We start from the raw sequence: 112,122 nt of genomic DNA on the forward strand, positions 1-112,122 counted from the left end.
CCGGTCGAGAAGGAAGTCCGGCCATTGCTCCCGCGGTGGCAGCAGGTCCTCGCAGAAGCTGTCGCGCATGTCATGCATCCTCGTCCTAGCCGAGTGATGTGCGAAGCTGGCGCTCCGCGCGGGCAATCACCACGCGCTGAATCTCGGAGGCGCCCTCATAGACACGAAGCGCCCGGACCTCCCGGTAAAGTTCTTCGGCCTTGTGGCCCTTCGTGACGCCGAGCCCGCCATGGATCTGCACGTTGCGGTCGGCGCAGCGTTGCGCGGCTTCAGTGGCGTGCAGCTTGGCCATGGAGGCTTCGCGCGTGACGCGCGGCGTGCCGGAATCCTTTAGCCAGGCGGCGCGATAGACGAGCAGGGCGGAGGCCTCAACATCCGTTGCGCTGTCCGCAATCGCGGCCTGTGACATCTGCTGGTCGAAGAGCGTGCCGCCAAAAATTTTTCGGGTCGCGGCGTGCTCCACTGTCATGTCCAGCGCGCGGCGGGCGAAGCCGAGCGCCGCGGCGCCGACGCTGGCGCGGAAGACGTCGAGGGTGGACATGGCGACCCGAAAACCGTCGCCGGGCTTGCCGAGCATATCTTCCGCCGCCACGCGCACATCCGCGAAGTTCAGGCGGGCGAGGGGGTGGGGCGCGGTGACCTCGATGCGCTCCGCGACGGTCAAGCCGGGTGTATCGGCGGCGACCAGGAATGCGGAAAGACCCTTGGCGCCGGGCGCCTCGCCCGTGCGAGCGAAGACGATGTAGGTCGCGGCGATCCCGCCATTGCTGATCCAGGTTTTTTCGCCACGCAGGCGGTAGTGGCCATTGCCATCCGGCGTCGCGGTCAGGGCGAGGGCCGAGACGTCGCTGCCGGCTTCAGGCTCACTCAGCGCGAAGGCGGCGAGCGCGGTGCCGGCGCGGGCGTTTGGCAGCACACGCTCCCGCTGCGCCGCGCTGCCGAACAAGGTCACCGGCCCGGTGCCGAGGCCCTGCATGGCGAAGGCGAAATCCGCAAGTCCGCTGTGCCGCGCAAGGATATCGCGCGCGATGCACAGCGCCCGCACATCGAGCACGCCATCCGCCGGGCAGGGCACGCGCAGCAGGCCCGCATCGCCCATGGCGCGTGCGAGGCGGATGACGCTGGCATCGGCGTCGTGCTCATCCGACAGCGCCTCCGCGTGTTGCGCGGCCCAGGCCTCCACCTCCGCCGCCCAGTCGCGGTGGCGCGGTTCGAAGAAGGGCCAGTCGAGGAAGGAGGTATCGGCCATTAGTTGCCCTTGAAGACGGGGCGCTGCTTCGCCACGAAGGCGTCGAAGGCGCGCCGGAAATCCTGTGTGGTCATGCACAGCGCCTGGGCCACCGCCTCGGCCTCGATCGCCTGTTCGATGGACATGGCCCATTCCATGGCGAGCATGCGCTTGGTCATGGCATGGGCGAAGGCCGGGCCTTCGGCGATGCTGCGCGCCATCTCAGCGGCGGCGTCCTGCACCGCTTCTGGCGCATGCAGCTCATTGAAGAAACCCCAGGTTAGGCCTTCATCCCCGCCGAGGGGCCGGCCGAGATAGAGCAATTCACTCGCGCGCCCCTGGCCGATGAGGCGCGGCAGGATGGCGCAGGCGCCCATGTCGCAGCCAGCCAGCCCAACGCGGTTGAAAAGGAACGCCACCTTGGTCCGCGCCGTGCCCAGCCGCAAATCCGACGCCATGGCGATGATGGCGCCCGCTCCGGCGCAGATGCCGTCCACGGCCGCGATGATCGGCTGCGGGCAGGCGCGCATCGCCTTCACCAGGTCGCCGGTCATCGCGGTGAAGGCCATCAGCCCGCGCGTATCGCGATCCAGCAGCGGGCCAATGATCTCATGCACATCGCCGCCCGAGCAGAAATTGCCGCCGGCGCCGGTGACGACGAAGGCGCGCACCTGCTCGTCACGCAAAGCGGCGCGAAATATGGCGGTGAGCTCGGCGTAGCTGTCGAAGGTCAGCGGGTTCTTGCGCTCCGGCCGGTTCAGCGTGAGCGTGGCGACATGGCCCGCCACCTCCAGCTTCACATGCTGCGCGGCGTAGTCGGCGAGCGGGCCGGTGATCATGCGCTGTGCTCCGGTGGCATTGCGTTGCGGACCGAGATCTTGGCGTGGCCGAGCAGGCGGAACAGCGCACCGCGCTCCACCGCCGTCACGCCGGCCAGAAGCTCCGCAACCCAGCCTTCATGCGCCGCGGATTGCCGCGCAAATTCGCGGCGGCCCTTCGGCGTCAGGCGCAGCAGCTGGGCGCGGCGATCGCCCGGGCGGGCACGACGCTCGATCAGCCCCTCCGCCTCGAGCCGCGCGGCGAGGCCGGTGACATTGCCGTTGCTGACCATCATGTGGCGCGAGACCTCGCCAAGCGAAAGCCCCGCCGGCGCACGGTCCAGCGCGGCCAGGAGGTCGAAGCGGGGCAAAGTGGTGTCGAAGTCGCGGCGCAGGCGGGCGCGGATCTCGCCCTCGATCAAGGTGGTGCAGGTCAGCAGGCGCAGCCATAGGCGCAACTCATCCTTGTGACCGGGGGGCGAATGGGCGAGGGCGGTTTCGGCGTCCACGCTCATGTCTCGCCGCCATCCACCGCGATGGCCTGGCCGTTGATGGCGCCGCTGGCGGGCCAGCACAGGGCGAGTGCTGCCGCCGCGACCTCCGCCGGCTGCACCAGGCGGCGCTGCGGGTTGTGTTTCGCGAGTTCGGCGCGTGCGGTGGCCTCGTCGCGGCCGGTCCTGGCCATGATGCGGGCGATGGAATCGGCCACGATGTCGGTCTCGGTGAAGCCAGGGCAGATGGCGTTCACAGTAACGCCCTTGGTGGCCACTTCCTGCGCCAGCGACCGCACCAGCCCGAGCAGCCCGTGCTTGGCCGCCGCATAGGCCGTGACGTAGGGGTAGCCCTTGAGCGCGGCGGTGGAGGCCACCATCACCACACGCCCGAACCCAGTGGCGAGCATGCCCGGCAGTACCGCCTGCGCCACGGCGACGGCGCCGAGAACGTTCACGCGCCACATGCGATCGAACAGCGCGGCATCGGATTTCAGGAAGGGCGCGCTTTCGGCGGCGCCGGCGGCGTGCAGCAGGATGTCGAAATGCGGCAGTTCCGGCAGCGCGTTGATATCGGCTGCGAGGAATTCCGCAGCCTCCCCGGCCTCCACCCGCGCCCGCAACGGTGCCTCGCGCCGGCCCAGCACCGTCACCCGCGCGCCGGCCGCCGTCAGCGCCGCGGCGCAGGCGGCGCCGATGCCGCTGCCGCCGCCGGTGACCAATGCCGTCCTGCCCTGGAGCGTGCCCACATGCATGATGCTTGAAGCCTAAAACATCGCGCCGCCGCTATGCAACATCCGGTTGAACCCTCATTCCTTGAAGCCTAAACTATTGCGGATAGTGGCCAGGAGGCGCGTATGCGGATCGCGGTGATCGGTGGCGGCCCGGCGGGCCTATACTTCGCCATCCTGATGAAGCGGGACTTCCCGCAATCGCGCATCACCGTAGTGGAGCGCAACCAGGCGGAGGACACCTTCGGCTTCGGCGTGGTGTTCAGCGACGCGACGCTGGATGCCTTCAAGCAGGCGGATGAGCCGAGCTACCGCGCCATCACCGAAAGTTTTGCGTACTGGGACGACATCGCCATTGTCGCCAAGGGCCAGGAACACCGCGTCGGCGGCAACGGTTTTTGCGGCTGTTCGCGTCGCACCCTGCTGATGCTGCTCGCCGAACGCGCGCGCGAAGTGGGCGTCGAGCTCGAATTCCGACGCGAAGCCTCGCCGGAGGATTTCCCGGATGCCGATCTGATCGTCGCCGCGGATGGCATCAATTCCCCGATCCGAGAACGCTTCGCGGACCACTTCCAGCCCGAGGTCGACCTGCGCCCCAACCGCTTCGCCTGGATGGGCAGCACGCGTCCCTTCGACGCCTTCACCTTCTTCTTCAAGGACACGCCGCACGGCATCTTCATCGCCCATTGCTACCAGTACGAGGCCGGGGCCAGCACCTGGGTGCTGGAGACGGACCCGGAGACGTTTGCGCGCGCCGGGCTGGAGGGCATGGAGGAAACCGCCAGCGCCGCTTTCCTCGAAACCGTCTTCGCCGACGAATTGCAGGGCCACCGCCTGATCACCAACCGCAGCCAGTGGCGCCGCTTCCCCACCATCAAATGCGCCCGCTGGGTGCGCGGCAATGTGGTGCTGCTGGGCGATGCCAAGGCCAGCGCGCATTTCTCCATCGGCTCCGGCACCAAGCTCGCGATGGAAGACGCCATCGCGCTACACCAGGCCTTCCTGGCGGAAAGCAACGTGGCCAGCGCGCTGCACGCCTTCGAGACGGGGCGGCGGGAGGATGTGGAGAAGACGCAGCACGCGGCCAATGTCTCCCTCGTCTGGTTCGAGCATGTGAAGCGTTTCTGGGACTTCTCCCCCACCCGCTTCGCCTTCGGCGTGATGACGCGGAGCAAGGCCATCACCTGGGACAATCTGGCGCTGCGCGCGCCGGAATTCGTCGCGGAGACGCAGCGCGCGGTGGCGGAGGAGGTGGGCGGCAGCCCGCGCAACCCGCCGATGTTCCAGCCACTGGCGCTGCGCGACATGAAGCTGGCGAACCGCGTGGTGGTCTCGCCCATGTGCATGTATTCCGCCGAGAACGGCGTGCCCGGCGATTTCCACCTGGTGCATTACGGCGCGCGCGCCGTGGGCGGCGCCGGGCTGGTCTTTACCGAGATGACCTGCATCTCGCCTGAATCCCGCATCACCCCGGGCTGCACCGGGCTGTGGAACGACGCGCAGCAGGCGGCCTGGACCCGCATCGTCGGCCTGGTTCATGCGACTTCGGCGGCGAAGATCTGCCTCCAACTCGGCCATGCCGGCCGCAAGGGTGCGACCAGGCTGATGTGGGAAGGCATGGACCAGCCGCTGGAAGCCGGCGCTTGGCCGATCGTTTCCGCCAGCGCCATCCCCTATTACCCGCATAGCCAGACACCGCGCGAAATGACGCGCGAGGACATGGATGCCGTCACAGCCGAATTCACAGCCGCCGCGCAGCGCGGGCTGGCCTGTGGCTTCGACATGCTGGAACTGCATTGCGCGCACGGCTACCTGCTGGCCAGTTTCCTCTCCCCGCTGACCAACACACGCACCGACGAGTATGGTGGCCCCGTCGAGAACCGCCTGCGCTACCCGCTCGAAATCTTCGCCGCGTTGCGTGCTGTGTGGCCGGCTGGGAAGCCGATGTCGGTGCGCATTTCCGCCACCGACTGGGCCGAGGGCGGGCTTTTGGATGCGGATTGCCTGGCAATCGCACGCGCCTTCGTTGCTGCCGGCGTCGATCTGGTGGATGTCTCGACCGGCCAGACGGTGGCCGATGCCAGCCCGGTCTATGGCCGCATGTTCCAACTGCCCTGGGCGGACATGATCCGCAACGAGGCCGGCGTGGCCGTCATGTGCGTGGGCAACATCACCAGCGCGGACCAGGTGAACACGATCATCGCCGCAGGCCGCGCCGATCTGGTGGCGCTGGGCCGGCCGCATCTGACCGACCCGTTCTTCACCCTGCACGCCGCCGCGCAATATGGCGTGCGGGACGTCGCCTGCCCGCCGCAATACCGCTGGGGCCAGGATGCCGCCCTGCGCAATGGAGCGAAGGACCAGGCGGAGCTGCGCGAGCTGAAGCTGAAGGCGCGTCCTGCGAGCCATGCGCCGCGGGCGGCGGAATAGCGCCACCCGCGAGGGACACCCGCCTCTCGCGGCGCCTGACCAGGACCGGCACGGTCCCGGCCGGGCGTGCTGCACGAACTGGGCATCCAGAGGGGTCACGAGGGTCTCGTCGCCTGCCTCCTGTTGCATGGCGACGGCGCCGGATTCGATCTCGGCATTCTCGCCCCAGCCCACGGCGCGGGGGGCACATGTCCTGCGCGAAGGCACCCTGAGGCGGAGCTCATGTCTGCGATCTGCGCGCTCCGGCGGGTTGCGGCGGCTGATGGTGGCGGAGTTCGGCGGGCGGGGATGAGGGTGGCACAGGCCCTGCCGATCGGCGCCATCGGGAGCGCCTGCTGGACCGGACCTGAATCGTCACCGATGATCTTTCGCAGAGAGAGAGGATATTATATGCAACCGCAGCGGTTCTTAGCCCTGGCTATCACCCTGGCGGCCCTGGCCACCGCCGTGCCTGCGCAGGCGCAGGAGCCGCGATCCATTTGCGGCGGCATGCTTCACCTGGGCAATGGCCATAGTGAGCGGCGGGCCACGCCCGCGGGGACCGAGGTGACCTATCATGCGGATCTGCTGAACCGCCGCTATCAGCCGACGGCGGTCCGGATCATGATGTTCAGCGTGCCTGGCAACCTCCCCGTGGTCAGCACGGGCGGCGGCGCGGTGCATTCCAACCTTCGATGGACCTCGATCCGCGTCGTGACGATCCGGCTGCAGGGCGATGCCGCGGCGCCGAGCGTTGACAGCATCCTCAGCAATGTCCGGTGGCTTTGCGCCTGATCTTCCGGCCGCATCGGCAAGGCAGCTACAGATGCAGGTAGCTGTCCCGCACCTCCGGCGCCGCCTCCAGCTCCGCGCTGGTGCCGGTCCAGACCGTGCGACCCTTTTCGATCACCACATGCCGGTCGGCGAGGCGGGAGACGGCGGCGAGGTTCTTGTCGATCAGCAGGATCGATTGCCCCTCCGCCTTCAGCCGCGCCAGCACGGCCCAGATTTCGGTGCGGATCAGCGGTGCCAGGCCTTCCGTGGCTTCGTCCAGGATCAGCAGGCGCGGGTTCGTCATCAGCGCGCGGCCGATCGCGACCATCTGCTGCTCGCCGCCCGATAGCTTGGCGCCCGTATTGCGGCGGCGTTCGCGCAGGCGGGGGAACATCTCGTACACCGCCTGAAGCGTCCAGCGCGGCGGGCCCGCGGTGCGGTGCGCTGCGGTGGCAAGCAGATTCTCCTCCACCGTCAGCGTCGGGAAGACCTGCCGGCCTTCCGGAACCAGGCCCAGCCCCTGGCGCGCCACGCGATGCGGCGGCAGGCCGGCGACGGCGCGGTTGTCCACCACCACCTCCCCACCCCAGATGCGGCCGCCGACGCTGGGCAGCATGCCCATGATGGCGCGGATGGTGGTGGTCTTGCCCATGCCGTTGCGGCCGAGCAGCGTCACCACCTGGCCCGGCGCGAGGTCCAGATCCACGCCGAACAGCACCTGGCTGCCGCCATAGCCGGCGGTGAGATTCTCCAGCCTCAGCATGGGGCGCCCGCCAAGGGCAATTCGTCCTCGCCCAGATAGGCGGCGCGGACCTCGGCGTTGTGGCGGATGGCGTCAGGGCCGCCGGTGGCGATCAGGCGGCCATAGACCAGGACGGAGATGCGGTCGGCCAAAGCGAAGACCGCCTGCATGTCGTGTTCCACCAGCATGATGGTGTAGCGGCCGCGGAAGGAGCGCAGCAATCCGACCAGGCGCTCCGTCTCCTCCGGCCCCGCACCGGCCAGCGGTTCGTCCAGCAGCAGAAGGCGGGGTTTGGTGGCGAGTGCGATGGCGAGTTCGAGCTGGCGCTTCTCCCCGTGGCTCATCGCGCCCGCGGGCATCGCGGCGCGATGGGCGAGGCCCACGGAGTCCAGCGCCGCCAGCGCCGCCTCATTCAGCCGCCGCTCGCTACCGGCGGGGCGGAAGAAACGGAAGGAGGTGCCGTCGCCCGCCTGCACCGCCAGTGCCGTATTCTCCAGCGCCGTGAAGTCGGGGATGATGGAGGTGATCTGGAAGGATCGTGCCAAGCCGAGCCGCGCGCGGCGGTGCAGGGACAGGCGGGTAATGTCCTGACCGTCGAACAGGATGCGGCCCTCATCCACCGGCAGCACGCCGCTGATCTCGTTGATCAGCGTGGTCTTGCCGGCGCCGTTCGGACCGATGATGGCGTGGATCTCGCCGGGCAGGACATCCAGCGAGACGTCATTCGTCACCGCCAGCCCGCCGAAGCGTTTCTTCAGCCTGTGAAGGGACAGCAGCGCCTCAGCCACGGCGCAGCATCCGTCCGACCTGCGCCGGAATGCCGGACAGGCCGCCGGGCAGGAATAGCACGGCCAAGATCAGCAGCACGCCGAACAGGATGCGCCAATGCTCCCATTGGTGGGACAGCCACTCCTCCAGCAGCACGAAGCCGATCGCGCCCAGCAGCGCACCATGCAGCCCGGACAGGCCGCCGAGGATCACCATGAACAGCAGCTCGCCGGAGCGTTGCCAGGAGATATAGGCGGGGGCGACGAATTCCGTCGCATTGGCGAACAGGAACCCCGCCGCACCGCCCAGGGCGCCGGCAATGACATAGGCGGTCAGCCGGTAGGGGTAGGGCGAGAAGCCCAACGCCTGCGCCCGCATCGGATTGCCGCGCACGGCCCGCAACACGCGGCCGAAGCGGGACGCCAGCAGCATGCGGCAGAGCAGCCAGGTGAAGGTCAGCGCGCCGAGGCAGACGAAGTGGAACACCAGCCGGTCATCCAGCAGCCGCGCGCCATTCACCTCGGTCCGTGCGTACAGCGTGTAGCCATCATCGCCGCCATAGCCGGACAGCGAGCTGGCGGTGAAGAACGCCATCTGGCCGAAGGCCAGCGTGATCATGATAAAATTCACGCCGCTGGTGCGGATGGCGACCGCGCCCGTCACCAGCGCGAAGCCGGCGGCGGCGAGGATGGCAGCCGGCAGCACGAACAGCGCATCGACCACCTGCAAGTCGTCCAGGATCACCACCGCATAGGCGCCGAAGCCCAGCGTCGCCGCATGGCCGAGGGAAACCAGCCCGGCCCCCGCCACGATGAAGGAGAGTGAGACGGCGGCCGTCGCCAGGATCATCATGCGCGCCAGCAGCGTCAGCATGTAGCCCTCGCCGAAGCCGAGGAAGGGCGCCGCGGCCAGGCCGCCCAGCAGCAGCAATGCCGGCAGTTCGCGCGCCAAGCCGCGCATCAGGCGGCGCGCACGGGAAACAGGCCGGCGGGCCGAAATGCCAGGATCGCCGCCATGGCGATGTAGATCAGCATCGAGGCCAGCGCCGCCCCAACCTGCCGCGCAGAGGATGGGTCGAGAAACAGGCGCATCAGATCCGGCATCATCGTCCGCCCCAGCGTCTCCACCGTGCCGACCAGCAGCGCCGCGACGAAGGCGCCGCGGACGGAGCCGATGCCGCCGATGACGATGACGACGAAGGCGAGGATCAGCAGGTTGTCGCCCATTCCCGGTTCCACCGACAGGATCGGCGCCGCCATCACCCCGGCGAAGCCCGCCAGCATGGCGCCGAAGCCGAACACCACCATGAACAGCCGGCGGATATCGATGCCGAGTGCGGCGACCATCGGCGCATTGGTGGCGCCGGCACGGATCAGCATGCCGACCTTGGTGCGCTCCACCAGCCACCACAGCAGCGCCGCCGTGGCCAGACCGCCGGCGATGATCGCCAAGCGGTAGTGGGGATACAGCAGCCCATCCATGATCGGGAAGCCGCCGGTCAGCGCGTCGGGCATCGGCACCTGCAAGGGCGCCGAGCCGAACAGCAGCTTCACCCCGTCGTTCAGGATCAGGATGACGCCGAAGGTGGCCAGCACCTGCGCCATGTGGTCGCGGTCATACAGATGCCGGAACACCAGGAATTCCAGCACGATACCCACCACCAGCGCCGCTGGCAGCGCCAAGGCGAGCGCTGCCCAGAAGCTGCCGGTCTGCGCCGCAAAATAGGCGGCGAGATAGGCGCCCACCATGTACTGCACGCCATGCGCCAGGTTGATGAAATCCATCACCCCGAACACCAGCGTCAGCCCCGCGGCAATCAGGAACAGCAGGATGCCGAGCTGCAGCCCGTTCAGGCCCTGGACGAGCAGCAGAGTCAGCGACATCCCGCCGGTATCCTCAGGCGGCCGGCATGCGGCACTGCGCCGCGAAGGGGTCCGTGACGTTGTCATAGACCTTGCGGACATGCTCGGTCTGGAACTTGCCATCGGCGCGGCGCGCGACCTTGGCCAGCCAGAAATCCTGCACCGGGAAGTGGTTGGCGCCGAAGGCGAAATTGCCGCGCACGCTGCGGAAATCCGCCGCCTTGATGGCCGCCCGCAGCGCGGCCTTGTCGGCCAGGTTGCCGCCGGTCTTGCCCACTGCGCTGCCCAGTAGCATCGCCGCGTCATAGGCGTGCGCGGCGTAGCTGGCGGGGACGTAGTTGTACGCGCCCTCGAAGTCGCGGACGAAGCGGGCGTTCTGCTCGTTCGGCAAGGTCGGCGTCCAGCTCGTGCCGGTCTGGAAATCCAGCGCCGCCTCGCCCTGCGCGGGCAGCGACGCCTCGTCCACCGTGAAGGCGGACAGGAACGGGATGTTGGCGAGCCCCGCCTGGCGGTACTGCCGCACGATGGCGACGCCCAGTCCGCCCGGCATGAAGGTGAAGATCGCATCCGGCCGGGCGGCGGCGATGCGCGCCAGCTCGGCGGAGAAATCCATCTGGGTCAGCGGCGTGAACATCTCGTCCACCACCGTGCCCTTGTATTCGGATTTGAAGCCCGCCACTGCGTCGCGCCCCGCCTGGTAGTTCGGCGCCAGCAGCATGACGCGGCCATAGCCCGCATCCTGCGCCGCCTTGCCCATCACCGCGTGGTTCTGGTCATTCACATAGGAGGTGGCGAAGAAGAACGGGTTGCAGCCGCGGCCGGCGAAGGGGGAGGGGCCGGCATTGGTGGAGATCAGGAAGGTCTGGTTGTCCGTCACCGGGCGCATGATCGCGGCCAGGATGTTGGAGAACACCACGCCGACCACGAAATCCACCCGGTCGCGTTCCAGCGCGGCGCGCACCTTGGTGACGGCGGCATCCGGGCGCAGCTCGTCATCGATCAGCAGAACCTCCGTCGCGCGACCGCCGAGCTTGCCGTCCAGATGGCGCATGCCGAGCTGGAAACCATCCCGCAGATGCGTGCCCAGCGTCGCCGCGGGGCCGGTGGCGAGTGCGACCAGCCCGATCTTGATCGGCGCCGCCTGCGCGCGCGCCACCAGCGGCGAGGCCAAACCGATGCCAGCAGCGAGGCCCAGCGCATGGCGCCGGCCGAATTGGATGTTCATCATTTTCCCTCCGTCTCCCGAGATATTTTAGGCTTCAAGCATCACGCCGTGGCAAGCGTTTTTGCGCGCGCCACCATGGCGCTGTCCGGCTCGGCCAGTGGGGCGAGGATGGTGAAGTGGTCCGCGCCCGCCTCCTCCGCCCAGCTTCCACCCCAGGCCTGCGCCATGTCACGGCTCTGGCGGATGAATTCAGGACTTTCGGCGCCGCCGACGATGCAGTGCAGCGTGCCCGCCGGGCTCGGTAGGAAGCGCGGCGACAGGCGACGGGCCTCGGCGCGGTCCAGCTTCAGCCCGACGCCGATGCTGGTATGGCGCAGCGGGTCCAGCTCGAACACGCCGGAGATCGGCATGGCGGCATGGACCAGCCCGGGCGGCAGCGCCGGGTCCAGCGCCGGCCAGTCAGTCGCCAGCAGCATCGCCGCCAGATGCCCGCCGGCCGAATGCCCGCTGGCCATCAGGCGGCGACCGTGGCTGCGGTACAGCATGGCCGCCGCCGCGCGCATCTGGTCCACGATGCTGGCCAGCGTCACCCCGGGGCACAGATCATAGGAAGGGATCGCCACCGCCACGCCGCGCAAATTCAGCCCGCGCGCGCAGTGGGAGACACTCTCCCGCGCCTGCGCCTGCCAATAGCCGCCATGGATGAACAGCGCGATCGGTGCCTCCTGCGCCCCGTCCTCCGGCCAGAACAGATCCAGCCGCTCCCGCTCCCGCACCCCATAGGGCAGGTCGAGCTCGGCGCGCGGGCAGGCTTCGCGCCAGGCGGCGGCGTCGCGCACCCAGCCGGCGAGAATCCGCGGGTGGTCCGGCACCCGGGCGCGGCAATTGTATTCGGCTTCGAGGTCCATCACGCGCCATTGCACGCGGCCTTGGCCCAGCCGGCAAGCCCCGCTCCGCAAACCGGTCCGGATCGGGCATAGAGGGACGATGAAAGTCTACCTCGCCGGCCCCGAAGTCTTCCTGCCCGATGCCGCGGCCATCGCCGCGCAGAAGAAGCAGCTATGCGCGCAGCATGGGATGGAGGGCGTGTTCCCCACTGACCCTCGGCCCGATACGGATGCCACGCTGGAACGCTGGTACGCCATCTACCTTGGCAATGAGGCCGATCTGCGCGGTTGCGATGCGCTGGTCGCCAACCTCACCCCCTTCCGCGGCCCCTCCGCCGACCCTGGTACGGTGTACGAGCTGGGCTTCGTGCGCGCCCTCGGCCGCTCGGTGCTTGGCTACACCAACGATTCGACGGACTTCACCGACCGCACCCTGCACAGCCTCGGCGGCCAGCCCACCCGCAACGCCGCCGGCCGCCTGGTGGATGGCGCCGGCATGGCGATCGAGGAACACGGGCTGGCCGACAATCTGATGATCGAGGGCGGCATCCGCGCCGCCAACGGCCTGCTGGTGCGCCATGCGGTGCCGGAGGCGGCGCGCTGGTCGGACCTGCGCGGCTTCGAGGCCTGCCTGAAGGCGCTGGCCGCAATGCGGGCCAATGGTTGACAGCCCGCCCCGGCGCCATGGACCCTGCGGACAGACAGCGCACCAAACAGAATGAGGCCCATACGATGACCCAAGCCGGCCGCCCGACCATCAGCGGCACGCGCCACGCCATCAGCGCCGGGCATTATCTTGCCGCCTCAGCGGGCTTCTCCATCCTGGAAGCGGGCGGTAATGCGGTGGATGCGGGCTGCGCCGCGGGCCTGGCACTCGGCGTGCTGCAGCCGGACCTGGTCAGCGTCGCCGGGGTCGCGCCCATCCTGATCCGCAAGGCCGATGGCACGGTGGAGAGCATCGCGGGCCTCGGCCATTGGCCGCGATCGACGCCGCCGGATGTGTTCATGCGCGAGCATGGCGGGGAAATGCCGCCCGGTGTGCGCCGCATCGTGGTGCCCGCGGCGCCGGATGCCTGGATCCAGGCGCTGTCCCGCCACGGCACGATGAGCTTCGGCGAAATCGCCGCCGCCGCCATCCGCTTCGCCGGCGAGGGCTTTGCCATGTACCCGCTGCTGCGGGAGAGCATCACCAATCACGCGGACGAGTACCGCACCTGGGACCAGAACGCCGCGATCTTCCTGCCCGGCGGCCAGGTGCCGCAGCTCGGCGCCAAATTCCTGCAATCCGACCTCGCCCGCAGCCTGACCTACATGGTGGACCAGGAACGCGCCGCAGCAGGGCAGGGGCGGGAGGCTGGCCTCCAGGCGGCGCATGATGCCTTCTACAAGGGCGACCTCGCCCAGCAGATCGTGCGCTATATCCAGGCGGAGGGCGGCTTCCTCTCTGCGCAGGACATGGCCGAATACCGCAGCCGGATCGAGCCGGTGGTGGCACGCGACTGGCGCGGCCACACCCTGCTGACCTGCGGCCCCTGGTGCCAGGGCCCGGCACTGACGGAGGCGCTGCTGATCGCGGAGCGCCTCGGCCTCGATGGCCTCGCGCATAATTCCGCCGAATACATCCATGTGCTGGTGGAGGCGCTGAAGGGCGCGCTGGCGGACCGCGAATACCATTTCGGCGACCCCGCCATGGTGGATGTGCCGCTGGAGGCGCTGCTCTCCCCCGGCCACATCGCCGCCCGCGCGGCCGCCATCGACCTGAAGCGAGCGCATCCCGGCCTGCCGGAGCCGATCCTGGGCCGCGGCAATGCGCTGCCAGAGGCGACCCGCGCCGAGCTGCCGAAGGTGGAGGCGGATACCTCCTACGTCGCGGTGGTGGATCGCTGGGGCAATGCCTTCAGCGCCACCCCCTCCGACGGGTCGTGGAACGTGCCGGTGATTCCGGGCACCGGGCTGGTCGTCTCCGGCCGTGGCTCGCAGAACCGGCCGGACCCGGCGCATCCCTCGGGCGTCGCGCCGGGCAAGCGGCCGCGGCTGACGCCGAATCCGGCGATGGTGGTGACGAAGGATGGCGGCGCCATGCCCTTCGGCACGCCGGGTGGCGATGTGCAGATCCAGGCCATGCTGCAGGTCATGCTGAACATCCTGCATTTCGGCATGGAGGTGCAGGAGGCCATCGAGGCGCCCCGCGTCGCCAGCTATTCCTTCCCGTCTTCCTTCGCACCCTATGAATACTTCCCCGGCCGCCTGGCCGTGGAATCGCGCATCGCCGTGGAAGTGCGGGCGAAGCTGTCGGAGATGGGGCATGAGGTGAAGGCCTGGCCGGACATCACCTGGCTGGCCGGCAGCGTGGAGGTGGTGCTGGATGATGTGGCGGCAGGGCTGAAGCGAGCCGGCGCCGACCCGCGTCGCCCGGCCTACGCCATCGCCGTATGAGCCTGCCACGCCGCGCCCTGTTGGCCTCGCCCGCGCTGGCAGCGTGGCCGGCCGGCGCGCAGGGTGCGGCGGTGGATCTGCTTCTGGTGCTGGCGGTGGATGCCTCCGGCTCCATCGACTCCACCGAATTCGGCTTGCAGCGGGACGGGATTGCGGAGGCGCTGACCAATCCCGCCGTGCTGGCCGCCATCCAGTCTCGCCCGCTCGGCGCGATCGGCGTCGCGATGGTGGAATGGGGCACCCCGGGTGGTGCGGCGACGGTGGTGGACTGGATGCGCGTGGCCGATGCCGCCAGCGCCGAGGCCGCCGCGATCGCGATGCGCGATGCCCCGCGGTCCCGCCAATCCTACAACGCCATCGGCGATGCCATCCTGCACGCCACCGCGCTGATCGCCGCCGCGCCGTGGCCGGCAGAGCACCGTACCATTGATATCTCCGGCGACGGGCCGGATATCCGCAGCGTGATGCCGGCGGCGGCGGCGCGAGATCTCGCCGTAGCGCAGGGCATCGTGGTGAACGGCCTGGCGATCGAGGCCGCCTCCGCCTGGCGCGGCGGTCGCCTGGCGGCGCTGTATGAGCGGGATGTGATGGGCGGTCCCGGCGCCTTCGTGCTGCGGGCGGAGGACCGGCTCGATTTCGCCCGCGCCCTGCGTGCCAAGCTGATCCGGGAGGTGGCGCTGCATGCACCGGGTGCAAACGCCGCCCATGCCGCAGGCAAGGCCGGCCCCGCTGCCGGATAGCCCCGACGCGCGCCCCTTCCCAGGCGGCGCCATTTCGCCCAAGGTTTGCAACGAGACAGGGAATGCTGGACTTGCAAGGTGACTGAATCCGGGCGCGCTTTCGACGAAATGCATGAAGATGGCGCGGTGCGCCCAGCCTATGCCGGCATTGCCGCCTGGCTCCAGGCGCATGGGCTGGAGGCCCTGGCCGCGAAGCGCGCGGAGGCGGAGGCGCTGTTCCGCCGCGTCGGCATCACCTTCGCGGTCTATGGCGAGGGCGGCGACCCGGAACGGCTGATCCCCTTCGACGTCATCCCCCGCATCCTCGCCCGCAGCGAATGGAACCGCCTGTCGCTCGGCCTGACCCAGCGCGTGCGCGCGCTGAACATGTTCATGGCGGATGTGTACGGGAAGCAGGAGATCCTGGCCGCCGGCCTGGTGCCGCGCGCGCTGGTGCTGGAGAACGAGGCCTATTGCCCGCAGATGCAGGGTTTCCGCCCGCCCGGCGGCATCTACAGCCATATTTCGGGCATCGACCTGGTGCGGACCGGCGCGGATGATTTCTACGTGCTGGAGGATAATTGCCGCACCCCCTCCGGCGTCTCCTACATGCTGGAGAACCGGGAGGCGATGCTGCGGCTGTTCCCGGCGCTCTGTTCCAACCACCGCCTGGCGCCGGTCAGCCACTACCCCGAGGATCTGCTGGAGACGCTGAAGGACGCGGCACCGCCGAACTGCAAGGGTGAGCCGCGGGTTGCCATCCTCACACCCGGCCATTTCAACAGCGCCTATTACGAGCACTGCTTCCTGGCCGATGAGATGGGCGTGGAGGTGGTGGAGGGCGCCGACCTGTTCGTGCAGGACGACATCGTCTTCATGCGGACCACCGCCGGGCCGAAGCGGGTGGATGTGCTGTATCGCCGCGTCGATGACGACTACCTGGACCCGAAGGTGTTCCGGCCGGACAGCATGCTCGGCGTGCCCGGCATCTTCGCCGCCTACCGCGCCGGCAACGTCACGCTCGCCAATGCGCCTGGCGCGGGCATCGCCGACGACAAGGCGATCTACCCCTTCGTGCCGGAGATGATCCGCTTCTATCTGGGCGAGACCCCGCTGCTGCAGAACGTGCCGACCTTCCTGTGCGAGCGGGAGGAGGACCGCGCCTATGTGCTGGCCAATATCGCCGACCTCGTGGTGAAGCTGGCGCGCGGTTCTGGCGGCTACGGCATGCTGATCGGCCCGCACAGCACCGCGGAACAGCGCGCCGAATTCACCCGCCGCATCCTGGAACGGCCGGCCGACTACATCGCGCAGCCGACGCTCGCGCTGTCCACCGTGCCCTGCCTGGCGGGGGAGGAGATCGCGCCGCGCCATGTCGACCTGCGGCCCTATGTGCTGATGGGGAAGGAAGTGCGGATCGTGCCGGGCGGGCTGACGCGGGTGGCGCTGCGGGCGGGGTCGCTGGTGGTCAATTCCTCCCAGGGTGGCGGCACCAAGGATACCTGGGTGGTGGAGGACGCGCCGCGCCGGTCGCAATCGCAGAGCCAATCCCAGTCCGGCGGCGGGCGCCAGAGCCAGAGCCAATCCCAGAATGGGGAGCAGGGGTAGTGGCCATGCTCTCCCGCACCGCCGAAAGCCTGTACTGGATGGGCCGCTATACCGAGCGCGCCGGCAACCTCGCGCGCGGCATGCAGGTGGCGCTGCGCATGGCAGGCCTCGGCGAAAGCCTGGGCGTGCTGGATGAGGGTACGGGCGACAGCGCCGATGAATGGACCAGCCTTCTGGTCGCCACCGGCGCCGAACCAGGGTTCCGCGCCGAACATGCCGAGGTGACGCCGGAGGCGGTGATCGCCTGGCTGGCGGTGGCGCCGAAGAACCCCTCCTCCATCGCCAACTGCCTGGAAGCCGCCCGCAGCAATGGCCGCGCGGTGCGGACGGCGCTGACCGTGGATATGTGGGAGGCGCTGAACGACACCTGGCGCGAGATGCGCCTGCTGGCACCGACCGCGACGGATACGGATCGGCTGCCCGGCTTCCTCGACTGGGTGCGCGCCCGCACGCTGCTGTTCAACGGCGCGGCGGCCGATACCATGCTGCGCGATGATGGCTGGCGCTTCGTGCATCTGGGCGTGATGCTGGAACGCGCTGACAACACCGCGCGGCTGCTGGATGCCAAGCACACCTCGCTCGATGGACCTGGCGCGGAAGGTGCGGTGGCCTATGCCCAGTGGCAGGCGCTGCTGCGCTCGGTCTCCGCGCTGCGCTCCTACCAGTGGGTCTATCACACGCGGTTGCAGCCGAAGCTGGTCGCGGATCTGCTGATCCTGCGGCCGGAACTGCCGCGATCCCTGCTCGCCTGCCATCGCCGGGTGGACCAGGTGCTGGACCGCATCGCGGAATCAAGCGGCGGCCGCCGCGGTGAATGCCATCGTCTGGCAAACGACGCCTATGTGCGGCTGCGCGATGCGCGGATCGAGGATATCCTGGCCGGCGGGCTGCACGAATTCCTGACACAGATGATCAACCGCAACCTCGATCTCGGCCGCGAGATCGCCGATTTCTACCTGCACGCATGATGCCCAGCCGCGCGGATAGGAGCCGATCCGCGCCTCGGGTGCCGGCGCTTCGCTTGGCTCGCCGCATCAGCGGCCTTCGGCTGGCGTCGTGCGTGCAGAACGCCAGCGGGATGACACCAGCCACACCTTCCAGCCATCGGGGTCTGTCATGACCTACTGCGTCGGTCTGCTGCTGGATGCCGGGCTGGTTATGCTGTCCGACACCCGCACCAATGCGGGCGTCGACAACATCTCCACCTTCGGCAAGACCTTCGTGGAGGAGAAGGCCGGGGAGCGTGTGCTGGTGCTGCTGACCGCCGGCAACCTCGCCGTGACGCAGGCGGTCTGGAATCGCCTGCAGGAGGGCGTGAAGCTGGAGGGCGAGGTGCTGACGCTCGCCACCGCGCCGAACATGTTCCGCGCGGCGCAATTGGTGGGTGCCGCGGTGCGGGACGTGTTCGAGGCGGATGGACCCGGCCTGCGCGCCCAGGGCATCAGCTTCGATGTCTCCATCCTGCTCGGCGGGCAGATCGGCGGCGCGCCGCCGCGGCTGTTCCTGGTCTATGCTGCCGGCAATTTCATCGAGGCGACGGCAGACACACCGTTCCTGCAAGTGGGCGAGCACAAATACGGCAAGCCGATCCTGGACCGCGTGCTGACCCCGGCGACGCCGCTGGCCGATGGCGTGACGCTGGCGCTGATCAGCATGGACAGCACGCTACGATCGAACCTGACCGTTGGCCTGCCGATCGACCTGACGGTGATCCGCCGCGACGCCTGCGCGGTTTCGCTGAAGCGGCGCATCACGGAGGATGATCGCTACTTCGCTTTCCTGCGCCAGCGCTGGTCGGAAAGCCTTCGCGAGGCTTACCAGGCGCTGCCCCGCCCGGACTGGCTCGACCGATAAAGATCCTCTCCCAAGATGGGAGAGGGCCGGTGAGCGTCTGACGCCTTGCTCAGTAGCTCGGGCGCACCGTGACGGTCGTCGGCGGTGCGGCGGGTGCCATCACCGTGGGCGAGGCCTGCGGCACCACTATCGTCGACGGCTGCTGCGGCGCCTGGGGCGCATAGGTGCAGGCACTTGCGAGCAGTGCTGCGCCAGCGGTCAGCATGATGCCGGTCAGGCGGGTGGGAAGGGCGATCTTCATCAGGGTGTTCTCCGTAGTGGAAGCGGCAGAAGAACCCTTCGAAGTGCCACCGGTTTCCGCATCGACGGTGACGTTTTCGCGATGAAACTTACGTGAACGTAACGTCAAGCGATGCGGTTTTGTTCCAAAAAACAAAGCCTTGCGATCCGCATAACCGGAGACGACGCGGCGCGTTCAACCCTCCACCGCCCGAGGAGGCTTGCGATGCGCAGCGCTGCTTTTGCCCTTTTGTTGCTGATCCCCGCAGTACCAGCGCTCGCGCAGGAACGCGCGACGGGAAGCGTCACCATCGACCAACCGGCGCCGCAGCCGCGCGGTTTCACGGTGGAACGGGATGGCCGAACCGTCGTCGCCCCTGTTTCACCAGGCGGCGCCGTGGATATCAGCGGCGCCAACGTCATCATCGAGGAAGGGCCGCAATCGACGAAACTGACGGTGCAGAACGACGTGCTCTTTGACTTCGACAAGGCCGAGTTGCGGGCGGAGGCGTCGGAGGCGCTACAGCGTGTCGCCGAGATCGTCCGCGAGCGCCGCCCCCGGCAGGTTCGGATCCTGGGCCATACCGACTCGCTTGGGAGCGATGAGTACAACCTCTCCCTGTCGCAGCGCCGTGCCCGGAGCGTCGAACAATGGCTGGCGGCGAATGGTGGCAGTCTGCCGCCGTTGCAGATCGAGGGTCGTGGCGAGGCCGATCCGGTTGCCCCGAATACCAGCAATGGCGGCGACAATCCTGAGGGCCGGCAGCGCAATCGGCGCGTGGAGGTTTTGCTGGAACGCTGACCTACTCCAGCACCTCCTCGACTTCCGGCGCATCCGCCTTGCCATAGAGGTAGAAACCCTGTGGCCGGTTCGAGCTCCACTCCGGGTCATCCCAGGCGATCATCTTGCCTGGGTTCAGCAGGCCATGCGGGTCTGCGACCCGCTTGAATTCGAGCTGATCCGAGTCGATCCGCTTCATCCCGCCTTCCTCCAGCGTGAAGGCGTGCGGGTTGAAGATCGGGGCGCCGGCATCCTCATGGATGCGGATGATTTCCTTCAATCGCTCCTCGGTCGTGAAGCGCACGAGTTGCAGGCCGAAGCAGGAAACCACGCCGCCGAGGCGGACGAATTCCAGATGCTGCAGCACCTCGTCGCCGAACAGCGCATCCATCTTCGCGATCAGATCGAAGTGGTGCGGCGCGGGGAACAGGGTTTGCAGATAGGTCAGGCTGCGATCGATCTTGAGCGCCTGCAGCGTGGTGTGGTTCCAGGTGAATTCATACAGCGGGGTCTCCGCGGTCTCGGTCGGCGTGGCGTAGACCTGCCGGCCGCCGAAGCGCGCCAGCAGCGGCGGCAGCAGGTCGAGGAACGGCTCCGCCACCATCACCAGCGCGGCCGCCTTGCCGGGCGCCAGCATCTGCATGAAGGGCTTGAAGTAGCTCTGGGCCACGCCGGGCGCGACCACGCACGCCATCTTCTTCACGATGCCGTCGCTGGCGACCAGCGCCTCACTGAACCGCGCGGCGGCGAGGGTGTCCGGGAACTCGGCCAGCACATCCACCCAGTCCCAGGCTGGCGCCAGGGGCATCTCCAATTCGGTGATCACGCCATTGGTGCCGTAGGCGTGGTTCGCCTTGTCGATCTCGGCGCCGCGCAATTCCAGCACGCGCGGCGTGGCCTCCATCGTCACCACCCGCAGGCCCAGGATGTTGCCCGGCTCGCGCAGCTTGCCATAGGTGCAGGACCCGATGCCGGAAGACCCGCCGGCGATGAAGCCGCCGAGGCTGGCCGTGCGCTTGGTGGAGGGGTGGAAGCGCAATTCCCCGCGCACCTCCCGCCGCGTCACCGCATCCAGGTCGATCAGCTTGATGCCCGCCTGTGCGCGCACAACGCCGGGCTTCGTCCAGATCACGCGGTTCAGGCCCATCAGGTCCAGCACGATGCCGCCCTTCAGCGGCATGGCCTGGCCGTAATTGCCGGTGCCGGCGCCGCGCGGAGTCAGCGGCACCTGGTGCTTCACGCAGGCGGCCATGATGGCGATGACCTCCACCTCATCGCGTGGGCAGGCCACCGCCTCCGCCGTCACGCCGTTGAGCTGGCGCTTCAGCACGGGCGAGTACCAGAAGAAATCGCGCGAGCGCTGGCGCACCAGGGCCGGGTCGGTGATCCACTCGATGGCCGGCAGTTCGGCCATCACTGCATGGACGGTCATGGGGCCTCCCCAGGGACGTCTGCTGGGACAAAATCGCGCATCTTGCCGGGGTTGAGCAGGCCCAGCGGGTCCGTGCGCTGCTTGAAGCCGAGCTGGTCGCCGGGCACGCGGCGGTAGTTGCTGCCTTCCTCGATGGTCAGGACATGCGGGTTGGCGATGCCGATACCCTGCGCCTCGAAGGCGGCCATGATTTCCGCGAGCCGTTCGGCGTTTGTCCAGCGGATCACGGGCAGGGCGGACATGGTGAGGCGGCCGCCGAAACGGACGCATTCGGTGTGCATCCAGACCTCGTCGCGGAACGGGATGCGGACGGCCTCGATCGCTTCCAGCGTGTTCTCGAAGGGGAAGCGGCATTGCAGGTAGGTGACGCCGCGATCCTTCTTCAGAACCTGGAGCGTGGTGTGGTTCCAGCAATATTCGTAGAAGGGCGTGGCATCGCCATCGCGCTCGGCTTCTACGGTGGATTGCTCGGCAACGATGGTGCCGCCGTGCTCCGCCGCCAATTCGCGCAGCGCGAGCAGCGCGCCGGGCGCCACCATCACGAGGGCCAGCGCATGGCCTGCCGGCACGGTATCGGCAAGGCCGCGGAAGAAGGGCGGAAGCTGGCTGTCGAAGACGCCGCACATCTTCTTCGGGATGCCATCGGCAAAGCTCAGCTCCAGCGCGAAGCGGCTGGCCGGCACGAAGTCCGGGAAGGCGATTGCAACGTCGCGCCAGTCCTGCGCCGGGGTCAGCGGCACGCGTATGCGCGTCAGCACACCGGTGGTGCCATAGGTGCGATTCACCGGATTGGCCGCCTGGCCTTCCAGTTCCAGGATGCGCGGCGGGTCCGTCATGGTGGCGATGCGGGCGCCGGCGAAATTGCCGCGCTCGCGCATCGTGCCGTGGCTGATCCCGCCCACCCCCGCACCGCCGCCCGCGACGAAGCCGCCGATGGTCGCGGTGCGCTTGGTGGAGGGCCAGAGCTTCAGTTCCCACCCCCGATCCCGCGCCCAGAGGTCGAGGTCGATCATCTTCGCCCCGGCCTCCACCTCCACCACGCCATCGGTGATGCCGATGGGCGCGGCCATGGCGGTCATGTCGAGCACCACGCCGCCCTCCATCGGCACGCACTGCCCGTAATTGCCGGTGCCGCCGCCGCGCACCGTAACGGGCACGCGGGCGCTGCGGGCGGCGGTGAGGATGCGCAGCACCTCCGCCTCATCGCGCGGGCGGGCGAAAAGCTCGGCGGATTTGCCGTCGAGCTGCGCCTTCAGGATCGGGCTGTACCAATAGAAGTCGCGGCTTTTCTGCCGCAGCAAGGCACGATCCGTGGATAGCTCGATGCCGTCCAGCGCCGCGGCCAGCGAAGCCATGTCAGCCATGCGGGGCGGGCTCATTCGCCAGGAAACTCTCGGCATCGAAGGCCGCGACCTGCGCCCAGAGCGCCGCCATCTTCTCCGCGGCGAAATCCAGAAGCTGCTCGCCGATCTCGGTGGTGGCGAGCGAGGCATCGCCCACGGCACCGGCCGGATTCAGATCCTGCGCCTGCCAGGCCAAGGGCGCGCCCGCATCGGGCGCCATGCCCGGCGCCGCATTGGCCACGCCCTGCCAGCGGCTGACGAAATTCGTCGCGTTCTCCATTTTCACCAGATGGGGGGTCAGCGCGAGCATGACAGAGGTCTCGTCGCGCCCGGCATGGATGCCGTATTTGCCCTCGACCGGGTCGCGCAGCGCCTCCGGCTTGCCCATGCGCGCCCACATGGCGTTGATCGCCAGGATGCCGTGCTGGATGCGGATGCGGCGGCAGGCGATGTCGAGCACGGAGACATTGCCGCCATGGCTATTGACGATCACCAGCCGCTTCACGCCGGCCCGCGCCACGCTCGCGCCGATATCGGTCACCAGCGCCAGCAGCGTCTCGGGCGAGGTGGTGACGGTGCCGGGGAAGCGCAGATGCTCCACCGAACAACCCACGCATTGCGTCGGCAGCACCAGCACCGGCAGGTCCGGCGCCACCACCTTCAGCGTGCGGGCGATGACGCCCTGGTTGATGGTGGTGTCCACCGAGACCGGCAGATGCGGCCCGTGCTGCTCGATGGACGCCACCGGCAGCACGGCCACGGTGTTGGCCGGCAGTTCCTTGAAGGCCGGCCAGGGCAGGTCCTGCCAATAGCGGGTGGGAAGCGGGGCCATGGCAGGAAACCTTTCGCGCGACGCCTCAGGCCAGCTTCAGCTCGGCGGCCGGGGGCAGGTAGGACGGGTCGTAGATATCCGAGGCCGGCAGTGGGCGCGAGATGCCGAAAGCCTCCCGCACCGCGTCGATGCTGCGCTGCAGCCGCGCCATATCCACCTGGCCGAAGCCGTTCTCGCGCACGCGCGGCGTGAAGGTCAGGCGATCCAGCGCCATGCGCAGGCGCTCCGTCTCCAGCGGCACATCCGTCAGCGGTTCCCTGCGGCGGAGGTTGGCGATGGTGGCGTCGGGGTCGCGCAGGCTGTCGTATTGCGCGCGGACCAGGCCGCGGATCAGGCCGGTGACGGCGGCTGGGTTGGCGGCGGCCCAGCGGCGCGTGGTGATCATCGAGGTCGAGAAGAAATCGGCGCCGACATCACTGAACAGCATCGTCACGATGTCCTGCTCCGCAATGCCCAGCCCGCGCAGCGAGAAAATGCCGGAGGTGATGAAGCCGGTGATGGCGTTCACCCTTCCCTGCGCCAGCATCGGCTCCCGCAGCTGCGGCGTCACGCTCTGCCAGGTGACGGAGGCGGGGCTTATCCCGGCCGCCTTGGCGAAGGCGGGAAACAACTGGCGGCCGGCATCGGAGTCCGGCGCGGCCAGGGTCTTGCCCGCCAGGTCCGCCGGGGTGCGGATATTCTCCCGCCGCAGGGTCATCACCGCCAGCGCGGTCGCGTCATGGATGATGAAGGGCGTGAACAGGTCGCTCTCCGGCCGCTCCAGCTTCATGCGGATGGTCGGGTTGAGGTCGGCGACGCCGACATCATAGGCGCCGGCCGAGATCTTCACCGGCACATCGCCGGAGCCGAAGCCACGATCCATGGTGACATTCAGCCCGGCCTCGCGGAAATAGCCGCGGTCGAGCGCCAGCACGAAGGCGCCCTGCGGGCCTTGCAGCGCCCAATCCAGGGTGAAGCGGACATTGGTCAGCGACTGGGCATGCACCGCGGGGGCGGCGAGGACGACGGACCCGAACAGGGCAAGGGCGTGGCGACGGCGCATCGTGACGGTCCCGGCGGTTGTGGCTGCGGCGCTGTTAGCAAAGGCGGGACGTAGGGCGAAAGCCGATTCTGCCCGATCATGGGGCGAATCAGCCGCAAAGCGCCCACGAATTAGGCGAATTGATCGCAGAATGGGCTGTTTTCGACCGGCGCGGGCCATGTGCCGCTTGATTCGGCCGGGCCGGATTTGCACCCTGCTGGCTGATCTCCCGCATGAGGGTCCCACCGGATGCTCGCCACCGCTACGCCGCTGCTGCGCCGCTTCTGGTATCCCGTGATGCCGGTCGCCCATCTGGCCGAGGTGCCGAAGCCCTTCCGGCTGCTCGACCAGGACCTGGTCCTGTGGCTGGATGGGGACGGCAACCCGGCCGCGATGGATGACCGCTGCTGCCATCGCACCGCGAAACTTTCCAAGGGCTTCTACACGGCGGGGCGCCTCGCCTGCGGCTACCATGGCTGGGAATTTTCCGCGCCCTCGGCCCGCATGGCACGCTGGTGAACATCGCCCGCGGCGAGGTGGTGGACGAAGCCGCGCTACTGGCGCGCTGGCGGATGGCGGGCTGGGCTCGGCCAGCCTCGATGTCTTCCTGAACGAGCCGAAGGTGGAGCCGCGCTTCGCCGCCCTGCCGAACGTCGTCCTGGCCCCGCACATCGCCAGCGCCACGGTGGAGACGCGCGCCGCGATGGGCGTGCATGTGGTGCATTCCCTGCGGGACGCCTTGCTGCCGGCTTGACCGGGGCGCGGGCAGGGCGTCAGCCTCCCGGCAACGGAGAGGAAACCAGCGCCATGTCGCCACTGCCGCGCCTGTCTGGCGTGCATCCGATTCTCTACGCCTACTACCTGCCGGATGGCCGGCTGGACCGCGCGGCGCTTGAACGGCAGGTGGATCTCTGCCTGGCCGCCGGTTGCCAGGGCATCGCCGTGCTTGGCCTGGTGACGGAAGTGTTCCGGCTGTCCACCGCCGAGCGCCTGGACATCGTCGCCTGGGCCGCCGCCCGTATCGCCGGCCGCGTGCCGCTGATGGCGACGGTGGCGGAGGTCTCGGTGCATGGGCAGCTTGACTTCATCGCGGAGGCGAAGGCGCGCGGCGCGGATTGGGTGGTGCTGCAACCACCGCCAGTGAAGGGGGTGGCGGAGGCCGGGATCCTGCGCTTCCTCGGCACGGTGGCGGACCGCGCGGTGCTGCCGGTGGGCATCCAGAACAACCCGATGATGATGGATGTCTCGGTCTCCGACGCCGCGCTGCTGACGCTGCATCGGAACCACCCGAACATCCGCTTCATGAAGGCGGAAGGCGCCGCGGTGGCCGTCGCCGATTTCGCGCTGGAAGCCAGCCGGACCTGCGACGTCTTCGCCGGCCATGGCGGGCTGGAATGGCCAACGGCGCTGCGCAGCGGCTGCCAGGGCCTGATACCCGCGCCGGAGCTGATCGACGCGCAGGTGGCAATCTGGCGGCTGTGGTCGGCGGGCGAGACGGAGCGGGCGGAAGCGCTGCACCGCGCCATCCTCCCCATCATCGTCTTCATGTCCCGCTCCCTGCCGCTGCTGCTGGTCTATGGCAAGCGGCTGATGGCGCTGCGGATGGGGCTGGGGGAGGTGCATGAGCGGCTGCCGGAGCCGGGCGTGACCGAATTCGGAATGGCGGAAATCGGCCGCTTCGCCGCGTTGCTCGGGCCGCTGGATGACCGGCCCGCGCCGCTCGCCCCGGCGCTGCGGCGCCTCGCCGGCATGGAATAAGGCGAACCCGAACGGTTTCGGGGCGTTCCCGGTCCTGAAACGGGGAGCGTCGTCACATCATGAATCAGATCTCCGCGCGGCCGGGCAAGGCCGCGCCGCACCTTCTCGACCGCTACCAGGCCGTGCGCGCCCGGACCGAGGCATTGGTCGCGCCGCTGTCCCCGGAAGATCAGGTGGTGCAGTCCATGCCGGATTGCAGCCCAGCCAAATGGCACCGCGCCCACACCACCTGGTTCTTCGAGACCTTCCTGCTGCTGCCCTTCCTGCCCGGCGCGAAGCGGGTGCGGGAGGAGTATGCGCTGCTGTTCAATAGCTACTACGTCGCCGCCGGCCCGCGCCACGCGCGCCCGCAACGCGGCATGATCACCCGCCCGGGTTCCGCCGCCGTCACCGCCTACCGCACCGAAGTGGACCAGGCGATGGCCCGCCTGCTGGGCGATGCGCCGGCGGAGGCGCTGCATCTGGTGGAACTCGGCCTGCAGCATGAGGAACAGCATCAGGAACTGCTGCTGACCGATGCGCTGCACGCCTTGTCGCTGAACCCGCTGCGCCCGGCCTACGACCCAGACTGGCGGGACCCCGCGCCGGATGCCGCGGCAGCGGCAATGCTGGCCGGGCCGGAAGGCGTGGTGGAGATCGGCCATGACGGCATCGGCTACGCCTTCGACAATGAAACGCCGCGCCACCGGCACTTCCTCGCCCCCTACCGCATCGCCAACCGCCTGGTGACCAACGCCGATTGGGCCGCCTTCATCACCGATGGCGGCTATCGCAGCCCGCTGCTGTGGATGAGCGATGGCTGGGCCGCCTGCCAGGCGCAGGGGTGGGAGGCGCCGCTCTATTGGGAACAGCGCGACGGCACCTGGCAGCAATTCGGCCCGGGCGGGTTGCGCCCGATGGATCCGACGCACCCCGTCCGCCACATTTCCTGGTACGAGGCCGACGCCTTCGCCCGCTGGTGCGGCAAGCGCCTGCCGACCGAGCAGGAGTGGGAAGCCGCCGCCAAGCTGCCTGGCTTTGCGGAGGCCGAGGGCGTTGCCTGGCAATGGACCGGCAGCGCCTATCGCCCCTATCCCGGCTTCCGGCCCTGGGAAGGCGCGGTCGGCGAGTACAACGGCAAGTTCATGGTGAACCAGATGGTGCTGCGCGGCGGGTCGCTGGCCACTGCGCCGGGCCATTCCCGCGCCAGCTACCGCAACTTCTTTCCGCCCGATGCCCGCTGGCAGTTTACCGGGCTGCGTCTTGCGGAGGATGTGGCATGAGCGCGGTCTCCGTCCTGCATCCCGAACTCGCGGCCGACGCCATCGCCGGCCTGTCCGCCGCACGCAAGACGCTGCCCTGCAAATGGCTCTACGACGCCGAGGGCACGCGGCTGTTCGAGGCGATCACCCGCCTGCCGGAATACTACCCGACACGGACCGAGGTGCTGATCCTCGACCAGTGCGGCGCCGAGATTGCCGATGCCATCGGCCGCGGCGCCGCCGTGGTGGAATTCGGCCCCGGCGACGGCGCCAAGGCCGTGCAGTTGCTGCGCGCGCTGGAGGCGCCGGGCGCCTATCTGCCGGTGGATATCGCGCCGGAGTGGCTGGATGCGGTTGCCGCGCGGGTCTCCGCCGCCTTCCCCGGGCTGCCGGTGCGCCCGGTGGTTGCGGATTTCACCCGGGCCTTCGACCTGCCTGTCCATGGCGGCGGCAGCGCGGCGCGGCTGGGCTTCTTCTCCGGCTCCACCATCGGCAATTTCGAGCCACTGGAAGCGGTGGCCTTCCTTGCCCGCGCCCGCGCCACGCTGGGCCGTGGCGCCCGCATGCTGCTCGGCGCCGATCTGGTGAAGGAGGTGGCGATCCTGGAGGCGGCCTATGACGATGCTGCCGGCGTCACCGCCGCCTTTAACCTGAACCTGCTGACCCGCCTGAACCGGGAGGCCGGGGCGGATTTAAACCCCGATGCCTTCGACCATGCGGCGCGCTGGAACCCGGGGCTTGAGCGGATCGAGATGCACCTGGTCGCCCGCCACAGGCAAACGGTACGGGTGGCCGGGCAGGCGTTCCACTTCGCCGAAGGCGAGAGCATCCACACCGAGAGCAGCCACAAATACCGCCCCGAGCGCCTGCGCCAGATTGCCGGCGCCGCCGGCTGGCGCGGCGCCACCATGTGGTCCGACCCGGCGGAGATGTTCTCCGTCTGGCTGCTGGAGGCCTGACCGGCCTCCGGCAGTCGGGCCTCGGCCTCACTCCCCCGAGGGGAGGGGCGGCGGTTCGGCGCCGGCCAGCAGGGCGGTGCGCGCGGCGGTCAGGATGGCGAGGCCGCCAGCGTCGGGGTGCAGCACCAGCAGCAGCAGCGACCGGCCCGTTACCAGATAGGGGTGGCCGAATTCGAAAGGCTCCGGCTCATCCAGTGCTGGCTTGTTGGTATCCACCAGCAGCAGCCAATGCTGCCCGGCCAATGGTTCGGGCAGCGAGAATTCCACCGCGTCATGATGCGCGTTCAGCACCAGCAGCAGCGTGGCGTCACCGGCCGGGCGGCGGATGCGGGTCGCCTGGGCGCGGCCGTCCATCAGCATGCCGAAGCAGCGGGCATTGGCATCATCCCAGTGCCCATCCTCCATCTCGGTGCCGGAGGGGGTGAGCCAGGTGACATCCTTGATGCCGAGGTCTTCGTCCAGCTTCCCGTTCAGGAACCGCGCGCGGCGCAGAACCGGGAAGTTCTGCCGCAGGGCAATCAGCTTGCGGGTGAAGGCCGCCAGTTCGCGGCCATCCGGCCCGATGCCGGCCCAGTCCAGCCAGCTGGTGGCATTGTCCTGGCAATAGACGTTGTTGTTGCCCTGCTGGCTGTGGCCGAATTCGTCACCCGCCAGCAGCATCGGCGTGCCTTGCGACAGCAGCAGGGTCGCCAGCATGTTGCGCTTCTGCCGCTCGCGCAGCGCGATGATCTCGGGGTCGTCGGTCGGGCCCTCGGCGCCATGGTTCCAGGACAGGTTGTGGTCGTGGCCGTCGTGCCCGCCCTCTCCATTCGCCTCGTTGTGCTTGTCGTTGTAGCTGACCAGATCGTGCAGCGTGAAACCGTCATGCGCGGTGATGAAGTTCACGCTGGACCACGGCTTGCGGCCTCGCCGGTCGAACAGGTCGCTGGAGGCGGCAAGCCGGCCCGCCAGCTCGTTGGTCATGCCCTCGTCACCCTTCCAGAAGGCGCGGACCGTGTCGCGGAACCGGTCGTTCCATTCGGCCCAGCCGGGCGGAAAGCCGCCCACCTGATAGCCGCCCGGCCCGCAATCCCAAGGCTCCGCGATCAGCTTCATGCGGGACAGCACCGGGTCCTGGCGGCAGGAATCGAGGAAGCCGCCACCCTCGTCGAAGCCATGCTCCTCCCGCCCCAGAATGGTCGCGAGGTCGAAGCGGAAGCCATCGACGCGCATTTCCGTTGCCCAGTAGCGCAGGCTGTCATTCACCATCTGCAGCACGCGTGGATGCGACAGGTTGAGCGTGTTCCCGGTGCCGGTATCATTGATGTAGTAACGCGGCCGGCCGTGCAGAAGGCGGTAGTAGCTGGCATTGTCGATGCCCTTGAAGGACAGCATCGGGCCCTTCTCATTGCCCTCCGCCGTGTGGTTGTAGACCACGTCCAGAATCACCTCGAGCCCGGCGTCATGCAGCCTCGCCACCATCTCCTTGAACTCGGAAAAGGCGAAGGCCGGGTTGCGCGCATAGCGGCGCGCCGGTGCGAAGAAGGAGATGGTGTTGTAGCCCCAGTAATTGGTCAGCCCCTTGTCCAGCAGGAACTGGTCATTGAGGAAGGTGTGGATCGGCAACAACTCCACAGCGGTCACGCCCAGGCCGCGCAGATAGCTCACCACCTCCGGCGCCGCGAGGCCGGCATAGGTGCCGCGCATATCCTCCGGCAGGGCCGGATGGCTTTTCGTGAAGCCCTTCACATGGGTCTCGTAGACCAGGGTGCGGTCCCAGGGCACGGACGGGGCGCGTTCGCGACCCCAGGTGAAGGCTGGGTCGATGACCCGGCATTTCGGCACCAGCGGGCCGCTGTCGCGCGTGTCGAAGCTCAGATCATCGCCGGATTCGAGGTGATAGCCGAAGCATTCCGGCCCCCAGGTCAGGTCGCCGACGATGGCGCGCGCATAGGGGTCCAGCAGCAGCTTGTTAGGGTTGAACCGGTGCCCGGCATCGGGCGCATGCGGTCCATGCACGCGGTAGCCGTAGATGGTGCCGGGGCGGGCATCCGGCAGATAGCCGTGCCAGACCTCATCCGTGTATTCCGGCAGCTCGATCCGCTCCAGCTCCGTATTGCCGGAGTCGTCGTACAGACAGAGCTCGACCTTGGTGGCATTGGCCGAGAACAGCGCGAAATTCACCCCCAGCCCGTCCCAGTTGGCACCGAGCGGGAAGGGCAGACCCTCACGGATGCGCGACCGCCGCATCATCTGCGGCGAGGCCACCAAGCTACGTATCCGCATCCACAATCCCCATCTGCCTCGACGTTCCGAACTGGAACACTTTCCGGAAGTCGCACAACACGGCACCGCGCAGACCGTTCCCTTTGGCCCGGTAAGAGAATTTTTCGGTGCCCGATGGAACGAAGGCGGCCGCAGCCGGTTTGCGGGGCATGACCTTCGCGCATCGTGCCCACGCCATGCCCTTCGGCGCCGCCCTGTTGCCCGGTGGCGGTGCCCGCTTCCGTCTCTGGGCGCCGGCACATGCTCAGGTGGACCTGGAGTGCGATGGCGCCCCGCAGCGGCCCATGTGGCGGGAGCCGGGCGGCTGGCATGTGCTGGAAGTGCCCGCTGCCGGCGCAGGCACGCGCTATCGCTTCGCGCTGCCGGACGGGCTGCGCGTGCCAGACCCTGCCTCCCGCCACCAGCCCGAGGACGTGCATGGCCCGAGCGAGGTGGTGGACCCCGCCGCGCATCGCTGGACCGATGCCGGCTGGCGCGGCCGGCCCTGGGCGGAGGCGGTGGTCTATGAACTGCATATCGGCGCCTTCACGTCGGAGGGCAGCTTCCTTGCCGCCATCGAACGCCTGCCGCACTTGGCCGCCCTCGGCGTCACCGCGCTCCAGATCATGCCGGTGGCGGATTTTCCGGGTAACCGGAACTGGGGTTATGACGGCGTGCTGCCCTTCGCACCCGACGCCAGCTATGGCCGGCCGGAGGATCTGAAGGCGCTGGTGCAGGCGGCCCATGGCCTCGGCCTGATGGTGCTGCTCGATGTGGTGTACAATCATTTCGGCCCGGAGGGCGCCTACCTCCACGCCATCGCGCCGCAGGCCTTCACAGACCGGCACAGCACGCCCTGGGGTGCGGCGCTGAATTTCGATGGGCCGGACTCCGGGCCGGTGCGCGACTATTTCATCCACAACGCGCTGTACTGGATCGAGGAATTCCACCTCGACGGGCTGCGGCTGGATGCCGTGCACGCCATCCTCGATGACAGCCCGCGCCATGTGCTGGACGAACTCGCCGAGCGGGTGCGTGCCGCGGTGCCCGACCGGCCGGTGCATCTGGTGCTGGAGAATGAGGAGAACCAGGCCGCGCGCCTGGTGCCGGCGCTCTATACGGCACAGTGGAACGACGACGCGCATCACGTGCTGCATGTCGCCGCCACCGGGGAACGCAGCGGCTATTACGCGGACTACCAGGGCAACACGGAACTGCTTGGCCGGGCGCTGTCGGAGGGCTTCGCCTTCCAGGGCGAGATGATGCCCTATCGCGGCCACCCCCGCGGCGAGCCAAGCGCCGTCCTGCCGCCCACCGCCTTCATCGCCTTCATCCAGAACCACGACCAGATCGGCAACCGCGCATTCGGCGACCGGCTGTCCCACATCGCCCCGCAGGCGGCGTTGCGGGCCGTGGCCTCCGTCGCGCTGCTGCTGCCGCAGATCCCGATGCTGTTCATGGGCGAGGAATGGGCCGCCGCGCAGCCCTTTCCCTTCTTCTGCGATTTCGGACCCGAGCTGGCGGATGCCGTGCGCGAAGGCCGCCGCGCCGAATTCGCCCGGTTTCCCGAATTCGCCGACCCCGCGACGCGTGAGCGCATCCCGGACCCGCTGGCCGAGGCCACATTCGCCAGTGCGAAACTGGGTTGGGAGGATCTGACGAAGCCGGCGCACGCCGAAACGCTGGCCTGGTACCGTTCCATCCTGGCGGTGCGCCACGCCGAGATCATCCCGCGCCTGCCTGGCATTCGCCACGGCGGCACCTGGCAGGTACTGGCGCCGGGCGCGGTGGAAATTGCCTGGTCGCTGGAAGGCGGCGGGACGCTTCGGCTGCGCGCCAACCTGTCCGACACGCCCCTTGCCAGCACCCCGGAGACCGGCCGCGTGATATGGCAGGAAGGCGAGGGCTTCGGCCCCTGGAGCACGTGCTGGTCGATCGAGGAATCCGCATGACCGACGCCGTGATGCCGCGCGCCACCTATCGCCTTCAATTCCACGCCGGCTTCCGCTTCGCCGATGCGGCCCGCCTTGCGCCCTATCTGGCGCGGCTCGGCATCAGCCATGTCTATGCCTCGCCCTGGCTGAAGGCGCGGCCGGGCAGCACGCATGGCTACGACATCGTGGACCACACCGCGCTGAATCCCGAACTCGGCACCGAGGCCGATTTCCGTGACATGGCAGCGGCGTTCAAGGCGAATGGCCTGGGCCAGATCCTGGACTTCGTGCCCAACCACATGGGCGTCGGCGGCGCCGACAACCCCTGGTGGCTGGATGTGCTGGAATGGGGGGAGGCCTCGGATTTCGCCGGCTGGCTGGATATCGACTGGCAGCGCGGCCGCCTGCTGGTGCCCTTCCTGGGCGACCAGTACGGCGCGGTGCTGGAGGCCGGGCAGCTGGAACTGCGCTTCGATGCGGAGGCCGGCCGCTTTGCCATCTGGGCCTATGACACGCACAAGCTGCCGATCTGCCCGCTGCATTACGGCCGGGTGCTGGGCGAGGCGGATACGGCGCTGGAACGACTGGGCGATGCCTTCGCCGGCCTGCCGGATTGGCGCCCCCGCGTGGTGGCGCGTGCCCGCGACCTGCAGGCGGACCTTGCCGCGCTGGTGGCGCGCGATGCGGCGCTGCGTGCGGCCGTGGACCGGGCCGTGGCGGCGCTGAACGCGGACAAGGTGGCGCTGGATGCGCTGATCCGAGACCAGCATTGGCGGGCGGCGCATTTCCGCGTCGCGGCGGACGACATCAACTATCGCCGCTTCTTCAACATCAACGAACTTGCCGGCCTGCGGATGGAGCTGCCGGAGCTGTTCGACCACGCCCACAGCCTGGTCTTCGCGCTGCTGGCCGATGGCACGCTGGACGGGCTGCGGATCGACCATGTGGATGGGCTGCTCGACCCGAAAGGCTATCTGGTGAAGCTGCGGGAGGCAGCGCCGCGTCCCTTCTACCTGGTGGTGGAGAAGATCCTGGCGCGGCACGAGCCGTTGCGCGGTGACTGGCCGGTGCAAGGCACCACCGGCTATGAATTTGCCAACCTCGTGATGGGCCTGCTGGTCGACCCGGAAGGCGAGGCGGCGCTGACCCGCCTCTGTGCCGACTTTACCGACGCAGAGCAGGATTTCGATGCGATCGTGCTCGACTGCAAGCTGCGGATCATGCGGAACGAGATGGCGGGCGAACTCGCCATGCTGGCCAGGGAGGCCGCGGGCATCGCGCAGCAGACGCCGCGCACGGCGGATTTCACCCGCAACATTCTCTCCCGCGGCCTCTGCGCCATCGTCGCGGGCTTTGCCGTCTATCGCACCTATGTCGATGCCGCGGCGCGGCCCACGGATGCGGACCGCCGCGAGATCGACGCCGCCATTGCCGCCGCGCGGCGGCAGGAGCCGGATCTTGACCCCAGCGTCTTCGACTTCCTGCATGGCCTGCTGACCACGGATCTGGTGGCGCGGCCGCGCAGCGGCTTTGCCCGGCATACGGTGCAGCGCGTGGCGATGAAGGTGCAGCAGTACAGCGGCCCGATCATGGCCAAGGGCCTCGAGGACACCGCCTTCTATCGCTACAACCGCCTGGTGGCGCTGAACGAGGTGGGCGGGCACCCCGACCATTTCGGCGTGACGCTGGCGGAATTCCACGCCGCCAATGCCGAGCGTGCGGCGCACTGGCCGCAGGCCATGCTGTCCACCTCCACCCACGACACCAAGCGCGGCGAGGACACCCGCGCGCGGCTGGTGGCGCTGGCCGGCATGCCCGGGGAATGGGCAACGCGGGTGCAGGAATGGTCCCGAATCCTGCGCTCCGCGCACGGCATGGGTGCGCCGGACCACAACGACGAATACCTGTTCTACCAGCTTCTCCTCGGCGCCTGGCCTGCCGGGGGCGGGACGGAGGCGATGGCGGAGCGTCTGGAGGGCGCCATGGTGAAATCCATGCGCGAGGCCAAGCGCCATTCCAACTGGGCCTCCCCCGATGCGGTCTATGAGCAGGCGATGCTCGATTTCGTCCGGCATGCGCTGGGCAGCGAGCATTTCCTCGCAGCCTTCCTGCCCTTCCAGGAACGTGTGGCGCGACTTGGCCTGCGGGGCAGCCTGGTGCAGACGGCGCTGAAGCTGACCCTGCCGGGGGTTCCGGACATCTACCAGGGTGCCGAGATGTGGGATCTCAGCCTGGTGGACCCGGACAACCGACGCCCTGTGGACTACGCGGTACGGGAGGCGGCGCTGGCCGAGGTCGAGGCCGCGCTGCGGCAGGACCGGTCGGCGGCGATCCAGGCGATGGCGGCGAATTGGCGCGACGGGCGGCTGAAGCTGGCCCTGACCGCGACCCTGTTGGCGCATCGGGCCGCGCAGCCGGCGTTGTTCGCCAGCGGCACCTACCAGGGCCTGGAAGCCAACGGCCCCGCCGGCCCGCGCATCTGCGGCTTCGCGCGCCGGTACGGGGACGCCGAGTTGCGCGTCGTGGCCGCGCGATTCGCCGGCGACCAGGCGTGGGAGGGCACGATGCTCGACTGGCCAGGCCCAGTTACGGATTGGCAAGACCTGCTGACAGGACAGGTGGTACAGCCATCTGGCGCCCTCGACATCGCGCAAGCGCTGCGCGACCTGCCAGTGGCGGTCTTCATCCGGCGCCACTGACCGAAAGGGTTTTGCGAAACCGCGTGCTTTCCGCGAATCGCACGCTGACATTTGCCCTGGTTCCAGCTATGCGACCAAACTCGCAAGGAGCCAGCGCATGTCAAAGAAGTTTCTGACGGACGTCATCGTCAAGTCCACCGAGATGCCGGCCAACGCCGCCGGCCGGCTGGCCGCGGACATCATCGCCGCCATCAAGGGCGAAATCGTCCAGAACGGGCGCTTCACCATCCCCGATTTCGGCGCCTTCAGCGTGCGCGAAACGGCGAAGCGCAGCGCGCTGAACCCCCGCACCGGTGAAAAGGTGGCCGTGAAGGCCGGTGCCACTGTGCGCTTCAAGGCGAGCAAGGCGCTGAAGGAATCGGCGCTGGCCGGCGTGAAGAAAGCCAAGCGCAAGGCCGCCAAGGCCTGATTCGCAGGGCCGCGGGGGGCGCGCCCCCCGCGGCTTTCGGTGCTACAGCCCGGCCTGGCTGACGAACTTCGTGTTCAGATAGGCCTCGATCGCCTCCGACCCACCCTCGGAGCCGTAGCCGCTGTCCTTCATGCCGCCGAAGGGCACTTCCGGCAGCGCAAGGCCGAGGTGGTTGATCGTCATCATCCCCGACTCGACGCGGGACGCGACCGCATTCGCCGTCTTGGCGCTGCGCGTGAAGGCATAGGCGGCCAGGCCGAAGGGCAGGCGGTTCGCCTCATCAACCACCTCCTCCAGGTCGGTGAAGGGGGCGATCATGGCGACGGGGCCGAAGGGCTCCTCGTTCATCATGCGGGCATCGCGACCCACGCCGGTCAGCACCGTGGGCTGATAGAAATAGCCCTTGTTGCCGATCCGCTCGCCACCGGTGTGGACCTCGGCGCCGCGCTGGCGGGCATCGGCAACCAGATCCTCCACCCAGGGCACCCGCCGCTCATGCGCCAGCGGGCCCATCTGGGTGTCCGCATCCATGCCGGCGCCGACCTTCAGGGCCTTGGCATGGGCGGTGAAGCGCTCGACAAATTCCGGATAGGACTTCTGCTGCACCAGGAAGCGGGTGGGGGAGACGCAGACCTGCCCGGCATTGCGGAACTTCGCACCGGCCAGGGTCTTCGCCGCCAGCTCCAGATCCGCATCATCGAACACGATCGCCGGCGCATGGCCGCCGAGTTCCATCGTCACCCGCTTCATATGCTGGCCGGCCAGCGCCGACAGCATCTTCCCGACCGGGGTGGAGCCCGTGAAGGTCACCTTGCGGATCACCGGATGCGGAATCAGGTACTCGCTGATCTCGGACGGCACCCCATAGACCAGGTTGGCCACGCCCTTCGGCAGGCCGGCATCTGCGAAGGCGCGGATCAGCTCGGCGGGCGAGGCCGGGGTCTCCTCCGGCGCCTTGACGATGATCGAGCATCCGGTGGCCAGCGCCGCGGACAGCTTGCGCACCACCTGGTTGATCGGGAAGTTCCACGGCGTGAAGGCGGCGACGGGGCCGACCGGCTCCTTCACCACCAACTGGTACACACCCTCGGCTCGCGCCGGGATGACGCGGCCATAGGCGCGGCGGGCTTCTTCCGCGAACCAGTCGATGACGTCGGCACCCGCCATCACCTCCATGCGGGCTTCGGCCAGCGGCTTGCCCTGCTCCAGCGTCATCATCTGCGCGATGGCGTCCGCACGGCTGCGGAAGATGTCCGCGGCCTTGCGCATTAGCTTCGAGCGATCGAAGGCGGAGACCTTCTTCCAGGTGACGAACCCACGGGCGGCGGCTTCCAGCGCCTCATCAAGGTCGTCGGTGCTGGCGTGGGCGACCTGGCCGATGACCTCCTCGGTCGCCGGGTTCAGCACGGGAAGGCTGCGGCCGCCGCGCGCGGCGCGCCAGGTGCCGTCGATGAACAATTGGGTATCGGGATACATGCGCGTCTCCTGATGCGTCTTGGCCCAAGCAGCGGGGCTTGGGCGGAAGGTGGCACAGGGCGGGGCAGGGGGGAACCGGGGCGCCCCACAAGCCCTGGAGAGCCGAGTGATCGTTTGAGAATGCCGGCGGCGCCGCGGGACCGACCTGCCGGCGTTCTCAAATGGTTACCTAGCTATTCGGCCCACGCTCCATCGCATAAGGCTGCCACCGCCGCAGCCCCGAATTCGGCAGCACCGTCGGGTTCACGCAGGACATCGGCCAGCGCCCCGAAAGCACCAGCGCCAACTCCTGTCCCGCACGGCGCTTCCGCGCCTCGTCGAAACGGGCGGATGCGCTGGCATTGTGCGGGGACAGGATCACATGCGGCATGGACAGCAGCGGGTTGTCGGTCTTCACCGGCTCGATCTCGAACACATCGAGGCCCGCGCCGGCGATGCGCTTGGATCGCAGCGCCTCGGTCAGCGCCGCCTCATCCACCGTCGGGCCGCGGCCGGTATTGATGAAGATGGCGTTGGCTTTCATCTTCGCGAAGTGGCGTGTGGTCAGCATATGGCCGGTATCCGGCGTCGCCGGCGCGTGCATCGACACGAAGTCGGATTGCGCCAGCACCTCATCAAGGCTGCAGGGTACCACGCCGAGGGCGGACATGGTCAGCTCGTCCACGAAGGGGTCGTAGGCCACCATGCGCAGTCCGAAGGCCTTCGCACGCATCGCCACGAGCCGCGCCACGCGGCCGAAGGCGACGAAGCCCAGCGTCTGGCCCATCAGCCGCGGCACGGTCGACAGCTGCGGCCGGCCCTCCGTCCAGCGTCCCTCACGCACCATCCGATCCTGCTCGATGCAGCGCCGATGCGTGGCCAGCAGCAGCATCATGGCGTGGTCGGCAACCTCCTCGATGAAGGTGTCGGGGCAGTTGGTCACCGCGATGCCCTGCGCGGTGGCGGCCACCACATCCACATAATCCACGCCGACGGTGGCGCAGGTGATGACCTTGGCCTTGGTGAGCGCCTTGATCATCCGGTCCGAAATCCGCATGCCCTTGGCATAAACCGCATCGGCTTCTGGCGCCGCGGCGCTGAAGCCTTCCTCCGTCGCCGGGCATTCCACGATCTCCGCGCCGAGCCGTTCCAGCGCCTCCATCTCCAGCGCATAGCCGCCACCGGCCGTGGTGAAGGATGCGCCTGCGGGCGTCAGGATTCGCGGCTTGGACATGGCTGTGTTTCCCCTTTGGTTGGATGCAGGCTCGCATGCGTTGCGGGGGGCCGACAAGCGCACGGGGCGCTGCTAGCCTGCGATGACAGCAAGGGAGAAGCGAAGATGGCGCGTTTGCAAGGCAAGGTGGCTTGGGTGACGGGCGCGGGCAGCGGCATCGGCGAAGCCGCCGCGCTGGCCTTGGCGGAGGAAGGCACGGAACTGGTGCTGACCGGCCGCCGCAGCGCGCCGCTTCAGGATGTGGCGGCGCGCATCACCGCGAAAGGCGGGAAAGCCCATGTGCAGCCGGCGGACATGATGGATGCAACGGCCGTGCAGGCCGTGGGTGCCTTCCTGGCCGACAAGTTCGGGCGTCTCGATATCCTGGTGAACAATGCCGGGCTGAACATCCAGCCGCGGCGCTGGGCCGTGCTGGATACGGATGGGGTGGATGAGCTGGTACGCGGCAACCTCGCCTCCGCCTTCTATGCGGTGACGGTGGCGCTGCCGCTGATGCGGCCGCAGAAGGACGGTGTGCTGATCCACACCGCCTCCATGGCTGGGCGCAACATCTCAATGCTCTCCGGCGCCGGCTACACCGCGGCGAAGCACGGCGTGGTGGCGATGAGCCACACAATCAACATGGAAGAATGCGTCAACGGCATCCGCAGCTGCGCGCTGCTACCGGGGGAGGTGGCGACCCCCATCCTCGACAAGCGCCCGAACCCGGTCAGCCCGGAGGAACGCGCGAAGATGGTGCAGTCCGAGGATGTCGGCGACCTGGTCCGCTACATCGCCTGCCTGCCAAAGCATGTGACGATCAACGAGGTCTGGATCACACCGACACACAACCGCAGCTACGTGGCGGCACTGGGCCAAAAGCTGTAGCGGTTCAGTCCTCGGGCTGCCCGGGATAGGGCGCGGCCTGCAGCAGCCCGGCCAGATGCGCCGCGGTGGCGGCCATCATGGCGGCCGTCTGCTGGGTTTTTTCCGGCACGGGGTCGAGGTCCTTGAAGACAACCGACCCCATCGCCTCGCCCACCCAGTAGCAGCTGGCCGAAGGCGGGATGGTCCAGCCGACATCGGCCAGCGCCTGGTAGATCTGCGCGGCGCAGGCGTGGGCGCCGTCCTCGTTGCCGACGATCGCGGTGACGGCGACCTTGCCGTAGCTCGGCATCCGGCCCTTGTCGTCGGTCTCCGAGATGAAGGCATCCATCCGTTCCAGCACGCGCCGTGCGACGCTGCTCGGCCCGCCGAGCCAGATCGGGCCGCCGAAAATCAGGATGTCGCAAGCCAGGATCTTCGCCCGCAGCGTCGGCCAGTCATCGCCCGGCCCCTCATCCGATGTGACGCCGGGCTTGATGTTCAGCGCAGCGACACGAACCGTCTCGGTGACTTCCACCTTCTGCTTCACGAAGGCGGCCTTGACCACGGCGAGCATGGCATCGGTGGAGGACGCGTCGCTGGCGTCGGATTTCAGTGTGCAGTTGAGGGCAATGGCCTTGAGGGGCATGGCGGATCTCCGGATCGGCGCAAGGCAAGCGCCGCTCCGGCGATCCGGTTCCCTGGTTGTACCCATGCCCATTGATCGAGACCTGCGTCCGCCGCAGGCGGGCGAGCGCCCGAATGGGCACCGCGGCTTATGCCGCGAAGCCACGCCCGCGGATGCGGGCACCGGCGCATGAGGCGCGGATCGGTCAAGATCCGCAGAATTTGGCTCTATTCCTTCACGGCGCCGGTCAGGGACGAAACGTAATAGTCCACGAAGAAGGAATAGAAGATCGCGACGGGCAGGGACCCCAGCAGCGACCCCGCCATCAGCGCGCCCCACTGGTACACGTCGCCCGTCACCAGCTCCGTCAGGATCGCCACCGGCACTGTCTTGTTCTCGCTGCTCTGGATGAAGGCCAGCGCGTAGATGAACTCGTTCCAGGACAGGGTGAAGCTGAAAATGCCCGCTGAGATCAGGCCGGGAACGGCCAGCGGCAGCGTGATCTGCCACAGGATCTGCACCCGCGTCGCGCCATCGATCAGCGCGCATTCCTCCAGCTCGAACGGGATGGATTTGAAATAGCCGATCAGCAGCCAGGTGCAGAACGGAATCAGGAAGGTCGGGTAGGTCAGGATCAGCGCGAAGGGCGTGTCGAACAGGCCGAGCTGGAACACCATGGTGGCAAGCGGAATGAACAGGATGGACGGCGGCACCAGATAGGCCAGGTAAATCGCCAGCCCCACATACTGGCTGCCCTTGAAGCGCAGCCGCTGGATCGCATAGGCGGCCAGCACGCTGGCGAACAGCGAAAGGATGGTGGCGCAGACGGATACCAGCATCGTCGTCCACAGCCACTTCGGATAGGCCGTCTCAAACAGCAGCATCCGGATGTGGTCCAGCGTGGGCGAGGTGATCCAGAACGGGTTGTGCTGCGCGAAGTCGTACAGCTCGGCGTTCGGTTTGAACGCCGTCACCGTCATCCAGTAGAAGGGAAACAGCAGGATGACGAGGAAGCAGCACAGCGGCAGATAGAGCAGCACGAAACGGCGGGACTTGCTGTCCCACGCCATCGTCTCCAGCTGCGCGGAGGACGTGTTGGTGGACTTCGCTTCCTTCGGTACCACGGCGGCGTCAGTCATTGCCCTCTCCCTGCTGCCACTTGCGCCGTGCCAGGCCATAATAGCTGAACAGCGTGGCGAAGACGAGGAACGGGATCATGGAGACGGCGATCGCCGCGCCTTCACCCAACTGCCCGCCCTGGATGCCTCGCTGGAAAGCCAGTGTGGCCAACAGATGTGTCGAATTCACCGGACCGCCGCGGGTAATCGCATAGACCAGCTGGAAGTCGGTGAAGGTGAAGATGATGGAGAAGGTCATCACGATGGCCAGGATCGGCAGCAGCATCGGGAAGGTGATGTAGCGGAACCTCTGCCAGCCGCTCGCCCCATCCAGCAGCGCCGCCTCATACAAGGAGGGCGGGATGGTCTGCAGCCCGGCGAGCAGGGTGATCGCCACGAAGGGAATCCCGCGCCAGATATTCGCCGCGATCAGCGACCAGCGCGCCGGCCAGGCGGTGTTGATGAAATCGATATTCTGGTCCCGCCAGCCCAGGACATCCACGAAGACGTAGGAGATGATGGAGAATTGCGGATCGTAGATCCACCAGAACGCGATGGCGGACAGCACGGTCGGCACGATCCACGGCAGCAGGATGATGGCGCGCAGCATGGATTTGAATGGCACATGCTGGTTCAGCAGCAGCGCCAGCCACAGCCCGAGCGCGAATTTCCCGATCGTCGCGACGCCCGTGTAGAAGACGCTGAAGAACACCGCGCTCCAGAAGATCGGGTCATCCATCAGCCAGATGAAGTTCTCGAGCCCGACCCAGATACCCTCCCGCCCGATCGTCGCATCGGTGAAGGCCAGCCAGATGCCGAGGCCTAGCGGGTAGGTCAGGAAGGTCATCAGCAGCCCGACGGCGGGCAGCAGGCAGATGAAGGCAAGAAACGGCTTCCAGTCGAACAGCCGCGAGAGCGCGCCCTGTTTCGGGCGCATCTTGGTCCAGACCGGCGCGGCGGTTGTCGCGGACATGGTGGTTTCCTGGATAGGGAAGCGGCGCCCGCGTGATGCGGGCGCCGCGGGTTTGGGCTAGCGGCGGGCGCGGAAGAAGCGGCGGGCGCGGCGTTCTGCCTCGGCGGCCGCCTGCTGCGGCGTGGCCTGGCCGGATGCGACGGAGGCGCACATCTGCACCATGACGTAATCCGCATTCGCCGCCGCCGAGGCCTGGCTGATCGGCCCCTTGTAGCCGGCGTAGAAGGTCGTATCCATCACGCCCTTGAACACCGAGACCTTCGGGTCCGAATCCCATACGGCGCTGTTGGAATAGGCGTTCAGCGGCTGCGACCAATAGCCGAGATTGGCCTGCAGCCACGGGTCGTACTGCGGCGTCTCCAGAAGGAAGGCGAGCAGCGCCTTGGACGCATTCGGGAAGCGGCTGTGCTTGAACACCATGGCGTTCAAGGTCAGCCCCGCCATCGGTGACGTCGCGGCGAGACCCTTCGGCAGCAGCGAGTGTTCCGTGTCATCGGCGATCGCCCGCATCGCCGGGTCGTTCTTAAGCGAGAAGTACAGCGACACGCCGTTCGCAGTCAGGTGGCATTCGCCAGCCGAATAGGCGCGGTTGTTGCTGATGTCGCCCCAGGCGACCGTGCCCGGGATGAAGGTGGCATACAGCTCCTTCAGGTATTCGAGGGAGGCGATGGTCTCGCGGCTGTTGATGGCGACCTCGTTGTTCTCATCAACCAGGAAGCCGCCGAAGGACCAGACCAGCCACTGCGCGAAGCCGTTGCCGTCACCCACTGCATTGCCCAGCGCGAAACCGGCCGGCTTGCCGGCAGCCTTCAGCGCCTGGCACAGCCGCAGGAAGCCGGCATGATCCTCGGGCGGCCGTTCGAAGCCGGCCGCATTCACCGTAGATTTGCGCCATACCAGCGGGCCGCCGGACGCGCCGAAGGGCAGGCCGAGCCAGGCTTCGCTGCCCGCGCGCTTGCCGTAGCGCTGCGCCATCGCCTTCCAGCCACCGTACTTCTGACCGATGTAGGCGGCCACATCCGTCAGCTCGACCAGCTTGTCGGAATAGATGTGCGGCGCCTCGTTGAAGCCGATGATCAGGTCCGGCCCGGCGCCCGTATTGGCGGTGACGGCGGTCTGCTGGGTGATGTCCTCCCACCCCACGAAATCCACGCGGACCTCGACGCCGGTCTGCTGGGTGAAGCGCGCGCAATTGGCGCGGAACACCTCCTCATCCGGCTGCACGAAGCGCACCGGGCGCAGCATGCGCAGCGTGGCGCCACGCTCGATGGGCAGGTTGGGCGCGGTGGCGGCCTGGGTCGGGATGGAGCTGGCGCGCGGGCTGCTGCCCTGCGCGGCCGCCTGGCCTGCGACAACCGCGGCACCGCTGAGCGCAAGTGCCGCACGACGGGTGATGAGATGTGCCATTTTTCTTGGTTTCCTCCTGCTTGGTTTTTATTGGCGTCAGCTCGGCAGGCGCGCTCCATCCGGTCCGAAAAGATGCACCAGGCCGAGATCGGGAAGCACCCGCAGCTTGTCGCCCGGGCGGCCCTGCACACGCTCCCGGAAGGCGCCGGTGAGCACCGTCTCACCGAGCCGCAGGGTGACCTGGGTCTCCGACCCGGTCGGCTCCACCAGCACGATGGTGCCTTCCACGCCGTCCTCCGAGAGGCTCATATGCTCCGGGCGGATGCCGTAGGTGGCGGCATTGGTGGGTGCATGGGGTGGCAGGGGCAGCAGGGCGCCGTTCGGGATGCGGAAGCCGCGATCCGTCACGGTGCCGGGCAGCAGGTTCATCGCGGGGCTGCCGATGAAGCCGGCGACGAACAGGTTGGCCGGCTTATCATACAGCGCCAACGGTGCGCCCGCCTGCTCGATCCGCCCACCATTCATCACCACGATCTGATCGGCCATGGTCATGGCCTCGATCTGGTCATGCGTGACGTAGATGGTCGTGGTGCCAAGCCGTTGCTGCAATTCGCGGATCTCGGAGCGCATCTGCACGCGCAGCTTGGCATCGAGATTCGACAGTGGCTCGTCGAACAGGAACACCTGCGGGTGGCGGACGATGGCGCGCCCCATCGCCACGCGCTGCCGCTGCCCGCCCGAAAGCTGGCGCGGGTAGCGGTCCAGCAGCGCATCCAGGCCGAGGATCTTGGCGGCGCGCTGCACCTCATCCTCCATGATGTCGGCCGGTGCCTTGGCCAGCTTCATGGAGAACGCCATGTTCTGGCGCACCGTCATGTGCGGGTAGAGCGCGTAGTTCTGGAACACCATCGCGATGTCCCGGTCCTTCGGCGGCACGTTGTTCACCACGCGCCCGTCGATCGCGATCTCGCCGCCGCTGATGTTCTCAAGCCCCGCGATCATGCGGAGCAGCGTTGATTTGCCGCAGCCGGATGGGCCAACCAGGACGACGAATTCGCCATCCGAGATTTCCACATCGACGCCATGCAGGATGCGGGTGGTGCCGAAGGATTTGAGCGCCTGCCGCACCGAGACCGTTGCCATATTCTCGTTCCGTCCCCCCGCGTGCCGCCTTTACCGGGGCTACGCATGGCAAGGCTACACATGCCTCCGCGCCGGGCGCAACCTCGGCACTGCACGGGCGGGGTGCCACTTTGCTGGGCGAAGTCGTTGCAGCCGAGGCCGGGCCGCATGGCGGCCACGCTGCGCGCTGCATTGGACGCTGTTCCAGTGCGGGGTTAGACGAAATGCTGCATGGCAGCAAAATGGATCACAGGATGCCGGAGCATTACAGGCGCCTTGCCGCTTTGCTTGGCGCGCTGACGGCACTGGGACCGCTCGGCATCGACATGTACCTGCCGGCCTTCCCGGCCATGGGCGCGGATCTCGCCGCCAGGCCCCGCCGCCATCCAGCGCACGCTGGCGGTGTTCCTGCTGGGCATGGCGGCTGGGCAGTTTTTCTATGGCCCGCTGTCCGATCGTGTAGGTCGCAGGCTACTGCTGTTCCTCGGCATGGCTGTCTTCACGCTCGCCTCCATCGGCTGCGCGCTGGCGGCCTCCGCGGAGGCGCTGGTGTGGCTGCGGCTGGCGCAGGCTCTGGTTGGCTGCATCGGCGCCCTGGTGGCGCGCTTCTCGGCGCCATCGGCGGCACCTCCGCGCTCGCCATGGGTGTGCTGATCGCGCTTGCCGGCTGTTCGGGGCTGGTGGCGCATCTGGGGCTGAAGCGCTTCCGGCCCCAGCCGATCTAGGCGCGCATCAGCGCCTCCGCCGCCGCCACCACCTTCGCGGTATCCACCTTCAGCGCATCCTCCAGCGGCGGCGCGAAGGGCACCGGCACGCGCGGCTGGCCGAGGCGGGCCACCGCCTTCACCTGCGCCGGGCCCAGCCGCTCGATGATGCGTGCGACGATCTCCGCGCCGAAGCCGCCGGTGGTCACCGCCTCATGCACCACCAGCAGCCGCCCGGTGCGCGCGACGGAGGCGACGACGGCCGCCTCGTCCCAGGGCCACAGCGTCCGCAGGTCCAGCACATCCGCCTTGATGCCGCGCGCCGCCAGCATCCCTGCGGCTTCCTCAACCTGCGGCACGATGGCGGACCAGGTGACGATGGTGAGGTCGTCGCCGCGATGCGCGTGGCGCGCCTGGCCGAACGGGATCGGCGCGATGATGTCCGGCACCTCGCCGGTCAGCGGGAACAGGTTCTTCGGGTCGAAGAACAGCACCGGGTCATCGCTGCGCAGCGCCGTCACCAGCAGCCCCGCGGTATCCGCGGGCGTCGATGGCACCACCACCACCAGGCCCGGGATATGGGTGAACCAGCTTTCCAGCGTCTGCGAATGCTGCGCGGCGGAATTGCGCCAGATGCCGTGCGGCATTCGGATCACCACCGCGGGCCGCGCCTGACCGCCGAACATGTAGCGCACCTTGGCGATCTGGTTCACCAGCTCATCCATCGCGCACATGACGAAGTCGAAGATCCGCATCTCGATGATCGGCCTGGTGCCGACCAGCGCGGCGCCGAGCCCCGCGCCCATGATGACGCTCTCGCTGATCGGCGTGGAGACGATGCGGCTTTCGCCGAATTCATCGAGGAAGCCGCGATACTGTCCGAACAGCCCACCGCGCGCGACATCCTCCCCCAGCACCCAGATGCTCGGGTCGCGGCGCATTTCCTGCAGCGCGGCGCGGCGGGAAGCCTCCACAAGCGTGATCTCGGCCATCTCAGTCAGCCCCCTGCATCGCACCGCAATCCTGCACGTCTTCCCAGGCGACGGCCGCATCCGGCCAGGGCGCGCTGAGCGCATCGGCACGGGCGGTGGACATTTCAGCGAAGGCCTCGCCCCTGATACCCTCGAGCTCGGCGGTGGCGACGCCCTCCGCCAGCAGGCGGTCGCGCAGGCGACCGAGCGGCTCCGCCGCCTGTGCGGCTTCCACCTCCGCGGTGCGGCGCCAGGCGGCGGGGTCTGTGCTGGTATGGCCGGTGAGACGATAGGTGGTGGCATGCAACAGCTGCGGGCCGGAGCCGGCGCGGATCTCCGCCACCATCTGCGCCGCCGCCGCATCCACCGCCGCCGCATCATTGCCATCCACCGCCACCGTGGGCACGCCGAGGGAGGCCGCGCGCGCGGCAACCCCGGGTCCGGCGGTGACGCTGGCGGTCGCCGTGAAGGCGGCTACCCCGTTGTCCTCGCAGACGAACAGCACCGGCAGCCGGTACAGCGCCGCCCAGTTCAGCCCTTCCAGGAAGGGGCCGCGATTGATGGCGCCGTCGCCGAAGAAGCAGGCGACGATGGAATCCTGCCCCAGCAGCTTCAGCCCCTGTGCGGCGCCGACCGCAATCGGGATGCCGCCCGCCACCACGCCATTGGCGCCCAGCATGCCGACGCTGAAATCGGCGATATGCATGGACCCGCCCTTGCCGCGGCAATGCCCGCCGGCGCGGCCGAACAGCTCCTCCATCATGCCGGCGACCCCCGCGCCCTTGGCCAGCGCATGGCCATGGCCGCGGTGGTTGGAGGTGATGCGGTCATCCGGCCGGAGATTCATGCAGAGGCCGGCGGCCACACCCTCCTGGCCGATCGAGACATGCAGCGGCCCCGGGATCTCGCCGGCCTTGTGGGCGGCCAGGGCGGTTTCCTCGAAGGCGCGTATGCGGCACATGGTGGTATACAGCGCGATCAGCCGCGCGCGATTATCGCCCGTTTTGGTCATCCGCTTCCCCCCATGGCCGCCCCCTTCGTGCCGCACTTCTCACGGTGGCCGGCCAGGGGGCTTGCGGAGCATGCGACAGCGCGCGAAGGAATCAAGCCGGGGGGTACTGAACATGGCCGACGTGGTTCCGTTGGTTGTCGATAGTGTGACGCAGCTGGATGCGGCCTCGCGTGGGCGGGTGGCCTGCTGCGGCAGTCATGGCGCGGTCTATGCCGCCTGGTATGCGGCGCGGCACGGCGTGGCAGGGCTGCTGCTGCATGATGCTGGAATCGGCCGGGACCGGGCGGGTGTTGGCGGCATCTTCTGGCTGGAATCCCGCTTCGTGCCCGCCGCCGCCGTGGCGCATGAAAGCGCCCGCATTGGCGATGGCGCGGATATGCTGGCGCGCGGCGTGCTCTCCAACGTCAATGGCCCCGGCTCCGCACTGGGGTTGAAGATCGGCATGAAGGCTTCCGTCGCGCTGGACCGGCTGCTGGCCGCCAGGCTGCCGGCGGCGGAGGCACCGGGCGGGATGGATGAGGCGCGGCAGGTGGTTTCGGACAGCGGCCCGGTGCAGGTGGTGGCGCTGGATTCGAACGGGCTGGTCGGGCCGGAGGATACGGGGCGCATCATCGTCACCGGATCCCATGGCGGGCTGCTCGGCGGCCGCAAGGCCAGTGCGGTTAAGGCGGATGTGCTGGCCGCCGTCTACAACGACGCCGGCATCGGCGCCGACCGCGCCGGCCTGTCCCGCCTGCCGGCGCTTGCCGAGCGCGGTATCGCGGCTGCCACCGTCTCCGCCTTTTCGGCCCGGATCGGCGATGCGATGAGCAGTTGGGAGGATGGCTACATCTCCGCCCTCAATGAAGCCGCCGAGGCGCGCGGCGCCTGCATCGGCCTGTCCACGCGCGAATTCGTCGCCAAGATGCTGGAGAGTCTTTGACCATGTCTGCCAATGCCACACGCCGGATGACCGGCGGCGCCGCACTTGCCGAGATGCTGAAACTGCATGAGGCCGGGCCGATGTTCGGCATGGGCGGCTTCCAGCTTCTACCTTTCTATGAGGCCTGCCGCGTGCTCGGCGTGCAGCACTACCTGATCAATGACGAACGCTGCGGCGCCTTCGCGGCGGATGCCTATGCGCGCGTCACCAACCGGCCCGGCCTGGCCGATGGCACGCTCGGCCCGGGGGCGACCAACCTGGCGACGGGGCTGGCGGAGGCGTTCAACGCCGGCATGCCGATGGTCGCCATCATCGGCGACGCCAACCGCCAGCACGCCTGGAAGAACATGACGCAGGAGGCACGGCAGTTCGACGTGCTGCGCCCGCTGGTGAAGGAGGCGATCCGCGTCGAAGTGATTTCGCGGATTCCCGAGCACATCCGCCGCGCCTATGCCGTGGCGACCTCCGGCCGTCCCGGCCCGGTCCTGATCGCGGTGCCGGAGGACATTGCCCATGGCGAGCATGATTTCGACGCGGCCGATTTCTGGTTCGACCCGGGCACGCTGCGCGCCCAGGCCCGCCGGTCCCGCCCGGCGCGCGACGACCTGGCCCGCGCCGCCGCGCTGCTGGCCAAGGCGGAACGCCCGCTGATCCTGGCCGGCGGCGGCGTGCATATCAGCGAGGCCCATGAGGCGCTCGCCGCGCTCGCCGAGGCGCAGGGCATTCCGATGGCGCACACCATGTCCGGCAAGGGCGCGGTGGGCTGCAACCATGCGCTGTCGGCCGGCGTCTTCGGCCGCTATTCGCGCATCGCCAACGACCTGATCGGCATGAGCGACTGCCTGCTGGTGGTGGGCTGCAAGTTGGGCGAGATCGCCACCAAGCGCTTCTCCCTGATGCCCGCCGGCGTGCCGCTGATCCATCTGGACATCGTGGCCGAGGAAATCGGCCGCACCACGCGCCAGGATGTGGCGCTGGTGGGCGATGCGCGTTGCGGGTTGGAGGATCTGCTGGCGGAACTCGGCCCGCGTGCCGACCGCCGCGCAAAATGGTGCGCGGAGGTGCCGAGGCGCATGGCGGCCTGGCTGGACTCCGCGAAGGACCGGCTGGAATCGGTGGAATCGCCCATCAACGTCGGCCGCCTGATGGGCGAGCTGAACAAGATGCTGCCCGCGGATGCCGTGCTGGTGGCCGATGGCGGCTTCGCCGGGCATTGGGGCGGGCTGCTGTTCGATACCAAGCGGGCAGGGCGCGGCTTCGTCGCGGATCGCGGTTTTGCGTCAATTGGCTACGGCGTTCCTGGTGGCATCGGGGCGCAGATCGGGGTGGGGAAGGGGCGGCGCGTGGTGGCGTTGACCGGCGATGGCGGCTTCAACATGTCGATGGGTGATCTGGAAACCGCCCGGCGCGTCGGCGCGCCGATCGTTGCCTGCATCTTCAACAATGCGGCATCGGGTTATGTGAAGGCGCTGCAGCACGCCGTCTTCGGCCCCGGCAGCTACCAGTCCAGCGACCTGGTGGAGATGAATTACGCCAACATCGCCAATGCCATGGGCTGCCAGGGCATCCGCGTGGAAGATCCGGAAAAGCTGGCCGGCGCATTGCGGGCGGGGCTGGAGAACACGGACACGCCCACGGTGCTCGACATCGTCGTCACCCGCGACCCGGCCAAGATGCTGCCGGCCGCCGACAACCGGACCCTGAAGGTGAACAAGGGCGACCGCCCCGTCTGATGCGCCCCGTGTAAGGCCGGCCCGCGAGTGGTTCTGGAGCCGGAAGCGGTTTGCCCCCTATCCTGCCGGGAAGGCGGCATGGGGCGGAAAATGGGCGTTGCGACGGCGATGAATCTCGGGCGGCTGCTGACGCAGACCGCGCGCCGCATTCCGGATGCGCCGGCCCTGGTCTGGGGCGACCGCGGCTGGAGTTTCGCCGAGCTGGATGCGCGGGTGGATCTGCTGGCTCAGGCGCTGCGCGGCCTCGGCGTGGCCAAGGGCGACCGTGTGCTGGTGCATTCGCGCAATTCCAACGCGATGTTCGAAAGCCTTTTTGCCTGCTTCAAGATCGGCGCCGTCTGGGTCCCCACCAACTACCGCCTGACGCCGGCGGAGGTCGCGTATCTGGGTGCCTCCTCCCGCGCCGTGGTGATGCTGCGGGATGCGGGCTTCGCGGGCCACGCCACGGCGGTGCGGGAGGCCAGCCCGCATCTGCGCCAGGTGATCGCGGTGGGCGACGCCCAGGGCGATGAGCAGGATTACGAGGCGCTGCTCGCCGCCACCACGCCGCCCGCGCCGGACCATGAGGCGGAGGTGGCGGCGGATGATCCCTGCTGGTTCTTCTACACCTCCGGCACCACCGGCCGGCCCAAGGCGGCGGTGCTGACGCATGGCCAGATGGCCTTCGTCGTCACCAACCATCTGGCGGATCTGGTGCCCGGCACGACGGAACGCGATGCCTCCCTGGTTGTCGCGCCCTTGTCGCATGGCGCCGGCATCCACCAGCTTGGCCAGGTGGCGCGCGGCGCGGTGACGGTGCTGCTGGCGGGTGAAAAGCTGGACCCGGAGGAAACCTGGGCGCTGGTCGCCCGGCATCGCGTGACCAACATGTTCACCGTGCCCACCATCCTGACCGCCCTGGTGCGCCACCCGGCCGCGGACCGGCACGACCATTCCAGTCTGCGCCACGTGATCTACGCCGGCGCGCCGATGTACCAGGCGGATCAGGCGGAGGCGCTGCAAAAACTCGGCCCCTGCCTGGTGCAGTATTTCGGCCTCGGCGAGGTCACCGGCAACATCACCGTGCTGCGGCCGGACCAGCATGTGCCCGCAAATTCCGGAAGCTGCGGCGTGGCGCGGACGGGGATGGACATCGCCATCCTCGACGAGCGCGGCACCCGCCTGCCGCCCGGCGAGATCGGCGAGATCTGCGTCCGCGGCCCGGCCGTCTTCGCCGGTTATTTCGAGAATGAGGACGCCAACCGCCGCGCCTTCGCCGGCGGCTGGTTCCATACCGGCGACCTCGGCCTGCTGGATGCGCGGGGCTTCCTGTTCATCACCGGGCGCGCCTCCGACATGTACATCTCCGGCGGCTCCAACGTGTATCCGCGGGAGGTGGAGGAGGCGATCCTGACCCATCCGGCGGTGGCGGAGGCCGCCGTGGTCGGCCTGCCGCACCCGAAATGGGGCGAGGCAGGCGTCGCCTGCGTGGTCTGCCGCGACGGCGCCATGGTGGAGGAAGCGGCGCTGCTCGCCCACCTCGCGCCGATGCTCGCCCGCTTCAAGCAGCCGCTGCGGGTGGTGGTGTGGGATGCGTTGCCGAAATCCGGCTATGGCAAGGTGCCGAAGGCGCTGATCCGGGCAAAGCTGGAGGAATTGGCGGTCGGCTTCTAGCGCCTGCGCCCGGCGATGTAGCTGACGCCGGTGGCGCCGGCCGTTTCCACATGCGGCGTGTCGCGCGGCACCTCGCACACCTCGCCCGCGCCGTAGCGGCGCCGAATACCGCCCTGGTCCAGGATCAGCGCGCCGGACAGGATCAGCAGGCGCGCATCGAAGGGGTGGCTGTGTTCCGGCGTCGCATCCCCGGCCGGCAGGTCGCGGGCGATGGTTTCCGTAAAGCCGGCCTGCGGCAGCGCCGCCTCGAAGGACTCGCGATCCATCCCCGTCTCCCCCCCTGGTTTTTTATGGTCTAGCCTTGCCGCATCATCGCCTGGAGACCGCCATGTCCGCCACACTCTTCGCTAACGCCCGCATCCTCGACGGCCGAGTCGATGGCGGGATCGAGGGGCATGTCCTGGTCGAAGGCGGAAAGGTGAAGGAGGTTTCGGACAAGCCCATCTCCGCCACCGGCGCCCGGCAGGTGGATCTCGCCGGCCGCACCCTGATGCCGGGGCTGATCGACGCGCATGTGCATGTCATCTCCACCACGGTGAATTTTGGGCTGAATGCGCTGCTGCCGGACGCCGTCATCGCCTTCCGCGCCGCGCGCATCATGAACGGCATGCTGATGCGCGGCTTCACCACCATCCGCGACCTCGGCGGCGCGACGCAGGGGCTGCGCGTGGCGTGGGAGGAAGGCGGCTTCGACGGGCCGCGCATGGTGCTGTGCGGCAAGGCGATTTCCTCGACCGGCGGGCACAGCGATGGCCGCGGGCGCTACGATTCGCGGGACATGCGCTATCTCGAATCCCGCCTCGGCTGCCTCGGCCGGATCGCGGATGGCGTCGATGCGGTGCGCCGTGCGTGCCGGGAGGAGATCAAGGCCGGCGCCGACTACATCAAGATCATGGCCAATGGCGGCGTCGCCAGCCCCACCGACCCCATCGCCTTCCTCGGCTATTCCATGGACGAGATGCGCGCGGCGGTGGAGGAGGCGCAGCTCGCGCAGACCTATGTCGCGGCCCACCTCTACACCGATGAGGCGATCAGCCGCGCCGTCGATGCCGGCGTGCGCAGCCTGGAACACTGCAACCTCATCGAGGAAGCCACCGCCCGCAAGGCCGCCAAGGCCGGCGCCATCGCCTGCCCGACGCTGGTGACCTATGAGGCGCTGAAGAACGAAGGTGCCAGCTTCGGCCTCGGCGCCGAAAGCGTGGCGAAGATCGACACGGTGCGGCTGGCGGGCCTGGCGAGCCTGGAGAAGATGCAGCGCGCCGGCCTGACCATGGCCTATGGCAGCGACCTGCTGGCGGAGATGCATCGCCACCAGTCGGACGAATTCGTCATCCGCGGCCGCGTGCTGCCGGCGATGGAGGTGATCCGCTCCACCACCATCCACGCGGCGAAGCTGCTGCGCATGGAAGGGCAGATCGGCACCATCGAACCCGGCGCCTATGGCGACCTGGTGGTGGTGGAGGGTGATCCGCTGAAGGATCTGTCACTGCTGACCGGGCAGGGCAAGCACCTGTCCGCCATCATGCAGGGCGGCCGCTTCATCAAGGACCAGCTCGCGGCGTGATCCCGCCGAAGGCGCGCGGGATGATATTGCCCGAGGACCGCTACCCGCACGCGCCGCTGCCCTTCCGGCCCAGGCTCACCTGGCCCGGCGGGGCGCGGCTGGCGGTCTGGGTGTGTCCGAATATCGAGCATTACGAATTCCTGCCCGCCCAGCAGGGAAGCCCCCGTGATCCCTGGCCCCGCACGCCGCACCCCGATGTGCTGTCCTATTCGCTGAAGGATTACGGCAACCGCGCCGGCGTCTGGCGGATGATGGTGTGCCTCGACGCGCACGGCATCCGCGGCAGCGTCTCCTTCTCCATGTCTGTCGGGGACATGTTCCCCGAGATCCTCGACGGCATGCTGAAACGCGACTGGGACGTGTTCAGCCACGGCCTGTCCAACACGCGCTACCACTGGAACCTGCCCGAAGACGCCGAGCGCGCAGAGATCGAGGCCAGCGTTGCCGCCTGGAAGCGCATGACCGGAAAGCAGTTGCGCGGCTGGTTCTCACCGGCCGCGTCGAACACGCTGGTCACGCCGGACCTCGTGGCGGAGGCGGGCATTTCCTACCTTTGCGACTTCTACCACGACGATCAGCCGACCCCGATCCGCGTCCGAAGCGGCCGCCTGGTTTCCATCCCCTACAGCATGGACCTCAACGACGCGGTGATGATCGGCGCCGGCGCGGCGGAGGGCGCGGATTTCCTGCGCGCCGGGATCGACATGTTCGAGACGCTGTATGCGGAAGGCGCCACCCAGCCGCGGGTGATGTGCATCGCGCTGCACCCCTACATCATGGGCCGCCCGCACCGCATCCGCTTCCTCGATGCGCTGCTCGGACATATCCGGCGGCATGAGGGGGTATGGTTCGCGACCGGCGCCGAGATGGCCGACTGGTACCTTGCGAACCACTACGACGCCGCGATGCGCGCATGATCCCGCCACGCGGCATGGACCATGCGATCCACCCCTACAGCGCGCAGCCCATCCGGCCGGATTTCCGCTGGCCTGGCGGGGGTCGCGTTGCGGTGTATCTGCTGCTGCATCTGGAGCACACGGAACTTCAGCCGCCCGACGGCACGCATCGCGACCCGCGCTTTCGCGGCGCCTTCTTCAGCGGCAACCCGGACTGGACCACCTACACCCAGCGCGACTACGGCAACCGCATCGGCGCCTGGCGCATCCTGGATCTGCTGGACCGCCTGCAACTGCCGGCCAGCGTCGCCGTCAACCTGATGGCCGCCCAGCGTCACCCGGAACTCGTCGCCGCCTATCGGGATCGCGGGTTCGAGCCGGTGGCGCATGGCCTCTCCGCCAGCCGCATGACCACGAGCCGGATGACCGAGGCGGAGGAGGCCGCGCAGATCATGCAGGTCCGTGATGGCCTGACGAAACTGTGGCCCGGCGCCACCGGCTGGCTGGGCCAGGACCATGGCGCAACGCCGCATACCACGCGCCTTCTGGTAGAAGCGGGCTTCGGCTACGGCCTGGACTGGGCCAATGACGAGGCGCCCTACCTGCACAATTGCGGCCTGCTCGCCCTGCCGCCGCCCGGAGAATGGGACGATGTGCAGACCCTCTGGCTGCGCCGCGTTCCCGCGCCAAGTTGGCCGGCTCTGGTGGCGGAGGCGCTGGACCGGCTGCTGGCGGAACCCCGCGGCGGGCGGGTGCTGGGCCTCGGCATTCACCCCTGGATGCTCGGAGCGCCGCACCGCATCCGCTACCTGGCCGAGGCCCTCGACGATATCGCCCGCCGCACCGACCTGCACATCGCGACCGCCGGCGCCCTGGCCTCGGAGGCCCGCGCCGCGCTCAGATGAACTGCCCGCGCAGGAAGCCCAGCGCGGGCAGGGGGCTCCAGGCCTTGGGCAGGTCGGCGCGGCGAATCGGCGCCACGGAATAGTGCGGCACCGGCTGTTTCGATCGCCGCAGGAAATCCTCGTAGGCCGAGACCTGCTGCGCCCGCCAGGCCCGATCCTCCAGTGCCGCCATGCGGTTGCGATAGACATTGGCCACGCGTGACTTCCGCCCGGCGGTGGCAATCACCGCCCAGAGCGTGTCGTCGTCCCGGGCACCGGCGGAGCCGGCACCGAGAGGGGTGAGGTGCTGCACGGCCTTCAGAATCGCAAACCCGACGCGGGCGGGTCAAGCGCCACCTGTGTCACCGTCCCGGGTCTTTGCGTCCATGCGGCTTCGTGGGATCAAACCTTCCAGCAAGGAGACGCATCGCCATGATCGACCTCTACACCTGGAATACGCCGAACGGCCGCAAGATCTCGGTCGCGCTGGAGGAAACTGGGCTGCCCTATGCCGTCCATACGGTGAACATCTCGAAGGACGAGCAGTTCAAGCCGGATTTCCTCAAGATTTCCCCGAACAACCGGATTCCCGCGATCATCGACCCGGATGGGCCGGATGGGCAGCCGATCAGCGTCTTCGAATCGGGTGCGATTCTGCTGTACCTGGCTGAGAAGACCGGAAAATTCATGCCGCAGGATGCGCGCGGCAAGGTGGCGGTGCTGGAATGGCTGATGTGGCAGATGGGCGGCTTCGGCCCCATGCCCGGCCAGGTGCACCACTTCCTGATGCAGCCGGAAGGCCCGGCGCGGGACTACGGTTTTGCGCGCTACCACAAGGAGACCAAGCGCCTGTATGGCGTGCTGGACCGCCGCCTGGCCGGCCGGGACTTCGTGGCCACAGACGGCGAGCCGAGCATCGCCGATTTCGCCATCCTCGGCTGGGCCTGGCGGCATGAGCGCCATGAGGTGCCCTTCGACGACCTAGCCAACGTGGCCGCCTGGTACGCTCGCATGATGGCCCGCCCCGCCACCCAGCGCGGCTTCGAGGTGGCGCTTTCCTGAGCTTGCAAGAACGGCGCGGGCAGGCGCTTGCCCGCCCGGGTCCGGCCCGCTATGAGACGCGCTGCATACGTCGTGCAACTTCACACCCTGAGGAGGGGTGGCCGAGTGGCTGAAGGCGACGGTTTGCTAAACCGTTATAGGGGTAAAACCCTATCGAGGGTTCGAATCCCTTCCCCTCCTCCAGTTCCCGCGCGGCCCATTCGGGCGACATGACCAGGACATGACACACGACTTCGACCTGCTGGTGATCGGTGGGGGCATCAATGGCGCCGGCATCGCGCGGGATGCGGCAGGGCGGGGGCTTTCCACCTGCCTGGTGGAACGCGGCGACCTCGCCAGCGGAACCTCCTCCAACTCCTCCAAGCTGGTGCATGGTGGCCTGCGCTACCTGGAGCATTACGAATTCCGCCTGGTGCGGGAAGCGCTGGCGGAGCGCGAGGTGCTGCTGCGAATCGCCCCCCACATCGTCTGGCCGATGCGCTTCGTGCTGCCGCACCGGGCCGAGATGCGGCCGCGCTGGCTGATCCGCGCCGGGCTGTTCCTGTATGACCATCTGGCGCGGCGGGTCAGCCTGCCGGGGGCCGAAAGCCTGGATTTCCGGAAGCACCCCTTTGGCGCGCCGCTGTCGCCCGGCATCGCCAAGGGCTTCGCCTATTCGGACTGCTGGGTGGAGGACAGCCGCCTGGTGGTGCTGAACGCCAAGGACGCCGCCCGCCGCGGCGCCACCATCCGCACCCGCACCGCCTTCGCGGATGCGACGCGGGATGCCGCGGGCTGGACCGTTCGACTGCGCCGCGCGGACTGGGCGGAGGAAACCCTGCGCTGCAAGGCGCTGGTCAATGCCGCCGGCCCTTGGGTGCTCTCGGCGCAGGACCAGACCCATGCGGCCCGCGCCGGCAGCGTCCGCCTGATCCGCGGCAGCCATATCGTGCTGCCCGCGCTGTATGAGGGCGACCAGGCCTATATTCTGCAGAACGACGATCGCCGCGTGGTCTTCGTCATCCCCTACCAGGGCAGGTTTTCTCTCGTTGGCACCACCGACGTGCCGCATGAGGGGGATGCCGCCACCGCCCACTGCACGCCGGAGGAAGCCGAATATCTCTGCGCCGCCGTCAGCCGCCAGTTCAAGCGGCCGGTGACGCCGGATGAGATCGTCTGGTCCTATTCCGGCGTGCGGCCGCTGTATGATGACGGCACGGATGATCCCTCCGCCATCACGCGGGATTATGTGCTGAAGCTGGACACCGAGGCGGCGCCGCTGCTCAGCATCTATGGCGGCAAGATCACCACCTATCGCCGCCTGGCGGAGGAAGCGGTGGAAAAGATCGGCAAGGCGCTCGGCCGGCCCGCGCCAGCCTGGACCGGCGGCGCGGCGCTGCCCGGCGGCGATTTCGGCGGCCGTGACCTCGCGGGGTACGAGGCCGAAATCGCCACCCGCTTCCCCTGGCTAACGCCCGCGCTGCGCGCCCGGCTGGTGCGCGCCTATGGCAGCGAAGTGCCGGCGCTACTGGGCAATGCCACGTCGATGGCGGATCTCGGCCGGGATTTCGGCGCCGGGCTGACGCAGCGGGAAATCGACTGGCTGGTGCGGGAGGAATGGGCGCGTACGGCGGAGGACATCCTGTGGCGCCGCTCCCGCCTCGGCCTGCACATGAGCCAGGCGGAACGGGACGCGGTGACTATTTGAGCTGGCTGTCCTTGCTGCCGCGGCGGTTGATGCCGAAGGCGGCGGGGCGCCGGTCCCGGGCGGATTGGCAGGCGACGCAGGTCCGAACGCCCGGCAGGGCGGCGCGACGTGCCTCCGGAATCTCCTCACCGCATTCCACGCAGTGGATTTCGCCGCTGCCGGCGGTCAGCCGCGCGCGGGCGCGCAGGATGCCCTCGCGCACCGTGTCGTCGATCTGATCCTGCACCGCGCCATCCGGCGCCCAGCCGCTTGCCATCGTCCTCGTCCCATATCCAGCCCCTTTAACTGGGCAGGGCGGGCCGGGTTTCAAAGGTCAGGCCGCCTGTTCCAGCACCCGCGCGAGGCTGGCCGACAGCGCCTCCGCCGCCGCCGGCAAGCGGCGGCCGCGGCGGGCCAGCAGGGCGATGCGGCTGCCGTTCAGCAGCGGGTCGGTCAGCGGAATCGCCTTCACCCTGCCCTGCTCCACCTGCAGCGCCAGCACGCGCGGCACCATCACCGCCACACCCTTGCCATCCGCTACGAATCCCGCTGCGACATGCGCCGAATTGGTCTCCAGCACCGGGCGGATCGGCACTCGCGCGGCGCGGCAGGCGGTATCGAACAGCGCCCGTGAACTGCCGAGGTGGGAGGGGGCGACCAGCGGCATGCCGACCAGATCCGCCAATGTCAGCGTGGTGGCGCCGGCCAGCTTGTGGTGCGGCGCCAGCATCACCGCCAGCGGCTCCGCCGCCGAGGCCAGCACCTCCACCTCCGGATCGGCGGGCGGGTTGAAGGCAATTCCGAGATGGCAGGTACGCTCCTGCAACCCCGCCAGGATCGCCCCCGACCCGACCACGGCGATGTCCAGCGTCACGGCGGGGTAGGCGCTGCGGAAGCTGGCGAGCGCATCGGCCAGGCCGCAGGCGGCGAAGCTCTCCACCAGGCGCAGCACCACATGGCCGCGCCGCACGCCGCGCAGTGCATCGAGGTCGGCGCGCAGGCGCTCCGTCAACTGCGTCGCCTCTCGCCCATGATGCAGCAGGATTTCGCCGGCCGGGGTCAGCGCCACGCCGCGCGCGCCGCGTTCCAGAAGCTGCACGCCCAGATCTTCCTCAAGCTGCTGGATGCGGCGGCTGATCGCGGATTGCGCCAGGCGCAGCCGCTGCGCCGCCTCCCGCATCGAGCCGGCCTGGGCGACGGCGAGGAAGCAGCGCAGGCCGGGTGGCAGCATGAGGGAGGCTCCGTTGCGATGCCCCTGCGGCATCGTGCCGCGACATTCTTTCCGCCTGCGGCATCGCCGTCAATGCTGGGATGCAAGCGGTGTTCGGCTTGGCGACCTCCGCCTTGCAGGTCTAGCCTCGGCGGCAGGATGGGGGAGGGCGTGGATGTCCGTTCGCAATGCCATGATCGAGGATGCGCTGGTGGAGGCGCGGGAGGGCTATGCCGCCCGCCGCCCCGCCAGCGCCGCGCGCCATGCCGAAGCCGCGGAGGTGATGCCGGGCGGCAATACCCGCAGCGTGCTGTTCCACGGCCCCTTCCCCTTCACGGCGGAAAGCGGAGAGGGCTGCCGCGTCCGCGATCTCGACGGCCACGCCTATGTCAGCATGATCGGCGAATACACCGCCGGGCTGTTCGGTCATTCCCACCCGGCCATCCGCGCCGCCGTGCTGCGGGCGCTGGATACCGGCGTGAACCTGACCGCGCACAACCCGTTCGAAAACCGCTTCGCCCATCTGGTGCGGGACCGCTTCCCGTCGCTGGAAATGCTGCGCTTCACCAATTCGGGGACGGAGGCCAATCTGCTGGCGCTGGCCTGCGCGACGATCTCGACAGGCCGCAGCACCATCCTTGGCTTTCGCGGCGGCTACCATGGCGGGCTAATGACTTTTGGGCTCGGCGCCAACCCGATCAACGTGCCGCATCGCGTGGTGCTGGCCGGCTACAACGACCTGGCGGAAGCGGCCGCCCTGGCGCGCGAACACGCCGGCGACCTGGCCGCGATCATCCTGGAGCCGATGCTGGGCGGCGGCGGCTGCATCGCGGCGGAGGATGATTTCCTGCGTGGCCTACGCGCGCTGGCGGATGAGACGGGCGCCGTGCTGATCTTCGACGAGGTGATGACCAGCCGCCTCGCCCCCGGCGGCTTGCAGGAGCTTACCGGCGTGACGCCGGATCTGACGACGCTCGGGAAGTATGTCGGCGGTGGCATGTCCTTCGGCGCCTTCGGCGGGCGGGAGTCGCTGATGGCGATCTTTGACCCGCGGCGGCCGGATGCCGTGCCGCATGCCGGCACCTTCAACAACAACACGCTGACCATGTCCGCCGGCATCGCCGCGCTGTCCGAAATCTACACGCCCGACATCGCGCGAAGCCACAATGCCCGCGGCGATGCGCTGCGCGCGGCGTTGCAGGCGGCCGCCGGCGACCTGCCGATCTGTGTCACCGGCCGCGGCAGCATGATGGCCTTCCACTTCATGCCGACGCCGCCGCGCAATGCGGAGGACGCGGCGCGTGGTAACCAGGCGCTGAAGGAGTTGCTGTTCCTCGATCTGCTGGATCGCGGTTACTACATCGCGCGGCGCGGCATGGTGGCGCTGTCGCTGATGGTGGGCGCCGAGGAACGCGAAGGCTTCGTCGCCGCCTTCGCCGATTTCTGCGAGATCAGGGGCGCGCTGATCCGCGACGCGGTGGGATAGGGGGCGAAAGCCCCCACCCCGACCCTCCCCCGCAAGCGCGGGGCAGGGCTTGAGAGTTTCTCCCTCCCCCGCTTGCGGGGGAGGGTCGGGGTGGGGGTCTGGTGCCCCCAGACCCTCACACCTTCACAGGCGTCCCGTACTGGCCGACATGCGCGAAATCGGAAATCGGCTTCCGCACCCGCGGCGCCACCTCCCGCTCCGCCAGCTTCTCCGGCAGCAGGGACGGCGCGCCGGTCACGCCGAACGCGATCGCCACCACCGGCTCATGCCCGTCCGGCACGCCAAGCTCGCCCCGCGCCCGCTCCACGTCGAAGCCGCGCATCTGGTGGCTGCCGAGGCCCAGCTCCACCGCTTGCAACGCCATCTGCGCCACGGCCTGGCCGAGGTCGTACATCGCCACCGCATTGGGCGTGCCATTGGCGGCGAAGGTGGTGCGGTGGAAACAGACCATCAGCAGCCCCGCCTGCGGCGCCCAGGCCTGGTTGTTCACGCTGAGCAGCCCGGCCAACTTGGCGAAGGCTTCTGGCTCGGCGTCCTTGCGGGCGGTGATGAAGACCCAGGGCTGCTCGTTGAAGCAGGACGCGGCCCAGCGCGCAGCTTCCAGCAGGCTGGCTTCCTGTTCTGCGGTCACCGGCGCGCCGGTGAAGGCGCGCGGGCTCCAGCGCGCCTGCATCAGGGCGTTGATCGGGTGGGCGACGGGGGCGGTACGGTCGGTCACGCGGCGGGTAATCCTTGTTACTGTCGTTCCATATTGGTGCGCTCGACCACCTCGGCCCAGCGCGCCATCTCGGCATGCACGGTGGCGCGCGTCTCGGCGGGCGTGCCGGGCGCGCGCGGCGTCAGGCCCAGCGCACCGAGCCGTGCCTGCAGCTCCGCATTGCCATGCATCGCCTGTGCCACGTCCGTGATGCGCCGCACAACGGCGGGCGGCGCATTGGCCGGCGTGCCGATGGCGTACCAGGTGACGATGTCGAAGCCAGTTTGGCCGAGCGCCTCTGCCACCGTCGGCACCTCCGGCAGCAGCGGAGATCTCTGGCCGGAGGTAATGGCCAACGCCCGCACCTCCCCGCCGCGGATCTGGCCGAGCACGGCGGAGGCGGTCTCGGCTACCACCTGCACCTCGTTGTTGCGCAGCGCGATGATGGCCGCCGGCGTGCCGCGATAGGGCACATGGGTCATGCGGAATCCACCGGCGCTCTGCACCGCCTCGGCCACGAAATGCTGCGTGCTGCCGACGCCGACGGTGGCGAAGTTGATGGCATCCGGCCGCGCCTTGGCCTGCGCCACCAATTCCGCCATGTCCTTCGGGCCGTTCGGCCCGGCCAGGATCACCAGGCCGGTGGTGGCCACCATTGCCACCGGGTCGATATCGGCGCGCGGGTCATAGGGCAGGGTGCGATACAGCGCGGCGGACACCGCAAAACCGTTGTTCAGCAGCATCAGCGTGTGGCCATCATTGGCGCGGGCCAGCGTGTTGGCGGCCAGCGTGCCGCCGGCGCCGGGGCGATTCTCCACCACAACCGGCTGGCCCCAGGCGGCGGACATGGCCGGCGCCAGCAGGCGCGCCACGATATCCGTGGTGCCACCGGCGCCGAAGCCCTGGATGAAGCGCACCGGCCGGTCCGGCCAGGCCGCCTGGGCGCGGGCCGCCATCGGCAGCAGCAATGCCGGCAAGGCGAGGGCGGTGCGGCGGCCGATGCTTGGCGGTGTTTCCCGGGTCATGGACATTTTCCCTGTGCTGTTGCAATCGACATCGATGCAATCGTTTGTTGCTCATCCCATTACGGCAGCGTCGCCCCCCGTCAAGCCCAAAGCCGCCGCGCCCGAGGAACACGCCATGTCCGACCTGATCCGCCGCCTGGAAGTCGCCGAACTGGTGCAGAATTGGGCGGTCTGGCGCGATGCCGGGGATTGGGACCGCTTCGCCACCTGCTGGCATGAGGATGGGCGGATGATGGCCACCTGGTGCCAGGCTTCGGCGGCGGATTTCATCGCCGCCTCCAAGGCCGGTTGGGCGCGCGGCGTCTCCATCCTGCATTTCCTCGGCGGCTGCTCCGTCGATCTGGCGGGCCACCGCGCCATCGCCCAGACGAAAATGACCATCAGCCAGCGGGCGGAGGTGCATGGCGTACTGGTGGATGTAGTCTGCACTGGCCGCTTCCACGACTTCATCGAGGAGCGTGACGGCAAATGGGGCATCGTCCTGCGCCAGCCGATCTATGAGAAGGACCGGATGGACCCGGTGGACCCAGCGGCGAAGCTTGCGCTGGACCCCGCCCTGCTGGCCCGCTTCCCCGAGGGCTACCGCCACCTCGCCTATCTCCAGACCGGCATCGGCTACGAGGTGAAGACCGACATGCCCGGCCTGAAGGGGGAGAAGGTGCAGGCGCTCTACGCCGCTGGCCGCCGCTGGCTGGCTGGGGAAGCGCATGGCTGGACGGAATGATTCCCAGCGCCTGCAACAACCTGGGCGTCTTCAACAACTCTTAAGCGGAATCAGTGTCATCTCTGCGTCATGGCCCTGCCGGATGGCTGTCGCCATTGCCAGCTAGGGAGGCGCCCAGGATGGGTAGGCGAGTCCCATCCGGGGTTCAGGAGGTTTACATGGACGACCAGGCTTTCCGGCGCGAGCGCATGCTCGCCTCGGGCCTGTTGCGGGAAGCGGCGCCGGCGGAGTTGGCGCTGATGGCGCGGATGCAGGAGGAGGCGGAGGGCCAGCGGCGGGCGCCATCGCCGCCACCCCGCCCCTCGGCGCTTTCGGCACTGCCGCAGCGTCCGGGTTACCGGCCCGCAAAACGGCCACGCGCCATCGTTTAACCGGGCTTCCGGCGCGGCGGGGGCGCGTGTAGCGTTCCCGAAATGGACAGTGCCTCCCCCCCGACACCCCTGTTGCAGGTCCGCGGCCTGACGCGCCGTTTCGGCGGCGTGGTGGCGCTGGATGGGCTGGATCTGGAGGTCCGGCCGGGCACCGTCACCGGGCTGATCGGCCCGAACGGCGCCGGCAAATCCACCGCCTTCCAATGCATCTCCGGCGTCATCCCGCCGGATGCGGGGCAGGTGGTGTTCAACGGCCAGGACATCACCGGCCTGCGATCAGACCGTATCACCGGCGCCGGCCTGGTCCGCAGCTTCCAGATAGCGCGCGGCATTCCGCGCCTGACGGTGCTGGAAAATCTTCTCCTCTATGGCCCCGCCCAGCCGGGCGAAAGCGTGGCTGCCGCCATCCTGCGCCCCGCCGCGATGCGGGCGCGGGAGGAAGCGCTGCGCGAGCGTGCGAAAACCGTCGCCGCCCGGCTGAACCTGACCGCAGTGCTGGACAACCAGGCCGCGGCGCTCTCCGGTGGCCAGAAGAAGCTGATGGAGATCGGCCGCGCCCTGATGGCCGAACCCCGCCTGCTGCTGCTGGATGAGCCGGTGGCGGGCGTGAACCCCAGCCTCTCCGCTGAGATCGCCACCCATATCGGCACGCTGCGCGATGAGGGGCTGACGGTGCTGATCGTCGAGCATCACATGGATTTCGTCGCCTCCCTCTGCGATCCCGTCATCGTCATGGCGGAGGGTCGCCGCCTGGTGGAGGGCAGCTTCGCCCAGGTGGCGGAGGATGCGCGGGTGCAGGAGGCCTATATGGGCCGGCGAGCGCACGCATGACCCCTCTGTTGGAAGTCGAAGCGCTGGTCGGCGGCTATGGCGCGGCGGATGAGATCCTGAAGGGCATCACCGTCACTCTGCCGCCGCACCGCATGGCCGCGATCGTCGGACCGAACGGCGCCGGCAAATCCACGCTGCTGAAAGCGATCGCCGGCATGCTGCGCGCCAAATCCGGCAGCGTACGCCTGGGCGGAGAGCTGCTGACCGGCCTGCCGCCGCGCGGCATCGCCGCCCGCGGCGTCGCCTTCGTGCCGCAGGAGGCGAACATCTTCCCGAGCCTTTCGGTGCGGGAGAATCTGGAGATGGGCGGCTACCTCGAACCCCGCGCCACCGTCACGCGCCGGGTGGAGGCGCTGTTCGCGCGCTTTCCCATGCTGGCCGAGAAGCGCCGCAGCGCCGCGCGCAACCTCTCGGGCGGCCAGCGGCAGATCCTGGCGATGGGCATGGCGCTGATGGTGGAGCCGAAGCTGCTGCTGCTGGACGAGCCTTCCGCCGGCCTCAGCCCGAAGGCCGCCGAGAGCCTGTTCGACGACATCGCCGCCATCCACGCCGAGGGCACCGCCATCCTGATGGTGGAGCAGAATGCGCTGGAGGCGCTGGCGATTGCGGAGGATGGCATCGTCATGGTCGATGGCCGCGTCGCTCGCACCGGGCCGGCCGCGGAACTCGCCTCCGACCCCGAGGTGCGCCGCCTGTTCCTGGGCGGATGATGTGCAACAACGATAAAAGGGAAGCTGACGTGATGATCGGGACACAAATCGGGCGCCGCGGCGTCCTGCTCGGGGCGGCCGCCGCCGTCTCCACCTTCGCGATCGGCGGCCGCGCCTTCGCGCAGACCACGCCGGTGGTCTTCGGCGCGCTGCCGCCGCTGACCGGCGCTGGCGGCCCCTATGGCCCCGCCATGCTGCGCGCCATGCAGGGCGTGGTCGAAGCGGCGAATAGCGCGGGCGGCATCAAGGGCCGCCAGGTGCGGCTCGCCTTCGAGGATGACCAGACCAACCCGGATGCCGGCGTGCGCGGCGCGCGCAAGCTGATCGATGTGGACCGCGTGCAGGCGCTGATGGGCACCTGGGCGTCCTCCGTCACCACGGCGGTCGCCCCGCTGTGCTGGGAAAACCGGGTGCCCCTGTTCACCGTCTCCGGCGCCGACAGCATCACCCTGCTGCCGCATAATGGGCACATCTTCCGCACCCAGCCGAACAGCCGCCTGCAGATCGAGACGGCGAGCAAGTGGCTGCTCGGCAAGGGTGCGAAGCGCGTCTTCCACATGGCGGCGCAGTCGCCCTTCGCGCAGTCCAGCCAGGATGTGATGACCGCGACGCTGGGTGCCGCTGGCGGCGCCGTCTCCGGCTACATCGTCTATGAGCGGGAGAAGACCGCCTTCCGGTCGGAGGTGGACCAGATCATGCGCTCGCGCTCCGACACGGTGATGCTGAACGGCTACCTGCCGGACGTGACCATCCTGCTGCGGGAATTGTACCGCGCCGGCTTCGACGGCCGCCGCTTCACCTTCGCCTATGCCGCGCCCGCAAGCGTCTTCAACACGCTGCCGAATGATGTGACGAACGGCCTGACCACCTTCCAGCCGAGCCCCGACCTGAACAGCCCCGCCTTCACCCGCCTGAAGGCCGCCTTCGGTAGCACGGAGGTGGACCCCTATTCTGCCCAGGTGCATGACCACGCCACCATGGCGATCCTGGCGGCAGCGCAGGGTGGGGAGGCGACCGGCACCGTGATCCGCGACAACGTCCGCAAGATCTCCCAGGGCAATGGCGAGAAGGTCGACAATGTCACGGACGGCCTGCGCCTGATCGCCGCCGGCCGCGCCGTGAATTTCGAGGGCGCCTCCGGCCCCTGCGAATTCGATGACCGCGGCGACATCCGCGGCACGAAGTTCCGCTACGAGGTGGCGGAGGGTGGCGCCTACCGGGTGCTCGAACTGATTTGAATCTTTCCATGGGCCACTATGGACGACTTGCGGCCGGCATTTTTTGCCGGCCGAGCGGCCGGAGGGCCGCCGCGGCTTATGCCGCGCAGCCAAGCGGCCGGAGGGCCGCCGCGGCTTATGCCGCGAAGCCAAGCGGCCGGAGGCCGCGCCCGGCGTTTGAGGGCACGCTATGATCCAAGACTGGCGCGACCTGGTTCAGGTCCTGCTGAACGGCGTGATGGCGGGCAGCGTGCTGATGCTGCCCGCCATCGGCTTCAACTGCATCTTCGCGGTGCTGCGCTACCCGAACTTCTCCATTGCCGGCTTCGCCACCGTGGGCGCCTTCGCTGGCTGGGTGGCGAATGCGGTCTATGGCTGGCCGGTGGGGCTTGCGCTGCCGCTGGCCTTCCTGGTGGCCGGGCTGGTCTCCCTGATGGCGGAGGAAGTGGCCTTCCGGCCGCTGCGCCCGGCCGGGCCGCTGACGGTGGCCATCGCCTCCGTCGCCATGACCATCCTGCTGGAGAACATCATCCGCTTCAGCTTCGGCAACGACCTGCGCGGCTATGACCTGCCGATCCTGCGCGATTGGCGCTTCGACGGCATCCGCGTGAACCCGCAACAATTGCAGAACACCGGCTATGCCATCGTCGCGGCGGGCGGGCTGTTCCTGCTGCTGGGCTTTTCGCGGCTGGGGCGCGCGATGCGGGCCGTGGCGGACAATCCGGTGCTGGCGGATATCAAGGGCGTCGATCCCAACCGCATCGCGCGCGTCGCGGTGTTCCTTGGCGGCGGGCTGGCGGGCTGTGGCGGCATGCTGATCGGCATCGATACCTCCATCGACCCGCTGACCGGTTTCCGCGTCGTGCTCTCCGTCTTTGCCGCGGCCGTGGTGGGCGGGCTGGGGTCCATTCCCGGCGCCGCCCTTGGCGCGATGGTTGTGGGGGTGGGGGAGGAACTGGCCGGGGTGGTGCTGTCACCCGCCTACCGCACCGTCACCGCCTTCCTCGCCATCCTGCTGGTGCTGATGTTCCGGCCGCAGGGACTTCTGGGGGGGCGGAACTGATGGAGGCCTACCTGGTCGCCATGCTGGTCTTCGCCGGCTTCTACGCGCTGATGGCGCTGGGGCTGAACGTGATCTGGGGCCTGGCGGGGATGGTCAATCTCGGCCTGGTCGGCTTCTTCGCCGTCGGCGCCTATGCCTCCGCGCTGCTGACCACCAAGCTGCTCTGGCCGATGCCGCTGGGCTGGGCCGCCGGCGCGGTGATGGCGGCGGCCGCCGGCGCCGTGATGGCGCTGATCGTCGCGCGGCTACGGGGCGACTACCTCGCCATCGTCACGCTGGGCTTCGCCGAGGTGATCCGCCTGGTGGCGTCGAACGAGATCTGGCTGACCAACGGCACGGATGGCATCTCCGGCATCCCGGGGCCGTGGCGTGGCGATGTCTCCCCGCAGGGCTTCAACCTGATCTATCTCGCCATCGTCTGGACGGCGGTGGCCGTCGTGTTCGTGCTGCTCGCGCGCCTGTCCCATTCCCCCTTCGGCCGCGTCCTGCGCGCGATCCGGGAGGATCAGGACATCGCCGCCGTCGCCGGCAAGCCGGTGCTGTGGTTCAAGGTGCGCGCCTTCACCATCGGCGCCGCGGTGCTCGGTGGGGCAGGGGCGCTGTACGCCCATTACAACGCCTATATCGCGCCCGATGGCTTCGCCCCGCTGCTGACCATCTACATCGTGCTGGCGCTGACCGCCGGCGGCGTCGGCGCCATGCGGGGTGCGATCATCGGCGCGCTGTTCGTCATCGCGCTGCTGGAATCCACGCGCTTCCTCTCCGCCGTCATCCCGGGCATCAGCCCGGTGCAGAAGGCGGCGCTGCGTGAGGGCATCATCGCGCTGAGCCTGATCCTGCTGCTGCGTTTCCGGCCGCAGGGCCTCATCCCTGAGAAAACCCGTACCAAGGCGTCCCCATGACCCGCCCCGTTCCCGATTTCTCCCCCGTCATCACCGCCATCGCCCAGGGCGGCCAGCCGGGTCCGCTGTTTGCCGCGCTGGACGCCGCCATGGGCCAGGCCATCGGCCACAAGCTGTTCACCATCCTGGTGATCCATCCAGGCGCCAATGAGAGCCAGCGCTATTACTCGAACATGCCGAAGGAATACCCCATCGGCGGCCGCAAGCCGATCAACCCGACGCATTGGTTCCGCAAGGTGTTGAGCGAGGGCGTGCCCTATATCGGCCATACCTATGCCGACATCACCGATGTCTTCTACGACCACGAGTTGATCCGCAGCCTGGGCTGCGAGAGCGTGTTGAACGTGCCGGTCCGCTGGGACGGCCAGAGCATCGCCACCATCAACCTGCTGCATGAAGCCGGCTGGTACAGCGAAGCCGATATCGCCACCGCCCAGCAATTCGCGGCCCTGGCGGTGCCCGGCGTGCTGAAGGTGATCTCCGGGGGCTGACAACGCAGACGTCAGTTTTGCCCGGCGCAGGGAAAGAATTGCCACCAGAAAAGGTGCAAACCCCATGCGCTGAGCCACGATCTGCTCAGTATTGATTGAATGGCATTTCTAAAATAAGGAGCATTGCCGACCGAAAGCGGGATGCCCAACTCACTGGGCCCGCAAGGATACGGACAGTGAGAGAGGGTGCGACGCCTCTGATGCAGTGGCCACTCCCTCGACGACTACGCCTGCAGACCGTCCTTCTGGGTCTCGGACTCGTATTGCTGGTGCCCGCGCTCAGCCTTGGCGCGGTGTCGGCGTGGAGCGCGGTCGGGGCCTATCGGGACGCCTTCGAGGCGCGGCTGCGGGACACGGCGCGCGCGCTGGCCCTGGCGGCGGATCGGGAAATCGGCACGCACATGGCGGCGATCACCGCCCTGGCCGCCTCCTCGGCGCTGGATGGCGACAATCCACAGATCGCAGCCTTCGAGCGCGAGGCACGCCGCGCGGCCGCTGGGCTCGGAACCTCGCTCATCCTGCTGGACGCGACTTCGCTGCGGCAGCTCATCAACACGGCTCTGCCGGTGGGTGCGCCGGCCGGTGCCGTTTCGGCAGCCGATTTCGGCCGCGTGGCGCGGACCGGCGAGCCCCTGGTGACGGACCTTGTCATCGGCGCGGTGGCGCGCCACGCCGTGGTCGGCGTCGCCGTCCCGGTGGAGCGTGACGGCGTCATCCGCTTCGTGCTCGCGGCCCGACTGGCGCTGCCTCGCCTTTCCGGCCTGCTGGAGGCACAAGCCTCGCCGGGCAGGGCCTTCAACGTCATGGTCGATGGCCGCGGCCATGTCGTCGCGCGATCGCGCGAGCCGGAGCGCTTCGTGGGGTCGCCGGCACCGGCCTGGTTCATGCAGGGAACGGCTGGGCGGAGTTCCGGCTTCCTGCGCGGCCCGGCGCTCGAGGGACAGGAAGTGGTCCTCGGCTTTGCCCGGCTCGGCTCCGCCCCGGGCTGGACCGTCGGCACCGTGGAGGCATGGGATTCCTACACCGCTGCCTGGCGCCGGCCGCTGCAACTGCTCGCAATTGGCGGCGGGCTGATCATCGGCCTCGGCGCCGCCCTGGCCATCTGGCTTTCCCGGCGCCTGCTGCGGCCCGTGACCGGGCTGGTCCGGGATGCCCAGGCCTTTGCCGCCGATTCCGGAGAGGCGCTGGCGCTGCCGACGGCGGAAGCGTCGCGCGTTGCGGAGTTCGAGGCGCTGCGCCTCGGCATCGCCACCGCCAATGCCGCGCTGCGGGCGCGGGCGGTGGCCAAGCGGCAGGATGACGAGCGCCGGATGCTGCTGGTGCGGGAGGTGGACCACCGGGCGAAGAACGCGCTGGCCGTCGCCCTTTCTGTTGTCCGGCTGACCCCGAACGATGTGGCGCCGGAGCATTTCGCCGCCTCCGTCGAAGGGCGCGTGGCCGCCATGGCGCGGGCGCATTCCCTGCTCGCGCAGGATGCCTGGAGCGGCGCCGACCTGCGCACCCTGGCCGAGGAGGAGCTTGCGCCGCATGCGGGACGCATCCAGTTCGCGGGCGCATCCACCCATCTCCCGCCCGAGGCCGTCCAGCCGATGGCGATGCTGCTGCACGAATTGGCCACCAATGCCGTGAAGCACGGCGCACTTTCCAGCCCGGAGGGCCAGGTGGCCCTGAGCTGGGAGGTTGGCGATGGGGATGGCGGGCTCCGCCTGTCCTGGGCGGAACGCGGCGGGCCGGCCGTGGCAGGTCCACCGGTGACGCGCCGCTTCGGTACCCGTCTCATCGCGCAGCTTGCGGACCGGCAGCTTCACGGCCGTTCCAACTTCGACTGGCGCGCCGAAGGCCTGCACTTCGCGTTGAGCCTGCCGCCGCTGCCGGCGACGCGCCGGCCTGATGGCTCCGTGCGATGCATGCCGGCGCCGAAAGCGACTTGCATTCCCGCACCTGCGCCGGACCGGACTGGCCCGGTGCATCCAGCGGGTCCGCCGCTGCGCGTGCTTGTGGTGGAGGACGAAGTGCTGCTGTCGCTCGAGGTGGAGGCAGCGCTGCGGGAACTGGGCTACGAGGTTGTCGGGCCCGCGCGGGACCTCGCGGAAGCACTGCGGCTCGCGGTGAATGAGACGGATCTCTACGCCGCGATCCTCGATGTGAATCTCGGCGGGCGGGAGCGTTCCTTCCCCGTCGCGGACCTGCTGCAGACGCGCGACGTACCGTACATCTTCGTCACCGGCTATGGCAGCGCCAGCGCGCTGGCGGGCCGAGAGGCTGGCTCGGCCGCGGTACTGCGGAAACCCTATGCCCGGCAGGCGCTGGCCGACGCGCTCGGGGCCGTGGCGCGCAATCCCTGAGGCGCAGCGCAGCGCGTCAGCCCTTGGGCTCCTCCGTCACCGTCTCCGCCCCCGGCGTGATGACGGCGCCGACCATGGCCGGGGAGGTGGCTGCCATGTCGAAGCTCTCCCGCAATTCCGGCGCGGGGGCGGCGCGCTGGCGCAGGCGCCACAGCACGAAGCCCAGCAGCCCAACCTGGGTCAGTGCGATGAACAGGAACAGCCCGCCGCCGGGGAAGGACCGCATCAGCAGCGCCGCCCCGATCGGCCCGGCGATGGAGCCCAGCCCGTTCACCAGCAGCAGGGAGGATGCGGTGCCGACATAATCGGACGGATCCGCATGGTCATAGGCATGCGCGGCCGCGATGGAATAGCAGGGCAGCGCCAGGCCGCCGAAGCAGGCCGCCAGCACCAGCAGCCAGATGCCTTGCGCTTCCAGCAGCCCCAGCACAAGCCCGACGCAGATCGAGGCCAGCAGTAGCCCGGCCAGCACGAAGCGCCGGTCCATCCGGTCCGACAGCCGCCCGATCGGCATCTGCGTCACGGCACCAGCCAGCACCGCCGCCGTCATGAACAGCGCGGCGCCGTTCTCATCCAGCCCGAAGCCGGTGGCGGCCACGGCGCCCAGCCCCCAGAAGGCACCATTCGCCAGCCCCACCATCAGGCTGCCGACCAGCCCGACCGGGGAGGCGCGCCACAGTTTGCCCGGCCGGAACCGCACATCCGTCACCGGCGCCGGCTGGGGCGACCGGCTGAGCGCCACCGGAATGGCAGCCAGGCTGATCAGGATGCCGGCCACGGCGAACAGCTCGAACCCCGCCACCGGATAGGCCAGCACCATCATCTGCCCCGCCGCGATGGCGGCGTGGTTGATCATCACATAGGTGCCGAGCAGCAGGCCGCGGGTGGTGTTGGTGGCGCGGTCGTTCAGCCAGGATTCCACCACCAGGTAGAACACGGCCAGGCCGTAGCCGAAGCCGAAGCGCATCACCGCCCAGGCGACCTCCCCCACCAGCAGCGGATAGGCGAAGGCGACGGCGGAGACGCCGCAGACCACGGCGGCGAAGGCGCGGATATGCCCCGCCCGCCCCACCAGGTGCGGCCCATGCAGGCAGCCCGCCACGAAGCCCGCGAAATAAGCCGAGCCGAGCAGCCCGATGGCCACCGGCCCGAACCCCTCCGCCACGCCACGCAGCGGCAGCAGCAGGGTCAGCAGCCCATGTCCCGTCAGCAGCAGCGCAACGCCAGCAAACAGCGAACTGGCGGAAAGCAGGACTTTCGACATGCGGCCTCAGCGAGCTGCGCGTACCAGGGCGCGGTCCAGCACGGCCATGACATCACCGATGATGTCATCCCGCGTCCAGCCGAACACGTCATAACCCGCACCCGCCACCTCCGCGCGCCACCAGCGATGGCGGCTGGCCTCGGTGGGCTGCGCGCCCGCCAGGGCGAAGGCGGCTTCCTTCATGGCGCGAAGCTGCACCGCATAGGTGAAGCGCGCACCACCCGGCAGGTCTGCCGCCAGCGCGGCGCGGCCATCCCCGGCCACCAGATCCGCCTGGCCGCCGCGCTTGCGGATTTCCTCCGCCACCGCTTCCAGCGCCGGGCGGATGGCGGCATCCAGGTGCCGTTCCGCCGTGACGCGGTTCGGGCGGTGCAGCGCCGCGCCCAGCCGCTGCTGCCAGCCATCGGCCGCCGCTGGGGCGCGGGCCGGCGCATGGCCGGTGCGCGTGCCTTCCTCCTCGTTCAGCGCGCGCATCAGCCCCCAGGTCGCGATCAGCATGATCGCGGTGAAGGGCAGCGCGCCGATCAGGGACGCGGTCTGCAAGGCCGAAAGCCCGCCTGCCAGCAGCAGCACCGCCGCCAGCGCGCCGATGGCGACGCACCAGAAGATGCGCTGCCAGACCGGATTCTCCTCCGACCCGCCGGAGGCGATGGTATCCACCACCAGCGCCGCGCTGTCGGCGGAGGTGACGAAGAAGGTCACGATCAACAGCGTCGCCACCCAGCCGGTGATGGCGGAAAGCGGCTGCGCCTCCAGGAAGCGGAACAGTGCGCTGGTCACGTCGGCCCCCACCGCAGCCGAAAGCCAGCCGTCCTGCGCCATGTCCATCTGGATGGCGGTGTTTCCGAAGATGGTCATCCAGGCAAAGGTGAAGCCGGCCGGCGCCACCAGCACGCCGAGTACGAATTCCTTGATGGTCCGCCCGCGGCTGATGCGGGCGATGAACATGCCGACGAAGGGCGACCAGGCGATCCACCAGGCCCAGTACAGCAGGGTCCAGCCGCCGAGCCAGCCGGAGGGTTCATAGGCGTGCAGCCGGAAGGTGCGGCCGACGATATCCGCCAGGTAGGCGCCGGTGTTCTGCACATAGGCCTGCACCAGGAACAAGGTCGGCCCGGTCGCCAGCACGAACACCATCAGCCCGAGCGCGAGGCCGAGGTTCAGGATCGACAGCCGCCGGATGCCGGCATCCAGCCCGAGCATGACGGATACGAGCGCGATGGCGATGATCCCCGCGATCAACGCCACCTGCACCCAGGGGCCGGTCGGCATGCCGGTGAGATGCGCCAGCCCCGCATTGGCCTGCGCCGCGCCATAGCCGAGCGAGGTGGCGACGCCGAGCATGGTGCCGATCACCGCGAAGCTGTCCACCACATGCCCCGGCCAGCCCCGGAAGCGCTCGCCGAGGAAGGGATACAGCGCGGAGCGCAGGGTCAGCGGCAGGCCGCGGCGGAAGCCGAAATAGGCCAGCACCAGGCCCACCATGGCGTAGACCGCCCAGGCATGCAGGCCCCAATGGAAGAAGGTGGACACCATCGCCTCCCGCGCCGCGCCGAAGCTCTGGGCGGTGCCTGCGGTGCCGGGGGGCGGGGCGGCGTAGTGCATCACCGGCTCGGCGACGCCGAAGAACATCAGGCCGATGCCCATGCCCGCGCTGAACAGCATGGCGAACCAGGAGCCATTGCCGAATTCCGGCGTCTCGTCATCCGCGCCGAGGCGGACGCCGCCATGCCGGCCGAAGGCGAGCAGAAGGGCGGCGACCAGGAAGATCGCGACCGCCAACATGTAGAACCAGCCGAAGCTCTGGATCACCCAGGCCTGCGCCGCGGTGAAGGTGCCGGCGGCGCGTTCCGGCCACAGGCCGGCAAAAAGAACAAGCGCCAGCAGAACGAAGCCGGCGGATAGAAACACCGGCCAGCAGATGCTGGATTGCGAAGGAGATGGCCGGGGCTCAGCCATGGCGAGGCTGAATGTGACTATCGAGGAACATCATGCGGGCGCCTTTTCCCTGGTTTAATTTAGGACAGGCGACCCAGCATAGGCCGATTGGCGGGCCCAGGAAACCGAACAGGTCACAATGACGCGGCTATTCAGGCCCGTTTGCGTTCAAGCCCGCGTGGTCAAGCCCGCCCGGTCAAGAAAGTGTCACGCGGCTTCAAGGTCGCGCGCGGCCATCATCTGCCGGAAGGCGGGGCGTGCATGGCAGGCGGTGATCCAGGCCTGCACATGCCGCGCCCCGGTGAACAATTCCGGTGCGGGCAGGGCGTAGCGCACCACCTCCGCCACATTGATATCCGCCACCGTGAAGCGGCCGCCGACCAGATGGCCTGTGGCGACCAGCGCCTGGTCGAGCACGGCCATGAGCGAGCGCAGCGCAGCGATGGCGGCCTCTGCCTTGGCCGCGTCGCGCTCGGCGGGCGGCTTGCCCACGCGGTTGTATAGGATCTCGATGCTGTGCGGCTCGAACCCGGTCGCGGCCCAGAACGACCACATGCCCATCAGCCCATCCTCCGCCGCATCGGCCGGACCCAGCGTGCCGCCATAGGTGCGGGCGAGGTACAGGTTGATGGCGAGGCTTTCGTGCAGCACCAGCGCGCCATCCACCAGCGACGGGATCTGGCCGTTCGGGTTCACCGCCCGGAATTCCGGGCTGCGCGTGTTCAGCGGCGCATCCGGCGCATCCGGGTCCGCCAGGCGATAGGCCTGGATCACCGGCACATGCTTGAATTCCAGCCCCGCCTCATGCGCCAGCCACACATTGCGGGAGGCGCGGGAGCGCAGGCAGCCATAGATCGTCAGCATCGGGGTCAGTCCTGTGCGAAGGGATCATCGACGGATTTCGCCGGCTGCGTCAGCCAGGCGGCGCCCGTCTCCGTGATGACGATGTGGTCTTCCAGCCGGATGCCGAATTCGCCGTAGATGGCGATGGTCGGCTCGATGCTGCCGGTGACGCCGGGGGCGAGGATTTCCTTGCCGCCCTTCACGAAATACGGCCCCTCATGCACATCCATGCCGATGCCATGCCCCGCGCGATGCGGCAGGCCCGGCGTCTTGTGCCCGGGGCCGAAGCCCGCAGCCACCACCACGCCACGCACCGCATCATCGATCGCCCCGCCGGTGATGCCCGGCTTCGCCACCGCGATGCCGGCCGCCTGCGCCGCATGGTCCAGGTTCCAGATATCGCGCTGGCGCTGGGTCGGCGTGCCGAAGACGTAGCTGCGGGTGATGTCGGAGACATAGCCATGCAGCGGCGCGCCGACATCGATCAGCACCACATCGCCATCCTTCAACACCTGCGGATAGGGCACGCCATGCGGATAGGCCGTGGCTTCCCCGAACAATGCGATGGAAAACGCAGGGCCACCATCGAAGCCGGCCTTGCGATGCGCGGCGGCGAGGAACTCGCCAACCTCCGTCGTCGTCACGCCCTCGTGCAGGCCACGGGCGGCGGCGGCCTGGATATCCAGCGTCATTCCCATCGCCTGGCGCAGCAGCGCCACCTCATGCTCCGTCTTGCGCTGGCGGAGGAAGCCGGTAACGGGGCCGGAGGCGATGAAATGATGGTTCGGCAGCGCGGCGCGCAAACCTTCCGCGACGAAGACCCGCGCCATGTCATCCAGCGCCACGGTGCCGCCGGCCACGTCGCCCGCGCGCAGGATGTCGGAAAACAGCGCGTAGGGGTCCTCATCCTCCTCCCAGCCGCGGACCTCGCCGGGCAAAGTGAGCATGGTCTTCAGCTTCTCCACCTCGAATTCCGGGCAGAGATAGGTCAGCGGGCCGCGCACCGGCAGCACGGCGCCGACCGGGCGCTCGGACTGGCCATGCTTCAGGCCGGTCATCCAGGCGAGGTTGGTCGTGCCATCCAGCCACAGCGCCGCAATGCCAAGTTCCGCCATGCGCGCCTGGGCGCGTTCGACGCGGCGCGCATGTTCCTCCGCCCCGATCGGCGGCACCGCATCCCGCTGGTTGCGGATGCCCGCGAGTTCGGTTGCGAAATCCGATCCGCCGACGCCGATGGTCATCGCTCGATCTCCTCCCGCAGCATTTCGAGCCTCAGCCAATCTTCCTCGGCCGCCTCGCGTTCCGCCTGCTTCTTCGCCAGCAGGTTGCTGCGCGCCGCGAAGCCGGGCGGGTCGTTGGTGTACAGCGCGGGGTCGGCCAGCGCCTTCTGCAACAGGCCGATTTCCTTCTCCAGCAGCGCGATGCGCGTCGGCAGGGATTCCAGCGCGTGCTTGTCCTTGAAGGACATCTTGGCTTTCGATACCGCGCGCGGCGCGTCCACGGTGCCGCGCTCCGCCGCGGCGGCGGCGGCGGCCGCGCGCGCCTTGGCCTGCACGCCGCGGCCGCGCTGCGCCACCATGTCGGAATAGCCGCCGGCATAATCCTGCCAGCCGCCGTTGCCCTCGCTGACGATCACATTGGTCGCGACGCGGTCGAGGAAGTCGCGGTCATGGCTGACGACGATGACGGTGCCGGAATACTCGGCCAGCAATTCCTGCAACAGGTCGAGCGTTTCCAGGTCCAGGTCGTTGGTCGGCTCGTCCAGCACCAGCAGGTTGGACGGCGTCGCCAGCGCGCGCGCAAGCATCAGCCGCCCGCGCTCGCCACCCGACAGTGCCGAAACCGGCGTCCGCGCCTGTTCCGGCAAAAACAGGAAGTCCTTCATGTAGCCGATGACGTGCTTCACCTCGCCGCCGATCCGCACCTGATCGCCGGAGCCGCCGGTCAGCGCCGATTGCAGGGTGGTGTCAGGGTCCAGGCTGTCCCGATTCTGGTCCATCGTGACCATCTCCAGGCTCGCGCCCAGCCGCACGCGCCCCTCATCCGGCTTCAGCGCGCCGGTCAGCAGGTTCAGCAGCGTCGTCTTGCCCGCACCATTCGGCCCGACGATGCCCACCCGGTCGCCGCGCATGATCCGCGTGGAGAAATCCCGCACCACCGGCGCCGCATCGCCATAGGCCTTGGTGACGCCTTCCAGCGCCGCGACCAGGCTGCCGGAGGCATCACCCTCGCTGGCTGCCATCCGCACCGTACCCGGCGCCGTGATCCGCTCGCGGTGCCGCTTGCGCAGGTCCTGAAGCCCGGACAGGCGCTTCACATTGCGCTTGCGCCGCGCGGTCACGCCGTAGCGCAGCCAATGCTCCTCCCGCACGATCTTGCGGGCCAGCTTGTGGGCCTGCATTTCCTCCTCTTCGAGCACCTGGTCCCGCCAGGCCTCGAAATGGGCGAAACCCTGGTCGAGCCGCCGGGTGGTGCCGCGGTCGAGCCAGACCATCGACTTGGAAAGTCGTTCCAGGAAGCGCCGGTCGTGGCTGATCAGCACCAGCGCGCTGCGCAGCGGGCCCAGTTCCTGTTCCAGCCATTCGATCGCCGGCAGGTCCAGGTGGTTGGTCGGCTCATCCAGCAGCAGGATGTCCGGCTCCGGCGCTAGCACCCGCGCCAGCGCCGCACGCCGCGCCTCTCCGCCGGAGAGGTTGTCCGGGTGTTCCTCCCCCGTCAGCCCGAGGCCTTCAAGCAAAACCCGCGCACGATGCGGGTCATCGCCCGGGCCGAGGCCGGCGGCGACATAGGCGCCCGTCGTCGCAAAGCCCGCCAAATCCGGCTCCTGCGGCAAATAGCGGATGGTCGCCCCCGGCTGGGTGAAGACCGTGCCGGCATCGGATTCGATGATGCCGGCGGCGATCTTCAGCAGCGTTGATTTGCCCGATCCGTTGCGGCCGACCAGCGCCAGCCGGTCCCCCGCCGAGACGGCAATCTCCGCCCCATCCAGCAATTGGGTGGAGCCGAGACGCAGGCGGATGTCGCGAAGATGCAGCAGGGGGGGCAGGGCCATGGCGGGGGATTGCGTGCCACGGCGCCGCGCGTCAAGCATCGCGGCCGTGACCGAAGCCGCCTATGGATCCTCCGCCAACCCGCATCTGCTGGCGCGCATTCCGCTGGATGCGCGGCGCGTGCTGGATGTCGGCTGCGGCGCCGGGGCGCTGGGCGCCGCGTTCCGCCGCCGCAATCCAACGGCGCGACTGGAGGCGGTGGAGACGGACCCGGCCTTGGCCACGCTGGCGGAGGCGCATTACGACGCGGTGCATCGCCTGGATATCGAGGCCTCGCCCCCGCCCGTGCCCGAAGGCAGCCTGGCTGCGCTGGTCTTCGGTGATGTGCTGGAACATCTGCGCGACCCCTGGGCGGTGCTGAAGCGGGACGCCGCGCTGCTGGCGGAAGACGGCGTGCTGCTGGCCTGCGTGCCCAATATCGAGCACTGGTCCTTTGCCGCCCGCCTGCTTGGTGGCACATGGCGCTATGAGGAATCCGGCCTGTTCGACCGCACCCATCTGCGCTGGTTCACCCGCGATGCGATGCGCCAGGCGCTGGAGGCGGCCGGCCTGGTGCCGCTGGAAATCGTGCCCCGCATCTTCGACCTGCCCCGCGCCAAGGCCTTCGCCCAGGCAATCGAACCGGCACTGACCGCCCTCGGCACGACGCGGGAGGACTGGCTGCGCCGCTCCGCCCCGCTGCAATATGTCTGGCGCGCCGGGCGCCGGCGGCCCACGCCGATGGTGCTGGTGGCCCGCACGCTGCGCCCGGTGGGCGGGGTGAATGATGTGCGCGTGCTGCAGCCCTTCGCCGCGCTCGCCACGCGTCCCGGAATCGCCACCCGCGCCGGCCAGAATGCCGAATTGCCGAGGCTGGAGCCGGAGGTGCCGCGCATCCTGATCCTCCAGCGCCGCCTGCTGGATCGCCCGGACAGCGTGGACTACCTGCGCGCGCTGCGGGCCACCGGCGCCGTGCTGTTGCAGGAATTCGACGATGACCCGGCGCATTGGCCCTCCATCGCCGGGAATGACCACCTCGCCTTTCGCGGCGTGCATGCGGTGCAGACCTCCACCACGCCGCTGCGTGACCTGTTTTCCGGCTTCAACGACGAGATCGCGGTCTTCCCGAATGCGCTCGCGGAATTGCCCGAGCCCGCCAATTTCCGGGACCCGTCACGGCTGACACTGTTCTTCGGCGCGCTCAACCGCCAGGCGGACATCGCCCCCTTCCTGCCCATGCTGAACCAGGTGCTCGCCGAGGCCGGCGACCGCCTCGCGGTGGAGGTTGTGCACGACCAGGCGAGCTTCGCCGCGCTCGACACGCCGCACAAACGCTTCACCCCCACCACGGACTATGCCGGCTACCGCAAGCTGATGGCCGGTTGCGAGCTGGCCTTCCTGCCGCTGGCCGATACCCGCTTCAACCGCATGAAATCGGACCTCAAGGCCATCGAAGCCGGTGGCCACCGCCTGTGCTGCCTGGCCAGCCCCGTGGTTTATGCCGGCAGCCTGCGCCATGGCGAGACCGGGCTGATCGTGCCGGATGCCGCGAGCCTCGGCCGCGAATTGCGCGCCTTGCTCGCCGAACCCGCCCGTGCGCTGGCGATTGGCGAGGCGGCACGGGCCTGGGTGCGGGGGGAACGGCTGATGGCGCGGCAGGTGGCGCCACGGCTGGATTGGTATCGCAGCCTCTGGGCGCGGCGCGCGGCGCTGGATGCGGCGCTGCTCAAACGCGTGCCGGGTCTTGGGTAGGCCTCAGCGTCCCCACTGCCATTCCATGCTGATGCCCACCCGCTCGCCCGCCTCCCGGTCGCCGGTCTCGGCCTCCAGCTTGATGCGCGGCGTCAGATCCACCCGCACGCCGACGCGGGAGGAGCCGGATTCGGTGCCCTGCCGCACGCCGACATAGACGCCATCGGCGACATAGCTTCCGGCCTCCAGTGTCGGGCCGCCGCGCTGCTCCGCCTCCGTGCGCCGCCCCGCCGTCTCGCCGCCACCGCCCACGGCCAGCCGGTCCAACCCCAGCGTCTGCCGCACCCGGTCCAACACACCCGTGGCGCCGCCGCCAATCAGGCCGGTGGCGCCGGCGACCGCCTGGGCAATCTGCGCGATCTCGAAGGGTGACAAGGCACTTATCGGCCGGTCGAACAGCAGCCGCGCCAGCACCTCATCCTGCGGCAGCTCCGGCGTGGAGGAGAAGGTGATGACCGGCTGGCTCGGCGGGCCGGTCACGGTCGCGCGCACGGTGGTGCCGCCGGTCTGGCTGGTTGCCTCAAAATCGAGATCGGGAATCAGACCGCCGCTGAAATCCAGCCTGCCGCGGCTGAAGGTCAGGCGGCGGGCCAGAATCTCGAACTCGCCGCGCACCAGCGCCAGGCCGCCGGAAATCTCCGGGTTGCTCAGCGTGCCGCCGATCTGGAGCGTGCCGCCCAGCTCCGCATCCAGCCCACGCCCGCGCACGAAGACACCGCGCGGCGCCTCCAACTGCAGGTCGAGCGCGATCGGCAGGACGGAGCCGCCGCCATTGGCCTGGCCGTTGCGGCCATTCGCGGTGGGCCGGGTTGGCGGTGTGGCGCGGCCAGGCACGCGGCCCACCTCCGTCACTGGGCCGAGGCTTCGGACGGAACTCGGAAGCTGATCCGGGATGCGGATATCGGCCCGGCGCAGGCGCAGCGGGCCGCTCAGCCGGGCGCCGGTGGAAAGCAGGCCCGTCAGCGCCAGCTCCGCATCCAGCGTGGCGGTGATAAGGTCGGAGGAGACCGGCTGCGCCTGCGTCGCGCGCAGGGCCAGATCCACCGGCATGCCCTGGCTCAGCGGATCGATGGTGCCGGTCAGCGCGATGCGGCCCTGGCCGGCGGTGCGGCCCGCCAGATCCAGCCGAAGCTGCGACCCGGCGGCGGAAATCGTGCCGGCGAGCTGGGTCAGCGCCACGCCCAGCTCCGCATTGCGATAGGACCCGCCGGAAAGCTGCGCCTGCCCGCCCAGAACCGGCGCCGCCACCGTACCGCTGGCGCGCAAGGCCAGCGTCAGCCGGCCCGCGACCCGGTCCGCACCGGCCGCCAGCAGCGGCGCGGTCAGCGCGCCGAGATCGGCCTGGCCATCCAGCGACCCCTCCAGTGGCCCGTCCGGCCCGCCCGTCAGGTTGGCGGTGGCGGTCAGGCGGGTGGCGTTGCCGGCATTGGCGGTGGCGCGGCCGGAGATGGCGCCATCCGCGCCGCGCCGTCCCTCCGCCTGGATTTCCACCGCCGGCAGGCCGCGCGCCCAGGTGGCGGTGGAACGCAGATTGCTGACGCGCAGATTGCCCGCGACCTCGGGGGCTGCGCCCGGCCCGGTGATCCGCACCTCGCCCGTCACAGACCCGCTCGGCGCCACATCCGGCAGCAGCGGGGCGATGCCCGCCAGATCGGGGATGGCGATGCGGGCGCGCAGGTCCGCACGGGCGTTGGACCAGCTTCCGGCCACGTCAACGGTGCCGCCGCGGCTGCTGGTGAGTGACAGCGCCGCCACCTCCACCCCGCCATCGGCGCGCAGGAGCACCCGCGCCGGGGCGGCGAGGCGCGCGGTCTCGCCCTGCGCGGTGCCGCGCAGCGCCGCGAGTTCCAGCAGCCGTGCGCCCTCCGGCGCGTCGCTCAGCCGGCCGCGGGCCTCGATCTCGGCCTCCGCCACCACGCCCTCCACGGCGAAGTTCAGCGCGGCGAGCGTGCCATCCACCGTGGCGGTCAGGCGCCGCACCTCGGTGCCGGAGGCAGACAGGCGCGGCACCTCCAGCCGCAATTCGGCGCGCTGCTGGCCATTCTGCGCCGCAAGCGTCGCATCCGCACGCAGCGATCCGGCCAGCGGCACGCCCGCGACGGGCGAGAGCGGCGCCAGATTGGCCACCGCCAGCCGCGCAGTGCCCTCGAAGATGGTGGTTTCAAGGTCCAGCACGCCCTGGGCTGCCAGCTCTGCCGGGCCGAGGCTGGCCGTCGCCGCCTCCAGACGCAGCCGCCCATCCGCCTGCGGCCCGCCGCGCACATCGAGCGCCAAAGGCAGTCCCTGGAAGCGGCCGCTGGCCTGGGCGTTCACCGCGGGGGCGGAGGCCGGGTTGGCGATGCGTGCCTCCAGCGCCAGCGCCTCCAGCACCTGGCCGGCCACTTCCAGCCGGTCGGAGGCTGCCTGCACCACCAGGGTCGGGTCGCCGATCGGCCCCTGCGCCGTACCGGTCAGCCGCAGCGCGCCCGAGACACCCGGCGCCGCACCCTCCACCGAGGCGAGATCGACGCCGAAGCGCACATCCAGCATTTCTCCTACCAACCCGCTCGCTTCGGCACGGATCGCGGCGCCCTCAATCGTGAGTTGGCCGATGCGGTCCGGTGCCGTGGCGCGCAGGGCCAGGCGCGGCGACGGCCCGAGCAGGGTGGCAAGCTGCGGCTGGGCGGAGGTGAAGCCGCGCACGGCCAGGGTGGCGTCCACCTGCGGCGCCGAGAGCGGGCCGCTGACGGTGCCGCGCAGGTCAAGGCCGTCCCAGCCCGCAATGCCCTCCGGCAGCAACGCCGCGAAGGTCTGCGACCCGGCGAGTGCGGCCTGCACCTGAAGGTCGGACTGCATCATGTCCCCGGCGATGCGACCGCTGGCGGCGATCTGCCCGGCGGCGCCTTCCACCCGCAGGGCGCGCAGGGCAATGGCGCCATCCGGCCCGCGGCTCGCGTCCAGCACCAGGGCCAGCGGCCCGGCGAGGCGCGCGAGGGGGCCTTCCAGGAAGGCGCTGGCATCGGCGGTGCCGCGCAGCTCAGCGCCGAGATTATCCATATCCGGCGCGCGAACCGTGCCGGCGATGTCCAGCGCCAGCCCCGGCCCGGCCTGCGCCTGCAAGGTCAGCGCCGCGGCCTCCGCCGGCCCGTCCAGCGTCAGGTCCAGCACCACCGGGCGATCCGGCTGGCCGATCAGCCGGGAAATCGGCCCGCCGGCGGCATCGCGCAGCCGGATTTCGGCGGCGAGCCGCCCGGTGGCCGGGCGCAGCGCGGCCTGCAAAGCCAGTGACGTCGCGCCGCCGGGGGCGCTGATATCCAGGGTGCTGGTCAGGCCGGACTCATCCAGCAGGGCCATGCCCTCCGCCCGCAGCAGCGCGGCCTCACCGAGCACCGGCGCCGCCAGCTCGATCCGCGCCACCTCCAGCCGGTCAAGCTGCAAGGCCACCGGAAGCTGCGGCAGTTCCGGCAGCAGGGGGCCGGTCGGTTCATCCGGCCGGTCCGGATCGCCTGGCGGCAGGCGGTGCAGCGCCACGCGGGCGGCGGAGAGCAGCGTGATGTGGGCGCGGCGTTCCAGCAGCGCCATCGGGCGCCAATCCAGCTCGGCATCCTGAATTTCGAGCCAGATGCCCTGGTCATCGGCCATGGCGATCCGGCTGATCGCCAGCCGGCCGGGCAGGGGGCCTTGCAGCCCCTCCAGCGTAAGCCCGGGGACGAAGGATTCGGCAAGGCTGGCCAGCCGCACGCGACCGCCCTCCGTATTCGCATACAGAAGCCCGCCGCCCACCAGCAGCACCGGAAGCAGCAGCAGCGCCAGCACCACGCCCAGCACCCAGCGCAGCCAGCGATGGCGGCGGGGTGGCCGGCTGGGCTGCGCCTCAGAAGGCCTGGCCAAGTCCGACATACAACCCATACCCGTCGTCGCCATCCTGCTTGTTCAGCGGAATGGCGACATCCAGACGCAGCGGCCCGATTGCCGTCGCGTAGCGAACGCCGAGGCCGGCGCCCATGCGCACCTCATCGAAGCTCGGCGTCTCCGTCTGCCCGACCGAGCCGGCATCAAGGAACGCCACCATGCCGAACGCGCCGGAGACGCGCTGGCGCAACTCGATCGAGCCTTCCACCAGGCTCGACCCGCCATCCGGCCGGCCCTGCGCATCGCGCGGCCCGATGCTCTGATAGGCATAGCCGCGGACCGAGCCGCCGCCGCCCGCATAGAACCGCTTGTCCAGCGGCACTGCGCGATCCGCGCCCACCAGGCTGCCGACCGTGCCGCGCAGCGCCAGTACCGTGCCGCCCGATCCGGTCAGGTCGAAATAGGTTCGCAGCGTGCCGATGGCGCGGACGAAACCGCCGCCCTCCGCGATGTCGGCATAGGGGACGACGTTGATGGTGCCGCGCAGGCCGCTGCGCGGGTCCAGCAGGTCTTCCGTGCTGTCGTAGCGCGCGCCCAGCACCAGGCCGGCCAGGGTGAAGGGGTTCATGTCGCCATCGCGGCCGATCCGCCCGGTTTCGAAGGTCGGGCCGGATTGCAGCACCCAGCGGTCGCCGAAAGGCCGCTCCAGCAGGGCGGAGGTGGTGATGGCGTCGCGGTCATAGGCGACCAGCCTCTCCCGCAGCACGGCGGCATCGAGCACCAGGGAGGTGCGGCCATCGATCAGCCCCGGGCGGCGCAAATTGGCGCCGATGCGGTAATTGGCCTCATCCGTGTCGCTGCCGAGGCGCGAGGCGGCGGCCTCCAGCCGCAGCCGTTCCGCATTGCCGAAGACGTTGCGTCGTTCGTAGTAGACGGTGGCGGAGGGGCCGAAATTCGTCTCATAGGCCAGGGTCGCGCCGGCGGCGTTGCGCGGGCGGTCCGTCATGGTGAAGGTCACCGGCAGACGGCCGGCCTCATCCAGCCTTTCCCCGGCGCGGACGCGGACCGTGTCGAAGGCACCCAGCGCCAGCAATTCACGGCGCGTCGCCTCCAGGGTCGCGGGCGCGTAGGGCTGACCGGACAGGCGATTGGTGATGCGGGCGATCAGGCGCTGGCTGACGGCGGTATCGCCGGCGATCTCGGGCGGGGCGAAGCTGGCGGCGGGGCCGGGGGAGAGTATCCAGATGACGTCCATCGCCTGGACCTCGTGGTTCACCAGAACCTCACGGTCCACCACGGAGGCCAGGGGATAGCCCGCGACGCGCAACCGGTCGAGCAGCCCGGATTCGGCATCCAGTACCGGGCCGGTCCGCGCCGGAGCGCCGATCTCCAGCCCTTCCGGCGCGCCGAGTGCCGCCACGGCCGCGGCGCCAGCCGGGGCGTCCGGGCGCAGCGTGATGCGGCGCAGGGTGTAGCGCGGGCCGGGGGTGACCTGGACCTGAACCGGCACCGGCGTCGCTGCGCCGTCGGCCAGGCGCTGCGCCAGACCAGGGGCATCGGCCGGGCTGCCGGCGATGGTGATCTCGAACTGGCCGGCCCAATACCCTTCCGCCCGCAGCACCGCATCGAGCAGTGGCACCTCGCCCAGCGCGCGGGAGACCAGGCCGAAGGCATCCACTGGCGCCTCGCTGGCCAGGCGGACCAGGCGGGAGGCCTCGCGCAGCGGTTCGTCCAGCGCCTCCACCCCGGTCGGGGCCAGCGTCGTGACATAGGGCAGCGTTCCCGGAACCGGGATCTCTGCCGGCGCCACGTCTGGCGCGGGCGGCTGGCCGTTGGGCTGGCCGAGCGCCGGGGCGGTCAGCAGCACAAGCACGGGAAGGAGGAGGAGTGGTCTCAGAATTTGTCTCACCACATCAAGAAGCGTCCAAAACGGCCGTCGGTTGCACACAGCGTGCGAATGACCCTGCGATTGGGTCAGGGATGGAGGATATCGGACGAAGCGGCTACCCTTGCCGGATGGACAACGCATTCGCCGAGACGCTGACAAGCTGGCGCCGCCATCTGCACGCCAACCCCGGGCTGACCCTGCATGAGCAAGGCACCGCCGCCTTCGTGGTCGATAAGCTGCGGGAGATGGGCGTCACCGAGATCACCGAGGGCTTCGGCGGCCATGGCGTGGTGGCGACGCTGCGGCGCGGCGGCGGCAATCGCAGCGTCGGCCTGCGCGGCGACATGGACGCGCTGCCGATCCAGGAGGTGAATGAGGCGCTGCCGCATCGCAGCACCGTCCCCGGCGTGATGCATGCCTGTGGCCATGATGGCCACACCACGGCGCTGCTCGGCGCGGCGAAGCTGCTGCTGGACGATGGCGGCTGGACCGGCACGGTGCATCTGGTGTTCCAGCCGGCGGAGGAAGGCGGCGGCGGCGCCCGCAGCATGATCGCCGATGGGTTGTTCAAGCGTTTCCCCATGGATCGAATCTTTGGTTGGCATAATTGGCCCGGCCTGCCGGCTGGCACCATCGCGGTGCATGACAAGGCCGTGATGGCGGCCGGTGCGCGCTTCGAGATCACCTTCGACGGCCACGCCGCGCATGCTGCCCTGCCGCACCTGTCGCGCGACCCGATGGTGGCCGCGGGGCACTGCATCGTCGCGCTGCAGAGCATCGTCGCCCGCAACCTGGACCCGCTGGCCGGGGGCGTGGTCAGCGTGACGATGGTCCAGGGCGGGGAAGCGCAGAACCAGATCCCGGCGCAGGTCGTGCTGAAAGGCACCGCCCGCTGGCTGGCCGATTCGGCCGGCGAGTCCATCAAGGAAGGGCTGCACCGCGTGGCGGACGGCGTGGCCGCCACCTGCGCCGTGCGGGCGGAGGTGGGCTGGCGCCAGGGCGTCGGCGTGACCGCGAACAGCCCGGCGGAACGCGACCTGGCCGCCGCCGCCGCCGCGGAGGTCGCGCCGCTGCGCCGCGACCTGCCGGCGGCGATGACCGGTGAGGATTTCTCCTGGTTCCTGGAGGAGGTGCCGGGCGCCTTCGTCTGGATCGGCAACGGCCCCGCCGAGGGCGGGCGGGAACTGCACAACCCGCATTACGACTTCAACGACGCGGTTCTGCCGGTGGCCAGCGGCTTCCTGGCGCAGGTGGCGAAGCGGGCGCTGGGCGGCTAGAGCGCGATGACTTGAGGCGGAATCGCCGAAAAGTCTGAATCGCGCGATCCAGCAAAGCCTAGACCGTAGGGCGTAAGCGGAAGCGAAGGCATCACGGTCTAGCCCAGCGTCGCCTTCAGCCAGGTGCCGCCCTCGGCTGCTGCCCGGCGGGCCGCTGCCACATGGTTCAGCGAGCGCAGGAAGCCATGCGCGGTGCCGGGGAACAGCGCCTGCTGCACCGGCACGCCCGCCGCACGCAGCGCATCACCCATGGCAAGGTTCTCCGAACACAGCACATCCAGTTCAGCGATGTGGAGAAGACAGGGCGGCAAGCCCTTGAGATCTGCCAGAAGCGGCGCCGCCAGCGGGTTCAGCCGGTCCGCCGGACGGGGCGCGTAGCACTCCCAGTAGAAGCGCATCTTCTCCCGCGTCAGGAAGTAGCCATCGGCGAATTCCTGATAAGTCGATGTTGCGAGATCGGCGTCGAACACCCCGTAATTCAACAATAACCCATGCAGCTTGAGGTCGGGGTCGGTGCGGCGCAGCAGTAGCGCGACGCCCATCGCCAGGTTTGCGCCGGCGCTGTCGCCGCCCACCACGATGCGGGTTGGGTCCAGCCCCCATTCGGCGCCATGCACCGCTACCCAGCGCACCAGCGCGGCGCATTCCTCCAGCGCCTGGGGGAAAGGTGCCTCGGGGCTCAGCGCGTAATCCGGGCCGATCACGGCGCAGCCGCCACCGGCGGCGTATTCGCGCATCAGGCGGTCATGCGTGTCGATGCTGTTCCAGACCCAGCCGCCGCCATGGATGTAGATCAGCACCGGCAGCGCGCCCTCCGCCGGGCGGTGGAAGCGGCATTGCATGCGGCGGCCGCGCACCGGGAGCCAGCGATCGGAGGATTCCGCCATCTGCGGTCCGCCGGCCGAGAGCGGCACGTTCAGCGCCTCCGTCTGCGCCCGCGCCTGGTCCAGCGGCAGGGTCAGGGTGATGGGCGGCAGCTTGGCGCCCGCCGCCTCCATCATCGTGTTGAAGGCAAGCATCTCCGGGTCCCAGCGCGGGTCTTGGGCGGGCATGGTAGTTCCCTTCATCAGTTTTGCGGTATCGGAGGACCGATCGCGCCGCGCGGCAAGCCCATCCGGCTTGTTGTCGGCGTGCAGACAGTTCATGGTGCAATGCACAATGAGCCTTTCCACCAGCCTGGCCCAGCATTCCGCGGTGCGCTTTCGCGAACAGGCGCTGTACCGGCCGCGCCATGTGCTGCTCCTGGCCGACCCCGCCATGCCCGCCTCCGCACCGCTCGCCCGCAATCTGCGGGAGGGCGGCTTCACCGGCACGCTGACCGAAGCCACGGATGTCTCGGCGCTGACGCAGGTGCCGGATCTGGCCGTGCTGTCCCTGGCGCCCGCTGCGATCGAGGCGGCCATGGCGGCGCTGTCCGCCCGCGGCTGCCACGCCGTGGTGGTGCCCGGCCCGGCGCCGGGACTGACCGAAATCTCCCGCCGCACCGGCGTGCGGGCCTTGGGGCAGGGCAGTTTCGGTATTTGCGTGCCAGGGATCGGGCTGAATGCGTCGCTGTCCCACCTGGCGCCCCGCAAGGGCCGGTTGGCGCTGGTCGGGCAATCCTCCGCGCTCACCCGCGCCGTGCTGGATTGGGCGGAGGCGGAGGCGGTGGGCTTCAGCCATGTCATCGGCATCGGCGAGAATGACGATCTCGGCTTCGCGCATGCGCTGGACTGGCTGTCCCGCGACCCGGGCACCGGCGCCATCCTGCTGGAGCTCCGCCGCATCAAGAACCGGCGCATGTTCATCTCCGCCGCCCGCGCCGCGGCGCGGATGCGGCCGGTTGTCGCAATCCGCGCCGGGGGGCGGCTGGCCGACCCCTCCGGCACCTCGGATGCCGTGATGGATGCGGCGCTGCGCCGCGCCGGCGTGCTGCGGGTGGAGGGGCTGGATGATCTGCTTTCCGCGGCCGAGACGCTGGCGCGGGTGAAGCTGGTGGCGGGCGCCGGCACGTCGGGCGGCATTGCGCTGGTGTCCAACGCCACGGGCCTTGGCCTTCTGGCGGCGGACCGGGTGCTGGCGGGCGGCGCGAAGCTGGCGGAATTGCCGCCCGAGGCGCTGGCGGCGCTGGAGATCGGGCTGCGACCCGGCTGGCACGGCGCCAACCCGCTGATCCTCGGCCAGGGTTCCGCCACGGCGCTGGGCGAGGCGGCGGCGATGCTGGCGGGGCTGCGCCAGGTGGATGCGGTGGTGGCGCTGCATGCCCCGGTGGCCGGGGAGGACGCCGGCACCATGGCCGCCGCCCTGTCCGCCGCCGCGAAGGCGACGCGCGCCGCGCCGATCCTGGTCTGCTGGGCCGGACAGGCCACGGCCGGGGCACAGCGTGGCGCGCTGGCGGCGGCGGGTCTGGCGGTGTTCCCGACCCCGGAAGGCGCCGTGCGCGGCGCGTTGCACCTGCTGCATGACCGGCAGAATCGCCTCGCCGCCGCCGAACTGCCGGGGCGGGAGGTGCTCGCCCTGAAACCGGACCGCGCCGCCGTGGCTGCGCTGCTGGCCCGGGCGCGGGCGGAAGGCCGGCTTTCCTTGACCGAGGATGAGGCGCTGGCCGTGCTGGCTGCCTATGGCCTGCCGGTTGTGCCGACCCGCGTGGCGGCCGATGTGGCGGCGGCCGAAGCCGCGGCCACCGAGCTCGGCTTCCCCGTGGTGCTGAAGCTCCGCAGCCCTGACATTGCCCGCAAGACCGAAATCGGCGGCGTCGCGCTCGGCCTGCGCAGCGCACAGGCGGTGCGGGAGGCGGCGGGGGCGATGCAGGAGCGGGTGGCGCGGGAACGGCCGGAGGCGCGGCTCGCCGGCTTCCTGGTGCAGCGCCAAGCAAGCCGTGCGCAGGAATTGCGGATGCGGCTGGGCGATGACGCCATGTTCGGCCCCTTCCTCGGCTTCGGCCTGGGCGGCACCGCGGCGGATGTGCTGGGCGATGAGGGGTTCGACCTGCCACCGCTGAACCACACTTTGGCCCATGGCCTGATCGGGCGGACCCGCGCCGGGGCGCTGCTGGCCGGCTACCGCGACCATGCGGCGGTGGACCTCGATGCCGTGGCCGGTGCGCTGGTGCGGCTGTCCCAGGTGGCGGTGGATTTTCCGGAGATCGCGGCGCTCGGTGTGAACCCGCTGTTTGCCGATGCCGCCGGGGTGATGGCCGCCGATGCCTCCTGCCTGCTGCGCCCGGCGGGCCAGATGGCGCTGCTGGCCGTGCCGCCCTATCCGGAGGAATGGGCGGCGCCCTGGACGGCGAAATCCGGGGAGGTGCTGCTGGTCCGCCCGGTCCGCCCCGAGGATGCCGAGGCGCATGCCGAGATGTTCCGCCGCCTGACGCCGGAGGATGTGCGCTGGCGCTTCTTCAGCCAGATCCGGGAATTGCCCGCGGTCCAGGTCGCCCGCCTGACGCAGATCGATTACGACCGGGAAATCGCCTTCGTCGCCATCCGTCGCCGCGCCGATGGGGCGGAGGAGATGCTCGGAATCTCCCGCCTGATCCGGGAGGCGGATGGCAGGTCGGCCGAATTCGCCGTGGTGGTGGACCGGGGCATGAAGGGACAGGGCCTTGGCCGGCACCTGATGCAGCTTCTATTCGACTGGGCCGCCGCAACCGGGATCGAGGAGGTGGTCGGCCTGATCCTCAGCGACAATGTGCCGATGCTGGGCTTCATCCGCGCGCTCGGCTTCACGACGCGGCGTTGCACGGAGGATGAGGATGTGGTGGAGGCCCGGCGGAGTGTAACTCCGCCGGGCTAGGCCCTCAGGCCGTCGTCGCGCGGATCAGCTCCCGCACCCGGGCAGCCGCGGCGGCGCCCTTCATGGCGTCGCGCCATGCGACTTCGGCCACGCGCTGATGGGCCGCCACCGCCTCATCCGCCGCAGTGATGGAGCCGACGCCGAGGCCGCCATTGGGGGGCGTATCCGCGGCGAAGGGGGAGGAGACGACATGCGCGCGCTCACGGCCGCGCATGACCATGAAACCGCCGGTCGGTTCGGTGCCGCTGGCGAGGCCGATCTGCACGCCGATCGGCACGCTTTCCATCATCACCGCAATCGCCTCCGCTTCCGCCCGGGCTGCCGCGAGGCAGCGCTGGCGGGTGCGCTCGGGCAGGACCATGCCGGCGGCCACACCTTCCTGCAGGAAGCGGCGCAAGGCGGCCTCGCCCAGGATGGCGATGATGGTCGGGCGGCGGGCGGCGTGCAGGCGTTTGCGGGCGGCCAGCAGGCCGAGCGCCTGGTCCGCGCTGGCACGGGCCTGCAGGCGTTCCGGCGCGGCATCCGCGGCCTCCGTCCAGGCTTCGCCGACGGCGCCATCGAAGGCATCGGTCGTGGTCTGGTAGCAGAAGGCACCGCCGACCATCAGGATCTGGTCCGCCTGTTCCTCGACCTGGCGCAGCCGTTCCTGGAAGGCGAGCGGACGGGCGAAGTATTCGACGCCGATGCCGAGCAGCGACAGTGGCGAGATCTTCAGCAGCTCAGCCAGGCGCCGGATCGTGTCCAGCTTGATGACCTCGCCCTTCTCGTACCGGTACAGCGCGGCGCGGGAGACGCCGAGGCGCGCCGCGATCTCCTCCGCACGGAGGCCGGATTCGAGGCGATAGGCTCGCAATTGCTGCCCTATATCCGCGAAACGCATGCAATCCCCCGTTGGTCGCGTGAACAAGATACAACCCTGATGCCGGAGACAGAATCTCAGAGATCGGACTGCCAGCGTCAAAATGCGGGACAGACGCACGGAACGCAACGCCGAAAACACGGAAAAATTGTGGCCCTCTTTGGGAAGCTACCTCCGATGGTTGTGGAGCTTTGAAAAAACTGCACCAAGCGCGCGTGGCTGCCGACATGGCGGGGAGGGGTCTGCCCGCACCCGCCATGCCCGGCCGATCCGCCTCAGGCGTCCGGCGCGACCTTGTGCGCGGCCATTGTTTCCAAGGCTTTGACCAGGCCCGAATGGTCATCCGCCGCACCGCCCATGGCGGCGCAGGCGGCGAAGAGCTGTGCGGTGGAGGCGGTGTTGGGCAGCGCGACGCCCAGATCCTTGCCGGCCTGAAGCGCCAGATTCAGGTCCTTCTGATGCAATTCGATCCGGAAACCTGGCGCAAAGGTACGCTTGATCATGCGCTCTCCGTGCAGCTCAAGTATACGTGATGTGGCAAGGCCCCCCATCAGCGCCTGCCGCACCTTGGCCGGGTCCGCGCCCGCCTTGCTAGCGAAGACCAGCGCCTCGCCCACCGCCTCGATCGTCAGGGCGACGATGATCTGATTGGCCACCTTGCAGGTCTGGCCCGCACCGGTTTCGCCCACCAGGGTGATGTTCTTGCCCATCGCCTCGAACAGCGGCTTCGCCCGCTCGAACGCCGAGTCGCTGCCGCCCACCATGATGGTCAGGCTGGCATTCTTGGCGCCCACCTCACCGCCCGAGACCGGCGCGTCCAGGTAGTCGCAGCCCTTCTCGACGACTCGGGCGGCGAAGGTCTTGGTGGCTGTCGGGCTGATCGAGGACATGTCGATCACCAGCTTGCCGGGCGCCAGGCCTTCCGCGACTCCGCCGGCGCCGAACAGCGCGGCTTCGACATCGGGGGTGTCCGGCACCATCAGGATGATGACCTCGGCGGCCTTCGCCACCGAGGCCGCATCGGGCAGGATGGTGAACTGCCCGCGCAACTCCGCCGTCAGGCTGGCGCGGTCCGGCGCACAGATCTCGTGGCCGGCGGTCTTCAGGTGCAGCGCCATGGGCTTGCCCATGATGCCGAGGCCGATGAAACCGATCTTCATGGCGTGTCTCTCCGTTCGTAAGGTCGGGGCAGGGAGGTGGCGCTCAGCCCTTGTAGGGTGCGAACCAGCCGAGGCCGGCCACCGTCTCGCCGGCCGGGCGGTATTCGCAGCCGATCCAGCCGCGGAAGCCGAGCGCGTCGATCTTCTGGAAGACGAAGGGCCAGTTCACCTCGCCGGTGCCGGGCTCATTGCGGCCGGGATTATCCGCCACCTGCATGTGGGCGATCAGCGCCAGGTGCTTCTCCACCCGCTTGACGATGTCGCCCTCGGTGATCTGGCAGTGATACAGGTCGAACTGCATGCCGATTTTCTCCGGCCCGATCGCCTCGATGATGGCGGCGGCCTGGTCGGTGGTGTTCAGGAAGAAGCCGGGGATGTCGCGGTGGTTGATCGGCTCGATCACCGGCTTCACCCCGGCCGGCTGCGCCAGTTCGGCCGCCCAGGCCAGATTGGCGGCGAGCGTCGCGGTCATCGTGTCATGCGGCACGCCGGCCGGGGCCAGGCCGGACATGACGTGGATGCGCGGGCATTCCAGCGCGGCGGCGTAGTCCAGCGCCTTGCGAAAACCTTCCTTGAATTCCGCCTGGCGGCCGGGCAGGGCGGCCTGGCCGCGCTCGCCGGCGTTCCAATCGCCGGGCGGACCGTTGAACAGCACCTGGGACAGGCCGTTGTCCTTCAGCCGCTTGGCGATCTCGGCGGCGGGGAAGTCGTAAGGGAACAGGAACTCCACCGCCTTGAAGCCGGCCTTCGCCGCGGCCTCGAAGCGATCGAGGAAGGGCAGCTCGGTGAACATCAGGGAGATGTTGGCGGCGAAGCGCGGCATGGCGGTGTCCTTCTTGGGGTATTGCCCTGGGGGTTTCGCGGGTGATGCCTTGGCCCCCGCCGGGGGGCAAGCCCGCCGCGTGCCAGCGGGGTGATGCGCGAGAGGCGTGCGCGGCGGCGGGGCTTCGGCTAAGTCTCGATTCCAAGCCCGGAGCCAGCATGAGCCAGGAATCCATCCGTCCCGCCCGCCTGCTCGGCCTGGCGGCGCTGTTTGCGCTGGGGCTTGGCTGTTTCTGGGTGATGCGGCCCTTCATCTCCGCCCTGCTCTGGGCCGTGATCCTGGCCTACACCACCTGGCCCGCCTTCCGCATGCTGCGGGAAAAGACCGGCCTTGGGCCGGGCAGCGCCGCACTGATCATGGTGACGGTGGAGTTCGTGCTGATCGGCCTGCCCCTGGTCTTCGCCACGCCGACGACGCGGGAGGAGATCGAGGGGCTGCGCACCGCCTTCGAGCGGCTGCTGGTGACCGGCCTGCCGGATCTGGCCACCTGGCTCGGCAGCCTGCCCTTCATCGGCGAGACCTTCCGCAGCCTGCTCAGCGGTTGGGACACGACCTTCGCCGGATTGGTCGAGACCATCAGCCCCTATGCCGGCCAGATCGCGAGCAGTGCCCTGGCGATGCTGCTGGCGGTGCTGTCGGGGCTGGCGGAGCTGATCATGGCCATCTTCCTGGCCTTCTTCTTCTACCGTGACGGTCCCGCCATGGCCGCCCATGCGGAAGCGGTGATGGAGAAGATGGCCGGGCCCGGCACGAGGCGCCTGATCCTGCTGACCGGCAATGTTACCCGCGGCGTGGTCTATGGCCTGCTCGGCACGGCGGTGCTGCAGGGGGCGATGACAGTCTTCGGCCTGTGGATTGCCGGCGTGCCGCAGCCGGTGCTGCTCGGCGTGGTGGCCGGGGTTCTGTCCATCCTGCCGGTGGGGGCACCGCTGGTCTGGGCGCCGGCCGCGATCTGGCTGTTCACCCAGGGGGAGACCGGGTGGGGGCTGTTCATGGCGGTGTATGGCGCGGCGGGCATTTCCTCGGTGGACAATGTCATCCGCCCCTGGCTGATCAGCCGCGGCGCCGACCTGCCGCTACTGCTGACCCTGCTGGGCGCGATCGGCGGCGTCATCGGCTTCGGCATTCTCGGCCTGTTTCTCGGGCCGGTTCTCCTGGCGGTCGGCTTCACCCTGCTGCGCGATTGGGCAGGCAATGGGGCGGCGACCAACCTGGTTGGCCCAAAGACTTGAATTCGTCCTTCCGCCCGCCCTTGCGTCACGATATGCACGAAGGCTTGCAGGCAGGCTGGCGGGCAGGTGGGCGCAACGACCCGCCGCCCCCAGGTAATGGGAGCTCGGGGATGATGCGAAGACTGCTTCTGGCGGCCGCCGCCATTGTTGCGCTGGGGGTGGCCGCACCGGCGCCCGCCACGGCACAGACCGTCCGCTGGACCGCCAGCGGCGATCCCAACACGATGGACCCGCACAGCCAGAATGTCGGGACCGTCACCATGGTCCTCCAGCAGATCTATGATCCGCTGATCGCCCGCAACCCGGATCTGTCGCTGCGCCCGGGCCTCGCCTTGTCCTGGACCCAGGTGGAGCCGACCCGCTGGCGCTTCGTGCTGCGCGGGGACGTGAAGTTCCATGGCGGGGAGGCGTTCTCCGCCGATGACGTGGTCTTCAGCGTCGGCCGCGCCCGCCAGCCCACCTCCAATTTCGGCATCTTCGTCGATACGGTGGCGGATGTCGTGAAGGTGGATGCGATGACGGTGGACGTCGTCACCCGCGTCCCGGACCCGATCCTTCCGAACAAATTCGCCTCCGTCTACATGATGTCCCAGGCCTGGTCCGAGGCGAATGGCGCCGCCCGCCCGCAGAACACCAGGGCGCGGGAGGAGATGCACACCACCCGCAACACCAACGGCACCGGCGCCTTCCGCCTCGAAAGCCGGGAGAATGACGTCCGCACCGTGCTGCGCCGCAACACGGATTGGTATGGGTGGCGGGAGCCGGATGCGGCACGCTCCAACGTGCAGGAGATCGTCTTCCGCCCGATTTCCTCGGACGCCACGCGGATTGCGGCGCTGCTGTCGGGTGAGGTGGATTTCGTGCTCGACCCGCCGCTGCAGGATCTGAACCGGCTGCGCAACGCGGGCAATATCCGCGTGCTGGAAGGGCCAGAGGTGCGGACCATCTTCCTGTCCTTCGACGTGGCGCGGCCGGAGCTGCTGTATTCCGACGTCCGCGGCCGCAACCCCTTCGCCGATCTGCGGGTGCGCCAGGCGCTGTATCACGCCCTCGACATCCAGGCGATCCACCGCACCACCATGCGCGGGCAGTCCGTGGTGACCGGCACTTTCTTCCCGCCGCAGGTGAACGGCTATGTCGAGGCCGAGGACCGGCGCCTGCCGCATGACCCGACCCGCGCCCGCGCCTTGCTGACGGAGGCCGGCTTCCCGAACGGATTCGGCGTGACGCTGGATTGCCCGAACAACCGCTACATCAATGATGAGGCGATCTGCCAGGCGGTTGCCGCCATGTGGGCGCGCATCGGCGTGCGGACCAGCGTGCGGGCGCAGCCTCTGGCGCCCTTCTTCGCCCAGATCCAGCGCCAGGATACCAGCGCCTACCTGCTCGGCTGGGGTGTGCCGACGCTGGATGCGCTGTATTCCTTCCAATCGCTGCTGGCGACGCGAAATGGCGAGCAGGGGGATGGCATCTGGAACTATGGCGGCTATTCCAGCCCGCAGATGGATGCATTGGTACAGCGCATGAAGACGCAATCCGGCCCGGACCGCATGGCCGCGATCCAGGAGGCGCTGCGCCTGTACCGGGAGGAGGTGCCGCATATCCCGCTGCACCACCAGATGATCCCCTGGGCGATGCGGAGCAACTTCTCCATCCCGCACGCCGCGAACAACCAGCCCTATTTCCGCTTCGCCCGAATCGATTGACAGCAGGCGGTTCCGGCGGCGCCCCCTCGCGCCGCCGGTTTGCAAAGGATCCTCAACCCCCGTGTTCGCCTTCATCATCAGCCGCCTCTTGCAGGCGCTGCCCGTCATGCTGACGGTGGCGCTGCTGTCCTTCGCCATGTTCGCCTATGTTGGCGACCCGGTCGCCATCATGCTCGGGCAGGACTACACCATCGCCCAGCGAGACCAGCTCGTGGCTGACCTGGGCCTGGACCAACCCTTCTTCGTGCAATTCGCGAAGTTCGTGGTGAATGCGGCGCAGGGCGAATTCGGCCTGTCCTACCGCCTGTCCCGCCCTGTGGCGCAGCTCATCGTCGAGCGGGCGCCGGCCACCCTGGAACTGGCGCTGTGCGCCGCCTTCCTGGCGCTGGCGGTGGGCGTGCCGATGGGGGTCTATACAGGCCTCTATCGCAATTCCTGGCTGAGCCGCATCTTCCTGACCTTCAGCCTGATCGGCGTGTCGCTGCCGACCTTCCTGATCGGCATTCTGCTGATCCTCACCTTCTCCGTCTGGCTCGGCTGGCTGCCCAGCTTCGGCCGGGGGGATACGGTGAATCTCGGCGGGTGGAGCACCGGGCTGCTGACCTGGTCCGGCCTCAAGGCGCTGATCCTGCCCGCCATCACCCTGGGCCTGTTCCAGCTCACGCTGATCATGCGCCTGGTGCGGGCGGAGATGATGGAGGTGCTGCGGACGGACTACATCAAGTTCGCCCGCGCCCGTGGCCTGACCAACCGGGCGGTGCATTTTGGCCATGCGCTGAAGAACACGCTGGTGCCGGTCATCACCATCACCGGCCTGCAGCTTGGCGCCATCATCGCCTTCGCCATCGTGACGGAGACGGTGTTCCAGTGGCCGGGCATGGGGCTGCTGTTCATTCAGAGCGTCGCGGTGGCCGATATTCCTGTGATGTCCGCCTATCTGCTGCTGATCGCGCTGATGTTCGTCACCATCAACCTGATCGTGGACCTGCTGTACTACGCGGTGGATCCCCGCCTGCGCATTGGCCGCGGCAAGGGGGCGCACTGAGATGGCACAGGCCAATGCGCTGCGTCGCGCGCTCGACAGCGACCTCTGGTATTCCTTCACCCGTTCGCCGGTCACGGTTGCCTCCGCCATCGTCGCGCTGATCTGCGTCGGCGGCGCGGTGCTGGCGCCCTGGATCGCGCCGCACAACCCCTTCAACCTGGCCTCGCTCCAGCTGATGGACGCCTTCAAGCCGCCGGCGTGGCAGGCGGAGGGCGACCCGAACTACCTGCTCGGCACCGATGACCAGGGGCGGGACATGCTGTCCGCCATCATGTATGGCGCGCGTGTATCGCTGCTGGTGGGGTTCTTCGCGGTCCTGCTGTCCGTCTCCATCGGCATCACCGCCGGGCTGGCGGCGGGCTATCTGGGTGGCACGGTGGATGCGGTTCTGATGCGCATCGCGGACATCAAGCTGACCTTCCCCACCATCCTGATCGCGTTGCTGATCGATGGCGTGGTGCGCGCCGTACTTCCGAGAGAGACGCATGACCAGATCGCGCTGTACGTCGTGATCTTCGCCATCGGCATCAGCAACTGGCCGTCCTTCGCCCGCACCGTGCGCGGATCGACCCTGGTGGAACGCAACAAGGAATATGTGCAGGCGGCGCGCGTCATCGGCGTCTCCCGCGCCCGGATCATGGTCAGCCATGTGCTGCCCAATGTGCTGGGGCCGGTGCTGGTCATCGCGACGCTGAACCTCGGCTTCGCCGTGCTGGCGGAGGCGACGCTGTCGTTCCTCGGCGTGGGCGTGCCGCCGACGCAGCCCTCGCTCGGCACGCTGATCCGTATCGGCAACGACTTCCTGTTCTCCGGCGAGTGGTGGATCACCATCTTCCCCGGCATCGCCCTCATCCTGCTTGTGCTGTCCGTGAACCTGCTGGGTGACTGGCTGCGCGACGCCCTGAACCCGAAGCTCCGATAATGAACGTACCCCTGCTTGAAGTCCGCAACCTGCGCGTCGAGTTCCCGACGCGCCGCGGTACCCTGGTCGCGCTCAACGACGTCTCCTTCTCCATCGCAGAGGGTGAGGTGCTAGGCGTGGTGGGCGAATCCGGCGCCGGCAAATCCATGACCGGGGCTGCCATCATCGGCCTTCTGGAACCGCCGGGTCGCATCGCTGGCGGCCAGATTCTCCTCAATGGCCGGCGCATCGACAATCTTCCCTATTCGGAATTACGAAAACTGCGGGGGCGGGAGATCGGCGCGATCTTCCAGGACCCGCTGACCACGCTGAACCCGCTCTACACCGTGGGCCAGCAGCTGATCGAGACGATGGTCACGCACCTGCCGCTGAACCCGGCGCAGGCGCGAGCCAAGGCGATCGAGTGGCTGGAACTGGTCGGCATTCCCGCCGCCAGCCAGCGCATCGACAGCTACCCGCATGAATTCTCCGGCGGCATGCGCCAGCGCGTGGTGATAGCACTGGCGTTGTGTGCGGAGCCGAAGTTGATCGTGGCGGATGAGCCGACCACGGCGCTGGATGTCTCGATCCAGGCGCAGGTGATCTCGTTGCTGAAGTCGCTGGCCCGCGACAAGGGTACCAGCATGATGCTGGTCACCCACGACATGGGCGTGATCGCCGAAACTGCGGACCGCGTGGCGGTGATGTATGCCGGCCGCATCGTCGAGATCGGCGCGGTGCGCAACGTGGTGCAACACGCCTCGCACCCCTATTCCGCCGGGCTGATGGGGTCGATCCCGCCGGTCGGGCGGCGGCTGGAGCGGTTGCAGCAGATTGATGGCTCGATGCCACGGCTCTCGGCCATCCCGCAGGGCTGCGCCTACAACCCGCGCTGCCCGAAGGTGTTCGATCGCTGCCGGGTGGAGCAGCCTGAACTCATGCCGGCGGAGGACAATCTTGCCGCCTGCTGGCTTTACGCCGAGCCGGGAGTGACGCGTCATGCGTAACGCCATCATGCTCGAAACCCGGGATGTCGCCCGCCATTTCGACGTCTCCCGCCCCCTGGTGCAGCGGCTGCTGGCGCGGGAGGGAAGGCGGGTGCTGCGCGCGGTGGATGGCATTTCCTTCGCCATCGAGAAGGGCACCACCCTGTCGCTCGTTGGCGAAAGCGGCTGCGGCAAATCCACCGTGGCCCGCCTGGTGGTCGGCCTCTATGGCCCGACCCATGGCAGCGTGGTGTTCGACGGGCAGGATCTGGCGCAGGCGCGGGCGGATTCCGAACAGCGCCGCCGCATGCAAATGATCTTCCAGGACCCCTATGCCAGCCTCAATCCGCGCTGGCGGGTGCGGGACATCGTCGCCGAGCCGATCCGCGCCTTCGGGCTGACCCGCAGCGCGGCGGATATCGATGCGCGGGTGGCCGAGCTGCTGACGCAGGTGGGTCTTTCCCCGCTGGACGGCCAGAAATTCCCGCATGAATTCTCCGGCGGCCAGCGCCAGCGCATCTCGATCGCCCGCGCGCTGTCCTCCAACCCGGAATTCCTGGTGTGTGACGAGCCGACGAGCGCGCTCGACGTGTCCGTGCAGGCGCAGATCCTGAACCTGATGAAGGATTTGCAGGCGCGGCTGGGCCTGACCTACCTGTTCATCAGCCACAATCTGGCGGTGGTGCGGCAGGTCAGCGACCGGGTCGGCGTGATGTATCTGGGGCGCCTGGTGGAACTGGCGCCGGCTGAGACGCTGTTCAACACGCCGCGCCACCCCTACACGCGCGCCTTGATGGAGGCGATTCCGGACCTGGAAATGACCGGTCGCCAGCGCATTCCGGTGGGCGGCGAGGTGCCCAGCCCGATCGACCCGCCGAGCGGCTGCCCCTTCCACCCGCGCTGCCCGCTGGCCAATGACCGCTGCGTGGCGGACCGCCCGGAGATGATTACGGCGCGCGGCACGCCGGAAACTCTTGTGGCGTGCCATGCGGTGGAGGAAGGCCGCGACCGGGTCGGGGAACCGCTGGTCGCGGCGTGACTCTCAAAAACCCTCTCCCGGTGACAGGGGAGAGGGCTATGTCACCGCCGCTGCGCCGCGAAGCGCACGGCTTCCTCGGCGGCGCGGAACAGGGCGCGGGCCTTCTGGTGGGTCTCCTGGAACTCCGCCTCCGGGTCGCTATCCGCCACCACCCCGGCGCCGGCCTGCACATGCATCAGCCCGTCCTTCACTAGGGCGGTGCGCAGCGCGATGCAGATATCCATGTCGCCATCGGCGCCGAAATACCCCACGCCGCCGGCATAGGCGCCGCGGCGGGAGGGTTCCAGTTCCTCGATGATCTGCATGGCGCGGACCTTCGGCGCGCCTGAGAGCGTGCCGGCCGGGAAGCCCGCGGCCAGCGCATCCAGCGCATCCAACCCAGGTCGGAGACGGCCCACCACCTCGGACATGATGTGCATGACCTGGGAATAGCGCTCGACCTGGAATTTCTGGGTGACGCGGACGGAGCCGATCTCCGCGACGCGACCCACATCGTTGCGGCCGAGGTCGATCAGCATCAAATGCTCGGCCAGTTCCTTCGGATCGGCGAGCAATTCCCGCTCCAGCCGCGCATCCTCCTCGGGCGTCGCGCCGCGGGGGCGGGTCCCGGCCAAGGGTCGCAGCTTCACCTCGCCATGCTTCACGCTGACCAGGATCTCGGGCGAGGCGCCAACCAGCGACAGGCCGTTCAGGTCGAGGAAGAACAGATAGGGCGCCGGGTTCAGCCGCCGCAGCGCGCGATACAGCGAAAACGGCGGCAGGCCGAAGGGCGCGGTGAAGCGCTGGGCGGGCACCACCTGGAACACGTCGCCGGCGGCGATGTATTCCTTCGCCCGTAGCACCGCGGCCTTGTAGCCCTCCGGCGTGAAGTTGGAGGAGGGCGCCGGCGGCACCGGCAGGCTGGCGGGCGGCGCCGGGCGGGGCAGGGGGCGGTCGAGTGCCGCCTCCGCCTCATCCAGCCGGGCCTGGGCCAAGTCCCAGGCGGCCTTCGGGTCCGGTGCGGCGTCCGGCCAGACCGGCGTCACCAGCGTCAGCGTATCCCGCACATGGTCGAAGACGGCGACCAGCGTCGGGCGGATCATCACCGCCTCGGGAATGCCGAGCACATCCGGATTGGTATCCGGCAGGCGTTCCATGTGCCGGACCATGTCGTAGCCGAGATAGCCGAACAGCCCGGCGGCGATGGAGGGCAGCCCGGCCGGCATCGGCATGCGCGTGGCCTGCACCAGGGTGCGCAGGCTGTCGAGCGGCGGTGCCGGATCGGCCTCGAAGGCGTGGGGCGCGGATAGCGCGTGGCGGTTGATCTCGGCGCGACCCTCGCGACAGCGCCAGACCAGGTCCGGCTCCATGCCGAGTGCCGAGAAGCGGCCGCGCGCGGCGCCGCCTTCGACCGATTCCAGCAGGAAGGCGTTGTGCCGCCCCTGCACCAGGCGGAGATAGGCGCCGACCGGCGTATCGAGGTCCGCGACGCGTTCGCGGAACACCACCTGTCCCCGGCCCGCCGCCAGGCCGGCGGCGAAGGCGGCGAAGGTGGAGAGGTCCGTCATGGCACCACCTGCTGCAGAAGGGCCGGGCTGATCCGCGGGTTGGCGCGGTTCCGCAGCGCCGCGACATAGGCGGCGTCGAGGTCATCCGCCATCTGCTGCTGCGCCGTGCGGCGGGCATTGGCCAGCGCCTCGGCATCCGCGGCCGGATCGGCGGAGACCACTTCCAGCAATTGCGCCACGGCGAAGCCGGCGCTGGTGGGGGCCATGGTGGGCTCGTTGACGGGGATGTTGAACAGTATTGGCAGCAGTTCCCGCGGCACGGTCAGGCCGGGCGCGCCCGCCTCCGGCTGGCGGCCGAAGGGGCCCATGCGAAAGCTGTTCAGGCCAGCCGCGGCGGCAGCGGCCTCCAGCGTCTGCCCACCGCGCACGGCGGCGAGCAGGGCGGCGGCGCGTTCTTCCTGCGCGCGGCGGCGGGCATCGGTGGTCCAGGCCAGACGGACATCCGCCTCCACCTGCTCCAGCGGCCGCAGTGCGGGCGGGCGCACCTCCAGCAGCTCGATGCCCAAGAAGCCCTCGGTTTCCCGGAATTCCTGCAAGCGGGGCGCGCGGCCCTGTTCGGAGGCGAAGATGGCGCGTAGCGCCTCGGCGCGGGCGGCGACGGGCACCGGCAGCACGGCGGGCAGGCCCTCCGCGTCCCGGCCCTCGGCATCGAGCGTGACGCGTGCCACGGTCAGGCCGAATTCCTGCGCGGCGGCTTCGAGGGAGGCGCCACCGGCCAGCGCATCCTCCACCCGGTTCGCCCGTTCGAAGGCCAGATCGCCGGCGCGTTCCAGCGCGATCTCCTGGCGCAGCCGGTCGCCGACCTCGGCGAGCGGCGCGGTCGTGCCCGGGGTGACCCCGGCCACGCGCATCACATGCCAGCCGAAGGGGGATTGCACCGGGTCGGTCACGCTGCCCGGCTGAGCGCTGAAGGCCGCCTGGGCCAGCGCGTCGAGCGGCAGGTCGGCGCGGGGCACGTTGCCGAGTGCGAGCGCGGCACCGCCGGCCGCCTGCGCGGCCTGTTCGATGGCGGCGAAATCCGGGTTGGCGCGCCAGGCAGCGGTGATCTGCCGGGCGGCATCCTCGGTCTGCAGCAGCACCTGCTGCAGGTCGCGGCGCTCCGGCGTCTCGAACTGGGCGCGGCGGGCCTCATAGGCGGCGGCGAGATCGGCGTCGGAGACCTCGATCTGGTCGGCCAGCGTCTCCCCGGTCAGCACGGCCAGGGTTGCCACGCGCAAGGCGGGGGCGGAGAAGCGTTCCGGGTTGTTGGCGTGGAAGCGGGCCAGCGCGGCGTCGGTCGGCGGTTCCGGCTCCGGCGCGTCCAGCAGCGGCAGCTCCACCACCTGGGCGATGCGGCGTTCCTGTTCGTAGCGCACCATGGCGCGGGCGAGGCGATCCGGCGCAGGGGCGCCCGCGCGGACGGCACCGGAAAGCTGCATGCGTCGCAGATCGTCCCGCACCAGCTGCAGGAACTGCGCCTCCGTCATGTTGCTTTGGCGCAGGAACTGGTCGAGGGCCAGGCGGTCGAACTGCCCGGCCATCTGGAAATTCGGGATGGCGAAGACATAGGCCTGCACGGCGGTATCCGGCGTGGACAGGCCAAGCCGTGCGGCTTCCGCCCGCTGGGCGCGCTCCGCGATCAATTGTTCCACAGCCTGCATGGCGATGGCGCGACGCAGTGGCTCATCCGCCTCGAAGGCGGTGCCGAGCTGCGATTGCACGCGCTGCAATTCGCGGCGGGCGGCGTTCTGCGCCTCCGGCACCTCGATATCGCCGCCCTCCATGCTGACCACGGCGGTTTCCCGACCAAAACCGCGGACGGTGTCCTCGATGCCCCAGATGGCAAAGGACAGCACCAGCAGCACGAAGAGGATCTTGGCGAACCAAGTCCGGGTGAAGTTGCGGAACCATGTGATCATCCCGCCCCGGTAGCCGGAAATGCGGCCGGTTGCCAGCCCGGTGCGGCGTTGCTACGCGAACCGGTACCCGGAATGGAGACGCACGTGACCCCTGGCATCCGCCCCCTGATCGCAGGCAATTGGAAGATGCACGGCACGCTGCGGGAGGCCGGGGCGCTGGCTGAGGCGGTGCGCACCGGCGCCACCGGGTTGCCCGCCGACCTGCTGGTCTGCCCGCCCTTCCTGCATGTGCCGTCCCTGGCAGCCTTGCTCGCGGGCGGGCCGGTCTCCGTCGGCGCGCAGGATTGCCATGCGGCGACCAAGGGCGCGCATACCGGCGACGTCTCTGCCCCCATGCTGCGCGATGCCGGCGCCACCCATGTCATCCTGGGCCACTCCGAACGCCGCGCCGACCACCGGGAGACGGATGCGGTGGTGCGCGCCAAGGTGCAGGCGGCGCTGGCGGCAGGGCTGATCCCCGTGGCCTGCGTCGGGGAGACGGAGGCACAGCGCTTGGCCGGCGAGGCGGAGTCCGTGGTCCGCGGGCAATTGGCCGAGTCGCTGCCGGATGATTTCGCTGGAATCGTGGCTTACGAGCCGGTCTGGGCCATCGGCACCGGCCGCACGCCCACCGAGGCCGACATCGCTGCCATCCACGCGACCATCCGCGAAACGCTGGTGGCGCGTTTCGGCCAGGCGGGGCAGGGCACACATATTCTCTATGGCGGCTCCATGAAGCCCGGCAACGCCAAGGCCATCCTGGCGCTTCCAAATGTCGATGGCGGGCTGGTCGGCGGGGCCAGCCTGGTGGCGGCGGATTTCCTGGCCATCGCCGCCGGGGCGGCGTGAGACGTGGCCGCCGGGGCGAAGTGATACTTGGTGGCGGCGCGATGAGGCGGCCGGCGCGCTGGCCTTCTTGTGACAGACCCGCTAGAAAGCGCGCGCCATGACCAACCTCCTCCTCGTCCTCTTCCTGCTCGTCACCCTGGCGCTGATCGGGGTCATTCTCGTGCAACGCAGCGAGGGTGGCGGCCTGGGCATCGGTACCACCCAGGGCATGGGCGGATTCATGTCCGGTCGCGGTACCGCCAATCTGCTGACGCGGACCACGGCGGTGCTGGGCACCATCTTCATGGCACTCGCCCTTGTGCTTGCCATGCTGGGCAAGGGCCAGGCGCCGAGCCGGTCGATCCTGGATATGCCGGTTCCGCCCCTTACCGCACCCGCCGTTCCCGCGGTGCCGACGGTGCCGAACAACTAAGATGAGCGCCCCCCGGCTTGGGGGGCTTGCCTTGCTACAATCGCATCCACCGCGCCGGACGGGTTCCCATGCCCGTCCGGCTTCGCTATGAGGGGCGTCCATGACGCGGTTCGTATTCGTCACCGGCGGCGTGGTCTCTTCCCTCGGCAAGGGCATCGCAGCGGCATCGCTGGGTGCGCTGCTGCAGGCGCGCGGCTACAAGGTGCGCCTCAGGAAGCTCGACCCCTACCTCAATGTCGATCCGGGCACGATGTCGCCCTATCAGCATGGCGAGGTCTTCGTGACCGATGACGGGGCGGAAACCGACCTCGACCTCGGCCATTACGAGCGCTTCACCGGGGTTGCCGCCTCCAAGCTCGACAATTGGACCACGGGCCGGATCTACTCGGACGTGATCGCGGCCGAACGCCGCGGCGACTATCTGGGCGGGACCGTCCAGGTCATTCCGCACATCACCGACAAGATCAAGGACGTGATCCAGGCGGAGACGGATGGCTACGACTTCGTCCTGGTCGAGGTCGGCGGCACCGTGGGCGACATCGAGTCGCTGCCCTTCCTGGAAGCGATCCGCCAGTTGGCGAATGAGCTCGGCCCGACGCGCAGCCTGTTCATCCACCTGACGCTGGTGCCCTACATCCCCTCCGCCGGGGAGCTGAAGACCAAGCCGACGCAGCACAGCGTCAAGGAACTGCTCGGCGTCGGCATCCAGCCGCAGATCCTGCTCTGCCGCTGCGACCGCCAGATTCCGGAGAATGAGCGGCGCAAGATCGCGCTGTTCTGCAATGTCCGCCCGGAATCGGTGATCCCGGCCTATGACGCCGACAGCATCTATTCCGTGCCGATCAGCTACCACGCGGAGGGTTTGGACCGCGAAGTGCTGCGGCACTTCAACCTGTCCTTCTACGGTGAGCCGGACATGCGGCGCTGGGAGAAGATCGTCCAGTCGATCCGCGCGCCGGAAGGCGAAGTCTCGATCGCGGTGGTCGGCAAGTACACGAATTTGCTGGACAGCTATAAATCCCTGGCCGAGGCGCTGACCCATGGCGGCATCGCCAATAACGTGAAGGTCAAGCTGACCTGGGTGGACAGCCAAGTCTTCGAGGCCGGGGATGAGGAAGCGGTGAAGCGCCTGGAAGGCGTGCACGGCATCCTGGTGCCGGGCGGCTTCGGCGAACGCGGCTCGAGCGGCAAGATCGAGGCGGTGCGCTTCGCCCGCGAGCGCAAGATTCCGTTCTTCGGCATCTGCTTCGGCATGCAGATGGCGGTGATCGAGGCGGCGCGGAACCTGCTCGGCCTCAAGGGCGCCTCCTCCACGGAATTCGGCACCTGTGCGGAGCCGGTGGTTGGCCTGCTGACCGAATGGACCCGCGGCAACCTGGTGGAAACGCGGACGGCCGGGGGCGACCTTGGCGGCACGATGCGGCTGGGCTCCTACGTCGCGAAGCTGGCCGAGGGGTCGCTGGTGCGGGATGTGTATAACGGCGCGGCCGAGATCAGTGAGCGCCACCGTCATCGCTTCGAGGTGAACGTCACCTATCGCGACCGGCTGGAAGGCGTCGGCCTGCGCTTCGCCGGCATGTCTCCGGACGGCACGCTGCCCGAAATCGTGGAAGTGCCGGACCACCCCTGGTTCATTGGCGTGCAGTTTCACCCGGAACTGAAATCCAAGCCCTTCGAGCCGCATCCGCTGTTCAAGGGCTTCATCGGCGCCGCCGTGCGCCAGGCAAGGCTGGTCTAGACCATGGATGAGAAGGCGCGTCTGCAACGCTTCGGCATCGGCATGGCCATCACCCTGGGGGTGACGGTGGTGGTTGGCTACCTGTTCGGATCGCTCGCCGTGCCGGTCTCCCTCACCATCGGGCTGGGGGCCACGCTGCTGCTGGGCGGCGGACGCCGCAAAAGCTGATCTGCGGCGGACTCCGCAGAAGCTGACCCGCGGCGGACGCCGCAGAAGCTAACCCACGGCGGACGCCCGGGAAGTGGGGCGCGCCGACCGGTCCTAACCTTTCGGTGAGCAGTTTGTGGTGCAGTGTGCCCATGCGAACCCTCACCGGAACCGGCGGCATCGACAGTTACCTCTTTGAGCCGGGCGATCTGGTCCGATTGACCCGTGGCGAGGGTGGCGCGGTGGAGACCGCGCAGCCCGGCGATTGGGGGCTGGTGACGCGGGTGCATCCCTGCGGCGCGCTCGATCTGAAGCTCGCGGGCTATAGCCGTGCCAAGGATTCGGTGCTGACCCGGGCCGTCGCCGTGCCCTGCGGCCGGGTCGAGCCCTGCGATCGGCAGGGGCTTCCGCTGAAACGCGGCTTCTCCGCCGTATGGGACACGCGCAAGCCGCGCTGAGCCTGTCTTGCCGGGCGGGCCTGCACGCTTTAAGCGCGGCGCATCGCATCCGCCCGGAGCACAGAACATGGCCGCCATCGCCGACATTATCGCCCGTGAGGTCCTCGACAGCCGGGGTAACCCGACGGTGGAGGCGGAGGTGGTTCTGGACACCGGCGCCATCGGCCGCGCCATCGTCCCCTCCGGCGCCTCGACCGGCGCGCATGAGGCGGTGGAGCTGCGCGACGGCGACAAGTCCCGCTATGGCGGCAAGGGCGTGCGCCGCGCCTGCAGCCATGTGGAAGGCGAGATCTTCGACGCGATCGGCGGCATGGACGCCACCGACCAGGTCAAGATCGACGAAACGATGATTGAGCTGGATGGCACGCCGAACAAGTCGCGCCTCGGCGCGAACGCCATTCTCGCCGTGTCGCTGGCCACCGCGAAGGCCGCGGCGGTCAACCTCGACATGCCGCTGTACCGCTATGTAGGCGGCGTCTTCGCCCGCACCCTGCCGGTGCCGATGATGAACATCATCAATGGCGGCCAGCACGCCGACAACCCGATCGACATCCAGGAATTCATGATCATGCCGGTCGCCGCCGGGACGGTGGCGGATGCGGTGCGGATCGGCTCCGAGGTCTTCGCCCAGTTGAAGCAGGCGCTGCACGACGCCGGCCACAACACCAATGTGGGCGACGAGGGCGGGTTCGCGCCGAATATCGGCAGCGCGGAGGAAGCGCTCGGCTTCATCACCAAGGCCTGCGAGAAGGCCGGGCACCGGGTGGGCGAGGATATCCTCTTTGCCCTAGATGCGGCTTCGACCGAATTCTTCAAGGATGGCCGCTATGTGATGGAAGGCGAGGGCAAGACCTTCGATTCCGGCCAGATGGTGGACTACCTGGAGGCGCTGACGAAGAAATTCCCCATCGTCTCCATCGAGGACGGCATGTCCGAGGATGACTGGGAGGGCTGGAAGCTGTTGACCGACCGGCTCGGCGGCAAGATCAACCTGGTGGGCGATGATCTGTTCGTCACCAACACCGAACGCCTGCGCCGGGGAATCGAGACCAGCACCGCCAACGCCATCCTGGTGAAGGTGAACCAGATCGGCACGCTGACCGAGACGCTGGAAGCGGTGGAGACCGCGCATCGCGCTGGCTTCAAGGCGGTGATGAGCCACCGCTCCGGCGAGACGGAGGACAGCACCATCGCCGACCTCGCGGTTGCCACCAATTGCGGGCAGATCAAGACCGGGTCCCTGTCCCGTTCCGACCGCACGGCCAAGTACAACCAGCTGATCCGCATCGAGCAGGAGCTTGGCGCCGCCGCGCGCTATGCCGGGCGCAGCGTGCTGCGGCGCTGAGACTTGCGGGCCGGGCGTGGCACGAAACCCACGCTTCGGTCCTTAACGTATTGAGAGGGCGCGTTTCCGCTGGACAGGCGGGGCGCGCCCTTCTTCTATGCGGGCATCGGCGGGGGGCCTCTGCGCGTGTCTGACATGTATATGCCGCCACAAAGGCGGGGCGGTTTCGGCGCCTGGATTTCGCGCAAACTGCGCGCGGCGGTGCTGCCGGTGCTGTTCCTGGTGGCCACTGGCTATTTCATCTGGCACGCGGTGCATGGTGAAAGGGGGCTCGTCGCGCGCGATATCCGCCAGGAACGGCTTCAGGACGCGCGGCAGGAACTGGCCCAGGTGCAGCAGGAGCTTGAGGCGGTGGAGCGCCGCGTGGCCGGGCTGCGCGGCGACCGGCTGGACCGCGACCAGTTGGATGAACGGGCGCGGCAATTGCTCAACATGGTCGACAAGAACGAGATCGTGGTGCCCTACGAGCCGGGCCAGCGGCTGTTCTGATCCGGCAGCGCCCGAGCGCCGCCAGCGGGCTGGCCGCGACCGCCAGAAACGATAGCGCGAATCCGGCGGCGGCCAGCCACAGTGCGGCCGGTGGGCCGGCCCAGGCGGCCATCGCGGCGCCGGCCAGCGCACCCAGTGGCCGCACTCCGAACACCGCCACCTGCATCACCGCGCCCACCCGCCCGAGCAGCCCGGCCGGCGTGACGGATTGGCGCAGGCTGGTCTGCGCCACCTGCCACAGCATCGGCCCGAATCCGAGCAGCGCCATGCAAGCCGCGAGCGTGGCGAAGCCAGGTGCCAGCGCCAGTGCGGCAATCCCGAGCACCGACAGGCCCGGCCCCGACAGCAGCACCCGGCCCAGCGGCAGGACCCGGCTGGCAGCGGGCGCGGCCAGTGCGCCGGCCACCAGCCCCGCGCCATAGGCGCCGAGCGCCAGGCCGGTTGCCGCCGCATCCAGCCGCAACGCGCCGAGCGCCAGCGGCACGGCCACGGCCATCAGCGCCAAGAAACCGGCATTCCAGGCGATCGCCGCCAGGGCGATGGCGCGCAGCAGGGGCTGGTGGCGAACGAAGCGCGCCCCCTTCGCCACTGCGGCCACCAGGCGGGGCTGCGCGGCGCGGGAGGGCGGCGGCAGGGCCGGCAGGCCCCAGGCCAGGGCCGCCGCCGCCAGCCCTGCCAGCGCCGCCAGCCCAAGCCCCGCCTGCGGCACGCCCTGCACGGCGACCAGTCCGGCCAGCGGCGCCGCGGCCAGCGTAGCCAAAGCGCGGCCCAGTTCGAGCCTCGCATTGGCCGCCGGAAGGCCGGGGCGTGGCACCAGGCTCGGCAGCAGCGCGAAGGCTGAAAGCGCCGCGGCCACCACGCCGCTCGCACCGAGGAAGGCCGCCAGCCCCAGCAGCAATGGCCGCCCGCTGAGGGCCAGGGCCAGGGCGAAGCCGGCCGCCGCAACCATCCCGCCACCGGCGAGCAGGCGCCTCCGGTCCAGCCGGTCCGCCAGCACGCCGGCGGGCAGCGCCACCAGCAGCCAGGCCGCCCCCTGGGCCGCGACAAGCGCGCCGGTCAGGCCGGGACCGGCGCCGAGCAGCAGCGTCGCGACCAGAGGCAGGGCGGCGAGCGCCAGTTGATCCGCAGCATGCAGGGCGGCAAAGGCGAAGGGCAGGGTGTGCGGGCGGGGCATGCGACGCTTCCGGATCTTGCGGCGGAGGCGTGCCCTGGGCACGATTTCGCAACCATCCGGTGGTTGCGCCGCAATGACGAAATCCGCCCCAAAACCGGGTTAACCGCAACTCGGTTAATTCGCTTATTGCATTGCACAATCAATGTTTTTCCGAACCACACCAAGCTTGCACAGCCCCGGCAGCACGCGTATTTGCGGGGAAAGAGAAGCCCTGAGGAGGATACCGCATGGCCGAAACCGCCGCCCGCGCAGCCCGCGGCAAGGGGGCCTCCCGAGGGGGGAACCAGGGGGCCAATCAGCCCGCCATCACGAAGGATGAGCTGACCCGCGCCTATCGCGACATGCTGCTGATCCGTCGGTTCGAGGAAAAAGCCGGCCAGTTGTATGGCATGGGCCTGATTGGCGGCTTCTGCCACCTGTATATCGGCCAGGAAGCCGTGGTGGTCGGCATGCAGATCTGCCTGAAGCCGGGCGACCAGGTCATCACCTCCTACCGCGACCATGGCCATATGCTGGCCACCGGCATGGAGGCTCGCGGCGTGATGGCGGAGCTGACCGGCCGGATCGGCGGCTATTCCAAGGGCAAGGGCGGGAGCATGCACATGTTCTCCCGCGAGAAGGGCTTCTATGGCGGCCACGGGATTGTCGGCGCGCAGGTAGCCCTCGGCGCCGGGCTGGCATTCGCCAACTGGTATCGCGGCGATGATTCGGTGTCGGTGGCCTATTTCGGCGAAGGGGCCTCGAACCAGGGCCAGGTGTTCGAGAGCCTGAACCTGGCGGCGCTGTTCAAGCTGCCCTGCATCTTCGTCATCGAGAACAACAAGTATGGCATGGGCACCAGCGTGGAACGCGCCAGCGCGTCCCGCGACCTGTCGAAGAACGGCTCGCCGTGGGGCATCCCGGGTGAGCAGGTGAACGGCATGGATGTGGTCGCGGTAAAGGAGGCCGGCGAACGCGCGGTGGCGCATTGCCGCGCAGGCAACGGCCCATACCTGCTGGAGATGAAGACCTACCGCTACCGTGGCCACTCCATGTCCGACCCGGCCAAGTACCGGACGCGGGAGGAGGTGCAGAAGATGCGCGAGCAGAACGACTGCATCGAGACCGCGCGCAAGATGCTGCTGGAGGTCTTCGAGACCAGCGAGGCGTCGCTGAAGGTGATCGATGACGAGGTGAAGGCCATCGTGCAGGACAGCGCCGAATTCGCGCAGACCTCGCCGGAGCCGGATGAGAGCGAATTGTGGACGGACGTCCTGGTGGAGTCCCGCTGAGATGACGCAGATTCTGATGCCCGCCCTCAGCCCCACCATGACGGAGGGCAAGCTGGTCCGCTGGCTCAAGGCGGAGGGCGATGCGGTGAAGGCCGGCGACGTGATCGCCGAGATCGAGACCGACAAGGCGACCATGGAAGTGGAAGCCGTGGATGAGGGCACGCTGACGAAGATCCTGGTGCCGGAAGGCACGGATGGCGTCGCGGTGAACACGCCGATCGCGGAGCTCGATGACGGCGCGGCGGAAGCGCCAAAGGCCGCTGCGCCGGAGGCCCCGAAGGCAGAGCCCCCGACCGCCGAAAAGATGGAGACGGCGAAGCCCGCAGCCACGCCGGTGCCGGCCCAGGCCGCGGCCGCGCCAGAGAAGGATTGGGGCGCCACCAAGCCGATGACGGTGCGGGAAGCGCTGCGCGACGCGATGGCTGCCGAGATGCGCGCCGACAAGGATGTGTTTCTGCTCGGTGAGGAAGTCGGCCAGTACCAGGGCGCCTACAAGATCAGCCAGGGCCTGCTGGACGAGTTCGGCCCGAAGCGCGTGATCGACATGCCGATCACCGAACACGGCTTCACCGGCATGGCGGTCGGTGCGGCGATGACGGGGCTGAAGCCGATCGTCGAGTTCATGACCTTCAACTTCTCGATGCAGGCGATCGACCACATTGTGAATTCGGCGGCGAAGACGCTGTACATGTCGGGCGGCCAGCTCGGCTGCCCGATCGTCTTCCGCGGGCCGAATGGCGCGGCGAGCCGCGTCGCAGCGCAGCACAGCCAGTGCTACGCGTCTTGGTACGCGCATCTGCCGGGCCTGAAGGTGCTGGCGCCGTGGTCGGCGGCGGATGCCAAGGGGCTGCTGCGGGCCGCGATCCGCGATCCGAACCCGATCATCTTCCTCGAGAACGAGATCCTCTACGGCCAGACCTTCGATTGCCCGACGGATGAGGATTTCATCCTGCCGATCGGCAAGGCGAAGGTGGAGCGCGAGGGCACGGATGTGACCCTGGTGGCCTTCTCCATCATGGTCGGCATGGCGATGCAGGCAGCCGAGGAACTGGCCGCCCAGGGCATCAGCGCGGAGGTTATCAACCTGCGCACGCTGCGGCCTCTCGACATCGAGACGGTGGTGAGGTCGGTGAAGAAGACCAACCGGCTGGTCACGCTCGAGGAGGGCTGGCCCTATGCCGGCATCGGCGCGGAGGTCGCGATGCAGATCCTTGAGAACTGCTTCGACGATCTGGATGCGCCGCCGGT

At 69.0% G+C, this 112,122-nt stretch carries 101 protein-coding genes and 1 tRNA gene (2 of these 102 running past the window's edge); 56 read left to right on the plus strand and 46 right to left on the minus strand.

Translation table 11 applies throughout. The annotated features are described in order from the left end of the window. The 5 genes in view from ACFHNC_RS07375 to ACFHNC_RS07395 are tightly spaced (at most 16 nt apart) and all read right to left on the minus strand, a layout consistent with a single transcriptional unit that may run on beyond the window. A protein-coding gene (locus ACFHNC_RS07375) for an AMP-binding protein (protein WP_437168577.1) crosses the window boundary here: on the minus strand, positions 1–69 show its start. 1,527 nt of this gene lie to the left of the window's left edge; only the first 69 of its 1,596 coding nucleotides appear in the window; the start codon lies at positions 67–69; the stop codon falls past the left edge of the window. A 16-nt stretch (positions 70–85) separates the two neighbouring features. After that, positions 86–1,249: an acyl-CoA dehydrogenase family protein gene (locus ACFHNC_RS07380; RefSeq protein ID WP_437168578.1), complete on the minus strand. Its 1,164-nt coding sequence runs from the start codon at positions 1,247–1,249 to the stop codon at positions 86–88. Next, the gene (locus tag ACFHNC_RS07385) at positions 1,249–2,067 is read right to left on the minus strand and encodes an enoyl-CoA hydratase family protein (protein ID WP_437168579.1); all 819 of its coding nucleotides are present in this window, start codon (positions 2,065–2,067) and stop codon (positions 1,249–1,251) included. Before ACFHNC_RS07385 ends, ACFHNC_RS07380 begins: the two co-directional genes overlap by 1 nt. Continuing rightward, on the minus strand, positions 2,064–2,561 hold the full coding sequence (locus tag ACFHNC_RS07390) for a MarR family winged helix-turn-helix transcriptional regulator (RefSeq protein ID WP_437168580.1): 498 nt from the start codon (positions 2,559–2,561) through the stop codon (positions 2,064–2,066). The genes ACFHNC_RS07385 and ACFHNC_RS07390 overlap by 4 nt, the downstream gene beginning before the upstream one ends. Next, positions 2,558–3,292, minus strand: a complete 735-nt coding sequence (locus tag ACFHNC_RS07395; protein ID WP_437168581.1) for an SDR family NAD(P)-dependent oxidoreductase — start codon at positions 3,290–3,292, stop codon at positions 2,558–2,560. Before ACFHNC_RS07395 ends, ACFHNC_RS07390 begins: the two co-directional genes overlap by 4 nt. 102 nt (positions 3,293–3,394) lie before the next feature. Between ACFHNC_RS07395 and ACFHNC_RS07400 the strand changes: the two genes are divergently transcribed. Together ACFHNC_RS07400 and ACFHNC_RS07405 are read left to right on the plus strand one after the other, a co-directional pair. Then, positions 3,395–5,698 (plus strand): bifunctional salicylyl-CoA 5-hydroxylase/oxidoreductase, encoded by a 2,304-nt coding sequence (locus ACFHNC_RS07400; protein ID WP_437168582.1) that lies wholly within the window; start codon positions 3,395–3,397, stop codon positions 5,696–5,698. A gap of 390 nt (positions 5,699–6,088) precedes the next feature. Beyond that, positions 6,089–6,472, plus strand: a complete 384-nt coding sequence (locus ACFHNC_RS07405; protein ID WP_437168583.1) for a hypothetical protein — start codon at positions 6,089–6,091, stop codon at positions 6,470–6,472. Positions 6,473–6,497: 25 nt separating this feature from the next. Here the strand turns inward: ACFHNC_RS07405 and ACFHNC_RS07410 are convergent, their stop codons facing one another. From ACFHNC_RS07410 to ACFHNC_RS07435, 6 genes are read right to left on the minus strand one after another with little or no spacing between them, the layout of a single operon-like run. Next, complete coding sequence (locus ACFHNC_RS07410) at positions 6,498–7,214, minus strand: ABC transporter ATP-binding protein (RefSeq protein ID WP_437168584.1); 717 nt, start codon at positions 7,212–7,214, stop codon at positions 6,498–6,500. Then, positions 7,208–7,981 (minus strand): ABC transporter ATP-binding protein, encoded by a 774-nt coding sequence (locus ACFHNC_RS07415; RefSeq protein WP_437168585.1) that lies wholly within the window; start codon positions 7,979–7,981, stop codon positions 7,208–7,210. Before ACFHNC_RS07415 ends, ACFHNC_RS07410 begins: the two co-directional genes overlap by 7 nt. Next, the gene (locus tag ACFHNC_RS07420; RefSeq protein WP_437168586.1) at positions 7,974–8,912 is read right to left on the minus strand and encodes a branched-chain amino acid ABC transporter permease; all 939 of its coding nucleotides are present in this window, start codon (positions 8,910–8,912) and stop codon (positions 7,974–7,976) included. The genes ACFHNC_RS07415 and ACFHNC_RS07420 overlap by 8 nt, the downstream gene beginning before the upstream one ends. An 8-nt stretch (positions 8,913–8,920) precedes the next feature. Next, positions 8,921–9,844 (minus strand): branched-chain amino acid ABC transporter permease, encoded by a 924-nt coding sequence (locus tag ACFHNC_RS07425; RefSeq protein WP_437168587.1) that lies wholly within the window; start codon positions 9,842–9,844, stop codon positions 8,921–8,923. A gap of 13 nt (positions 9,845–9,857) precedes the next feature. Continuing rightward, positions 9,858–11,051: an ABC transporter substrate-binding protein gene (locus ACFHNC_RS07430; RefSeq protein WP_437168588.1), complete on the minus strand. Its 1,194-nt coding sequence runs from the start codon at positions 11,049–11,051 to the stop codon at positions 9,858–9,860. A gap of 38 nt (positions 11,052–11,089) precedes the next feature. Continuing rightward, positions 11,090–11,896 carry an alpha/beta hydrolase gene (locus ACFHNC_RS07435; RefSeq protein WP_437168589.1) on the minus strand — a complete coding sequence of 269 codons (807 nt, stop codon included), beginning with the start codon at positions 11,894–11,896 and terminating at the stop codon, positions 11,090–11,092. Positions 11,897–11,975: 79 nt separating this feature from the next. On the opposite strand from ACFHNC_RS07435, the gene ACFHNC_RS07440 reads away from it, so the two are divergent. The 6 genes from ACFHNC_RS07440 to ACFHNC_RS07465 all read left to right on the plus strand — a co-directional run bounded on the left by ACFHNC_RS07440 (position 11,976) and on the right by ACFHNC_RS07465 (position 18,492). Next, positions 11,976–12,542, plus strand: coding sequence for a nucleoside 2-deoxyribosyltransferase (locus ACFHNC_RS07440; protein ID WP_437168590.1), 567 nt, complete (start codon positions 11,976–11,978; stop codon positions 12,540–12,542). A gap of 65 nt (positions 12,543–12,607) precedes the next feature. Further along, positions 12,608–14,311 (plus strand): gamma-glutamyltransferase family protein, encoded by a 1,704-nt coding sequence (locus ACFHNC_RS07445; protein WP_437168591.1) that lies wholly within the window; start codon positions 12,608–12,610, stop codon positions 14,309–14,311. Further along, entirely contained in the window at positions 14,308–15,051 is a 744-nt protein-coding gene (locus tag ACFHNC_RS07450; protein WP_437168592.1) for a DUF1194 domain-containing protein, read from the plus strand. Before ACFHNC_RS07445 ends, ACFHNC_RS07450 begins: the two co-directional genes overlap by 4 nt. A gap of 78 nt (positions 15,052–15,129) precedes the next feature. Beyond that, entirely contained in the window at positions 15,130–16,638 is a 1,509-nt protein-coding gene (locus ACFHNC_RS07455) for a circularly permuted type 2 ATP-grasp protein (protein ID WP_437168593.1), read from the plus strand. A 5-nt stretch (positions 16,639–16,643) separates the two neighbouring features. Then, the gene (locus ACFHNC_RS07460) at positions 16,644–17,606 is read left to right on the plus strand and encodes an alpha-E domain-containing protein (protein ID WP_437168594.1); all 963 of its coding nucleotides are present in this window, start codon (positions 16,644–16,646) and stop codon (positions 17,604–17,606) included. Positions 17,607–17,754: 148 nt separating this feature from the next. Then, on the plus strand, positions 17,755–18,492 hold the full coding sequence (locus tag ACFHNC_RS07465) for a peptidase (RefSeq protein WP_437168595.1): 738 nt from the start codon (positions 17,755–17,757) through the stop codon (positions 18,490–18,492). A gap of 49 nt (positions 18,493–18,541) precedes the next feature. Here the strand turns inward: ACFHNC_RS07465 and ACFHNC_RS07470 are convergent, their stop codons facing one another. Then, positions 18,542–18,733, minus strand: coding sequence for a hypothetical protein (locus tag ACFHNC_RS07470; RefSeq protein WP_437168596.1), 192 nt, complete (start codon positions 18,731–18,733; stop codon positions 18,542–18,544). A gap of 204 nt (positions 18,734–18,937) precedes the next feature. Here ACFHNC_RS07470 and ACFHNC_RS07475 point away from each other — a divergent pair, with 204 nt between their 5' ends. Further along, positions 18,938–19,513 carry an OmpA family protein gene (locus ACFHNC_RS07475; RefSeq protein ID WP_437168597.1) on the plus strand — a complete coding sequence of 192 codons (576 nt, stop codon included), beginning with the start codon at positions 18,938–18,940 and terminating at the stop codon, positions 19,511–19,513. 1 nt (position 19,514) lies between these two features. Here the strand turns inward: ACFHNC_RS07475 and ACFHNC_RS07480 are convergent, their stop codons facing one another. Genes ACFHNC_RS07480 through ACFHNC_RS07495 form a run of 4 tightly spaced genes read right to left on the minus strand, consistent with a single transcriptional unit; the run spans position 19,515 to position 24,141 of the window. After that, entirely contained in the window at positions 19,515–20,924 is a 1,410-nt protein-coding gene (locus ACFHNC_RS07480; RefSeq protein WP_437168598.1) for an FAD-binding oxidoreductase, read from the minus strand. Continuing rightward, the gene (locus ACFHNC_RS07485; protein ID WP_437168599.1) at positions 20,921–22,288 is read right to left on the minus strand and encodes an FAD-binding oxidoreductase; all 1,368 of its coding nucleotides are present in this window, start codon (positions 22,286–22,288) and stop codon (positions 20,921–20,923) included. The genes ACFHNC_RS07480 and ACFHNC_RS07485 overlap by 4 nt, the downstream gene beginning before the upstream one ends. Then, positions 22,281–23,099 carry a creatininase family protein gene (locus ACFHNC_RS07490; protein WP_437168600.1) on the minus strand — a complete coding sequence of 273 codons (819 nt, stop codon included), beginning with the start codon at positions 23,097–23,099 and terminating at the stop codon, positions 22,281–22,283. The genes ACFHNC_RS07485 and ACFHNC_RS07490 overlap by 8 nt, the downstream gene beginning before the upstream one ends. A 25-nt stretch (positions 23,100–23,124) precedes the next feature. Further along, positions 23,125–24,141: an ABC transporter substrate-binding protein gene (locus tag ACFHNC_RS07495; protein WP_437168601.1), complete on the minus strand. Its 1,017-nt coding sequence runs from the start codon at positions 24,139–24,141 to the stop codon at positions 23,125–23,127. Between the two features lie 228 nt (positions 24,142–24,369). On the opposite strand from ACFHNC_RS07495, the gene ACFHNC_RS07500 reads away from it, so the two are divergent. The 5 genes from ACFHNC_RS07500 to egtD all read left to right on the plus strand — a co-directional run bounded on the left by ACFHNC_RS07500 (position 24,370) and on the right by egtD (position 28,078). Continuing rightward, positions 24,370–24,639 (plus strand): Rieske 2Fe-2S domain-containing protein, encoded by a 270-nt coding sequence (locus ACFHNC_RS07500; RefSeq protein ID WP_437168602.1) that lies wholly within the window; start codon positions 24,370–24,372, stop codon positions 24,637–24,639. A 103-nt stretch (positions 24,640–24,742) separates the two neighbouring features. Then, positions 24,743–24,874, plus strand: coding sequence for a hypothetical protein (locus tag ACFHNC_RS07505; protein ID WP_437168720.1), 132 nt, complete (start codon positions 24,743–24,745; stop codon positions 24,872–24,874). A 53-nt stretch (positions 24,875–24,927) separates the two neighbouring features. Continuing rightward, complete coding sequence (locus ACFHNC_RS07510) at positions 24,928–25,878, plus strand: dihydrodipicolinate synthase family protein (RefSeq protein WP_437168603.1); 951 nt, start codon at positions 24,928–24,930, stop codon at positions 25,876–25,878. Between the two features lie 59 nt (positions 25,879–25,937). Then, a complete protein-coding gene (gene egtB, locus ACFHNC_RS07515) occupies positions 25,938–27,140 on the plus strand; it encodes an ergothioneine biosynthesis protein EgtB (RefSeq protein WP_437168604.1) in 1,203 nt (400 codons plus the stop codon). After that, entirely contained in the window at positions 27,137–28,078 is a 942-nt protein-coding gene (gene egtD / locus ACFHNC_RS07520; RefSeq protein WP_437168605.1) for an L-histidine N(alpha)-methyltransferase, read from the plus strand. Before egtB ends, egtD begins: the two co-directional genes overlap by 4 nt. A 27-nt stretch (positions 28,079–28,105) precedes the next feature. Here egtD and glgX read toward each other — a convergent pair whose 3' ends face one another. Continuing rightward, the gene (gene glgX / locus ACFHNC_RS07525; protein ID WP_437168606.1) at positions 28,106–30,343 is read right to left on the minus strand and encodes a glycogen debranching protein GlgX; all 2,238 of its coding nucleotides are present in this window, start codon (positions 30,341–30,343) and stop codon (positions 28,106–28,108) included. A gap of 149 nt (positions 30,344–30,492) precedes the next feature. Here glgX and treZ point away from each other — a divergent pair, with 149 nt between their 5' ends. From treZ to ACFHNC_RS07540, 3 genes are all read left to right on the plus strand, one after another. Then, positions 30,493–32,274, plus strand: a complete 1,782-nt coding sequence (treZ, locus tag ACFHNC_RS07530) for a malto-oligosyltrehalose trehalohydrolase (protein WP_437168607.1) — start codon at positions 30,493–30,495, stop codon at positions 32,272–32,274. Beyond that, complete coding sequence (gene treY / locus ACFHNC_RS07535; protein ID WP_437168608.1) at positions 32,271–34,955, plus strand: malto-oligosyltrehalose synthase; 2,685 nt, start codon at positions 32,271–32,273, stop codon at positions 34,953–34,955. Before treZ ends, treY begins: the two co-directional genes overlap by 4 nt. Positions 34,956–35,052: 97 nt before the next feature. Further along, positions 35,053–35,364 (plus strand): HU family DNA-binding protein, encoded by a 312-nt coding sequence (locus ACFHNC_RS07540; RefSeq protein WP_168052706.1) that lies wholly within the window; start codon positions 35,053–35,055, stop codon positions 35,362–35,364. Between the two features lie 42 nt (positions 35,365–35,406). Here the strand turns inward: ACFHNC_RS07540 and ACFHNC_RS07545 are convergent, their stop codons facing one another. Next, positions 35,407–36,840 (minus strand): NAD-dependent succinate-semialdehyde dehydrogenase, encoded by a 1,434-nt coding sequence (locus ACFHNC_RS07545; RefSeq protein ID WP_437168609.1) that lies wholly within the window; start codon positions 36,838–36,840, stop codon positions 35,407–35,409. 169 nt (positions 36,841–37,009) lie between these two features. Continuing rightward, complete coding sequence (locus ACFHNC_RS07550; protein WP_437168610.1) at positions 37,010–38,053, minus strand: C-terminal binding protein; 1,044 nt, start codon at positions 38,051–38,053, stop codon at positions 37,010–37,012. Between the two features lie 105 nt (positions 38,054–38,158). Here ACFHNC_RS07550 and ACFHNC_RS07555 point away from each other — a divergent pair, with 105 nt between their 5' ends. Next, the gene (locus ACFHNC_RS07555) at positions 38,159–38,920 is read left to right on the plus strand and encodes an SDR family oxidoreductase (RefSeq protein ID WP_437168611.1); all 762 of its coding nucleotides are present in this window, start codon (positions 38,159–38,161) and stop codon (positions 38,918–38,920) included. A 4-nt stretch (positions 38,921–38,924) separates the two neighbouring features. Here the strand turns inward: ACFHNC_RS07555 and ACFHNC_RS07560 are convergent, their stop codons facing one another. From ACFHNC_RS07560 to ACFHNC_RS07580, 5 genes are all read right to left on the minus strand, one after another. After that, a complete protein-coding gene (locus ACFHNC_RS07560; protein WP_437168612.1) occupies positions 38,925–39,545 on the minus strand; it encodes a flavodoxin family protein in 621 nt (206 codons plus the stop codon). A gap of 206 nt (positions 39,546–39,751) precedes the next feature. Then, positions 39,752–40,663, minus strand: coding sequence for a carbohydrate ABC transporter permease (locus ACFHNC_RS07565; protein ID WP_437168613.1), 912 nt, complete (start codon positions 40,661–40,663; stop codon positions 39,752–39,754). Beyond that, positions 40,656–41,615, minus strand: a complete 960-nt coding sequence (locus tag ACFHNC_RS07570; protein ID WP_437168614.1) for a carbohydrate ABC transporter permease — start codon at positions 41,613–41,615, stop codon at positions 40,656–40,658. The genes ACFHNC_RS07565 and ACFHNC_RS07570 overlap by 8 nt, the downstream gene beginning before the upstream one ends. A gap of 57 nt (positions 41,616–41,672) precedes the next feature. Then, entirely contained in the window at positions 41,673–43,022 is a 1,350-nt protein-coding gene (locus ACFHNC_RS07575; protein ID WP_437168615.1) for an ABC transporter substrate-binding protein, read from the minus strand. Between the two features lie 36 nt (positions 43,023–43,058). Beyond that, positions 43,059–44,105 carry an ABC transporter ATP-binding protein gene (locus ACFHNC_RS07580; protein WP_437168616.1) on the minus strand — a complete coding sequence of 349 codons (1,047 nt, stop codon included), beginning with the start codon at positions 44,103–44,105 and terminating at the stop codon, positions 43,059–43,061. Positions 44,106–44,468: 363 nt separating this feature from the next. On the opposite strand from ACFHNC_RS07580, the gene ACFHNC_RS07585 reads away from it, so the two are divergent. Then, positions 44,469–44,738 (plus strand): MFS transporter, encoded by a 270-nt coding sequence (locus ACFHNC_RS07585; protein WP_437168713.1) that lies wholly within the window; start codon positions 44,469–44,471, stop codon positions 44,736–44,738. Between the two features lie 67 nt (positions 44,739–44,805). On the opposite strand, the gene ACFHNC_RS07590 is transcribed toward ACFHNC_RS07585, so the two are convergent. Together ACFHNC_RS07590 and ACFHNC_RS07595 are read right to left on the minus strand one after the other, a co-directional pair. Further along, positions 44,806–45,780 carry an alpha-ketoacid dehydrogenase subunit beta gene (locus ACFHNC_RS07590; RefSeq protein ID WP_437168617.1) on the minus strand — a complete coding sequence of 325 codons (975 nt, stop codon included), beginning with the start codon at positions 45,778–45,780 and terminating at the stop codon, positions 44,806–44,808. 1 nt (position 45,781) lies between these two features. Beyond that, positions 45,782–46,771, minus strand: coding sequence for a thiamine pyrophosphate-dependent dehydrogenase E1 component subunit alpha (locus ACFHNC_RS07595; RefSeq protein ID WP_437168618.1), 990 nt, complete (start codon positions 46,769–46,771; stop codon positions 45,782–45,784). A gap of 112 nt (positions 46,772–46,883) precedes the next feature. On the opposite strand from ACFHNC_RS07595, the gene ACFHNC_RS07600 reads away from it, so the two are divergent. From ACFHNC_RS07600 to ACFHNC_RS07610, 3 genes are all read left to right on the plus strand, one after another. Beyond that, entirely contained in the window at positions 46,884–47,693 is an 810-nt protein-coding gene (locus ACFHNC_RS07600) for a hypothetical protein (RefSeq protein WP_437168619.1), read from the plus strand. 2 nt (positions 47,694–47,695) lie between these two features. Further along, positions 47,696–49,426 carry a thiamine pyrophosphate-binding protein gene (locus ACFHNC_RS07605; protein WP_437168620.1) on the plus strand — a complete coding sequence of 577 codons (1,731 nt, stop codon included), beginning with the start codon at positions 47,696–47,698 and terminating at the stop codon, positions 49,424–49,426. Between the two features lie 78 nt (positions 49,427–49,504). Then, entirely contained in the window at positions 49,505–51,079 is a 1,575-nt protein-coding gene (locus ACFHNC_RS07610) for an acyl-CoA synthetase (protein WP_437168621.1), read from the plus strand. On the opposite strand, the gene ACFHNC_RS07615 is transcribed toward ACFHNC_RS07610, so the two are convergent. Next, positions 51,076–51,345, minus strand: coding sequence for a cupin domain-containing protein (locus ACFHNC_RS07615; RefSeq protein ID WP_437168622.1), 270 nt, complete (start codon positions 51,343–51,345; stop codon positions 51,076–51,078). The two genes, ACFHNC_RS07610 and ACFHNC_RS07615, sit on opposite strands and share 4 nt — an antisense overlap. A gap of 62 nt (positions 51,346–51,407) precedes the next feature. Between ACFHNC_RS07615 and ACFHNC_RS07620 the strand changes: the two genes are divergently transcribed. The 3 genes from ACFHNC_RS07620 to ACFHNC_RS07630 are packed head-to-tail and all read left to right on the plus strand — an operon-like array spanning position 51,408 to position 54,444. After that, complete coding sequence (locus ACFHNC_RS07620) at positions 51,408–52,643, plus strand: amidohydrolase family protein (protein ID WP_437168623.1); 1,236 nt, start codon at positions 51,408–51,410, stop codon at positions 52,641–52,643. 20 nt (positions 52,644–52,663) lie between these two features. After that, positions 52,664–53,560, plus strand: coding sequence for a polysaccharide deacetylase family protein (locus ACFHNC_RS07625; RefSeq protein WP_437168624.1), 897 nt, complete (start codon positions 52,664–52,666; stop codon positions 53,558–53,560). Beyond that, positions 53,557–54,444, plus strand: a complete 888-nt coding sequence (locus ACFHNC_RS07630; protein WP_437168625.1) for a polysaccharide deacetylase family protein — start codon at positions 53,557–53,559, stop codon at positions 54,442–54,444. Before ACFHNC_RS07625 ends, ACFHNC_RS07630 begins: the two co-directional genes overlap by 4 nt. Here ACFHNC_RS07630 and ACFHNC_RS07635 read toward each other — a convergent pair. After that, a complete protein-coding gene (locus tag ACFHNC_RS07635) occupies positions 54,437–54,736 on the minus strand; it encodes a hypothetical protein (RefSeq protein ID WP_304814124.1) in 300 nt (99 codons plus the stop codon). The genes ACFHNC_RS07630 and ACFHNC_RS07635 overlap by 8 nt on opposite strands. Before the next feature lie 119 nt (positions 54,737–54,855). Between ACFHNC_RS07635 and ACFHNC_RS07640 the strand changes: the two genes are divergently transcribed. From ACFHNC_RS07640 to glpD, 3 genes are all read left to right on the plus strand, one after another. After that, entirely contained in the window at positions 54,856–55,485 is a 630-nt protein-coding gene (locus ACFHNC_RS07640; RefSeq protein ID WP_437168626.1) for a glutathione S-transferase family protein, read from the plus strand. A 91-nt stretch (positions 55,486–55,576) separates the two neighbouring features. Next, positions 55,577–55,668, plus strand: a tRNA-Ser gene (locus tag ACFHNC_RS07645). A gap of 37 nt (positions 55,669–55,705) precedes the next feature. Further along, positions 55,706–57,172, plus strand: coding sequence for a glycerol-3-phosphate dehydrogenase (glpD, locus tag ACFHNC_RS07650; RefSeq protein ID WP_437168627.1), 1,467 nt, complete (start codon positions 55,706–55,708; stop codon positions 57,170–57,172). Here glpD and ACFHNC_RS07655 read toward each other — a convergent pair. Next, positions 57,165–57,428: a DksA/TraR family C4-type zinc finger protein gene (locus ACFHNC_RS07655; RefSeq protein ID WP_437168628.1), complete on the minus strand. Its 264-nt coding sequence runs from the start codon at positions 57,426–57,428 to the stop codon at positions 57,165–57,167. The two genes, glpD and ACFHNC_RS07655, sit on opposite strands and share 8 nt — an antisense overlap. Before the next feature lie 57 nt (positions 57,429–57,485). Beyond that, a complete protein-coding gene (locus ACFHNC_RS07660; RefSeq protein WP_437168629.1) occupies positions 57,486–58,382 on the minus strand; it encodes a LysR family transcriptional regulator in 897 nt (298 codons plus the stop codon). 154 nt (positions 58,383–58,536) lie between these two features. Here ACFHNC_RS07660 and ACFHNC_RS07665 point away from each other — a divergent pair, with 154 nt between their 5' ends. Then, positions 58,537–59,847: an aspartate aminotransferase family protein gene (locus tag ACFHNC_RS07665; protein ID WP_437168630.1), complete on the plus strand. Its 1,311-nt coding sequence runs from the start codon at positions 58,537–58,539 to the stop codon at positions 59,845–59,847. Positions 59,848–59,962: 115 nt separating this feature from the next. Here ACFHNC_RS07665 and ACFHNC_RS07670 read toward each other — a convergent pair whose 3' ends face one another. Together ACFHNC_RS07670 and ACFHNC_RS07675 are read right to left on the minus strand one after the other, a co-directional pair. Next, complete coding sequence (locus ACFHNC_RS07670) at positions 59,963–60,565, minus strand: nitroreductase family protein (RefSeq protein ID WP_437168631.1); 603 nt, start codon at positions 60,563–60,565, stop codon at positions 59,963–59,965. 17 nt (positions 60,566–60,582) lie between these two features. Further along, positions 60,583–61,569 carry a Bug family tripartite tricarboxylate transporter substrate binding protein gene (locus tag ACFHNC_RS07675; RefSeq protein ID WP_437168632.1) on the minus strand — a complete coding sequence of 329 codons (987 nt, stop codon included), beginning with the start codon at positions 61,567–61,569 and terminating at the stop codon, positions 60,583–60,585. A 115-nt stretch (positions 61,570–61,684) separates the two neighbouring features. Here ACFHNC_RS07675 and ACFHNC_RS07680 point away from each other — a divergent pair, with 115 nt between their 5' ends. The 9 genes from ACFHNC_RS07680 (at position 61,685) to ACFHNC_RS07720 (ending at position 70,223) form a co-directional block, all read left to right on the plus strand. After that, the gene (locus ACFHNC_RS07680) at positions 61,685–62,293 is read left to right on the plus strand and encodes a nuclear transport factor 2 family protein (RefSeq protein WP_437168633.1); all 609 of its coding nucleotides are present in this window, start codon (positions 61,685–61,687) and stop codon (positions 62,291–62,293) included. Positions 62,294–62,451: 158 nt separating this feature from the next. Then, positions 62,452–62,664: a hypothetical protein gene (locus ACFHNC_RS07685; protein ID WP_437168634.1), complete on the plus strand. Its 213-nt coding sequence runs from the start codon at positions 62,452–62,454 to the stop codon at positions 62,662–62,664. 42 nt (positions 62,665–62,706) lie between these two features. Continuing rightward, entirely contained in the window at positions 62,707–63,495 is a 789-nt protein-coding gene (locus tag ACFHNC_RS07690; RefSeq protein ID WP_437168635.1) for an ABC transporter ATP-binding protein, read from the plus strand. After that, entirely contained in the window at positions 63,492–64,205 is a 714-nt protein-coding gene (locus tag ACFHNC_RS07695; RefSeq protein WP_437168636.1) for an ABC transporter ATP-binding protein, read from the plus strand. Before ACFHNC_RS07690 ends, ACFHNC_RS07695 begins: the two co-directional genes overlap by 4 nt. Positions 64,206–64,237: 32 nt before the next feature. After that, positions 64,238–65,443 carry an ABC transporter substrate-binding protein gene (locus ACFHNC_RS07700; protein ID WP_437168637.1) on the plus strand — a complete coding sequence of 402 codons (1,206 nt, stop codon included), beginning with the start codon at positions 64,238–64,240 and terminating at the stop codon, positions 65,441–65,443. A 169-nt stretch (positions 65,444–65,612) separates the two neighbouring features. Beyond that, entirely contained in the window at positions 65,613–66,485 is an 873-nt protein-coding gene (locus ACFHNC_RS07705; RefSeq protein ID WP_437168638.1) for a branched-chain amino acid ABC transporter permease, read from the plus strand. After that, positions 66,485–67,387, plus strand: a complete 903-nt coding sequence (locus ACFHNC_RS07710) for a branched-chain amino acid ABC transporter permease (RefSeq protein ID WP_437168639.1) — start codon at positions 66,485–66,487, stop codon at positions 67,385–67,387. The genes ACFHNC_RS07705 and ACFHNC_RS07710 overlap by 1 nt, the downstream gene beginning before the upstream one ends. Next, positions 67,384–67,878, plus strand: a complete 495-nt coding sequence (locus ACFHNC_RS07715; protein WP_437168640.1) for a GAF domain-containing protein — start codon at positions 67,384–67,386, stop codon at positions 67,876–67,878. The genes ACFHNC_RS07710 and ACFHNC_RS07715 overlap by 4 nt, the downstream gene beginning before the upstream one ends. Before the next feature lie 269 nt (positions 67,879–68,147). Continuing rightward, entirely contained in the window at positions 68,148–70,223 is a 2,076-nt protein-coding gene (locus ACFHNC_RS07720) for an HWE histidine kinase domain-containing protein (RefSeq protein WP_437168641.1), read from the plus strand. A gap of 16 nt (positions 70,224–70,239) precedes the next feature. Here ACFHNC_RS07720 and ACFHNC_RS07725 read toward each other — a convergent pair whose 3' ends face one another. The 5 genes from ACFHNC_RS07725 to ACFHNC_RS07745 form a co-directional block, all read right to left on the minus strand. Next, positions 70,240–71,487, minus strand: a complete 1,248-nt coding sequence (locus ACFHNC_RS07725) for an MFS transporter (protein ID WP_437168642.1) — start codon at positions 71,485–71,487, stop codon at positions 70,240–70,242. A 6-nt stretch (positions 71,488–71,493) separates the two neighbouring features. Continuing rightward, positions 71,494–73,446: a BCCT family transporter gene (locus ACFHNC_RS07730; RefSeq protein WP_437168643.1), complete on the minus strand. Its 1,953-nt coding sequence runs from the start codon at positions 73,444–73,446 to the stop codon at positions 71,494–71,496. A 186-nt stretch (positions 73,447–73,632) separates the two neighbouring features. Next, a complete protein-coding gene (locus ACFHNC_RS07735) occupies positions 73,633–74,289 on the minus strand; it encodes a glutathione S-transferase family protein (protein ID WP_437168644.1) in 657 nt (218 codons plus the stop codon). Between the two features lie 5 nt (positions 74,290–74,294). Continuing rightward, positions 74,295–75,509, minus strand: coding sequence for a M24 family metallopeptidase (locus tag ACFHNC_RS07740; protein ID WP_437168645.1), 1,215 nt, complete (start codon positions 75,507–75,509; stop codon positions 74,295–74,297). Next, positions 75,506–77,320, minus strand: coding sequence for an ABC-F family ATP-binding cassette domain-containing protein (locus tag ACFHNC_RS07745; RefSeq protein WP_437168646.1), 1,815 nt, complete (start codon positions 77,318–77,320; stop codon positions 75,506–75,508). Before ACFHNC_RS07745 ends, ACFHNC_RS07740 begins: the two co-directional genes overlap by 4 nt. A 46-nt stretch (positions 77,321–77,366) precedes the next feature. Here ACFHNC_RS07745 and ACFHNC_RS07750 point away from each other — a divergent pair, with 46 nt between their 5' ends. Next, positions 77,367–79,049, plus strand: a complete 1,683-nt coding sequence (locus ACFHNC_RS07750; RefSeq protein ID WP_437168647.1) for a methyltransferase domain-containing protein — start codon at positions 77,367–77,369, stop codon at positions 79,047–79,049. Between the two features lie 3 nt (positions 79,050–79,052). On the opposite strand, the gene ACFHNC_RS07755 is transcribed toward ACFHNC_RS07750, so the two are convergent. Continuing rightward, positions 79,053–82,928, minus strand: a complete 3,876-nt coding sequence (locus tag ACFHNC_RS07755; RefSeq protein WP_437168648.1) for a translocation/assembly module TamB domain-containing protein — start codon at positions 82,926–82,928, stop codon at positions 79,053–79,055. After that, positions 82,903–84,753, minus strand: a complete 1,851-nt coding sequence (locus ACFHNC_RS07760; protein ID WP_437168649.1) for an autotransporter assembly complex protein TamA — start codon at positions 84,751–84,753, stop codon at positions 82,903–82,905. The genes ACFHNC_RS07755 and ACFHNC_RS07760 overlap by 26 nt, the downstream gene beginning before the upstream one ends. Positions 84,754–84,896: 143 nt before the next feature. Here ACFHNC_RS07760 and ACFHNC_RS07765 point away from each other — a divergent pair, with 143 nt between their 5' ends. Beyond that, positions 84,897–86,045, plus strand: a complete 1,149-nt coding sequence (locus tag ACFHNC_RS07765) for an amidohydrolase (protein WP_437168650.1) — start codon at positions 84,897–84,899, stop codon at positions 86,043–86,045. A gap of 98 nt (positions 86,046–86,143) precedes the next feature. On the opposite strand, the gene ACFHNC_RS07770 is transcribed toward ACFHNC_RS07765, so the two are convergent. Continuing rightward, positions 86,144–87,190, minus strand: a complete 1,047-nt coding sequence (locus ACFHNC_RS07770) for an alpha/beta hydrolase (protein ID WP_437168651.1) — start codon at positions 87,188–87,190, stop codon at positions 86,144–86,146. A 13-nt stretch (positions 87,191–87,203) separates the two neighbouring features. On the opposite strand from ACFHNC_RS07770, the gene ACFHNC_RS07775 reads away from it, so the two are divergent. Then, the gene (locus ACFHNC_RS07775; protein WP_437168652.1) at positions 87,204–89,816 is read left to right on the plus strand and encodes a bifunctional acetate--CoA ligase family protein/GNAT family N-acetyltransferase; all 2,613 of its coding nucleotides are present in this window, start codon (positions 87,204–87,206) and stop codon (positions 89,814–89,816) included. 4 nt (positions 89,817–89,820) lie between these two features. On the opposite strand, the gene ACFHNC_RS07780 is transcribed toward ACFHNC_RS07775, so the two are convergent. The 3 genes from ACFHNC_RS07780 to otnI form a co-directional block, all read right to left on the minus strand. Then, the gene (locus ACFHNC_RS07780; protein WP_437168653.1) at positions 89,821–90,696 is read right to left on the minus strand and encodes a helix-turn-helix domain-containing protein; all 876 of its coding nucleotides are present in this window, start codon (positions 90,694–90,696) and stop codon (positions 89,821–89,823) included. Between the two features lie 254 nt (positions 90,697–90,950). Further along, positions 90,951–91,835 carry a 2-hydroxy-3-oxopropionate reductase gene (locus tag ACFHNC_RS07785; RefSeq protein WP_437168654.1) on the minus strand — a complete coding sequence of 295 codons (885 nt, stop codon included), beginning with the start codon at positions 91,833–91,835 and terminating at the stop codon, positions 90,951–90,953. Positions 91,836–91,878: 43 nt separating this feature from the next. Continuing rightward, positions 91,879–92,658 carry a 2-oxo-tetronate isomerase gene (gene otnI / locus ACFHNC_RS07790; RefSeq protein ID WP_437168655.1) on the minus strand — a complete coding sequence of 260 codons (780 nt, stop codon included), beginning with the start codon at positions 92,656–92,658 and terminating at the stop codon, positions 91,879–91,881. Positions 92,659–92,816: 158 nt separating this feature from the next. Here otnI and ACFHNC_RS07795 point away from each other — a divergent pair, with 158 nt between their 5' ends. The 6 genes from ACFHNC_RS07795 to ACFHNC_RS07820 all read left to right on the plus strand — a co-directional run bounded on the left by ACFHNC_RS07795 (position 92,817) and on the right by ACFHNC_RS07820 (position 99,567). Next, entirely contained in the window at positions 92,817–93,890 is a 1,074-nt protein-coding gene (locus ACFHNC_RS07795) for an AI-2E family transporter (RefSeq protein ID WP_437168656.1), read from the plus strand. Positions 93,891–94,003: 113 nt separating this feature from the next. Next, positions 94,004–95,596, plus strand: a complete 1,593-nt coding sequence (locus ACFHNC_RS07800; protein ID WP_437168657.1) for an ABC transporter substrate-binding protein — start codon at positions 94,004–94,006, stop codon at positions 95,594–95,596. Positions 95,597–95,657: 61 nt separating this feature from the next. Then, the gene (locus ACFHNC_RS07805; RefSeq protein ID WP_437168658.1) at positions 95,658–96,641 is read left to right on the plus strand and encodes an ABC transporter permease; all 984 of its coding nucleotides are present in this window, start codon (positions 95,658–95,660) and stop codon (positions 96,639–96,641) included. Position 96,642: 1 nt separating this feature from the next. Continuing rightward, entirely contained in the window at positions 96,643–97,563 is a 921-nt protein-coding gene (locus tag ACFHNC_RS07810) for an ABC transporter permease (RefSeq protein ID WP_437168659.1), read from the plus strand. Further along, positions 97,563–98,549, plus strand: coding sequence for an ABC transporter ATP-binding protein (locus ACFHNC_RS07815; RefSeq protein WP_437168660.1), 987 nt, complete (start codon positions 97,563–97,565; stop codon positions 98,547–98,549). Before ACFHNC_RS07810 ends, ACFHNC_RS07815 begins: the two co-directional genes overlap by 1 nt. Then, the gene (locus ACFHNC_RS07820) at positions 98,542–99,567 is read left to right on the plus strand and encodes an ABC transporter ATP-binding protein (RefSeq protein ID WP_437168661.1); all 1,026 of its coding nucleotides are present in this window, start codon (positions 98,542–98,544) and stop codon (positions 99,565–99,567) included. Before ACFHNC_RS07815 ends, ACFHNC_RS07820 begins: the two co-directional genes overlap by 8 nt. A 41-nt stretch (positions 99,568–99,608) precedes the next feature. Here ACFHNC_RS07820 and trpE read toward each other — a convergent pair whose 3' ends face one another. Continuing rightward, positions 99,609–101,114 carry an anthranilate synthase component I gene (gene trpE, locus ACFHNC_RS07825; protein ID WP_437168662.1) on the minus strand — a complete coding sequence of 502 codons (1,506 nt, stop codon included), beginning with the start codon at positions 101,112–101,114 and terminating at the stop codon, positions 99,609–99,611. Continuing rightward, the gene (locus ACFHNC_RS07830; protein ID WP_437168663.1) at positions 101,111–103,012 is read right to left on the minus strand and encodes a SurA N-terminal domain-containing protein; all 1,902 of its coding nucleotides are present in this window, start codon (positions 103,010–103,012) and stop codon (positions 101,111–101,113) included. Before ACFHNC_RS07830 ends, trpE begins: the two co-directional genes overlap by 4 nt. Positions 103,013–103,108: 96 nt before the next feature. On the opposite strand from ACFHNC_RS07830, the gene tpiA reads away from it, so the two are divergent. The 7 genes from tpiA (at position 103,109) to ACFHNC_RS07865 (ending at position 108,429) form a co-directional block, all read left to right on the plus strand. Next, positions 103,109–103,840, plus strand: a complete 732-nt coding sequence (tpiA, locus tag ACFHNC_RS07835; protein WP_437168714.1) for a triose-phosphate isomerase — start codon at positions 103,109–103,111, stop codon at positions 103,838–103,840. Between the two features lie 97 nt (positions 103,841–103,937). Then, positions 103,938–104,252, plus strand: coding sequence for a preprotein translocase subunit SecG (gene secG, locus ACFHNC_RS07840; protein WP_437168664.1), 315 nt, complete (start codon positions 103,938–103,940; stop codon positions 104,250–104,252). 100 nt (positions 104,253–104,352) lie between these two features. Beyond that, complete coding sequence (locus tag ACFHNC_RS07845; protein ID WP_437168665.1) at positions 104,353–105,990, plus strand: CTP synthase; 1,638 nt, start codon at positions 104,353–104,355, stop codon at positions 105,988–105,990. Between the two features lie 3 nt (positions 105,991–105,993). Next, entirely contained in the window at positions 105,994–106,158 is a 165-nt protein-coding gene (locus tag ACFHNC_RS07850; RefSeq protein ID WP_437168666.1) for a hypothetical protein, read from the plus strand. Positions 106,159–106,289: 131 nt separating this feature from the next. Continuing rightward, entirely contained in the window at positions 106,290–106,595 is a 306-nt protein-coding gene (locus tag ACFHNC_RS07855) for a hypothetical protein (RefSeq protein WP_437168667.1), read from the plus strand. A 67-nt stretch (positions 106,596–106,662) separates the two neighbouring features. Beyond that, entirely contained in the window at positions 106,663–107,940 is a 1,278-nt protein-coding gene (eno, locus tag ACFHNC_RS07860) for a phosphopyruvate hydratase (RefSeq protein ID WP_437168668.1), read from the plus strand. A gap of 135 nt (positions 107,941–108,075) precedes the next feature. Then, complete coding sequence (locus ACFHNC_RS07865) at positions 108,076–108,429, plus strand: FtsB family cell division protein (RefSeq protein ID WP_437168715.1); 354 nt, start codon at positions 108,076–108,078, stop codon at positions 108,427–108,429. Here the strand turns inward: ACFHNC_RS07865 and ACFHNC_RS07870 are convergent. Further along, entirely contained in the window at positions 108,368–109,603 is a 1,236-nt protein-coding gene (locus ACFHNC_RS07870; RefSeq protein ID WP_437168669.1) for an MFS transporter, read from the minus strand. The two genes, ACFHNC_RS07865 and ACFHNC_RS07870, sit on opposite strands and share 62 nt — an antisense overlap. Positions 109,604–109,908: 305 nt before the next feature. On the opposite strand from ACFHNC_RS07870, the gene pdhA reads away from it, so the two are divergent. After that, positions 109,909–110,874, plus strand: coding sequence for a pyruvate dehydrogenase (acetyl-transferring) E1 component subunit alpha (pdhA, locus tag ACFHNC_RS07875; RefSeq protein WP_437168716.1), 966 nt, complete (start codon positions 109,909–109,911; stop codon positions 110,872–110,874). Position 110,875: 1 nt separating this feature from the next. After that, positions 110,876–112,122 carry the 5' portion of a pyruvate dehydrogenase complex E1 component subunit beta gene (locus ACFHNC_RS07880; RefSeq protein WP_437168670.1) on the plus strand. The gene runs 112 nt beyond the window's last position, so only the first 1,247 of its 1,359 coding nucleotides appear in the window; the start codon lies at positions 110,876–110,878; its stop codon lies off the right edge, out of view.

Origin of the sequence: Falsiroseomonas sp. E2-1-a4, from assembly GCF_051433165.1 — a bacterium.
In the GTDB taxonomy this organism is placed as follows: domain Bacteria; phylum Pseudomonadota; class Alphaproteobacteria; order Acetobacterales; family Acetobacteraceae; genus Falsiroseomonas.

What these genes read in the sequence shown, in the direction of transcription:
- ACFHNC_RS07380 (WP_437168578.1), bottom strand. Translation starts at nt 1,249, where the DNA reads ATGGCCGATACCTCCTTCCTCGACTGGCCCTTCTTCGAACCGCGCCAC.
- ACFHNC_RS07385 (WP_437168579.1), bottom strand. Translation starts at nt 2,067, where the DNA reads ATGATCACCGGCCCGCTCGCCGACTACGCCGCGCAGCATGTGAAGCTG.
- ACFHNC_RS07390 (WP_437168580.1), bottom strand. Translation starts at nt 2,561, where the DNA reads ATGAGCGTGGACGCCGAAACCGCCCTCGCCCATTCGCCCCCCGGTCAC.
- ACFHNC_RS07395 (WP_437168581.1), bottom strand. Translation starts at nt 3,292, where the DNA reads ATGCATGTGGGCACGCTCCAGGGCAGGACGGCATTGGTCACCGGCGGC.
- ACFHNC_RS07400 (WP_437168582.1), top strand. Translation starts at nt 3,395, where the DNA reads ATGCGGATCGCGGTGATCGGTGGCGGCCCGGCGGGCCTATACTTCGCC.
- ACFHNC_RS07405 (WP_437168583.1), top strand. Translation starts at nt 6,089, where the DNA reads ATGCAACCGCAGCGGTTCTTAGCCCTGGCTATCACCCTGGCGGCCCTG.
- ACFHNC_RS07410 (WP_437168584.1), bottom strand. Translation starts at nt 7,214, where the DNA reads ATGCTGAGGCTGGAGAATCTCACCGCCGGCTATGGCGGCAGCCAGGTG.
- ACFHNC_RS07425 (WP_437168587.1), bottom strand. Translation starts at nt 9,844, where the DNA reads ATGTCGCTGACTCTGCTGCTCGTCCAGGGCCTGAACGGGCTGCAGCTC.
- ACFHNC_RS07430 (WP_437168588.1), bottom strand. Translation starts at nt 11,051, where the DNA reads ATGATGAACATCCAATTCGGCCGGCGCCATGCGCTGGGCCTCGCTGCT.
- ACFHNC_RS07435 (WP_437168589.1), bottom strand. Translation starts at nt 11,896, where the DNA reads ATGGACCTCGAAGCCGAATACAATTGCCGCGCCCGGGTGCCGGACCAC.
- ACFHNC_RS07440 (WP_437168590.1), top strand. Translation starts at nt 11,976, where the DNA reads ATGAAAGTCTACCTCGCCGGCCCCGAAGTCTTCCTGCCCGATGCCGCG.
- ACFHNC_RS07445 (WP_437168591.1), top strand. Translation starts at nt 12,608, where the DNA reads ATGACCCAAGCCGGCCGCCCGACCATCAGCGGCACGCGCCACGCCATC.
- ACFHNC_RS07450 (WP_437168592.1), top strand. Translation starts at nt 14,308, where the DNA reads ATGAGCCTGCCACGCCGCGCCCTGTTGGCCTCGCCCGCGCTGGCAGCG.
- ACFHNC_RS07460 (WP_437168594.1), top strand. Translation starts at nt 16,644, where the DNA reads ATGCTCTCCCGCACCGCCGAAAGCCTGTACTGGATGGGCCGCTATACC.
- ACFHNC_RS07465 (WP_437168595.1), top strand. Translation starts at nt 17,755, where the DNA reads ATGACCTACTGCGTCGGTCTGCTGCTGGATGCCGGGCTGGTTATGCTG.
- ACFHNC_RS07470 (WP_437168596.1), bottom strand. Translation starts at nt 18,733, where the DNA reads ATGAAGATCGCCCTTCCCACCCGCCTGACCGGCATCATGCTGACCGCT.
- ACFHNC_RS07475 (WP_437168597.1), top strand. Translation starts at nt 18,938, where the DNA reads ATGCGCAGCGCTGCTTTTGCCCTTTTGTTGCTGATCCCCGCAGTACCA.
- ACFHNC_RS07480 (WP_437168598.1), bottom strand. Translation starts at nt 20,924, where the DNA reads ATGACCGTCCATGCAGTGATGGCCGAACTGCCGGCCATCGAGTGGATC.
- ACFHNC_RS07485 (WP_437168599.1), bottom strand. Translation starts at nt 22,288, where the DNA reads ATGGCTGACATGGCTTCGCTGGCCGCGGCGCTGGACGGCATCGAGCTA.
- ACFHNC_RS07490 (WP_437168600.1), bottom strand. Translation starts at nt 23,099, where the DNA reads ATGGCCCCGCTTCCCACCCGCTATTGGCAGGACCTGCCCTGGCCGGCC.
- ACFHNC_RS07495 (WP_437168601.1), bottom strand. Translation starts at nt 24,141, where the DNA reads ATGCGCCGTCGCCACGCCCTTGCCCTGTTCGGGTCCGTCGTCCTCGCC.
- ACFHNC_RS07500 (WP_437168602.1), top strand. Translation starts at nt 24,370, where the DNA reads ATGCTCGCCACCGCTACGCCGCTGCTGCGCCGCTTCTGGTATCCCGTG.
- ACFHNC_RS07510 (WP_437168603.1), top strand. Translation starts at nt 24,928, where the DNA reads ATGTCGCCACTGCCGCGCCTGTCTGGCGTGCATCCGATTCTCTACGCC.
- egtB (WP_437168604.1), top strand. Translation starts at nt 25,938, where the DNA reads ATGAATCAGATCTCCGCGCGGCCGGGCAAGGCCGCGCCGCACCTTCTC.
- egtD (WP_437168605.1), top strand. Translation starts at nt 27,137, where the DNA reads ATGAGCGCGGTCTCCGTCCTGCATCCCGAACTCGCGGCCGACGCCATC.
- glgX (WP_437168606.1), bottom strand. Translation starts at nt 30,343, where the DNA reads ATGCGGATACGTAGCTTGGTGGCCTCGCCGCAGATGATGCGGCGGTCG.
- treZ (WP_437168607.1), top strand. Translation starts at nt 30,493, where the DNA reads ATGACCTTCGCGCATCGTGCCCACGCCATGCCCTTCGGCGCCGCCCTG.
- treY (WP_437168608.1), top strand. Translation starts at nt 32,271, where the DNA reads ATGACCGACGCCGTGATGCCGCGCGCCACCTATCGCCTTCAATTCCAC.
- ACFHNC_RS07540 (WP_168052706.1), top strand. Translation starts at nt 35,053, where the DNA reads ATGTCAAAGAAGTTTCTGACGGACGTCATCGTCAAGTCCACCGAGATG.
- ACFHNC_RS07545 (WP_437168609.1), bottom strand. Translation starts at nt 36,840, where the DNA reads ATGTATCCCGATACCCAATTGTTCATCGACGGCACCTGGCGCGCCGCG.
- ACFHNC_RS07550 (WP_437168610.1), bottom strand. Translation starts at nt 38,053, where the DNA reads ATGTCCAAGCCGCGAATCCTGACGCCCGCAGGCGCATCCTTCACCACG.
- ACFHNC_RS07555 (WP_437168611.1), top strand. Translation starts at nt 38,159, where the DNA reads ATGGCGCGTTTGCAAGGCAAGGTGGCTTGGGTGACGGGCGCGGGCAGC.
- ACFHNC_RS07560 (WP_437168612.1), bottom strand. Translation starts at nt 39,545, where the DNA reads ATGCCCCTCAAGGCCATTGCCCTCAACTGCACACTGAAATCCGACGCC.
- ACFHNC_RS07565 (WP_437168613.1), bottom strand. Translation starts at nt 40,663, where the DNA reads ATGACTGACGCCGCCGTGGTACCGAAGGAAGCGAAGTCCACCAACACG.
- ACFHNC_RS07570 (WP_437168614.1), bottom strand. Translation starts at nt 41,615, where the DNA reads ATGTCCGCGACAACCGCCGCGCCGGTCTGGACCAAGATGCGCCCGAAA.
- ACFHNC_RS07575 (WP_437168615.1), bottom strand. Translation starts at nt 43,022, where the DNA reads ATGGCACATCTCATCACCCGTCGTGCGGCACTTGCGCTCAGCGGTGCC.
- ACFHNC_RS07580 (WP_437168616.1), bottom strand. Translation starts at nt 44,105, where the DNA reads ATGGCAACGGTCTCGGTGCGGCAGGCGCTCAAATCCTTCGGCACCACC.
- ACFHNC_RS07590 (WP_437168617.1), bottom strand. Translation starts at nt 45,780, where the DNA reads ATGGCCGAGATCACGCTTGTGGAGGCTTCCCGCCGCGCCGCGCTGCAG.
- ACFHNC_RS07595 (WP_437168618.1), bottom strand. Translation starts at nt 46,771, where the DNA reads ATGACCAAAACGGGCGATAATCGCGCGCGGCTGATCGCGCTGTATACC.
- ACFHNC_RS07600 (WP_437168619.1), top strand. Translation starts at nt 46,884, where the DNA reads ATGGCCGACGTGGTTCCGTTGGTTGTCGATAGTGTGACGCAGCTGGAT.
- ACFHNC_RS07605 (WP_437168620.1), top strand. Translation starts at nt 47,696, where the DNA reads ATGTCTGCCAATGCCACACGCCGGATGACCGGCGGCGCCGCACTTGCC.
- ACFHNC_RS07610 (WP_437168621.1), top strand. Translation starts at nt 49,505, where the DNA reads ATGGGGCGGAAAATGGGCGTTGCGACGGCGATGAATCTCGGGCGGCTG.
- ACFHNC_RS07615 (WP_437168622.1), bottom strand. Translation starts at nt 51,345, where the DNA reads ATGGATCGCGAGTCCTTCGAGGCGGCGCTGCCGCAGGCCGGCTTTACG.
- ACFHNC_RS07620 (WP_437168623.1), top strand. Translation starts at nt 51,408, where the DNA reads ATGTCCGCCACACTCTTCGCTAACGCCCGCATCCTCGACGGCCGAGTC.
- ACFHNC_RS07625 (WP_437168624.1), top strand. Translation starts at nt 52,664, where the DNA reads ATGATATTGCCCGAGGACCGCTACCCGCACGCGCCGCTGCCCTTCCGG.
- ACFHNC_RS07630 (WP_437168625.1), top strand. Translation starts at nt 53,557, where the DNA reads ATGATCCCGCCACGCGGCATGGACCATGCGATCCACCCCTACAGCGCG.
- ACFHNC_RS07640 (WP_437168626.1), top strand. Translation starts at nt 54,856, where the DNA reads ATGATCGACCTCTACACCTGGAATACGCCGAACGGCCGCAAGATCTCG.
- glpD (WP_437168627.1), top strand. Translation starts at nt 55,706, where the DNA reads ATGACACACGACTTCGACCTGCTGGTGATCGGTGGGGGCATCAATGGC.
- ACFHNC_RS07655 (WP_437168628.1), bottom strand. Translation starts at nt 57,428, where the DNA reads ATGGCAAGCGGCTGGGCGCCGGATGGCGCGGTGCAGGATCAGATCGAC.
- ACFHNC_RS07660 (WP_437168629.1), bottom strand. Translation starts at nt 58,382, where the DNA reads ATGCTGCCACCCGGCCTGCGCTGCTTCCTCGCCGTCGCCCAGGCCGGC.
- ACFHNC_RS07665 (WP_437168630.1), top strand. Translation starts at nt 58,537, where the DNA reads ATGTCCGTTCGCAATGCCATGATCGAGGATGCGCTGGTGGAGGCGCGG.
- ACFHNC_RS07675 (WP_437168632.1), bottom strand. Translation starts at nt 61,569, where the DNA reads ATGACCCGGGAAACACCGCCAAGCATCGGCCGCCGCACCGCCCTCGCC.
- ACFHNC_RS07680 (WP_437168633.1), top strand. Translation starts at nt 61,685, where the DNA reads ATGTCCGACCTGATCCGCCGCCTGGAAGTCGCCGAACTGGTGCAGAAT.
- ACFHNC_RS07685 (WP_437168634.1), top strand. Translation starts at nt 62,452, where the DNA reads ATGGACGACCAGGCTTTCCGGCGCGAGCGCATGCTCGCCTCGGGCCTG.
- ACFHNC_RS07690 (WP_437168635.1), top strand. Translation starts at nt 62,707, where the DNA reads ATGGACAGTGCCTCCCCCCCGACACCCCTGTTGCAGGTCCGCGGCCTG.
- ACFHNC_RS07695 (WP_437168636.1), top strand. Translation starts at nt 63,492, where the DNA reads ATGACCCCTCTGTTGGAAGTCGAAGCGCTGGTCGGCGGCTATGGCGCG.
- ACFHNC_RS07700 (WP_437168637.1), top strand. Translation starts at nt 64,238, where the DNA reads ATGATCGGGACACAAATCGGGCGCCGCGGCGTCCTGCTCGGGGCGGCC.
- ACFHNC_RS07705 (WP_437168638.1), top strand. Translation starts at nt 65,613, where the DNA reads ATGATCCAAGACTGGCGCGACCTGGTTCAGGTCCTGCTGAACGGCGTG.
- ACFHNC_RS07710 (WP_437168639.1), top strand. Translation starts at nt 66,485, where the DNA reads ATGGAGGCCTACCTGGTCGCCATGCTGGTCTTCGCCGGCTTCTACGCG.
- ACFHNC_RS07715 (WP_437168640.1), top strand. Translation starts at nt 67,384, where the DNA reads ATGACCCGCCCCGTTCCCGATTTCTCCCCCGTCATCACCGCCATCGCC.
- ACFHNC_RS07725 (WP_437168642.1), bottom strand. Translation starts at nt 71,487, where the DNA reads ATGTCGAAAGTCCTGCTTTCCGCCAGTTCGCTGTTTGCTGGCGTTGCG.
- ACFHNC_RS07730 (WP_437168643.1), bottom strand. Translation starts at nt 73,446, where the DNA reads ATGGCTGAGCCCCGGCCATCTCCTTCGCAATCCAGCATCTGCTGGCCG.
- ACFHNC_RS07735 (WP_437168644.1), bottom strand. Translation starts at nt 74,289, where the DNA reads ATGCTGACGATCTATGGCTGCCTGCGCTCCCGCGCCTCCCGCAATGTG.
- ACFHNC_RS07740 (WP_437168645.1), bottom strand. Translation starts at nt 75,509, where the DNA reads ATGACCATCGGCGTCGGCGGATCGGATTTCGCAACCGAACTCGCGGGC.
- ACFHNC_RS07745 (WP_437168646.1), bottom strand. Translation starts at nt 77,320, where the DNA reads ATGGCCCTGCCCCCCCTGCTGCATCTTCGCGACATCCGCCTGCGTCTC.
- ACFHNC_RS07755 (WP_437168648.1), bottom strand. Translation starts at nt 82,928, where the DNA reads ATGTCGGACTTGGCCAGGCCTTCTGAGGCGCAGCCCAGCCGGCCACCC.
- ACFHNC_RS07765 (WP_437168650.1), top strand. Translation starts at nt 84,897, where the DNA reads ATGGACAACGCATTCGCCGAGACGCTGACAAGCTGGCGCCGCCATCTG.
- ACFHNC_RS07770 (WP_437168651.1), bottom strand. Translation starts at nt 87,190, where the DNA reads ATGAACTGTCTGCACGCCGACAACAAGCCGGATGGGCTTGCCGCGCGG.
- ACFHNC_RS07775 (WP_437168652.1), top strand. Translation starts at nt 87,204, where the DNA reads ATGAGCCTTTCCACCAGCCTGGCCCAGCATTCCGCGGTGCGCTTTCGC.
- ACFHNC_RS07780 (WP_437168653.1), bottom strand. Translation starts at nt 90,696, where the DNA reads ATGCGTTTCGCGGATATAGGGCAGCAATTGCGAGCCTATCGCCTCGAA.
- ACFHNC_RS07785 (WP_437168654.1), bottom strand. Translation starts at nt 91,835, where the DNA reads ATGAAGATCGGTTTCATCGGCCTCGGCATCATGGGCAAGCCCATGGCG.
- otnI (WP_437168655.1), bottom strand. Translation starts at nt 92,658, where the DNA reads ATGCCGCGCTTCGCCGCCAACATCTCCCTGATGTTCACCGAGCTGCCC.
- ACFHNC_RS07795 (WP_437168656.1), top strand. Translation starts at nt 92,817, where the DNA reads ATGAGCCAGGAATCCATCCGTCCCGCCCGCCTGCTCGGCCTGGCGGCG.
- ACFHNC_RS07800 (WP_437168657.1), top strand. Translation starts at nt 94,004, where the DNA reads ATGCGAAGACTGCTTCTGGCGGCCGCCGCCATTGTTGCGCTGGGGGTG.
- ACFHNC_RS07810 (WP_437168659.1), top strand. Translation starts at nt 96,643, where the DNA reads ATGGCACAGGCCAATGCGCTGCGTCGCGCGCTCGACAGCGACCTCTGG.
- ACFHNC_RS07815 (WP_437168660.1), top strand. Translation starts at nt 97,563, where the DNA reads ATGAACGTACCCCTGCTTGAAGTCCGCAACCTGCGCGTCGAGTTCCCG.
- ACFHNC_RS07820 (WP_437168661.1), top strand. Translation starts at nt 98,542, where the DNA reads ATGCGTAACGCCATCATGCTCGAAACCCGGGATGTCGCCCGCCATTTC.
- trpE (WP_437168662.1), bottom strand. Translation starts at nt 101,114, where the DNA reads ATGACGGACCTCTCCACCTTCGCCGCCTTCGCCGCCGGCCTGGCGGCG.
- ACFHNC_RS07830 (WP_437168663.1), bottom strand. Translation starts at nt 103,012, where the DNA reads ATGATCACATGGTTCCGCAACTTCACCCGGACTTGGTTCGCCAAGATC.
- secG (WP_437168664.1), top strand. Translation starts at nt 103,938, where the DNA reads ATGACCAACCTCCTCCTCGTCCTCTTCCTGCTCGTCACCCTGGCGCTG.
- ACFHNC_RS07845 (WP_437168665.1), top strand. Translation starts at nt 104,353, where the DNA reads ATGACGCGGTTCGTATTCGTCACCGGCGGCGTGGTCTCTTCCCTCGGC.
- ACFHNC_RS07850 (WP_437168666.1), top strand. Translation starts at nt 105,994, where the DNA reads ATGGATGAGAAGGCGCGTCTGCAACGCTTCGGCATCGGCATGGCCATC.
- ACFHNC_RS07855 (WP_437168667.1), top strand. Translation starts at nt 106,290, where the DNA reads ATGCGAACCCTCACCGGAACCGGCGGCATCGACAGTTACCTCTTTGAG.
- eno (WP_437168668.1), top strand. Translation starts at nt 106,663, where the DNA reads ATGGCCGCCATCGCCGACATTATCGCCCGTGAGGTCCTCGACAGCCGG.
- ACFHNC_RS07865 (WP_437168715.1), top strand. Translation starts at nt 108,076, where the DNA reads ATGTATATGCCGCCACAAAGGCGGGGCGGTTTCGGCGCCTGGATTTCG.
- ACFHNC_RS07870 (WP_437168669.1), bottom strand. Translation starts at nt 109,603, where the DNA reads ATGCCCCGCCCGCACACCCTGCCCTTCGCCTTTGCCGCCCTGCATGCT.